This window comes from Nocardioides sp. LMS-CY (assembly GCF_018732145.1).
GTDB lineage: Bacteria > Actinomycetota > Actinomycetes > Propionibacteriales > Nocardioidaceae > Nocardioides > Nocardioides soli.
The window spans coordinates 1,307,966-1,421,436 of sequence record NZ_CP076104.1 but is presented as its reverse complement, the minus strand read 5'-3'; the positions used below and the strand labels follow the sequence as shown (position 1 = coordinate 1,421,436).

The following is a 113,471-nucleotide window of genomic DNA, read 5'->3' as shown; positions in this document are numbered from 1 at the left end:
CGCGCGAGCTGCGCCCGCATGTCGGTGAGCGCCGGCAGCATCGCCATCTCGGCCCGGCCGCTGAGCGACTTCTCCGTCCGGCGCCAGGCGTCGAGCACCCGGACCACGTCGGCCATGGTCACCCGCACCTGCGCCTCGTGGTCGCGGGCCGCCTCCGCCAGCAGCGCGTCGTACGCCGCCGGGTCGCGCACCGCGGGCCGCGCGTCCACGACCGCCTGCACGACGGCGGCCCGGATGTCCTCCAGCAGGTCCGCGACGCCCGGGTAGGGCGATCCGGCGAGGCCGAGCTTCTCGGCGTTGCCGAGCCCGTCGAGGATCGCCTTGGCCGGCGACGGCAGCGCGAGCAGCAGCAGGCGGCGTACGCCGAGCCGGTGCCGCGCCTCCTGCTCGTCGGCGGATCCGAAGACCTGGAGGCCGATGCTCGCCCCCTCGTCGACCAGCGCCGGGAAGACCTGCACCTCATGGCCCGCGCGCTTCTGGGTGAACGACGGCTCGATGGTGCCGAAGACCCACGACGTCTCGCCGGTGCGGGCCAGCCCGCTATCGCTGGCCACCTCGGCGATCGCCTCCGCGAACTGCCCGCGCAACGGTGCCTTGAGCGACTCGAGGTCCTTGCCCCGCGCCTGCTCCTGCCCGTCGTCACCGACGACCCGGTAGGTCGGGCGCAGGTGCTCGGGCACCTTCGACCAGTCCCACGCGTCGCGCGGCACGACGACCCCACTCGTCGACCGGCACCAACGTTCCAGGGCGTCGAGGAGCGGCTCCTCCCCCGGCGGGACCGCCGCCAGGAACTCGCGCGCCTTGTCGGGGGCCGGCACGAAGCTGACCCGCAGGCTCTTCGGCAGGCTGCGGATCAGGCTGGTGACCAGCTCCTTGCGCAGGCCCGGCACGTTCCAGGAGAAGTCGTCGGCCTCGACCCGATTGAGGGTCGCGACCGGCACGTCGATCGTCAGCCCGTCGGCCGCGGCGCCGGGCTCGAAGTGGTAGCTGATCGGGAAGGTCAGGCCTTCGCCCTCCCACCGCTCCGGATAGTCGGTGGCCCGGACCTCGTCGGCCGTGTCATGGGTGAGCATCGCCGGGTCGAAGGTCAGCAGCTCCGGCTGAGTCCGGCGCGCCTGCTTCCACCACTGGTCGAAGTGTGCGCCGCTGACCACGTCGGCGCCGACCCGGGCGTCGTAGAAGTCGAAGAGCGTGTGCTCGTCGACGACGATGTCGCGGCGCCGGGCCCGGTGCTCGAGCTCCTCGGCCTCCTCGAGCAGCCGACGGTTGGTGTCCATGAACCTGTGCCTGGTGTGCCACTCTCCGTAGACCAGGGCGTGCCGGATGAACAGCTCGCGGGCGAGCGCGACGTCGACCTTGCCGTAGGAGACGAGCCGGTCGGCCACGAGCGGTACGCCGTACAGCGTGGCGCGCTCGTAGGCCATGACGGCGGTGCGCTTCCTGCTCCAGTGCGGCTCGGAGTAGGTGCGCTTCACGAGGTCGCCGCCGAGCCGCTCGGCCCACTCGGGCTTGATCGCGGCGTTCTGCCGGGCCCACAGTCTGCTGGTCTCGACGAGCTCGCCGGCCATCAGGAACTGCGGGTTCTTGCGGTGCAGCACGCTGCCCGGGAAGATCGCGAAGCGGGAGCCGCGGGCGCCGAGGTACTCCCGGGGTCCCCGCTTCTCCTTCTCCCGCTCCTCGAGCAGGCCGATGTGCGAGAGCAGCCCCGACAGCAGCGCCTGGTGGATGCCGTCACTATCGAACTCGGTGGTTGAGGAAGGCGCACTAGCGCCTGTCTCGAAACCTCGTCCCTTGCCGACCTGGATCTTCATCTCCTTGCAGACCTGGCGGAGCTGCGATTCGAAGTCCTGCCACTCCCGGACCCGCAGGTAGTTGAGGAACTCGCGTCTGCACATCCGTCGGAACGCCGAGGAGGACAGCTCCTGCTGCTGCTCCTTGAGGTAGCGCCAGAGGTTGAGCCAGGTCAGGAAGTCGCTGCCGTCGGCCTTGTAGCGGGCGTGCAGCTGGTCGGCCTGCGCCTGCTCCTTCGGATGGTCGGCACCCGGTCGCTCGCGTGGGTCCTGGAGCGACAGCGCGGCCGCGATCACGATCACCTCGCGCACGCAGCCGAGGCGCTCGGCCTCGATGATCATCCGTGCCAGGCGGGGGTCGATCGGCAGCCGCGCGAGCCGACGCCCGGTCTTCGAGAGCGTGCCGTGGCGCAGCGCGCCGAGCTCCTCGAGCAATTGCACGCCGGACTGCACGTTGCGGCGGTCGGGCGGCTCGACGAAGGGGAACCGCGCGATGTCACCCAGGCCGAGCGACGTCATCTGGAGGATGACGCTGGCCAGGTTGGTGCGCAGGATCTCGGGGTCGGTGAACTCCGGCCGGCTCTCGAAGTCCTCCTCCGAGTAGAGCCGGATCGCGATGCCCGCCTCGACGCGGCCGCACCGGCCGGATCGCTGGTTGGCCGAGGCCTGGCTGATCGGCTCGATCGGCAGCCGCTGCACCTTGGTGCGCACCGAGTAGCGGCTGATCCGGGCGACGCCGGTGTCGACGACGTACCTGATCCCGGGCACGGTCAGCGAGGTCTCGGCGACGTTGGTGGCCAGCACCACCCGGCGTACGGCGTTGCCGTGCGAGCTGAAGACGCGATGCTGCTCGGCGGCGGTCAGGCGCGAGTAGAGCGGCAGGATCTCGGTGCGCGGCAGGTCTTTCAACGCGTCGGCGGTGTCGCGGATCTCGCGCTCGCCGGGCAGGAAGACCAGCACGTCACCCGGACCCTCGGCCGAGAGCTCCTTCACCGCCTCGACGATCGCCTCGGTCTGGTCCCGGACGACGACCTCGCCCTCGTCGTCGATTGAAGACTCGGTCCCTGAGGAGGCGAGGGACGAGCCGTCTCGAAGGGCCATCAGCGGCCGGTAGCGGATCTCGACCGGGTAGGTCCGGCCGGAGACCTCGACCACCGGCGCGTCGAAGTGCTGCGCGAACCGGTCCACGTCGATCGTCGCGGAAGTGATGATCAGCTTCAGGTCGGGGCGGCGCGGCAGCAGCCGCTTGAGGTAGCCGAGCAGGAAGTCGATGTTGAGGCTGCGCTCGTGGGCCTCGTCGATGATGATCGTGTCGTACTTGCGCAGCTGCCGGTCGCGCTGCAGCTCGGCGAGCAGGATGCCGTCGGTCATCAGCTTCACCCGGCTGGTCCGGGAGGTCCGGTCGGTGAAGCGGACCTGGTAGCCGACCAGGTCGCCGAGCTCGGTGCCCAGCTCGCTGGCGATCCGCTCGGCGACCGAGCGGGCGGCGATCCGGCGCGGCTGGGTGTGGCCGATCAGACCGGTGCTCCCGCGGCCGAGCTCGAGACAGATCTTCGGCAGCTGGGTGGTCTTGCCCGACCCGGTCTCTCCCGCGACGATCACGACCTGGTGGTCGCGGATGGCCGCGGCGATGTCGTCGCGGCGCTGGGTGACCGGAAGCTCCGGTGGGTACGTGATCTGGAGCTCGGTCATGACTGGACCCATTGTGCCAAGCATGTGGTCCCGAGGCTCGGGCCTGGGGGCCCCTCGCACCTCGACCACCGACTTAGAACTTGTTCTAGTATCGCCGCATGACGCAGGCGGAGGAGTACGACGTCGTCGTGGTGGGCTCGGGCGGCGGCGCGCTGACCGGCGCGTTCCTGGCCCAGCGGGCCGGGCTGCGCACGGTGGTGGTCGAGAAGACCACGCTGCTCGGCGGCACGTCGGCGTACTCCGGCGGCGCCTGCTGGCTGCCGGGCAGCCGGGTGCAGCAGCGCGCCGGCATCGCGGACTCCACCGACGGCGCGCGCGCCTACCTCGCCGCGGTGCTCGACGACCCCGACCAGGACCGGCTGGAGGCGTTCCTGGCGCACTCCCCCGAGCTCGTGGCCGAGCTCGAGGAGGCCGGCATCCCGTTCGAGTGGCTGCCGTTCTCGGAGTACTACGACGCCCCGGGGCGGGTCCCGATGGGCCGCTCGATCCAGCCGACGAACATCAAGCGGGGCGACCTCTCCCCCGCAGTCGCCGCCCTGGTCCGCCCGCCGGTCGAGCGCGACCGGGTCGGCGAGGGCGGCCGCAACACGCTCTCCGGCGGCCAGGCGCTGATCGCACGGCTGCTCGAGGGCTTCGTCGCCGCGGGCGGCGCCGTCCTCACCGAGCTGCCGATGACCGGGCTGCTCCTCGACGGCGAGGGACCCGACAGCAGGGTCGCCGGCATCGCAGCGATGACGCCGGAGGGCCCGGTCGAGATCCGGGCGCGCCGCGGCGTGCTCATCGCGGCCGGCGGCTTCGAGGGGAACGCCGAGGAGCGCGCGGCGCACGGCGTACCCGGCGACGTCGCGTGGACGATGGCGCCGCGGGGCACCAACACCGGCGAGCCGATCGCGGCCGGCGTCGCGATCGGCGCCGCGGCCGACTACCGCGGGGTCGGCTGGTTCTGCCCCGGGCTCGAGCAGCCCGACGGCGGCGGGTCGTTCACGCTCGGGTTCCGATCCGGGTTGATGGTCGACCAGCACGGGCAGCGCTACGGCAACGAGTCGCTGCCCTACGACCGGTTCGGGCGGATCATGGCCGAGGCCCCCGAGCGGATCCCGTCGTGGTTCGTGTTCGACTCCCGCGAGGATGGGCGCCTGCCGGCGATCGCGATGCCCGAGGGCGACCCGGCCGAGCACCTCGCCGCCGGCACGTGGGTGCGGGCCGAGACGATCGAGGGCCTCGCCGAGCGGATCGGCGTACCGGCCCACGCGCTGACCGCCACCGTCGAGCGCTTCAACGGCTTCTGCGAGGCCGGCGTGGACGAGGACTTCGGCCGCGGCGTCGACGAGTACGACACCTTCTTCACCGGAGGCGCCGGTCCGGCGCCCTGCGACCAGGCGCCCTTCTACGCCGCGCGCTTCGTGCTCTCCGACCTCGGCACCAAGGGCGGCCTCGTCACCGATGCCGCGGGCCGGGTGCTGCGCCCGGACGGCACGTCGATCGCGGGGCTCTACGCCGCCGGCAACAGCGCGGCCTCGGTGTTCGGGCCGCGCTACCCCGGGCCGGGCGCCCCGCTCGGGTCGGCGATGGTGTTCGCCTCGCTGGCCGTGCGCGACCTGCTGGGCCAATGACCACCACTAGCCGGACGAGCCGTCGTCCTGCTGCTGGTCCTGGCTCGGCGCCGGAAGCTGCGGCTGCGTGCCGTCGGGCCCCTGCCGGAAGGTCTGCCCCGGGCCGAAGCCCGGCCGGCCGCCGAGGTCGGGGCCGTCGGCGTGCACGGCGTACCCGATGATGCCGCCGGCCAGTCCGCCGATCAGCAGCGTGCCGGCCGCGACGGCGGCGAGCACCGGGAGGCCCACGGTGCGACGGCGTCCGGCCGGCGCCTCCGGAGGTGCCGGCGGAGTCAGCGGCGGCGGTGGTGGCGGGAGCGGGTGCGCGGCCTCGGGCGGGAGGGTCTCATCGGTCATGACGGCGAGCGTGCGGCGCCGACCTGTGCGGGGGCTGTGCCGGGCCGATGAGGATCTCGTGAGCCCGGCACAGTGGGCACACAGGAACCTCACAGGTACGGTCGACAGGGTGTCCGCCATGGACCTGACCCGGCCGGACGGAACCCCGCTGCGCGTGCTCGTCGTGGACGACGAGGTCAACATCGCCGAGCTGGTCTCGATGGCGCTGCGCTACGAGGGGTGGGAGGTGCGTACGGCGCACACCGGGTCGCAGGCGGTCGCGGCGGCCAAGGAGCTGCGCCCCGACGCGGTCGTACTGGACGTGATGCTGCCCGACTTCGACGGCCTCGAGGTGCTGCGCCGGATGCGCGCCGCTCAGCCCGACCTCCCGGTGGTGTTCCTGACGGCCCGCGACGCCGTCGAGGACCGGATCGCCGGCCTGACCGCGGGTGGCGACGACTACGTGACCAAGCCGTTCTCGCTGGAGGAGCTGGTGGCCCGGCTGCGCGCGCTGATGCGGAGGTCGGGAGCACACCAGGTCGCGACGTCCTCGGTGCTGGTCGTCGGTGACCTCGAACTCGACGAGGACAGCCACGAGGTGCGCCGCGACGGCCGGGACATCGCGCTGACCGCCACCGAGTTCGAGCTGCTGCGCTACCTGATGCGCAACCCGCGCCGGGTACTCAGCAAGGCGCAGATCCTGGACCGCGTCTGGAACTACGACTTCGGCGGGCAGGCCAACGTCGTCGAGCTCTACATCTCCTACCTGCGCAAGAAGATCGACGCCGGCCGGGAGCCGATGATCCACACCATGCGCGGTGCCGGCTACGTGCTGAAGCCGGCCTCGGCGTGAGCGTCCTCCGATCCCTCACCTCGCGACTGGTCCTCACGACGGTCGTGCTGGTCCTGGCCGTCTCGATGCTGCTCGGTGCGGCCACGACCCTCGCCATGCGCAGCTACCTCCGGGACCAGCTCGACCACCAGGTCGAGCAGGCGCTCCGGCTCCCCCCGGCCGGCGGGCCGGGTGCCCAGGTCGGCATGGTGCGCGCCATCGTTCCCGACAGCGGCTCACCGCGGGGCGACATCGTGCAGCCGGGGGCCCGGGCCGAGGTGAGCGGTGCGGCGATCGAGGAGCTCGTCGACGTCCCGGCCGACGGCACCGCGCACAGCGTCAGCGTCAGCGGCCTCGGCGACTACCGCGTCATCGCGGTCGACGCGGGGGGCGGGACCGTCGTCGTCGGCCTGCCCGAGGACGACGTGTCCGCGACCCTCAACCGCCTGATGTCCCTCGAGCTGCTCTTCGCCCTGCTCGCCACCGTGGCCGGCGGGGTCGTCGCGCTGGTCGTCGTACGTCGCCAGCTGCGGCCGCTGCGCGAGGTGGCCGCGACCGCGCACGCCGTCGCGGAGCGACCGCTCGCGACCGGTGCGGTCGACCTCACCGAGCGGGTGCCGGACCACCTCACCGACGAGCACACCGAGGTCGGCCAGGTGGGCGCGGCGCTCAACACCCTGCTCGCGCATGTCGAGACCTCGCTCGAGGCGCGGCACCGCAGCGAGCAGCAGGTGCGGCAGTTCGTCGCGGACGCCTCGCACGAGCTGCGTACCCCGCTGGCCACGATCGCCGGCTACACCGAGCTCGCGCGACGCCGGCCGGGCGACCCGGCGGTCGTCCGCACCGCGCTGGACAAGGTCGAGGAGGAGTCCGGCCGGATGACCTCGCTCGTCGAGGACCTCTTGCTGCTGGCCCGCCTCGACGCCGGGCGCCCGCTCGAGCGCGAACCGGTCGACCTGACCAGGCTGGCCGTGGAGGCGGTCTCCGACGCCCGGGTGGTCGACCCGGGACGCCACTGGCGCGTCGACATCCCCGACGAGCTCGTCGACGCTCCCGCGGTGGTCACCGGCGACGGGCTGCGGCTGCACCAGGTGATCGCCAACCTGCTGGCCAACGCCCGCAAGCACACCCCGCCGGGCACCACCGTGACCGTGGCGGTGCGCCGCGACGGGTTCGCGGTGCACGACGACGGCCCGGGCTTCCCGCCGGATCTCGTCGATCACGCCTTCGAGCGGTTCGCCCGCGGCGACGCGGCCCGCACCCGCGGCGCCGAGGTCGGCGTCGGGCTCGGACTCGCGCTGGTCGACGCGATCGTCACCGCCCACGGCGGCCGGGTCACGCTCAGCTCGGCGCCCGGCGACACGACGGTGACCGTGGCGGGTCTCACCCGTTTCGCGTGAGCACCGGCCGCCGGCCGGCTCCGACGATGGGCATCCGCCAACGACACCGGAGGAAGCCATGGCCGAGCGCAACGAGATCCTGGAGCGAGCGCGGACACAGATCTCGGCGCCGCCGGTGGTGCCGTCGCCGCTCGGCGACCTGGAGTTCTTCGGCGGGGTGCCCATGCCCGAGTCGGTCGAGACGACCTACGACCTGCTGGACCTGACCCGGGCGATCGAGGTCTACCTCAACACGATCCCCGGTGCCTCGCTCGTCGCGATGCGCAACGGCTTCCGCAGCATCGGCCTCGATGGCAACGTGCTGGGCTACACCGACCCGCGCGCGAACTCGGGCTCGTACTTCCTGACCCCCAACACCGAGACGACCTACGGGACCCTCTTCTTCGACCTGCGGGTCGGACCGATGGTCATCGAGGCGCCGCCGCAGTCGCTGTGCGTGGTCGACGACTTCTGGTTCCGCTACGTCGCCGACCTCGGCATCGCCGGGCCCGACCGGGGCGCGGGCGGCAGGTACTGCTTCCTCCCGCCGGGGTACGACGGCCTGGAGCCGGACGGCTACTACGTCTACCGCTGCCCGACGTACACGAACTGGCTGGTCGTGCGCACCCTCGGCGGCGTACCGGACCTGGTGAAGACGAAGGTCTACCCGCTGGCGCAGGCCGACGACCCGCCGGCGACGACCTACCTCAACATCGCCGACAAGACCCAGAACACCGTGCACGCCAACGACTTCTCGTTCTACGAGGAGATCAACACGCTGATCCAGGAGGAGCCCGCGGACTCACTCGACCCGGAGCGTGCCGGCCAGTGCGCGGCGATCGGGATCGTGCACGGGCAGCCCTTCGAGCCCGACGAGCGGATGCGCCGGATCCTCACCCAGGCGGCGCCACTGGCCGCCGCGATGGCCCGCGCCCTGACCTACCGGCCGCGCGACCCGGAGGCCTACCTGTACCCGGGCAGCACCTGGCTGGCCGCGTTCGTCGGCGGCAGCTACGAGTTCCTCCGCGACCACGCGCGGCTGCTGGACGCCCGGGCGCAGTTCCACTACGTCGCGACCGTGATCACCCCGGCGATGGCGCACGCCCAGGTCGGTGCCGGGTCGGCCTACGCCTACACGGCGATGGACTCCACCGGCGCCTGGCTCGACGGCGCCCGCTCCTACCGGCTCACGCTGCCGCCGAACGTGCCGGCCAAGAACTTCTGGGCCGTCGACCTCTACGACACCCAGACCCGGTCGCTGCTCGAGACCGACGATCCCCACCCCGCCGTCTCGAGCCTCGGCGAGGTGCAGGCGAACGCCGACGGGAGCGTGGATCTCTGGTTCGGCCCGACCGCGCCGGAGGGCCGGGAGTCCAACTGGGTGCAGACCCTCCCCGGCGCTGCGTGGTTCACGATCCTGCGGCTCTACGGACCGCTGGAGTCGTGGTTCGACAAGACCTGGCGGCCGGGCGAGATCGAGCCGGTCGACTGAGCCGTCACCGGCCCGTGCCCAGCACGCCCACGACCGCGGGCAGCGAGGCGACGACGAGGCCCAGCAGCTCCTCGCGGGTGACTCCGCGGGGGTCGTCGATCCAGGAGAGCACGAGCTCCTCGGTCATCGCCGACCAACCCTGCACGAGCAGGCGGGCGGCCGGCGTGTCCGGGACGATCTCACCCGCGTCGTCCCCGTGGAAGAGCCGGCCGTTGAGCGCCGATCGGGCGTCCTCGTAGATCGCGCGGAGGCTCTCGTTGCCGCCGGCGGCGGCCTTGACCAGCGAGACGTAGCCCTCGTGGTTGGCGACCACGTAGTCGACGTACGCCGTCACCGAGGTGCGCAGCCGCTCCAGCGGCTCGCCGTCGGTCGGCGGGGTGGTCTGCGCGATCAGCTCGTCGGCGGCGTGCCGCACGACGGCCTCGTGGAAGGCCTGCTTGCTGCCGAAGTAGTGGTAGAGAAGACCCCGGGAGATCCCCGCCTCCTCGGCGAGCAGGTCGATCGAGAGCTCGTCGAGGGAGCGGTGCGCGAGCAGGCGGACGCCGAGGTCGAGCAGCTGCTCGCGACGCTCGGCGGGCGAGAGCCGGGTGCGGGGCGCGGTGGTCACGTCGCCACTCTATTGACGCTCGTTCAATAGCGCCAGTAACCTCGCGACCCGTGCGGAGCTTTGATGGCAAGGTCGTGGTGATCACCGGCGCGGGCTCGGGCATCGGCCGGGCGCTGGCCACCAACCTGGCGGCGCGGGGCGCGCGGCTCGCGCTGAGCGACGTCGACGACGGCGGACTCGCCACCACCGTCGCGCTGGCCGAGTCGGCCGGCGCCCGCGAGGTGCGCGCCGACCACCTCGACGTGGCCGACCGGGCCGCGTTCGCGGCGTACGCCGAGAGCGTCGTCGGGCACTTCGGCGGCGTCAACGTGGCGATCAACAACGCCGGCGTCGCGCTGGCGGGCGACCTGATCGACCTCGACTACGGCGACATGGACTGGATCATGGGCATCAACTTCTGGGGTGTCGCGCACGGCACCAAGGAGCTCCTGCCGCACCTGATCGCCTCCGGCGACGGCCACCTCGTCAACATCTCCTCGCTCTTCGGGCTGGTCTCGATGCCGGGCCAGAGCATGTACAACGCGGCGAAGTACGCCGTGCGCGGGCTCTCGGAGGCGGTCCGCGAGGAGATGCTGGTCGCCGGCCATCCCGTCGGGGTGACCGTCGTGCACCCGGGCGGCATCAAGACCGCCATCGCCCGCAACGCGCGCTACGCCGCGACCGAGGACGGCGCCGAGAGCGCGAAGCGGTTCGACGAGAAGCTCGCGCGGATGACGCCCGAGCGGGCCGCCGAGGTCATCCTGAGCGGGGTCGAGAAGGGCAAGGCGCGCGTGCTCGTCGGCATCGACGCCCACGCGGTGCACCAGCTCGCGAAGCTGGCCGGATCGCGCTACCAGGACATCGTCGCCCGCGGCGCGCGCAAGGTCATTCCTCCGAAGACGACGTCCGCCTGAGCCGGCCCCGCCTGCGGGGCTTGACGCGCAGCGGTCCGACCAGGCGTGGCCCCGCGAGTCGGCTCTCGAGCTTGCGTGCCTCGCGCTTGAGCGGCTGCGCGACGTACTCCCCCAGGATCACCCCGGAGGCGAGCGCCAGCGCGACCGCCCCGGCAGTGAACAGCGCGAGGAGACCCTCGGAGGTGCTGGCACCCCCCTCGGAGAGCAGGCTCAGGCCGCGATAGATCGAGAGGCCCGGCAGCATCGGCACCACCGCCGGCACGACGACGACCAGCGGCGGGACCCGGAGCCGGGCCGCCACGCCGTAGCTGACCAGGCCGACGAAGAACGCAGCGAACGCGGTCGGCCAGGCCCTGCCGACGCCGCTGACGTCGACCGACTGGGAGATCAGCATCGCGATGGCCGCGACCAGGCCGATCGTCACGAGCACCCGGCGCGGTGCGTAGGAGGCGAAGGCGAACGACGCCGCACAGATCGCGGCGCCGATGGCCGTGGCGGAGGCCTGCTTGAGGTCGACCACCGCGCCCGGCTCCAGGCGACCGACGTCCACGCCGAGCATGTCGCCGAGCTCGAGGCCGCCGCCGACCCCGGCGATGATGCCGGCGGTCGCGAGCATGGCCTCGGTGAGCCGGGCGCCGGCCGTCACGTAGAAGCCGGACAGCGCGTCCTGGAGCGCACCCATGAAGCCGATGCCGGCCAGCAGCATGATGATGTTCGCGGTCACCACGACCGACGGGTCGAGGTCCATCGGGGTGGCCGCGACCAGGACCGCGATCAGCGTCGCGACCCCGCCGCCGGCGACCTGCAGGTAGAAGAACGGCAGCCGCCGCCGCGCCATCACCAGCTGGAGCCGGTCGATGCACACCGCGGCCACGAAGGCGATCGTGACGACCTCCCAGCCGCCGCCCAGCTGTAGACCGACGCCCGCGCACATGGCCCCCCAGCCCAACGTGGCGGCCCAGCGCGGCAGAACGTGGCCCGAGGAGACGATCCGGGCCAGCCGGCCGCGCGCGTCCTTGAGGTCGACGTCGCCGCGGAGCACGTCGCGGACCAGGTGGTCGACCAGCGTGAGGTCCTCGTAGTCGATCTCCCGCTGCTTCACCTGCCGGATCAGCACGAACGCCGGCAGCTCGGGGTCGGGCTGGTAGCTCATCGACAGCGACGTGAACGTCACGTCGACCTCGGGGTTGCGCACCCCGAGCTGCCACGACAGCGCCTGCATCGTCGCGGTGACGTCCGCCGCACCGGCGCCCGAGGAGAGCAGCAGCTCGCCGACGCGGAGGCAGAAGTCGAGAGTCAGGTTGAGCTCACGAGCCTCCAACATGGCCGCCATGCTTGCAGCCGGGCGTCTAGGTTGACCATGTGCCACACGCTCTGGGAGACGAAGTCCGCGTCGTGATGTCCAAGTGGGGCGGCCGACCGCATTGGGAGTTCGACGCGCTCTTCCTCGGCAGCGACCGGCACGGGGACTGGCTCGGCATCCCGGTCGGCACCCGGATGGCCCGCCCCGGGGCGACGTACGTCGCCCCGACCCACCAGGTCGGCCTGGTCCCGCCGCCCGGCCCCGAGGCGGAGCGCGGCTGGCTCGGCACCTTCCACGACGTGGACGGTCCGGTGCGGGTGTACGTCGACATCACCACCCCGCCCGTCTGGACCGGCGCGACGGTGCGCGCGGTCGACCTCGACCTCGACGTACTGCTGGGGCACACCGGCCGCTCCTGGGTCGACGACGAGGACGAGTTCGCCGATCACCGGATCCGGTACGGCTACCCGGAGGAGGTCACCCGCGCCGCGATGGCATCCTGCGACCGCGTGCAGGCCCTGGTCGCCCGGGGCGCGGCGCCGTACGACGGCAGTGCGACCTCCTGGCTCGCCCGACTGAGGGAGCTGCTGGCCCGGTGAGGTGTGGAACGCTGGTCGCGTGCGCATCGCCTTCCACGAATCGCCGGAGCCGACGCTGGGCGTCGAGTGGGAGCTCGCGCTCGTCGACCGGCGCAGCCGCGACCTGCGCAACGACGCCACCCACCTCTTCGCCCGGGCCCGGCCGCGGCTCGCGGACCCGAGCAGGCTGCACCAGGAGCTGCTGCGCAACACCGTCGAGGTCGTCAGCGGCGTCTGCCGCACGGTCGGCGAGGCGATGGCCGACCTGCGCGGCACGCTCGAGGTCGTCGTCCCGGCCGGGGACGCCCTCGGCCTCGACCTGTACGGCGCGGGCACCCATCCGTTCGCGTCGTGGACCGGCCAGCAGCTCACCGAGGGCCACCGCTACCAGGAGTTGATCAACCGCACCCAGTGGTGGGGCCGACAGATGCTGATCTGGGGCGTGCACGTGCACGTCGGGCTGCCGGCGCAGGAGCGGGTGATGGGCGTGCTCTCGGCGCTGCTCACCTACTACCCGCATCTCCAGGCGCTCTCGGCGTCGTCGCCGATCTGGGCCGGGCTCGACACCGGCTACGCGTCCAACCGGGCGCTGATGTTCCAGCAGCTGCCGACGGCCGGTCTGCCGTTCCAGTTCACGCAGTGGTCGGAGTTCGAGGCGTTCGTCCAGGACCAGCTCACCACCGGTGTGATCGACGAGCTGTCGGAGATCCGCTGGGACGTGCGGCCCGCGCCGCGGCTGGGCACCCTGGAGAACCGGATCTGCGACGGCGTCTCCACCCTCGCCGAGCTGGCCGCCCTGGCCGCGCTCGTGCACTGCCTGGTGGTCGACCTCGACACCCGGATGGCCGCCGGCGAGCAGCTGCCGACGCTGCCGCCGTGGCACGTCCAGGAGAACAAGTGGCGGGCCGCCCGCTACGGCCTGGACGCGATCGTCATCACCGACGCCGCCTCGAACGAGCGGCTGGTCACCGAGGATCTCGCCGACCTGCTCGACCGGCTGGCCCCGGTCGCCGACCGGCTCGGCTGCGCCGACGAGCTCGCCGCGGTCGCCGACATCCCGCGCCGGGGCGCGTCGTACCAGCGCCAGCGGGCGGTGGCCGCCGAGACCGACGGCGACCTGGTCGCGGTCGTCGACTCCGTGGTGCGCGAGCTGCGCGGCGGCCTCTAGGCCGTTGCACGACCTAATCCGAAAATCAGCCGGAGCCGGACACACGACAACCTTGCGCCGTTCCGATGGCTCGGTGCTGCGTGTCGGCTTCAGTTGTGGACGGGTGACCTCCGCGCTGTTGGAGCAGGGGTGTGACAGGTGACCGCCCGGGGGGACTGATGAGGTGGATCGAATCTAATCCTCGTGCTCTGACCCTGAAGGGTCGTGGCGACATCGAAGGGCACATGGCCGGTCCCCGCGCGCAGGCTAGTCCACGGCCTCGTAACGGACCATAGGGTGAGCGTCGTCGACCGGGCGGCCACCCACCGATTTTCAGCCCGGAACGGGCGCCCCCGCAAGGGGGCAGGATGGCTAGTCCGAGAATGGCGGTGACCAGGCAGGCGGCAGCTCCCGGCGGAGCCGGGAAGGGTTGTTGCGGTGGTTAGGCGGCGGGTTCGAGGGTGACGTGGTAGCCGAGGGCTTCGAGGCCTCGGATGTGGCTTCGCTTCTTGGCGGTGGTTGAGACGCGCTGGTCGTAGTGGTCGGGGCCGAGGTCTTGGTAGCGGGCGTTGGGGTCGGCGAGGAGGTGCCAGATGATGGTCAGGATCGATCGTCCGACCGCGACCATGGCCTTCTTCTTGCCGCGTCGGCGCGCGAGCCGGCGGTAGCGGGCGCCGAGGAAGGTCTCGGTGCGGCCGGCGCCGACGGCGGCTTCGCCGAGGACCCGGGCCAGGTAGCGGTTGCCGTGTCCGGTGGAGCCGTTGCCCTTGTTCTTCCCGGCCGATGACTTGATCCCGGGTGAGAACTTCGCCCACGACGCGAGGTGGCCGGGGGTGGGGAATCGGGTCATGTCGAGGCCGATCTCGGCGATGATGACCGCGGCCGCTCGCGGGCCGATCCCGGGGATCTCATCGAGCCGGGCGACCGCGTCAGCGAAAGGGGCGAGATGCTCCTCGAGCTCGTCCTCGAGGGCGGCGATGTCGTTGTTGGTCTGATCGATGCGCGCCAGCATCCGTGACAGGAGGAACCGATGGTGCTCACCGAAAGTGCCGACCTTGAGTCCGGCGAAGGCCTCCTCCAGCAGGCTGATCTTGGGACGCATCCGTGAGCGGGCCAGGTCCGCGAGTCGCTTGGGATCGCGTTCCCCAGCGATCATCGCGGCCAGCATGTCGCGTCCGGAGACCCCGAAGATGTCCGAGGCGACCACCGAGAGCTTGATGCAGGCGTCCTCCAGCAGATTCTCGACCCGGTTCTTCTCCGCGGTGCGGACCCCGACCAGGTCGGCTCGGTAGCGGGTGAGGTCCCGCAGCCGGCGGATCTCGTGTGGGGGCACGAAGCTGGGTCGGAGCATCTGACGTTCGGCGACCTTGCACAGCCACACCGCGTCCAGCACGTCGGTCTTCGGCCGTCCGGGCAGGTGCCGGACGTCCTTGGCATTGACCAGCCACGGCTGAAGTCCGTGAGCCTCAAACAGGTAGAACGGTGGCCGCCAGTAGTCGCTGGTGGCCTCCATCACGACCCGCTCGATGCGTAGATCGACCAGATGGTTGGCCAGGTCGCTCAACGACCCCACCATGGTCGAGTGCGTGGTCACCTCCTGGACCCGGCGCTTCTTGCCCGCCGCCGCGGGCAGCCGGACACAGCACACGACCTCGGCCTTGCCGATGTCCAACGCTGCGACGCGTTCGATGATCTGCTCATCGTCTTCAGAGTCTGCGAACACCCCACTCCTCCTTGGGATCGGTCGGTTCTGATGGCAACGACCGCCCGGGGGAACCACCAGGGCAAAGAAGCGAATCTAATCCGAAAATCAGCCGGAGCCGGACACACGACAACCTTGCGCCGTTCCGATGGCTCGGTGCTGCGTGTCGGCTTCAGTTGTGGACGGGTGACCTCCGCGCTGTTGGAGCAGGGGTGTGACAGGTGACCGCCCGGGGGGACTGATGAGGTGGATCGAATCTAATCCTCGTGCTCTGACCCTGAAGGGTCGTGGCGACATCGAAGGGCACATGGCCGGTCCCCGCGCGCAGGCTAGTCCACGGCCTCGTAACGGACCATAGGGTGAGCGTCGTCGACCGGGCGGCCACCCACCGATTTTCAGCCCGGAACGGGCGCCCCCGCAAGGGGGCAGGATGGCTAGTCCTCGCGCTCACACCGACTCACCTCCTGGTGACCCGGATCGGCAGCACTGAAGGGCCCACCACGCGGTTCCCGCGCCCGGCTAGACGACGGCCTCGCAGGACCATAGGAACAACGGCGTCACCGGGCGGCCGCAGCACCATTCTCAGCCCGGAACGGGCGCCCCGACAGGGGCACTTTGGCTAGATGAGTAATTCCAAGGGATCGTGCAAGCGAGCGGCGCTCAGCGCCGCGCTGGCCAGGCGCCGGCGCGACGACAGACTGGATGTCTCTCGAGCGCTGGCAACGCAGCCAGCGTGGATGCTGAGCGTCGCGTAGCGTGCGAGACCTTGGAATTAGTCATCTAAGTAGCCGCCATCGGGCGGCACCATCTCGAGGCGTACGCCGAGCAGCCGCACCGGCCGGTCGTGCTCCACCCGGTCGAGCAGCGAGACGGCCGCGTCCGCGAGCAGGTCCGGGTCGTTGGTGGGCTCGGGCAGGGTGAGGCTGCGGCTCAGCGTGCGGAACGGCTTGAGCCGGATCTTCAGCCCCACCCGCGCCGCCGGACGCCCTTCGGCGTCGATGTCCTCGACCGCCCGGCGGGTGATCCGGCGGACCGCCTCCGCGACCTCGTCCCAGTCGTCGAGGTCCTGCTGGAAGGTCTCCTCGCGCCCGTGCGCCCGGGGCACCCACGGGGTCGCGTCGACCGGACTGGTGTCGACGCCCCGGCCGAGCCGGTGGAACCACGGACCCATGGTGGGCCCGATCTCGGCCGCCAGCACGCGGGCGTCCGAGGCGGCCAGCTGGTCCACGGTGTCGATGCCGAGTGCGGCCAGCCGCTTGGCCGTCTTGGCGCCGACACCCCACAGCGCCGTCGTCGGCCGGTCGCCCATCACCTGCTGCCAGTTGTCCGCGGTCAGCTGCCACACCCCGCGGGGCTTGCCGAAGTCGGTCGCGATCTTCGCGCGCAGCTTGTTGTCGCCGATCCCCACCGAGCAGTGCAGGCCGGTGGCGTCGAGCACCGCGGCGCGGCACAGCTCGGCCCACTCCCGCGGGTCGCCGAGCTCGCCGTGGCCCGGACCCGGCGCCAGGAACGTCTCGTCCCAGCCGAGCACCTCCACCACGACCGGCACGCCGCCCCAGGTCAGCGAGCGCAGCGTCGCCATCACCTGCTCGGACGCCTCGTTGTAGACGTCCTTGTCGACCGGCAGGAACACCGCGTCGGGGCACTTGCGCGCCGCGATCCGCAACGGCATCCCGGAGCCCACCCCGAAGGCGCGCGCCTCGTACGACGCCGTCGACACGACCCCGCGCTCGGTCGGGTCGCCTCGCCCGCCCACGATCACCGGCCGGCCGGCCAGCTCGGGCCGGCGCAGCACCTCGACCGCGGCCAGGAACTGGTCGAGGTCCACGTGCAGCACCCACGGCTGCTCCGGCGGCCCGTTCATCGCCGGGGTGGGGGCAGCGCGTCCGTGGACTCCATCTGGCCGAGCCCCGAGACCATCAGCAGGTCGACGACGACCGAGCGGAGCTGGGCGAGCACGGCCTCCGCGGCCAGCACGCCGGTGCGCTCCAGCCGGCCGGTGGCCTCACCCACCGCCAGCAACGGGGTGCGCGCCGCGACCGCCATGTGGTCGGTGGCCAGCTCGGCCGCGGCCATCTCGGCGGCCGCGGCAAGATCGACCGTGAGCCGGGCGTAGGACGCCGGGATCGGACGGCGGTGGTAGGCCGCCACCGCCGTCTGCCGGACCAGCACCCGGGTGCTGCGCAGCGCCCGGTCGAGCGGGTCGACCAGCGAGGACATCTTGCGCAGGTCACCGCGGTGACGCACCCGGAACGGCGACGACGTGACGACGTCGAGCCCCTCGTCGGCGGCGGCCTGGAGCTCGCGGATCAGATAGTCGGTCGAGCGCGCGTCGGCGAGCAGGTCGAGCGCCGCCTCCGGATCGCCCTCGGTCATCACCTCCGCCGCCGCGCGCAGCAGCGCGGCGATCTTGCGCATCACCACGGCCGCCTGCTCCCGTGGCCGGCGCAGCGGCGCGGCCGGCACGACGGTCGCCGCCACCAGGGCGACCAGACCGCCGACGACCGCGTCGGTCCACCGGGTGAAGGCGGCGCCGGGGTCGGGCACCAGCGAGGCGACGACGATCGACTGGACGGCGGCCTGGGTGACCAGGAGCGGCCCGCCGTCGAGCAGGAAGGCCGCGGTCATCGAGAGCGCCACGATCAGGGCGATCTGCCAGGCCCCGGTGCCGACCCAGACCACCAGCAGGTCGGCGAGGAAGACCCCGACGGCGACGCCGACGGTGACCTCGGCGACCCGCCGCATCCGCTGGCCGTAGGAGGTGCCGAGCGCGACCACGGCGGCGACCGGGGCGAAGAACGGCGTCGGGTGGCCGAGCAGATCAGCCGCCACGAACCACGCGACCCCGGCCGCGATCGCGCACTGACCGATCTGCCACCACTTCGAGTGCCAGCGCAGCAGGCGGGTCCGGACGGACGTGCGACCGCGATCCCACATCCGGTCGAGCGGTCCGGCCTCCTCCACAGCGCCGATCCTGCCATGCCCCTCGGCCGTCTCCGAGGCTCCGGATGCCCGGGCAGCCGGGGGTCGCTCACCACGCGTGCACCCGCTCGATGCCCGGGCCTTCCGGGGGCGATGCGCCCTTCGCCGCCCCGGCGACTCCGAGCCCGCAGCCGATCGCGGCGACGACGACTGCGGCGACGAGGACGGTCAGGTTGCTCATGGCGACTCCCGGCGGGTCGGGCACCGGCGGGATCCGGTGCGCCGACGACGCTAGGGGCGATCGCGGACGTCCGACGGACACACCGTCGTCCCCTGGGGAGAACGGCGTCGGAAGGACGCCTGTGGACGACATGTGGTCGTGGGGCAGCGGCCCCCCACCGGTCTGATCGGGCCGCTCCGGGGCGAATCAGAGGCCACACCAGCATCTCCGCTCCCATCGCCAGAGCCCGTCAGGCGAACCGCTCACGACACGCCGACCCAACACGGCGTGTCGCCACCGCTTCGCCTGACCACCTCGTGACTGCCAGGGGCAACGGGCGTCTCGGGCCTGACGGCCCTCACCCCTCAACCACCGTGCGGGCGGGTGGTTTCGAGACAGGCGCCAGCGCGCCTTCCTCAACCACCGTGCGGGCGGATGGTTTCGAGACAGGCGCCAGCGCGCCTTCCTCAACCACCGTGCGGGCGGATGGTTTCGAGACAGGCGCCAGCGCGCCTCCTCAACCACCGTGCGGGCGGATGGTTTCGAGACAGGCGCCAGCGCGCCTCCTCAACCACCGTGCGGGCGGATGGTTTCGAGACAGGCGCCAGCGCGCCTTCCTCAACCACCGTGCGGGCGGATGGTTTCGAGACAGGCGCCAGCGCGCCTTCCTCAACCACCGTGCGGCCATGGTGGTGCGAGGCTCGGGCCTGGCGGCCCTCGCACCTCGACACCCGTGGGCCTGCCGCGGCCGACGCGGTTGTGACGACCGCCTCGACGCGCCATAGTCGGCACACCACCGAACGGCGGCGGAGGGAGGGCGGCATCGCGTGGCCTCACTCATCGACCCGACGGGGACGGCGTTCCTCCTGGCGGAGAGCCGCACGATGCCGATGCACGTGGGCGGCCTGCATCTGTTCGAGCGGCCCGAGGGCGCCGGGCGCGACTACGGCCGGCAGATGTACGAGTCGATGCGCGACGTCGACGAGGTCGCGCCGCTCTTCCTCAAACGGCCGCACCGGTCGCTGACGACCGCGGGACAGCTGGTCTGGGTCGAGGATGACCAGTTCGACATCGAGCACCACGTCCAGCACGGCGCGTTGCCCCAGCCGGGCCGGGTCCGCGAGCTCCTCGAGCTGGCGGGGCGGCTGCACAGCACCCGGATGGCCTGGGAGCGGCCGCTCTGGGAGGCGACGGTCATCGAGGGGCTGCGCGACGGCCGGATCGCGCTCTACACGAAGACCCACCACGCGCTGGTCGACGGGATCTCCGCGATGCGGCTGCTGCAGAGCGTGCTGTCGACCGACGGCGAGCGCACCGCGATGCCGGCGCCGTGGGACGCCCGCACCCGCCGTACCTCGAGCAGTACGTCGGGCAGCGCGGCGCCCCCGCAGGCCACGGATCTCACCGACCTCCCCCTGCGCACCCTGCGCTCGGCCCTCGCGATCGCCGGCGAGGCCGCCGGGCTGCCCGCCGCGCTGGCGCGCACGGTGACCAGGGGCGTGCGCAACGAGACCTCGGCGATCTCGCTCCACGCACCGCGCACGATCTTCAACCAGAAGATCACCGGGTCGCGGCGGTTCGCCGCCCAGGACTGGCCGGTCGCGCGACTACGGGGCATCGGCACGGCCACCGGCACCACGATCAACGACGTCGTCCTCGCGATGTGCGCGGGTGCGGTGCGCGCCTACCTGCTCGAGCTCGACGCGCTGCCGGACGCGCCCCTGGTGGCGATGGTGCCGGTCGGCCTGAACGCCCGGCAGGCGAACGCCGCGTCGACCGACGGCGGGAACGCGGTCGGCTCGGTGATGTGCCGGCTCGGCACCGACCTCCCCGATCCCGCCGACCGGCTGCGCACGATTCACGCCTCGATGACCGACGGCAAGCAGGCGCTGTCGACCATGACCCCGGCCCAGATCCTCGCGATGAGCGCGCTCGGCCAGGCGCCCGCGATCATCGCGCCGCTGCTGCGGCTGGAGGGCATGATGCGCCCGCCGTACAACCTGATCATCAGCAACGTGCCCGGCCCGCGTACCACGCACTACTGGAACGGCGCGCGGCTGGTCGGCACCTACCCGCTCTCCATCCCGATCAACGGCATGGCGCTGAACATCACCTGCACCTCCTACGACGGCAGGCTGGCCTTCGGGCTGATCGGCTGCCGTCGCACGGTGCCGCACCTGCAGCGCATGCTCGGCCATCTCGACACCGAGCTGACCGCCCTGGAGCGGGCGGCCGGCGCGACGTGACTAGTCCAGCTCCTCGTAGCCGCCGCCGACCGTGTCGGCGACGGCCTGGAGCCGGGCCCGGGTGACGTCGGCGACCGTGCCTAGTCCGGCCGCGTGCGCGTTGGAGCCGGGGCGGGTCGGTTCGGCGGAGTTGATGCTGACGCAGCGCCGGGTGCCGCCGTCCGCGGCGTTCTCGAGCGCGACCGCATGGCCGGTCGTGCCGCTGCCCGCGAAGAAGTCCACGACCAGGGCGTCGGCGGGCATCGTGCCGAGGATCCGGCGCAGCAGCCCGGTCGGCTTGGGCGACTCGAAGACGTGGCCGACCAGCTCCTTGAGCTCGGCGACCGCGGTGTCGGTGGAGCCGACCTCCTCGGCCAGCCAGATCGTGCGCAGCTTCTTGCGCCGCCCTCCGGGCGTGTCCCGGTGCAGCCAGTCGCGCTGGTAGACGTCCACCCGCTCCCCCGCGCGGCCCTTCACGACGCGACAGACCACGTCGTCGGGTCGGGCCTCGATCAGCGGCGGGCTCCACCGCCACACCGCCGGCGTGCCGTCGCCGAAGACCGGCCTGATCTCGACGGCACCGTCGAACGCCGTCGTGCTCACCCGTCCGCTGCGCGGATCGCCCCAGACCGCGAAGTGCAGGGTGCGGGCCGTGACCGGGTTGAACTTCTTGTTGGTGTTGCGCAGCGGCAGGTGCCGGTAGCGGCGGCCGTCCGGAGCGGTCAGCGGGAAGTCGCGCTCGTCGACGGTGTCCGGGCTGCTGGCGTCGAGCACGGTACGGCGCGCGTCGCGGGCGTAGACGAGCAGGTACTCGTGGTTCGTGGCGAAGCCCCGGCCGAGCTGACGCCCCTTGGGGTTGAGGTTGACCACGATCTGGGCGAGCAGGCTCTCCTCGCCGAACACCTCGTCCATGAGCAGCCGCAGGTGCGCCACCTCGTTGTCGTCGATGCTGACGTAGATCGCGCCGGTCTCGGCGAGCACCTCGCGGGCGGCGACCAGCCGGGGGCGCATCATCGTCACCCAGGCCCGGTGCCGGCTGCGGCGCGAGCCGTCGGCGCGGAAGTCGTCGTGATAGGCGAAGTCGTTGCCGGTGTTGTAGGGCGGGTCGATGTAGACCAGGTCGACGGGCCGGCCCAACAGCGCCGGCAGCCGCGGCAGCACGTCGAGGTTGTCGCCCTCGATGAAGACGTTCCACGGCTCGCCCACGGTCCGAGCCTAGAGACACACGAGCACCAGGTGACCGATCCACGCCCATGCGCAACCTACCCTTGGGCAGGTGCGCACTCGGGTTACCTTGACCGTCGGGCTCACTGCCTGTGCCCTCATCGCGGCCTCCCCTGCCCTCGGGGACCCCGGTCCGGACCGGCCGACCACGGCCGAACGGCACTACGCCGTGCAGCGGGACCACTCGCAGGGCCGGTCGCTGCACCCGCGGCACACCTCCGGCAACGAGCCCGGCTGGATCGCGCCCGACCTCTCGCCGGCGCAGCGTCGCGCGCCGGCGCGCAAGACCGAGGCCACGTCGTACACGGTCGTGCCGGGCGTGACGTACTCGACCTGGACGCAGGTCGACGCGCGCGGCCCGATCGTCGCGCACCTGCTGGCCGTCGACCCGAAGGCCGCCGGCGTCGGCATCGACTACCTCGCGCCGAAGCACGTCGCCGAGACCTCCCCGGTCGGGACCATGCTCGCGAAGGACACCCGGGCCGTGGCCGGCGTCAACGGCGACTTCTTCGACATCGGCCGCACCGGCGCGCCCCTCGGGGTCGGGAAGGCCAAGGCCAAGAAGCTGCTCCACGGGCGGGTCGAGGGATGGAACTCCGCGTTCTACTTCGACAAGGCGGGCGCGCCCCAGATCGGCGAGCTGCCGATGATCGCCCGCGTGCGCAACCGGCCGCGGATCGAGGTGACGGGCCTCAACCAGCCGTACGTCGCGCCGAACAGCGTCGGCGTCTACACCAAGGCGTGGGGCAAGACCGATGGCTACACGATGACCCAGGGGCAGCGGAAGCGCATCCGGGTCGTGTGGGTGCGCAAGAACCGCGTCGTCAAGGTCCGCAAGGTGCTCAAGAACGACCGCAGGATCCCCGGCACGATCCTGATCGGCCGAGGGGACGGCGCCCGGCAGCTGAAGAAGCTGAAGAAGGGCAGCAAGGTCGTCGTCAAGGCCCGGCTCAAGGGCCGCCCCAAGATGGCGATCAGCGGCGACCGACCGCTCATCGACGACGGCGTCATCAAGGTCGTCGACAACCGCGTGATGCACCCCCGCACCGCCGTGGGCATCGACCGCGACTCCGGCCAGATCCTGCTGCTGGTCATCGACGGCCGCTCCTCGGCGAGTCGCGGCTACACGATGGTCGAGCTCGCCAACCTGATGATCGACCTCGGGGCCGACGAGGCACTCAACCTCGACGGCGGCGGCTCGTCGACGATGATCGCCCGCGACGCGACCGGGGCGAACCAGGTGCTCAACAAGCCGTCCGACGGATTCCAGCGCTGGGTCGCCAACGGGCTCCAGGTCACCTACAAGGCGCCGGCCGCCCGCAAGCCCGGGCGACGCCGGTAGAACTCAGGCGGGCACCAGCACCAGCACCACGCTGGTGATCGGCGCCAGGCACTGCTTGGTCGGCGACGGCAGCACCGCCCGTACGACCGTCTCTCCCCCGGTGCTCGTGCCCACGACGCGAGTCGGCACCTCGCAGCCGATCGCCACCACGGCCGCCGCCAGCCGCCGGTCCTCGGGCACCCGCGCCCGCTCGGCGGCCCGCACGATCTGGCCCTGGAGGCGGTCGTTGCGGAACCGCTCGACGTAGCGCCGCACGGCCTGCTCGTCGGCCAGCACGGTCAGCTCGGTCGTCACCCGGCCGCCGGCGGAGGTGCCGGTGAGGATCGCAACCTCGATGATCTCGCCCGGTGCGAGCGAGGCCGGCGCCGCACCCGGGGCTTCGCCGCCGCGGTCGTCGCCGCAGCCGCCGGCCAGGAGCAGGACCAGCGCGACCGTCGCGAGGGTGCGTCGCATGATGGTTCGACGCGGGCGCGGTGGCCCGGGTTCCGGGCGGCCGACGGCACCTGGCAGGCTTGCGGCCGTGGCCCGCTTCACCCGCGCCGAGCTGGAGTCCTTCCGCGACGCGGAGGTCCCCGACCTGCTGCCCGGCCCCGACGACCCCGCCCTCCGGCTGCTCTTCGTGGGCATCAACCCCGGCCTCTGGACGGCGGCCACGCAGACCCACTTCGCGCACCCGGCCAACCGCTTCTACCCGGCGCTGCTGCTCGCCGGGATCATCACCGAGCCGGTCAGCCCGTCGGACGGGATGATCGACGCCGACCGCGACCGGCTGCGCGCCCGCGGGATCGGCATCACCAACATCGTGCGCCGCGCGACCGCCCGGGCGTCGGAGCTCTCCGACGACGAGCTGCGCGCGGGCGGGCTGGAGCTGGTGGAGACGGTACGCCGCACCTCGCCGCGGGTGGTCGCGATCGCGGGCGTCACGGCGTACCGGGTCGCCTTCGGGCAGCGGCGCGCCGCGCTCGGCCGCCAGCCGGAGCCGATCGAGGGCGCGGAGCTGTGGGTGGTGCCGAACCCCAGCGGGCTCAACGCGCACGAGACCGCCCCCACGCTGGCCGCGGCGTACGCCGACGCCGCCCGGGCGGCCGGCGTCCTCTAGACGGGCTCCCTATCCGCAAGCGCGGGAGTCGGACGGCGGCCGCCACTCGCGCCTGAGCAGCCCGTAGACCCACGAGCTCGACACCTCGCCGTTCACGACGCAGTCCTCCCGCAGCGTCCCCTCCCGCACGAAGCCGAGCTTCTCCAGGACGCGGGCGGACGCCGCATTGCGCGTGTCGACCTCGGCCTGGACCCGGTTCAGGTCCAGCGTGTCGAAGGCCCACCGCAGCAGCGCCCCGGCGGCCTCCGTCGCGTAGCCGTTGCCCCATGCCGCCTCGCCGAGGACGTAGCCCAGGGACGCGCTGCGGTGGTCCGGGTTCCACCGGACCAGCGCGCACCAGCCGAGGAACGCCCCGTCGGAGGCGCGCTCGATGACCGGCCGCGCCCCGCTGCCGTCCTCGGCCATCCGCCGGCAGGTCGCGACGAAGCGCCCGGCCCGCTCGGGATCGGTCCAGGGCGGCGAGTCCCAGTAGCGCAGCACCTGGGCGCTGCTGTGCAGCGCCCAGAGGGCGTCCGCGTCCGCATCGGCGACCAGGCGCAGCCGCAGCCGCCCGGTGTGCAGCGTGGGCGTGGGCAGCGTGGGCGTGGGCAGCGTGGGCGTGGGCAGCGTGGGCGTGGACATGGGCCTAGACCGGGAACGCCTGGTCCTTGCCGAGCACGGTCAGCCCGTCCTCGACCACGAACCCGCGGGCCCGGTCCTCCTCCGGGTCGACCCCCAACCGGGCGCCGGGCGGGATCGCCACGTGCTTGTCCACGATCGCGTGCCGCACGACCGCACCGGCGCCCACGTGCACGCCGTGCATCAGCACCGCGCCGCGCACCTCCGCGCCCGCGTCGACCCGCACGGACGGCGAGAGCACGGAGCGACTCACGGAGCCGCCGGTGACGACGATCCCCGGCGAGAGCACCGCCTCGTCGACCAGGGCGGGCTCGCCCGCGCTGCCCTGTACCAGCTTGGCCGGGGGCTGCGGGCCGTAGGAGGTGTAGATCGGCCAGTCGAAGTTGTAGAGGTTGAAGACCGGCAGCGGCGAGACGACGTCGAGGTGCGCGGCGTAGTAGGAGCCGAGGGTCCCGACGTCGCGCCAGTAGCCGCGGTCGCGCGCGGTCGACCCGGGGACGTCGTTGTCCCGGAAGTCGTAGACGCCCGCCTGCTGGCGGCGCACGAACGCCGGCACGATGTCGCCGCCCATGTCGTGCTTGGAGCCGATCTCGGTCGCGTCGCGGGTCACCGCCTCGACGAGCACGTCGGCGTCGAAGACGTAGTTGCCCATCGACGCCAGCACCTCGCCCGGGCTGTCGGGGAGGCCCGCGACCTCGGTCGGCTTCTCGAGGAACTCGCGGATCCGGGTCGGGTCGTCGGGGTGCACGTCGATGACGCCGAACTGGTCGGCGAGGCCGACCGGCTGGCGGATCGCCGCGACCGTGCAGGTCGCGCCGCTCTCGACGTGCGCCTGGACCATCTGGGAGAAGTCCATCCGGTAGACGTGGTCGGCGCCCACCACGACGACGATGTCGGGCTGCTCGTCGCGGATCAGGTTCAGCGACTGGTAGATCGCGTCGGCGCTGCCGAGGTACCAGTGCTTGCCGACCCGCTGCTGCGCCGGCACGGGGGTCACGTAGTCGCCGAGCATCGTCGACATCCGCCAGGTCTGGGTGACGTGCTTGTCGAGGCTGTGCGACTTGTACTGGGTCAGCACCACGACCTGCAGGTAGCCGCTGTTGACGACGTTCGAGAGCGCGAAGTCGATGAGACGGTAGATGCCCGCGAACGGCACCGCCGGCTTCGCCCGGTCCGCGGTGAGCGGCATCAGGCGCTTGCCCTCCCCGCCCGCGAGGACGATCGCGAGGACCTTCTTCCGGGAGCCGGGCGCCATGGGTCCAACGTAGTGGGGTCGCGACCCGCTCGACCACGGGTAAGTTCGCATCGTGCGAGTCGACGTGCTGTCCCGCGAGTACCCACCCGAGATCTACGGCGGCGCCGGGGTGCACGTCGCCGAGCTGGTCCGGGCGCTGCGGATGCGCGCGGACGTCGAGGCCCACGTCCACGCGTTCGGGGCGCCGCGCGACGAGCCGCTGACCGCGTCGTACGCCGACCTCGCCGAGCTGTCGGGCGCGAACCCCGCGCTGCGCACCCTCGGGGTGGACCTCGCCATCGCCGACGGCTGCGCGGGCACCGAGCTGGTGCACTCCCACACCTGGTACGCCAACCTCGCCGGCCACCTCGCCGCGCTGCTGTACGACGTGCCGCACGTCGTCTCCGCCCACTCGCTCGAGCCGCTGCGGCCGTGGAAGGCCGAGCAGCTCGGCGGCGGCTACGCGATCTCGTCGTGGGCCGAGCGCACGGCGTACGAGGCGGCCGCGGCGGTGATCGCGGTGTCGGCGGCGATGCGCGACGACGTGCTGTCGTCCTATCCCGCCGTCGACCCGGCTCGCGTGCACGTGGTGCACAACGGCATCGACACCACGCAGTGGGCGCCGCGGGTCGACCCCGACCGCGTCCGCGAGCTCGGGGTCGACCCGGACCGGCCGTCGGTGGTGTTCGTCGGGCGGGTCACCCGGCAGAAGGGGCTACCGCTCTTCCTGCGCGCCTGCGCGGCGCTGCCCGCCGAGGTGCAGATCGTGCTCTGCGCAGGAGCACCGGACACGCCGGAGATCCTGGCCGAGGTGGAGGGCCTGGTGCACGGGCTCCGGACCTCGCGCTCGGGTGTCGTGTGGATCTCGGAGATGCTGCCGCGGCACGACGTCGTCGCGCTGGTGACCGCCGCGACGGCGTTCGCCTGCCCGTCGATCTACGAGCCGCTCGGCATCGTGAACCTCGAGGCGATGGCCTGCGAGACCGCCGTCGTGGCGACCGCCACCGGCGGCATCCCCGAGGTCGTCATCGACGGCGTCACCGGGGTACTGGTGCCGATCGCGCAGGCCACGGACGGCACCGGCACGCCGCTCGACCCGGACCGGTACGTCGCCGACTTCGCGGCCGCCCTCACCGCGGTGGTGTCCGACCCGGCGCGGGCCGCCGCCATGGGCCGCGCCGGCCGCGAGCGCGCCGTCGCCGACTTCTCGTGGACCGCGATCGCCGAGCGCACCGTCGAGGTCTATCGCTCGGTGCGATGACGGGGCCTGTGGATGAGCGCCGACGCCGTCGGCCGATCGGTGCGAGGCTCACGGGATGGACGAGCCGTACCGACCCACCGTTCGCACCCAGGCCGCCCTCGAGGAGGTCTGGCGCCACCTGATGGGCCCCTGGGGCTTCGACCGCCGCAGCATCTGGCTGCTGCGCGTCGACGCCGACCACCGCCCGATCCCGGTGGTCACCGAGATCACCGAGTGCGAGGACCGACCCGGGCCGGAGCTGGTCCGCCAGCTCGGCGACCTGCTCCGGGGCCTCGACGACGACGATCCGGGCGGCAGCTTCGCCTTCCTGCTCTCCCGGCCGGGCGCGGGCATCGAGGAGGACGACCGGGTGTGGGCGCGCTGCCTGCTGGAGGCCGGCGCCGCGAGCGGCGTCCGCCTCGAGATGCTGCACCTCGCGACCGACGCCGGCACGGTCCCGCTGCCGCCGGACGAGCTCGTCCCGCGGCGTACCGCCTGAGCATCCCCTACGGTGGGGGCTCGTGAGCGAACCCGGCTTCAGCAAGTTCGTCTTCGCCGTCTGGGGTGTCGACGTGGCGACCGACCTGCGCGACGCCCGTCTGCACGAGCGGCTCGCCGCCGCCGGCGTGGGCCGGCTGCAGGTCAACGTCGCCGACGAGCAGGTCGCCGATGCCCTCCGCATCGACCACCTCCCCGACCCCGTCGACGGCTTCGTCAGCGTCTGGGACGGCGATCCCGCGCAGGTGGCGCGCGAGCTCGGCGAGGTCGGCACGGCGCACGGGTACGCCGTCGACGAGCGCCGCCGGCTCGACCCGCCCGAGGCGTGGGACGGCAGCCGCGCCGACGCCCTGGCGAACGTCGCCGTGCTGCGCCGGCCCGCCGAGCTCGACCGGGCCGAGTGGCTGCGGCGCTGGATGGTCGAGCACACCGCGGTCGGGATCCGCACCCAGGCGACGATCGGCTACGTGCAGAACGTCGTGCACGAGCCGCTCACCCCCGGCGCCCCGCGCATCGACGGCATCGTGGAGGAGCTCTTCCCCGCGGCCGCCGTCACCGACATGCACGCCTTCTACGGCAGCGGCAGCGACGACGCCGAGCTCGGCCGGCGGATCACCGAGCTGATGGCCAGCGTCGCCCGGATCGGCGCCGACCGCGACCTCGACCTGGTGCCGACGGGCCGCTACCTCTACGACCTGGGTCGAGGCTGAGCAACGGATCACCGAGCTGCGGCGCGACGCGTCGTCCGCGGCCGGTGCGCGCGCTCAGCGGGTTTCTAGATGAAGATGCCGAGGATCAGCACGACGACCAGGCCGGTCACCGACAGCACGGTCTCCATCAACGACCAGGTCTTGACGGTCTGACCGACGGTCATCCCGAAGTACTCCTTGACCAGCCAGAAGCCGGCGTCGTTCACGTGGGAGAAGAACAGCGAGCCGGCGCCGACGGCGAGCACCACCAGCGAGACCTCACCGGTCGACATGCCCGCCACCAGCGCGGTCATCAGGGAGGACGCGGTGATCGTGGCGACCGTGGCCGACCCGGTCGCCAGGCGGATCAGCACGGCGAGCACCCAGGCGAGGAGCAGCACGGAGATGTTTGCGTCCTTGGCCCAGTCGGCCAGCACGGTGCCGATGCCGCTGTCGACGAGCACCTGCTTGAACCCGCCGCCCGCCGACACGATGAGCAGGATGCCGGCGATCGGCGGGAGCGACGCGGCCACCGTCTCCGACAGCCGGTTCTTGTCCATGCCGACGCCGACGCCGAAGGTGAACATCGCGACCAGCACGGCGATCAGGAGCGCGATCAGCGGGTTGCCGATCACGTCGCCGACGCGCTGGACCATGTTGGTGTCGTCGTCGATGACGATGTCGAGGATCGCCTTGCCGAGCATCAGCACGACGGGCAGCAGGATCGTGGCGATGGTGACGCCGAACGACGGACGGTTGGCGACATCGCGTTCCGCGGTGTCGTAGGTGTGCGGTGGCTCGACGACGACCCAACGACCGGCGATGCCGCCGAACAGCGGGCCGGCCACGATGATCGTGGGGATCGCCACCAGGAGGCCCAGGCCGAGGGTGACCCCGAGGTTCGCGCCCAGCAGGTCGATCGCGGTCACCGGTCCGGGGTGCGGCGGCACGAATCCGTGCATCGCCGACAGGCCCGCGAGCGCGGGGATGCCCACGGTGATCAGCGAGACCTGCGCCCGCCGGGCGACCAGGTAGATCACCGGCATCAGCAGGACCAGGCCGATCTCGAAGAACATCGGCAGCCCGATGATGGCGCCGACGAGCGCCATCGCCCAGGGCAGCAAGGCCTTCGACGACCGGCCGACGATCGTGTCGACCACCTGGTCGGCGCCTCCGGAGTCGGCGAGCAGCTTGGCGAACATCGCACCGAGGGCGATCAGGGCGCCGACGCCGGCGGCCGTCGTACCGAACCCAGTCGTGAACGACGTGAGCACGGTGTTGACGTCCTGGCCGTCCACGATGCCGACGGTGAGCCCGCCGAGGATCAGCGCGATGAACGGGTGGACCTTGAGGACGGTGATCAGGACGACCAGCAGCGCGATGCCGATCAGCGCTGCCAGGACCAGATGCCAGCCCGCGGCCACCGGTTCGACGAGATCGTCGGCCATCATCGGCCGGACGAGTTCCATGGGTCAGTCCTTCCCGAGATGCTCCTCGACACGTACGGAGTCCACATACCCCTGGACGATGGCGTCGACACTCTGGTCGACGTCGATGACGATGCCGTCCTCGTCGGGCTGCAGCGGCTCGAGTGTCGCGAACTGCGAGGCGAGCAGCGACGCGGGCATGAAGTGACCGGGCCGAGCGGCCTGGCGGGCCGCGATCACCTCGGGGGTCCCGTGCAGCAGCAGGAACCGGACGTTCGGCGCGAGCCCGCGGATCTGGTCGCGGTACTTCCGCTTCAGGGCCGAGCAGCTCATCACGCCGCCGCTCTCGTGGACCGCCAGCCACTCGCCCACGAGCGCGAGCCACGGGAAGCGGTCGCTGTCGTCGAGCGGCTCACCGCGGCTCATCTTCGCGATGTTCGCGGACGGATGCAGGTCGTCGGCGTCCTCGAACGGGACACGGAACCGCTGCGCGAGCGCGGCACCGACCGTCGACTTGCCCGAGCCCGAGACACCCATCACCACCAGGGGATGCATGGGGTCACGCTAACCGGCGGGGCTCGCCTCGACCTCGGCTGTGCCACCGGATGCGGACGGCTCCGACGCGGGCGTCGGGCTCGGCTTCGTCGACTCGGCGGCCGGGTCCGGCGTCGGGGTCGCGGCGGTGGGCGGCGCCGGGCTCGGGGTGGGGTCCGCGGCCGGTGGCGAGCTCTCCGGCGGCTCGGGAGCCGCCGGCTCCTGCGCGGGCTGCTGTACCTGGGTGGGCTGCTGGGTCGGCTGTTGGCTGGGCTGTTGGCTGGGCTGCTGGGCAGGCGCGGAGGACCCGGACGGCTGCTGGGAAGGCGCCTGCTTGGGCTGCTGGGACGGCGGGTCCGTCGGCTCGTCGGTCGGCTCCTCGACCTCGACGACCAGCGGCGCCGACGCGCTGCCCTCGGCCATCGGCGTCGCGAACACCTTCCAGCGGTACGTCGTCGTCTCGCGGGCCCGCAGGGTCACCGCGACGCTGGAGCCCACGACGACCCGGACCGTCTCCCAGTCGTTCTCGTCCCCGGCGTCCCCGTGCGGCTTGAGTGCCTGCAGCACCACCCGCGCACTGCTCACCGGCGCACCGAGGTCGTCGACGACCCGGCCGGTGAGCGTCACCCGCTGGTCGGGCGCCACCGGCGCGGTCGGTCCGGCGATCGACGTACGGGTGGCGTAGCCCTCGAGGTCGTACGTCGCGGTCGCCCCGGGGCTGCCGATCCGCCAGGCGTCGATGTTGAAGGGGTTGCCGTCGCACCCGAAGCCGACCGCGTAGAAGCCGTAGCCGTCGCCGCCCATCGCCTGCACGAAGGCGGGCACGCCGGAGGATCCGACCTGGCCGCCGACCGGCTGCTGGGTGGCCAGGTCGTACTGGGTCCAGGCGTAGCCGAGACCCGGGACGTCGACCGTGGTCCAGCCCGCCGAGGCGGGGGCGGTCAGGCTCGCGCGGCCGATCCACATCGTGCTGGTGCCGACGTCGGCCGGCGCCTGGTAGCCGACGTACGCGACGCCGGTGGTGCCGCCCTCCGCGTGCACGGAGACCCCGGCGACGCTGGTGTCGGCGATCGACTCGACGTAGCTGACGATGCCGGTCGCGCTGCCGCCCGCGGTGTCGAAGCCGAGGCTGCGCTCGCCGGTGGCGCCGGCTCCGGTGGCCAACCCGATCTGCGGCCGCACCGGCTCGGCGGAGCGCTGGAAGACGTCGTCGCAGCCGACGACGGTGAGCTGGGCGCGGTTGCCGGCCGGGAACGCCGTGCCGCGGACCACGGTGGTCGAGTCGCTGCTCGCGGATGCTCCGGGAAGCGTGCCGGCAGCCATGACTACGAGAGTCGTGGCCGCCACCATGACTCCCCGTCGCACTGTGCTCCCCAGTTCCACGTGTCTGCTCCCGAGCCTTCCTTCGAGAAAGGCTACGTCGGATCCGGCCGGTTGTTCAGGGAGTGGTGGAAGAGGTTTCCCCAAGTTCGGTAGGCGCCGCCGGCGTCGGGGTCTCCGCCGGGGCCTCGGTCGGCGTCTCCGTCGGCGTGTCGGAGGGCGTCGGAGCCAGGGTCGGCGTCTCGGTGCCGCTGGGACTGGAAGTCTCAGTGGGCGACCCCTCCGAGGGCGTCGGCGAGGGGCTCTGCGACCCACCGTCGTCCTCGCGGCGGTCCTGGTCGTCCTGCTGGCCACCGCCGCGGCCGCCGACGTTCCCGATGGTCGTGCCGCCGTCACCCGAGCCGCCGGTGATGGAGGAGACGCTGCGGCCGGCCGCGAGCTCGAGCGCCGTGATCAGCACGATCGCCACCACGAACAGCACCCCGGCGGCGAGCAGCACGTGGCGCCACGGCAGCGACCGCAGCCGCTCCCGCCACGAGGTCTGGGCCACCCGGGCGACGGCGTCCAGCTCCTCCTGGGCGGCGCCGAGGCGCTCGTCGGCATGGTCGAGGTGGCTGTCGTGGGCCGCGGTGTCGGTCGCCCGCTCGGCCCGACGTACCTCCGCCTGGGCGATCCCGACCTTGCGGGCCGCACTGCCCTGTGCCTTCGCGAGGGTGCGCCCGCTCGTCGCCAGGCCCTGGGTGAAAACGGCGCTCGAGATCGTGACCACGAGGCTGCCGATGGCCGCGCCGATGATCGTGCCGGCCGCGCCCAGGAAGGAGAGCAGGAACGCCGAGGCGACCGCCGCCAGTGCTCCGGCGACCGCCCTGAGCCAGTCGATCTCCAACCCGCGCCGGCGCTCGGCGCTCTCCTCGGTCATCACCGCCCAGTATGCCCAGTGCGAGACGGGATGCGCGCGGAGATCTGAGTCCGGAACGCGCCGGATGACGGCTCGAACCTACTGAGCGGTCGCTTTTCTTCTGCGGCATGATGGGGTCGGCTCGCGCGGAGCCCGCCGCGCAGGTCCCTGCAGGATCCAGGGCAGAACCCAGGAGGTGCACCGATGCAGCTGGCGCTGTCGGCGGAGGACGCCGAGTTCCGCGATCAGATGCGGGAGTTCTTCACCACGAGGATCCCGCAGGAGATCCGCGACGCCGTCGCCGAGCGGCGCGAGCTCACCCGCGAGCAGTTCGTGTCGAGCATGCAGATCCTCAACGCGGCCGGCCTCGCCGTACCCAACTGGCCCGTGGAGTGGGGCGGGCGGGACTGGACCCCGCTGCGCCGCCACATCTGGCACGAGGAGATGCAGCGGGCGTTCGTGCCGCCGCCGCTGGGCTTCAACGCGTCGATGATCGGCCCGGTGATCGCGCAGTTCGGCTCCCAGGAGCTCAAGGAGCGCTTCCTCGCCAAGACCGCGAACCTCGACATCTGGTGGTCCCAGGGCTTCTCCGAGCCCGACGCCGGCTCCGACCTCGCGTCGCTGAAGACGCGCGCGGTGCGCGACGGCGACGAGTACGTCGTGAACGGCCAGAAGACGTGGACCACGCTGGGGCAGTACGGCGACTGGATCTTCACGCTGGTGCGCACCAACCCGGAGGTCAAGAAGCAGGCCGGCATCTCGATGCTGCTCATCGACATGACCTCCCCCGGCGTGGAGGTGCGGCCGATCGAGCTGATCGACGGCGGCCATGAGGTGAACGAGGTCTGGTTCACCGACGTCCGGGTGCCGGCCGAGAACCTGGTCGGCGAGGAGAACCGCGCCTGGGACTACGCCAAGTTCCTGCTCGGCAACGAGCGGGTCGGCGTGGCTCCGGTGGGCGCGACCAAGCGCAACCTCGCGCAGGCGAAGGAGTGGGCGGCCACGGTGTCCACGGGCGAGGGCACCACGCTGCTGGACGACCCACTGGTCTCGACCCGCATCGTCGAGCTCGAGAACGAGCTGCTCGCCCTCGAGCTGACCGCGCTGCGCGTCGTCGCCCACTCGACCGACGGCAAGCCGCACCCCGCGTCGTCGGTGCTCAAGCTGCGGGGCACCGAGCTCCAGCAGGCGGTCACCGAGCTGGTCGTCGACCTGGCCGGGCCGGCCTCGCTGGCCAGCGGGGCCGGCGACGACTCCGACCTGCCGTGGTGGGCCCGGCGCGCGACGCCGACGTACCTCAACTTCCGCAAGGCCTCGATCTACGGCGGCTCCAACGAGGTGCAGCGCCAGATCATCGCCCGCACGATCCTGGGACTCTGAGGGGACGACGTCATGGACTTCAACTACGACGAGGAGCAGCAGGCGCTGCGCGAGGCCGTGCGCGGGCTGGCCGGCAAGGCGTACGCCGACTTCGAGAACCGCCGCCGGGTGGTCGCCGAGGAGCCCGGCTTCAGCGAGAAGGTGTGGACCCAGCTGGCCGAGATGGGCGTCCTCGGACTGCCCTTCGACGAGGCGTACGGCGGGATGGGCGCCGGCGCCGTCGAGGTCGGGATCGTCGCCCAGGAGCTCGGCCGGGTGCTCGCACCCGAGCCGTTCCTGACCTCCGTGGTGCTGGCCGGTGGCGCCGTCGCCGCGGCGGGGTCGGAGGAGCAGAGGATCGGGCTCCTCGACGACGTGTCCTCGGGCGGCTCGGTGCTGGCCTTCGCGCACGCCGAGCCGGGCTCGCGCTGGCAGCCGACCGCGTCCGCGGTGACCGCGTCGTCGTCCGACGACGGCTGGACGCTGACCGGCGTGAAGGAGCCGGTGCCGGACGGCGCGCGCGCCGACATCCTGGTCGTGTCGGCGGCGCTCCCCGCGGGTGGGACGGGCCTCTTCGTGGTCACCGACGAGGCCCCCGGCCTGACCCGCGAGGGCTACCGGACCCACGACGGCGGCCGGGCCGCCAAGGTGACCTTCGCCCGCACCCCGGCGGACCTGCTCGGCGACGACCGGGGCGACCGCACCGGCGTGATCGCGGGGGTGCTCGACGTCGCCCGGATCGCCGCCTGCCACGAGGCCGTCGGTGCGATGGAGTTCTCGCTGGAGACCACGGCGGCGTACCTCAAGAGCCGCAAGCAGTTCGGCGTCACGCTCAACACCTTCCAGGCGCTCACCTTCCGCGCGGCGGACATGTACGTCTCGCTCGAGCAGGCGCGCAGCCTGGCACTCTGGGCGTCGATGGTGCTCGACGGCGGCTCCGACGCCGACGTGGCCACCGCCGCGAGCCGGGCGTCGCTCGGTGTCAGCCGGGCCGGCCGCCACATCGGCCAGGAGGCGATCCAGCTGCACGGCGGCATCGGGATGACCGCGGAGTACAGCATCGGCAGCTACACCAGTCGCCTCACCGCGCTCGACCATCTGCTGGGCGACGGCAACCACCACCTCGGGCTGCTCGCCGCGGACGTCGGTGGCTACCGCGAGGTGGACCCGCTCCCGTAGCTGGGGCTCGTGCGCGGGGCTCGTGCGCCGGGCTCGTCGCCGGGGCTCCCGGCGGCGGCGGTCGTACGGCGGAGGCGGTCAGGCAGACCGAGCCCGACACGCCGTCGTTCCCCGGCGCGTCGCACTCGCTTTCCCTGACCACCCCGGCGGGGCGTCGGCGTGTCTCCTCGTTTCCCCGGGCAGCCGGGGAAACGAGCAGCAGCCGGCTTCGGCGTCAGACCTGACACCCGGGATCCACGGGGCGCCGTGCGGCGACAACGGGGGCTGATCCGCCCGCACGACGGCTGAGGGGTCCGGGACGTCGTACCAACGGGCCGGGCCGACCCGTTCGTACGACGTCCCGGACCCGACGAGCGACGGGTCACCGGACGTGCGCCTGCAGCCGGAGCATCTCGAACTCCACCTGTCGTTGCTGTCGTTGACGCAGGGCCTGCAGGCGCTGGTGCTTGTCCTGGATGGACATCGTGCGCCACGCCTGGCGGCGATTGAGCTGGAGGGTGGACATGAGCGGTCCTCTCGGTCGGATGCCCGCCACCCGGCGGGCACGCCCATCGTGGGGGCCCGCACTTGAAGGCGGCTGGGAGCCGGCTGGGAGACCCCTCAGGGAGAGGACGGCGGGGACTCGCCCGACGCCAGCCGCTCGTGCAGCCGGTCGCGCACCTGCTCCGGCGTGAGCTGCGCGCGTTGCCGCTGGTCGCGCGCGATGATGACCCCGGAGGCGGCCACCCCGGCCAGCCCCGCCAGACCGAGTACCTTCCACAGCTTCATGAGGACCTCCCGATGACCCCTGCGACGGACGATCGATGAACGGCGCGACGGACGGTGCGTCGAGCGAGCTCACCCTCGACCAGGCGGTCGAGCTGACCCGCACCGGCGACCTGTGGCTCTTCCGCGGCCGCTCCGCTGCCGATCACGCTATCCGGCTGGTCACCAACGCGCCGGTCAACCACGTGGGCATGGCGGTCGTGCTCGACGACCTGCCGCCGCTGCTGTGGCACGCCGAGCTCGGCAAGGGACTGCGCGACGTCTGGACCGACAGCCATCATCGTGGGGTCCAGCTCCACGACCTGCGCGAGGCGGTGGTCCAGTGGACCGGCCGGTACGAGCAGCAGGCCTGGCTGCGCCAGCTCGACGCGACCGTCACCGCCGAGATGGAGGACGCGGTGCTGCGCACGATCGCCCGGCTCGACGGCACGCCGTTCCCGTCCACGGCCAAACTCGTGGGCCGCTGGGCGCGGGGGCGCGTACGCCGCGCCGCGAGTGCCGAGCTCACCTATTGCGCCGAGGTGGTCGCCGCGACGTACGCCGCGATGGGGCTGCTGGACGGCGACCGGCCGACCAACTACTACGACCCCGGTCGCTTCTGGTCCGGTGACGACCTGGAGCTCCGCGCCGGCGCTCGGCTCGGCGCGGAGCTCGCGGTCCGGACCTGACCGGGCCTCAGCCCTGGGCGCCCTGGGAGCGCCAGTAGTCGTTGAGCGCCGCGTTGGTCTTGACGAACCACACGATCGCGCCGACCAGGAAGAACCAGCCGAGCAGCAGGTACCAGAGGCCGGTGGTCGCGGTGACCGGCTTGGCCCGGCCCTTGCGCTCGTACATGTTGCCGACCTCGTTGGAGGTCAGGAACGGCATCACGATGCCGACCAGGATCGTCAGCAGCAACGCGATCGGGCCGCCGATGCCGGTGCCGGTGTGCTGCTTCATCTCGTCGTGGGTCTTGTACCACCAGTACCAGGTGTAGAACCCGAGCGTGACGATGGTGAGCAGCACGCAGGTACCGGTGTTGCGGACCTGGCCGATCGGGCCGTCGGCCGGGCCGGCCATCGGCGCGAGCGGGGCGGCCGACGGGTACGCCGGAGCGGCCTCACCGGACGGCGCCGGTGCGGAGTACGGCGGCGGCGCGGCCGCGGGATCGGGGGTGGACCCGGTGGGGTCGTTGGTCTCGGTCATGACGGTGTCCTCATGGTCATCTGGGCGACAAATCACCCGAGGTTAGGACCCCCGGGGCGGCGGTGTGCGACTTCCGGTCAAACCCTAGTGGAGTCGGCGCCCCCCGCGCGCCAACGACCCATCGGGGCACGGGGGTGACCGGGGTTCCCACAATGGAGACATGACTGCGCTCGACACCGTCCGCGCCACGTACGCCGAGGCCGCCGCCGCGTTCCTCGATCTGGCCGCGCAGGTGCCACCGGACCGGTACGCCGGCCCGGGCCTCGGCAACTGGGACCTGCGCTCGCTGATCGGGCACGCCGGCCGCTCGCTCCTGACCGTCACGACCTACCTGGACACCCGGGCCGAACACGTCGACGCCGAGGACGCGGCGGACTACTTCGCCGTCGTCAGCCGGCTCGCCGACGGCACCACCCGCGACGCCATCCACCAGCGCGGCGTCGAGGCCGGGGTGCTGCTCGGCGACGACCCGATGGCCGCCCTGCGCGCCGCGCGCGATGACGCCGAGGCCGCGCTCGACCTGCTCGAGGGCGAGGACGTCGTCATCCGGACCGCGGGCGGTGGCATGCGGGTGAGCGACTACCTGCCGACCCGCACCTTCGAGCTCACCGTCCACTGCCTCGACATCGCCCGCGCCACCGGCCTCGACTTCACGCCGCCCACCGAGGCGCTCGCCGACACGCTGGCGCTGGCCAGCGCAAGCGCGCTGCGCCAGGGGCTCGGCGTCGACGTCGTGCTCGCTCTCACCGGCCGCCAGCCGCTCCCCTCCGGTGCGTCCGTGGTGCCCTGAGCGTCGGGGATAGTCCGTCACGTTCTGGCCGACGATCCGCCGGTGGGGCAACCAGAACGTGACGGACTATCCCGAGAACGCCTCGTCGTACGCCGCCTCGAGGCCGGCCGGGTCGAGGGAGTCGACGACGGCGACCCGGCCCGGGCCGGTGCGGCTGAGCCGGCCGGAGTCGTCGACCTCCCAGGCACCGCGTTCGACGGTGGCGAGGCCGGGCTCGACGAAGGCGGCGGTGGTGGCGAGGTCCCACCGCTTCGGGACCTCGGTCGCGGCCACGATCGGGCCGACGACGGGGAAGGCGGCGAGCAGGTCGGGCGTGCCGGCGGGGATCGGGTCGTCGGGTACCACCGTGACCGGGACCGGTCCGGCCAGCACCGCGGCGAACGCCGCCGGGTCGGCCGCGGCGTTCCACTCCGCGACCCCGTCGATCGACGGGACGCTCACGGCCCCGGCCATGGTGTGGATCCCGGCGAGCCGCCGGTAGCTCTCCGGCCACCGCTCGGCGAGGTCGGCGAGATTGGTCAGGGGGCCGAGTGCGACCACGTGCAGGTCGTCGGTCGAGCCGGCGAGCTTCGCGATCGACAGCGGCGCCGGGTCCGAGGCCGGCACGAACGTGGTGTCCACCCGCGGCAGTCCGGGCGCCACCGCGGCCGTGGCCCGCCACTCGCGCGGCCACTGCCGGGCCGGGTCCTCACGGCCGCACGCCACCGGCACCCAGCCCTCCCCCAGCGCATGCACGAGGTCGGCGACCAGGTCGGCGCCGGGATCGCAGCCGACCAGCCCGGTCCCGGCGATCGTCACCGCGACGACGCGCACGTCGGGCCGGCGCAACAGATAGGCCAGCGCCACCAGGTCGTCGCCGGCCAGGTCGGTGTCGACCACGATCGGCGTCGCGTCCTCGTCGGGAGCGGCCCCGCCGGCGAGCGCGCCCACCGGGGCGAGCTCGCCGTCGTCGTCGTACGGCGCCGCGCAGCCGGCCAGCGCCAGGACCGCCACGGCGGCCGCGACCAGCGCCCTCACGGTGTCACCGCCTGCTGCAGCAGCACCCCGGCCACGGCGATCGCCGCACCCGCCGCCAGCAACGGCCGGCGAGCCCGCCCGGGCACCGCGACGGCGACGGCCAGCAGGACCAGGCCGACCAGGTAGGCGTTGTGCCACCACGCCAGCGCCGGCGACACCACGACCCGGGCCCAGTGGTCCTGGAACTCACCGGGAGCCGACAGCAGCCAGTCCGCCGGGAAGGTCAGCGGGTCGGTCTCGGGCGGGCCGACGTCGACGTACACCGGCTGCACCTGCACCGGGGCGAGCGCGCGGAGCACCGGCCCGTTGAAGATCCAGTACGTCGCGCCGGCCAGGAACCAGCCGATCGACAGCACGATCGACGCCGCGAGCCGCTGTCGGAGCACGTGCACGGCCGCCGCGCCCACGGCCACCGCGAGGCAGGCCAGGAGGCCCAGCTGGACCAGCTCGGGCAGCGTGTGGTGGGCCTGCGCGGTGCGGCCGGGCTCGTCGCCGAGCGACAGCCCGCCGGTCGAGCGCAGCCAGAGCGCCGCCGCCACCACCAGCAGGACGGCGACGCCGACCAACGGCAGGGCGCCCAGGAGTCGCGCGGCGGACCGCCGGGCGCGACCCAGCGGGGCGTCGTCGGCGACCGGCACCAGCTCTCGGCCGAACGCCGCCACGCTGGCCAGCGAGATGCCGAGCAGCAGCGGGGTCAGCGAGGCGACCAGCCCGGTGTAGCGCTGCCCGGACCACGTCTCCTCCCAGGTGTTCCAGGCCATCAGCCCCGACAGCGCCAGGCCGAGCCAGGGCGCCGGGTGCCGCAGCGAGCGGCGGGCCTCGATCCGGGCCAGCTCCTGGGTCGCGGTCGTGGTCATCGGTTGCGTCCCATCCATAGTGCGGCACCGGCCGCGACGGTCACGAGCTCCGGTCGGGGGTCCCAGTCGATGTCGACGGCACGAGCCGTGATCACCCACAGCACGGGTGCGGCGACACCGAGCGGCACGCCGGCCCAGACCGCGACGGCGAGACCGGAGGTGGTCAGCGCCAGCAGCCCGAGGAGCGGGCCCCCGACGGCGGCGAGCCATAGGCCGAGCCCCGCCGGCAGCAGCAGGGCGAGTCGACGGGCTCGGCGTACGGCGTGCGACGTCGGCACCGCCGCCAGCAGCGCAGCGGCGGGGTCGCGCAGCCCGGCGACGACCGCCGCGGCGACCGCGGCCGTGGCGACGCCCGTCAGGCTGTCCGGCCAGGCGCCGGCATGGGCCGCCAGCGCGCTGGCCACCGCGAGGCACACCGCCACGCCGGCCAGCGGCGTCCAGCTCGTCGCCCGGACCGTGGGCAGCACCCAGGCGGTCATGGCGCGTGCTCCATGCGGGCGAGCAGCAGGTAGCCGTCGTCGAGCGTCGGGTCGACGACGGCGGCGCCGCTCGGCGGGTCGCCGAGGTGGCGGTAGCTGCCGGTCGGAGTGAGCCAGCTGCGGACGGCGTCCGGGTCCTGCCGGTCGTCCTCCCAGACCCGGCCGTGGGCCAGGCCGGCGAGCTCGGCGGGCGTGCCGGCGAACCGGATCCGACCGGTGAACATGACGTACACCTGCTGGCAGAGCGCGGACACCTCGGAGATGTTGTGGGTGGCCATCAGCACGGTCGGCGCGGCCGACAGCAGGGAGCGCAGCCCGAGTCGCTGGTCGGGGTCGAGGCCGTTGGCGGGCTCGTCGAGCACGAGCAGGTCGGGCTGGCCGACCAGCGCACAGGCGAGCGCCACCCGCTGCTTCATGCCACCGGACAGCGCCCGGATCTTCCTGTGCATCACGTCCTGGAGCGTGACCGCCTCGAGCACGCGGCGCACCTCGTGCCGGCGGCGCTCGCGGTCGGTGTGCTCCTTGAGGACGGCGACATAGTCGACCATGTCGTACGGCGTGAAGCCCGGGTAGAGGCCCGGGTTCTGCGGGAGGTAGCCGAGCCGGCGCCGGATCTGCACGCGCTCGTCGGCCCGGCCGGGGTCGAGGCCGAGCAGCCGCAGCGATCCCTCGTCGGGCGCGAGCACGGTGGCGGCCATCCGGAGCAGGCTGGTCTTGCCGGCGCCGTTGGGGCCGAGCAGCCCAATCACGCCGCGGTCGGCGGACAGCGTCACGTCGTCGACGGCGCGGGTGCCGCCGTAGGACTTGGTGAGGGCGATGGCCTCGATCATGCGATCCTCCGGTAGGCGACGGCGTCGCGACGTACGACGGTGAGCGCGACGGCCGCGAGCGCGACGGTCAGGGCGACGGCCTGCACGCCCGGGCCGGCGATCGCGTCGGCGAAGACCTCCGGTCGCAGCGTGCGGTGGGCGACCACGACGGCGCCGACGAGCAGCGCCCAGCCCACGCTGGCGGTGAGCGCCACGTGCAGCGGATCGATCCGGGTGGTGCCCGCCAGCAGCACCAGGGCCGAGAGCGCGAGGCCGGGCAGGCACCACGCGAACGCGAGCCGCAGGGGCACGTCGTCGATCCAGAGGTCGACCGCCAGCAGCACGCCGAAGGCGAGCGGCAGCGCGACGGCCGCGACCAGCAGCGCGCGCAGCGCCACGAGCCGCAGGCCCGCGGTCGGCGCGGCCAGGGCGATCTCGCCGCTCGGGTCGGACCCGTCGCGGTAGGCGAGGGCGACCGCCGCCACCGGTGCCAGCGGCGCCAGCACCAGCAGCGTGAGGAGCCCGGCATCGCCGAAGGCCGACGCGGCCACCAGCGGCACCAGCCCGACCAGTAACACCGCCACCAGCGCGGCCTGCATCATCAGCGGGGTCGCGATCGCGGAGCGCACGATCCAGGGGCTGCGCGAGGGCCGGTCGACGCGGTCGGCGAGCCGGCTCCAGGCGAGCTCCTGCTCGTCCGGGCCGGTGAGGGCGGCCAGCCGCCCCCGACAGGACGCGCAGCCCAGCAGGTGGCTCTCGAGCGACGCGGCGAGCACGAGTGGCGCACTGCCCGCGAGGTACGTCGCGAGGTCCTGGTCGTCCGCGTGCCACGCGGGGTGATGGGTGCTCACAGCAGCGCCTCCCTCAGCTCGGAACGGGCCCGGCTCATCCGGCTCTTCACGGTGCCGCTCGGGATGCCCAGCAGGGCGGCGGCCTCACGGGTGGACAGGCCGTCGAGCACGGTGGCCCGGACGACCGCGAGCAGCTCGGGCGACAGGCGCTGCAGCGCCTGGCCCACGTCGCTGTGCTCCACCGCCAGCAGTACGGCCTCCTCGGCGGACGGCGCGTGCTCGTGGCGCAGCTGGCCGAGCCGCTCGAGCACCGACTTGCGGGGACGCAGCCGGTGCAGCAGCGTGCGGATCGCGATGCCCCACAGCCAGGCGGCGACCTCGCCGTCGCCCTGGTACTTCCCGGGCTTGTCCCACACCACGAGGAAGGTGTCGTTGACGACCTCGGCCACGATCGCCGGATCGGAGCAGCGCTGTCGCACGCGCGCGGCCAGCCACGGCTGGTGGCGGGTGAAGAGCTCGTGCAGCGCCCCGCGGTCGCGCTCGCCGATGGCGGCGAGCAGCGCGCGGTCGCTGGGCTCCTGATCGACGGTCACGCTTCACTGTGCCATCGAGGAGCCCGATCGGTTCGCGACCGCCCCAGAATGTGACTAGGACACGGGCGTTGCCAACCTGCGGAACAGCGCCGCGAGTGGACCAAGTGCTGAAACGGTGATGTCACGTTCGTCGGTGGAATCGGATCTTGCCGGTGGGGAGGTAGGTCGTCTGGTAGGTGGGGTCGTGGATGAGGGTGTGGTGCCAGGCGCACAGTGATGCGCTGTCGGTGAGGTTGGTGTGGCCGCCGTCGACCCAGCGCTGCTCGTGGTGGGCGTGGAGGCCGACCGTGCGGTCGCAGCCTTCGGCGCGGCAGCCGTGGTCGCGCAGGAACATGGCGATGCGCTGGTGCTCGGTGTGGTAGCGGCTTCTGCGGCCGAGATCGAGAGGGATCGAGGCGCTGCCGAGGACGGCGGGGATGATCCCCGCCTCGCACGCCAACCGCCGCGCCATGCCGGGGCTGATCCGGTCACCGGTGTCCAGGACCCCGGCCTTCTCCAAACGTCTGGTGAGGGTGTCCTCGTCGATGACCACCACGACGGTGGCGTTGACGCCGCCGGTGGCCGGCAGCCGGTCGACCGGGTAGCGCTCGATCAGCTCGCACAGCGCCCGCCCGAGTGCCTCGGGTCCGGGGCGGCGCTCGATGCCGGGGCCCTGGGTGGCCGCGAGGTGCTTGGGTGCGGCCAGGGCCATCAGGATCTTCTTGAGGGCGGCGGCGTGGTAGGTCGGCAGGGTGAACCGGCCTCGGGTGGTGCCGTCGCCGTCGTCGGCCATCGTGAGCGAGCAGGCCCGCAGCGCGGCCGCCTCCTGGCGTTGCAGGATCTCGGCCTCTCGGGCGTCGGCCTCCTCAGGCGCGATGACCTCCCACAGCCGACGCCCCAGCCGCCCCAACGCCTTCGCGTCGTGATGACGCGCCTCCGCGACCAGATGCGCCTCGGCCTTCGCGAGGGTCTCGGGGCCGAGGTCGGTGGGGAGTCGGTCGACCCACCGGACCACCACCCGCGCCCGCTCGACACAGATGTCCCCGGCCGCGAGCGCCTCCCGCGTCATGGAGTGCTGTTCGAGGTCGTGGCCGAGTCGCACCGCGCCGTACGCGGCCGCCCGGGTGGTCTTGGTGGTGTGGGCCAGCCAGTTCGCCGCACTGGAGGCACCCACCTCTTCGCCGACGTGGATGGTGTCGGCGTGCGCGGCGACCCGGGCCTGCAGCTCGCTGACCTGCGCCGCCAACCGGGTCAGCTCGACCAGCGTCGCGCCGGCCTCGGCAGGGTTCATGGACCATACCGACGCATCGGCCACGGCGTCGGCCAGGTCGCGCATCTGCGCGGTCGTCGTCGACACCCGGTGTCGCGGCGTGGCCTGTGCTGTCATGCCACCTACTCAAGCATCCGCCACCGACACTGGAAGGTCCTGAATCCCCTTGTTCCACAGGGTTCTGGGTCACGAACAGGTCACGATCCGGGGCGCCTTTCCACACCCGGATCGGATGTCTGTGGAGGGTGGTTTCGAGACAGGCGCTGGCGCGCCTTCCTCAACCACCGTGACCCCCGGCGACGGTGGTTGAGGAGGTTGCGCCAGCAACCGTCTCGAAACCCCGCTGCGTCGACGGATGCGGTGGGTCGGGTGCTGGGTGGTGGTTTCGAGACAGGCGCCAGCGCGCCTTCCTCAACCACCGGGCCCGACGACGACGGTGGTTGAGGAGGTTGCGCTAGCAACCGTCTCGAAACCCTGCTGCGTCGGCGGATGCGGCGGATCGGATGTCTGTGGAGGGGTGGTTTCGAGACAGGCGCTAGCGCGCCTTCCTCAACCACCGTGGTCCCGGCGACGGTGGTTGAGGAGGTTGCGCTAGCAACCGTCTCGAAACCCCGCTGCGTCGACCGATGCGGTGGGTCGGGTGCTGGGTGGTGGTTTCGAGACAGGCGCCAGCGCGCCTTCCTCAACCACCGGGCCCGACGACGACGGTGGTTGAGGAGGTTGCGCTAGCAACCGTCTCGAAACCCCGCTGCGTCGGCGGATGCGGTGGGTCGGGTGCTGGGTGGTGGTTTCGAGACAGGCGCCAGCGCGCCTTCCTCAACCACCGTGACCCCCGACGACGGCGGTTGAGGAGGTTGCGCCAACAACCGTCTCGAAACCACCACGACCAACGCGACCCAGTCCCGACCGCAGCCCGGCGTCCGGACGGGTGGTTTCGCGACAGGCGCTAGGCCAGCGCCCAGATCCCGGGGCGGCCCTTGGTCATCTGCCCCTCGGCGATCAGCGCCTGGCGGGCCCGGCGGGCGGCGTACCGCCACCGAAGCTCGCCCTCGGGCGTCAGCTCCTGGTCGGCGGGCTTGAGCCGCTCCCCCATCGCCGCCTCGAGCGCGTCGAAGAGGTCGTCCTGGTCCAGCTCGCCGCCGTGCTCGCCGAGCACCTCGAGGATCGCCGACCGGAAGGCGTCCGGCGGGGTCCAGCGGTGGTTGACCACCCGCGGCGGCGCGGCGGCCGGGGCCGGCCGGGACGTACGCCGGGTCACCGGCGTCGCCCGGGGCGTGGCCGCACGCCTGGTCGCCGGCGGGGGTGGGGGCGGCGGGTTGCCGTGGATGCAGGTGCTCTTCGGAAGGTCACACAGCTCGCAGTAGTCCACGTCGCTCATCACCCTCAGCCTAACCCCCGGCCGGCCGCCCCCGTCAGCGGGCGTGCACCACGAACGGTGCCGTGACGACGCTGCCGTCGGCGAGGCGGAACTGCGCCCACAGTCGGTAGCCGCCCGGCACCTCGAACCGCGCGTGCAGATCGAGCTCGGGCCCGAACTCCGTGCCCGGCAGCGCCGGCACCGGCCGCCCGCGGCCGTCGAAGGTCTCTGCGTGCCGGTGCTGGAAGCGGCTGCCGTCCGCGCGCAACACCACGACGTGGCCGGCGGCGCCGAGGTACGGCGCGAGGTCGTCGACCGGGGCACCGGTCGCGGCATCGGCGAAGCTCAGCGTGAAGTCGCTGGTCTCCGCGACGTGGGCCTCGCCGTCGAGCGTGATGCGCAGGCCACCGACCGTGGCCTCGCGTACGTCGTCGGCCGGCAGCGACTCGGCCGGCGGCGGATCGCCCGCCACGGTGACCCGGTGTGCGTCCAGCACGTCGGCCATCTCGCCCTGCTGGCGGAACTCCGTGTGCAGCGTGTACTCCCCCGCCGTCGGGAAGGTCACCACCACCCCGAGCACGCCGTCCTCGCCCGTGGGCTCCGCGTGCAGGTGCGCGAAGGTGCCGAGGTCGGCGCGGGTCACGATCAGGTGCATCCAGACCTGGTGGGTGCGCACGAGGTCGTCGACCGGCTCGCCGGTGTCGGCGTCGCGCACGGTCACCGTGACCGGGGTCGGCGCGCCCGGCGCGACGTCGGACGGTACGTCGTACGACACCGTGAGGCCGGCGTCGTGAGCGCTCACCGGGGGTACGTCGGTGCGCTCCATCGTGCTCATCTGCGGTCGCATCGGCATGCCCATGCCCTCCGACCAGGTGAGCACGCCGTTCATGCCCCGCTCGGCCTGGTCGGTGCGGCTCAGCCAGGTGAAGCCGACGCCGACCGCGATGGCGAGCACGGCGATGCCGGCCAGGTAGCTCCAGTCGGCGAGCCGCGCGCGGCCGGCCGAGCCCTTGGGGGGCTTCCGCAGCCGCAGCGCGTTGGTGACGACGCTGACCGAGCTCATCGCCATCGCGGCGCTCGCCAGCACCGGGTCGAGCAGCAGGCCGTCCCACCAGTACAGGGCACCGGCGGCGACCGGGATCAGCAGCACGTTGTAGGCGAACGCCCAGGTGAGTCCCTGCTTGATCGTCGTCACGGTCCGGCGCGACAGCTCGATCGCCGACACGATGCCGTGCAGGTCGCCGCCGACCAGGGTGATGTCGGAGGCCGCGATCGCCACGTCGGTGCCGGTGCCGATCGCGATGCCGAGGTCGGCCCGCGCGAGCGCCGGTGCGTCGTTGACGCCGTCGCCGACCATCGCGACGACCTGGCCGGCGGCCTGCAGCTCGGCGATGCGCGCGGCCTTGTCTGCGGGGCGTACGTCGGCCATCACGTGGTCGATGCCGACCTCCGCGGCGACGGTCCGGGCGGTCTCCTCGTGGTCGCCGGTGACCATCCAGACGTCGAGGCCCATCGCCTTCAGGTCGGCGACGGCCCGGGCCGACGACGGCTTCACGGCGTCGGCGACGGTGACCCGTCCGGCGTACCGGCCGTCGACCGCGACCCGGATGCCGGCGCCATCGGATCCGGCGAGGGCGATCCCGTGCGCAGCGAGGTGGGCCGCGTTGCCGGCCAGCACGGTGCGGCCGGCGATCTCGGCCACCACGCCGTGGCCGGGCACCGAGTCGAAGCTCGTGGTCGGGGGCACCGTGAGCCCGCGCTCGCGGGCGCCGCGGACGATCGCCTCGCCCACCGGGTGCTCGCTGCCGACCTCGGCCGCCGCGACCAGCGCGAGCAGCTCGTCGGCGTCCCAGCCGTCAGCCGGAGCCACCTCGGCCAGCTCGGGCCGGCCGACCGTGATCGTGCCGGTCTTGTCGAGCACCACGGCCGTGAGCCGGCGCGCGGTCTCCAGGGCGGCGCCGTCGCCGACCAGGATGCCCAGCTCGGCGGCCTTGCCGGTGCCGACCATGACGGCGACCGGCGTCGCCAGCCCGAGCGCGCACGGGCAGGCGATGATCAGCACCGCGACCGTCGTACCGATCGCCAGCGTCAGCCGGTCAGCCTCCGGCCCGAACAGCAGCCAGGCCAGGAACGTCAGCAGCGCGACGACCAGCACCGCGGGCACGAACCACGCCGACACCCGGTCGGCCAGCCGCTGCATCGGCGGAGCCGAGCCCTGCGCCTCCTCGACCAGCCGGACGATCTGCGCGAGCGTGCTGTCGGCGCCGACGGCCGTGGTGCGGACGACGAGGCTGCCGGTGGTGTTGACGGTGGCGCCGATGACCGGGTCGCCGACGCCCTTGTCGACCGGGACGCTCTCACCGGTCAGCATCGACTCGTCCACGGCCGAGCGCCCCTCGGTCACGACCCCGTCGACCGGCAGCTTCTCGCCGGGACGGACCCGCACCAGGTCACCGACCACCACGTCGGCGACGGGGACGTCGACCTCCACGCCGTCGCGCAGCACGCGAGCGGTCGTCGGCGCCAGCCCGACCAGCGCCCGGATCGACGACGCCGTGCGCTTCTTGGCCTTCAGCTCCAGCCAGCGGCCCATCAGCACCAGCGCGACGACGATCAGCGCGGTCTCGAAGTACAGGTGCAGCGGCAGGCCCCACCGCTCCGCGAGGCCGGGCCAGAGCGTGACGAAGGCGCTGTAGCCGAACGCCACGCCGGTGCCGAGCGCGACCAGCGTGTCCATGCTGGTGGCCCGGTGTCTGGCGTTGCGCCAAGCGCGGCGGTAGATGTCCTGTCCCGCCCAGAACTGGACCACGGTGGCGACCACGAGCAGGAGCGGCATCAGCCAGTCCATCGTGTCGAGATGGAGCGGGACGTACATGATCCCCATCAGCGCCAGGCCGACGGCGAGCGCGACCTGCCACCTGCGCCGCAGCCGGCCGATCTCCACGTCGCGACGGGCGTCGAGCTCGTCGATCGGGTCGGCCGCGGGGGCCGAGCTGTCGGCGGCGGGGTGGTCCGCCGCCGGAGGCTCGGCCTGGCGCAGCGTGCCGGCGTACCCCGCCTTCTCGACGGCGGCGGCGAGCGCCGTGGCGTCGACCACGGCGGGGTCGTAGGCGACGGAGGCGGTCTCGTTGGCCAGGTTCACGGATGCCGACTCGACCCCGTCGACCCGGGAGAGCGCCTTCTGCACGCGGTTGACGCAGGACGCGCAGGTCATCCCCTCGATGTCGAGGGTGGACTCGACGAGCGGCTGGGTCTCGGTGGTCATGCGGTCTGCGCTCCTCCGGCGGGTTCGGGCGCTCTCAGGAGGCCAGCTCGTAGCCGGCCTCGTCGATCGCCGCGGCGACCTCGACGTCGTCGAGCGGGCGGCCCGACCGTACGGTGACGTCACCGGTGGCCAGGTCGACCTGGACGTCGCTGACACCGTCCAGCGAGCCGAGCTCGCGGGTCACCGCGCCGACGCAGTGGCCGCAGGTCATCCCGTGCACCCGGTAGGTGCGGGTGGTCGTCTCCATCATCTCCTCCATTCTACCCCCAGGGGGTATCAGGAAGTCGACGATACATACCCCCTAGAGGTACATGCAAGGGGTGATGTCGGCCGCAACGGGGCGATAGCCACAGACGATCTGGTCGTTCCGGGCGGTCCGGAACGACCACACCGCCACTGGGTATCCCCCGGGCGACCCCTCGCGAGAGGGCTGGCAGGTGTGGCTGGTGGTGTGGCTGGAGGTGTGGCTGGAGGTGTGGCAGGTCAGTCGGCGCTGACGGCGCGCAGCACCCGGGCGTCGTGGACGAGCTGGCGGTGCTGGGCGCGGCGCAGTCGGTCGAGCCGCCGCTGCTTCTCATCCGCGGTGAGCGAGCGCCACTCGCGGCGCGATTCCCTGCGCGTCATGCCCTCCAGGAGCGACGCAGCGTCCGCCAGATACCTCGGGGTCGGGCGAGCGGGCTCAGCGGCGGGTCGAGGCGCAGGCGACGCAGCGGGCCGCGGCCGGGCGCGCCTCGAGGCGTCCGGCGGGGATGGTCGCGCCACAGTCGACGCAGACGCCGTACCGGCCGGCGTCGAGCCGGGCGAGGGCGGCGTCGACCTCCTCCAGCTGCGCCTCGGCCTGGCGCACCAGGGCACCCACCTGCGAGCGCTCGAAGGCGATCGTCGTGCCCTCGGGGTCGTGCTCGTCGTCGGCGTTGGAGTCCTTCGAGGCCTCGACGAAGCCGCGGTAGTCGCCGCGCAGATCGGCCAGCCGCCTGACCGTCCGCAGGCGCTCCTCCTCCAACCGGGCACGGTCGCCGGTCACGACCGCTCCAGCAGCGTCAGCACCTCGTAGTGGGCGGTGTTGGGGAACATGTCGAGCAGCTGCCCGCGCGCCGGCCGCAGCGAGGGCATCCGCGCGAGGTCCTGCGCGAGCGTGCGGGCGTTGCAGCTCGAGTAGAGGACGTGCCGCACGCCCGACGCCTCCAGCCAGCCGGCCAACTCGGACCCGATGCCGCGGCGCGGCGGGTTCACCACGACCAGGTCGGGCGGGGCGGACGCGGCGAGGGCGTACGCCGTGGCGTCGCCCGCCTCGAAGCGGACCCGCGGGAGCCCGGCCTCGGCGGCGCTCAGCGTGGCGCTCGCGACCGCCTCGCGGCTCACCTCGATCCCGGTCACCTCGACGCCGGTGCCCGCCACCGCGAGCGCGAAGCCGCCGACGCCGCAGTAGAGGTCCCACACGGTCGCCGGCCCGACCTCCGCGACCCAGGCCCGGCCGCGCTCGTAGAGCTCGGCGGCCAGCGCGGTGTTGGTCTGGAAGAAGCTCTGCGGCCGTAGGTGGAGGTCGAGCCCGGCCACCCGCATCGTCAGCGTCTCCTGCTCGGTCAGCAGGAGCTCGCGGTCGCCCTCGAGGATCGCCTTGTGCTCGGGCTGCAGGTTGACGGAGGCGACCGCCAGCGCCGGCAGCGCCTCGCGCAGCGCCGACAGGTGCTTGCGGATCCGGGCGACCGGCTCCTGGGAGCGCAGCACGAACCGCACCATCAGCTCACCGTCCGGCGACTCGGTCACCAGCAGGTGCTTGAGCTCGCCGCGGCGGGCCGGCACGTCGTACGGCGTGAGCCTCGCCCGGCGTACGAACCCGGCCAGCACCGGCAGCGCCGCCCCGATGCCCGGGGTGTGCAGCGGGCAGTCCCGGAGGTCGACCCCGCCGCCCGCCGGGTCGAGGATGCCGAGCGTGGGCTCGTCGACCGTGCCGCTGACGACCATCTTGGCCTTGTTGCGGAAGCCCAGCTGCGCGCTCGCGACCGGCTCGCGCCAGTCCAGGCCCCGGTGGCCGCCCAGCAGCCCCTCGATGGTCCGCTGCTTGTCGACGAGCTGCGCGTCGTAGGGCAGCCCCAGCCAGCTGCACGAGCGGCAGCGACCGGCGTCGAAGTGGTGACAGAGCATGGCCCGCCCAGGCTACGGGCCACCGCTCGGACGACGGAGGGTCGTGTGCCCGAGCCCGCGCCTCGGCGCGCCCTCGGGCACACGACCCCGATCGTCCCGATCCGTGGTCGGGACGCCTCAGTCGACCCTCAGTTGACCCGGACCGTCATGGTCCCCTTCTTGTCCTTGCTGGACAGGATCCGGATCTTGGTGCCCGTGCCGGCGACGATGACGCTGCCCAGCGGGTTGTCCTCGTCGTAGTAGGCGTACGGGTCGGTGTCGTCGAACACCTTCACCCCCGGCCGCGACTTCTCCGTGATCGTCGTGCGCTGGGTGCCGCCGGCGGTCGCCGCCTCCCGGTGCAGGCTGATCTTGTCCGTCTTGTCGAGGCTGAACGCCGCGTCGAAGGACTGGATCCGGTTGCGGGCGACGGTCCCGTCGCTCCAGGTCAGCGCGTCGGGGTGGGCGTCGACCGGCAGGGCCTCGCCACCACCCGGGTGCTGCGTGGTGTTGTTGTCGGAGTAGAGCGTGTTGGCGTACCAGACCAGCAGGCCGTTCTGGTACGGGAAGCGCTCCACCTTGTCGGGCTTGGTGACCGTCCAGCCGAAGTTGTACGGGCCCTCCTTCAGCGTGGTGTCGTAGCCGGCGTACTGCCGGTTCTCAGCCAGGTAGTAGTGCTCGTACGGCACCGTGTAGCTGCCGTCGGTGACGACGACGAACCCGTCCCTGGTCCAGCCGGGCGCGCCGTCCTCGACCCCGGTCGTCAGGGCGCTGCCGACCGCGACGTCGTCGACCTTGAAGCCGATCTCGTGGTACGCCGCGTCGTTGACCATCCGGAACCGCAGCTGAGCGTCCTGCCCGGCGTACGCCGCGAGGTCGGCCGTCAGGTCCACCCAGGCGTCACCGCTGCTGCCGGTGATGCCCTCGCCGTCGTTCTGGTTGTTCGGGTCGGCGTTCGTCGACAGGTTGGTCGGCACCGGCGTGAACGTCGAGCCGCCGTCGGTCGAGATCTCGGCGTAGGCGTAGTCCCAGTCGGTCTCGATCGAGTAGTTGACCTTGGCCGTGAGCTGGCCGCCCGCGGGGACCGTGAAGCCCGGGCTCGTCACGGTGGCCGTGCGCTCGTCACCCTGACCGGAGTAGAGGTACTTCGCTCCCGAGGCCGCGTCGCCGACGTCGATCTTCTCCTCGCCGGGCGGCAGGTTCACCAGCACGGCCTGGGCGTTCTTGGTCGCGTGGTACGACGGGCCGAGCTTCAGCTCGGCGCGGCGGCCGGCCGCGACCTGGGCGTAGTCGAGCCAGCCGAGGAAGAGCTTCTCGGTGGCACCCATGTGGTTGGGCGTGGTGCCGATGGCGTTGGCGTCCTGGTGGCTCATCCACGAGCCCGAGCTCATCAGGTTCCAGAAGCCGGTGCCGTTCTCGCCGCCGTTGGTGTCGTAGTAGTCCGGCAGGCCGAGGTCGTGGGCGAACTCGTGCGCGAAGACGCCGAGACCACCGTTCTCCGGCTCGGTCGTGTAGTCGCGGATCCACAGGCCAGTGTTGCCGATCTGGATGCCGCCGAACTTGGCGTTCGCGGGGCCGTCGGTGCGGTTGGGGTTGACGTACCAGCGGTGCGACCAGATCGCCCACTCGGGCGCACCGGCCTCCTCGCCCTCGCCGGCGTGGATCGCCTGGAAGTGGTCGATGTAGCCGTCCGGCTCGTTGAAGTCGCCGTCGCCGTCGTAGTCGAACCGGTCCCAGATGTCGTACTGCTGGAGGTAGGCCTTGATGTCGGCGTCGCTCTTGCCGGCCGCCTTCTGCGCGTCGTACCAGGCCGTGGCGCTGTCGCCGATGAAGCGGGTCATGTCCACGTTGGACTCGGTCTGGCCGTAGCTGGCCTCGTTGTTCGGCACCCGCACCCAGTCGGACACGTCGCCCTCGAGGTCGAAGCGGCCGCTGGACATCTCCTTGTAGGCGTCCTTGAACGACTCGCCGTCCTGCTCCGGCATGCCGTTGAAGAACATGTCGAGGAAGTGTTGGCGGTCGAAGTCGGGCTTCCAGTACGTGCTGTTGTCGTCGGGCCCCGGCTCCGGGATCTCCCCGGCGGCCGGGCCGGCCGGCGCGTCCGGGAAGCGCTGGTCGACGGTGTCGCCGAAGTCGACCAGGAAGGTGAGCAGCTGGCCGGTCTCCTGGGTGCCGTACTCGACCCACTGGCCCTTGCCGACCTTGACCGCCCGCGAGCCGCTGCGGTTCTTGACCTCACGCTTGCCGGTGGCGACCAGCTCGACCGCCTTCTCCTTCAGCGCGCGCCGCTTCGCCTCGAGGGGGTCGCGGCGGTCGTCCTTCTTGTGGGGTGCTAGTTGCTGGGCGGCCGGCACGGAGTCGGCCGGCGGGCTCGCCGTGGCCTGTCCGGGCATGACGACGGCCGCGAGCGAAAGACTCGCGGCCGCACCGATGACGCCCGAGATGCGTCGCTTCAAGATATTTCCTCCGAGAGTTGTCCGGCGCCCCCCGAGTGGACGCCGTGCGGGCCCCGATGCCCACGATCCGCACCCCATCACGCACCTTCGGCCCGTGTAAAGACCCTCCCGCGTAAAGACCAGATCTCGCCAAGATCTTCGGCACGGGGCTCCGGCCACGCAAGGACCGGCTACCTATCGCCCCGGATCATCGCCCCGGACGGGCCGGGAGCTCCGGCGACCGGACGGCCACCCGCTTCCACCGGCTCGACAGGGCCAGGCCGGTCGTCACGTCCCACAGGCCCCAGAGCGCCGCGACGAAGGCGACCCCGCCCAGGTCGCCGAAGAAGCCGAGCGCCAGCACGAGCGCCAGGCCGGTGTTGCGCACCCCCAGCTCGAACGTCATCGCCCGCACCCCGGGCGCCGGCAGCCGCAGGCCGCGCCCGGTGCCGTAGCCGACCGCCAGCGAGAGGGCGTTCTGCACGACGATCGCGAGCGCGACGACGCCGACATAGTCGACGAAGATCGCGAACTGCCCGGCGAGCCCGCCCACGATGATCAGCAGGAGCAGCACCAGTGCCGCCGGCTCCACGAACCGGCGCGCCCGCGCGGCGAAGGCCGGGACCCGCCAGGCCACCAGCAGGCCGGCCGCGAACGGCAGCCCGATCAGCACGGCCACCTCGGCGACCATGTCCCAGGTGTCGATCGAGACGTCGCGGAGCAGATCGTCGGCGGCCGGGTTGAGCCCGCACCAGAACGCCACCGCGATCGGGGTGACCACCACGGCCAGCACGTTGGACGCGGCCGTCATCGAGATCGACAGCGCGACGTCGCCCCGGGCCCGGTGGGTGAGGATGTTGGAGAGGTTCCCGGCCGGGCAGCAGACGACCAGGATCATGCCGATCGCCACCGAGCCGCGCACGTCCAGGGCCAGCGTGAGCAGCACGGTGAGGGCCGGCATCACGAGGTACTGCGCGACCAGCCCGGCGCCGACGACGACCGGACGGCGTACGACGTCGCGGAAGTCATCGAGCCGGGTGTCCAGGGCGACGCCGAAGAGGAAGACGGCGATGATCGCCTTGGTCGCCAGCTGGAAGCCGTCGGACAGGTCGATCCGGAGCTCGTCGATGTCGGCGGCGAGCACGGACAGGTACGCCGTCATGACCGGACCCTAGCGATTCCGCGCCCGCCGGGACCTGGTCTTGACCCAGTCTCGACCGGGTCGGGTCAGGTCGCGGGCAGCTCGGTGTAGGGCAGCGCGCAGATCGTCAGCACCCGCGCCACGATGCCGCCCTCGCGGGCCCGCACCTCGATCTCGGCACCCGCCTCGCGGCACTGCCGCATCGCGACCGCCAGCACGCCGACGGCCAGGCTCGGGAAGAACTCGACGTCGGACAGGTCCACGACCAACGACGCGGTGTGCTGGCCGGTGTGCTTGGCCAGGTCCTCGCGGAAGACGGGGCCGGCGAGCTCGTCGACCGACCCCGCCACGAAGAGGACCTGCTGGTCGGCGTCGTACGCCGCGGCATAGGGCTTCTCGTCCACGTCGACACCCTAAGCCGTGTTGATCAACTCCGCTCCTGCTACGCGACGGCGCCCACCTGACCGACACGGCCTGGTCCGCACGCCCGTCACCGTCCGGGGTGAGTTCTGAGAGTCGGCGCGATCCCCCCGGGACGACCCCTAGACTCCCCGCGTGATCAACAGCCCAGCCGGCGCCCCCGCGATCCGCGGCGTCCAGGACCGCCAGACGGTCTCCGCCGACGGCACCTCCCTCGCCACCGACCTCGACGGCGTCATCGTCAACCGGCCGCCCGTGCACGTGGACCACCGCGGCGCGCTCCTCGAGATGTTCACCGGCGAGCGGTTCTGGGAGGCGCCGTTCGCGTACGCCTACCAGACCTCGATCCGCCCCGGCATGCTCAAGGGCTGGTTCCTGCACGAGGAGAAGCTCGACCGCTACCACCTGGTGTGTGGCGAGCTGCTCGTGCTGCTGTACGACGACCGCCCGGAGTCGCCCACCCGCGGCCAGCACCAGAAGCTGGTGCTCGGCGAGGCGAGCGGCGCCCGTCAGGTGCTGATCCCCCCGCGCGTCTGGCACCTCTCCCTCAACGTCGGTGCCGAGGACGCGATCTTGGTCAACCTGCCCAGCACGCACTACGACCACGAGAATCCGGACCGCTTCCACGTCGACATCGACTCCGGGACGATCCCGGTCGACGTGCGGTCCTTCTTCCCCGTGACCTATGCGGGTCCGCGACAGATCGCGGCCACCTTCCACTGAGGTGACCCCACTCGTCAGCGTCGTAGTCGCGACGTACGAGCGCGGGCTCGCGATCGCCCCGACCCTGCGCTCCATCGGAGCGCAGACCCGCACCGACCTCGAGGTGCTCGTCGTCAGCGACGGCCCGCCGGCCGACGGCCTGGCCGAGACCGTCGCGGGCTTCGATGAGCGCTTCCGCCTGCTCGCACTGCCCGAGCGCACGCGATCGCAGTCCGGTCCGAACAACCTCGGCCGCGAACAGGCCCGCGGGCGGTACGTCGCCTACCTGGGCCACGACGACCTGTGGCTGCCCGAACACCTGGACCGGCTGCTCGGGGCCCTCGACGAGGGCTTCGACTTCGCGGTGGCGGGCTGCATCTACCTCGGCCCGCCCGGTGCCGAGGACGAGCTGACCTGGGTGACCGGGCTGTTCGAGTCCGGCGACGCCGAGGTCCCGCGCGAGCACTTCTTCCCGCCGTCGTCGTTCGCCCACGTGCGCCACCTCCCGGCCGCGGTCGGGAGGTGGCCGGATCCCGCGGCCCTGCGCCTCCCGGTCGACACGGCGTTCCTCCTGGCCGCCGCCGACGCCGGCTGCCGGTTCGCGTCCACGGGCGAGGTCAGCGTCGTGAAGTTCGCGTCGGCGCTGCGCTACCTCTCCTACCTCGCGCCCAGCGACGCCGAGCAGCTGCGGGTCGAGCGGCTGCTGGCCGATCCCGCGGCCCGCACGGCCTACGTCGACGAACGGCTCGCGGAGGCGCGCGCCCGCGGCACGGTGATGAGCACCCGGCACGCCGCTCCCCAGCAGTTCGAGGTCGGCGAGCGGCTCGCCGCCAACGAGCAGCTGCGCGGCATCGCGATCCCGGCGCCCGCCGCGCTGGTCGACAGCGCCTGGATCGGGCCCGGCGAGGAGTGGCGCGGGTTCGACTGGCACGGGCCCGAGTGGGACGACCTCGACCGCTGGCGCTGGTCGGGGCCGAGCCCGCGACCCCGGCTCGCGCTCCCCTGGACACATCCCGAGCCGGTGCACGTGCGGGTGCATCTGCGCACCGACCCCGCCGTCCCCGTGACGGTCGTCGAGGCCCGCGTCGACGGCGAGCCGGTCGACCATCGCGTCGGCGCCGGCCCCTGGGGACGCGTGGTCGAGCTGCGGGCGCCGCTTCGCGCCGGGCGCGCATCGGTCCTGGAGCTGGAGACGTCGCCGCCCGTCCGGCGTCCCGGCGGCGCTCCGGACGCCCCCGAGCGCCTGGTCGGCGTGGCCCTGATCGGCATCGAGGTCGAGACGGACGCGGCCGCCGCGGCGCACCCGGACGACCCGACGATGGGGCGCGCCGCCCTCGCGGTGCGCGGCGCCCAGCTCGAGCGGCTCGAGCTCGAGCGACGCAGCCAGGCCGTCCACCTCGCCCGGCTGACCGAGGAGCTCGCGCTCACCCACCAGCATGCCGCGAACCTCGAGGGCGTGGTCGCCGCTCAGGCGAGGTCGATCACGACCCTGCAGCGCCAGGTGGCGCAGGCCGAGCGCAAGGAGGCCGACCGTGCCGAGCGTCGGCGACGACGCGCGGAGGCGAAGGACGCGGCGCCCGGTCCCGCCTGAGACGTGGCCGCGTGGGGCTCAGTCGTGCTTCACGTGGGCGTCCGGGCCCGGGTAGCACAGCCCCTCGTGGCCGTCGTCCCACTGCACGACGTACGGCGGCTGGCCGTCCTCGCCACGCACCTCCACCACGACGCCCCTCCGGCCCGACGAGTGGTCGGTCGGCGCCTCCACGATCAGCCGATCTCCTACCTCTGCGCGCATGCCTCCACGATGCGCCGCCGGGGTCGGCACCGCAAGGGTGCGGCGGCCGGCTCAGGCGATCGCGACGCCCGGGATCGCGTAGCCGTTGATCGAGCCCGCCCAGCCGGCGTACTCGAGATCCCACTCCCGGTCGAAGTAGCGGATCGGCACGGTGGCGACCGTGCCGGACCCGCCCGCGTCGGACGAGCGCACCAGGCCGTTCCCGAGCGAGATCGCGACGTGCCCGTGCCCGGAGCTGCCGCCCGTCCAGTACACGGCCGCGCCGCGTGGCGGGGTGGCGTTGCCCGTGTGCCGGCCGCTCGCGTGTCGCCACGCCGTGGTGGCAGCGGCGTACTTCGACGGGATGCCGGCCTGCTCGCGCGCCCAGCCCAGGCACTGCCCCGGCTCGTTGGTGGTGGACTCCATCGCGGAGGCGGCGGTCTGGGCGGCGTTGCTCGGCGCCAGCGGCAGCGCCGGGCGCACCGGCCTGCGCTCGACGCGCGTCGCGTCCACGACGCGCCTCGCCTTCGGCGCGCGCTCGGCGCGCGTGCCCGCCGTCCGGTCGCCGGCGCGGGAGACCGCAGGCGAGCGGTCCACGTGGATCGTGGCCGCACCGAGATCCGTGGTCACGACGGCGTCGGACCGTCCCTCGGCCAGCTCGGCCGCGAGCGAGGTCGCGGCGATCCCGACGGTCATCATGGCGACCATCACGACGAGGAGCAGCCGCAGCGGCGAGGCGAGCGTCGAGCGCCATGGCGTGGTCAACGGGGGCGTGGTGAACGGGGAAGACAAGCGGGTTCCTCTCGCAGGGGCAGTGGCCCACCGCGCGGCGATCCGCTCGGGTTCGACTCGACGGGGATGGGGCCGGGTGCAGGGCGCGCCGATCCGGCGCTACAGGTCACCTGCTGTAGTTGAAAACGAAAGAAACGCCCGCGTCATCCCCGTTCGGGCTGTGATCTGGGTCAACCGGTCAGCGACGCGTTCGCGTGCTGCTCGAGCAGCACGCCTGGACCGAGCGGCTTCGCGCCGTCGTCAACGCGGCGGTACGGCGCGGATGCCCGCGTCGGCGAGCCAGGCGCGGGCCCGGCCCGACTGCCGATCGTCCGAGAACGGATACCACTGCGCGGCCAGGTCCTCCTGGTGGATCGCGTCCGCGAACCGTCGGAAGGCGCCCTTCCCCTCGGTCGCCGACACGAGGCGTCGACGCAGGTCGGAGTTGGGCTGTCGCGCGGCGAAATCGGCCATGTCCTGCCACCGCTCCCGCGATCCCGATGCGTCGAGCTCGAGCCACCGGTCCGGATCGTCCGCCACGTCGATCGCCTCCGCCTCGTCGCCATCCATCGCGTCCACGAGCGCGCCCGGGATCACCTCGCCCGTGTGCAGGTCCAGGTAGCCGGCCGGCTCCGCGGGGCCGCCCGACAAGGCCGAGCCGAGCTCCTGGAGGTCGACCGGCACCTGTCGCGTGGCCGGCGGGGTCCCGCGCAGCTCGGCGAGCAGGTCCTCGGCCAGGATGTCGTCCCCGGGCCAGCCGCGCAGGTCGAGCCGGTTGAGCACGGAGGCGGCGACCGCGTCGCCGCGCGTGCGGTCGGAGGCCAGCACGATCTGCAGGCCGACCCCCACGTGTTGCAGCAGGTCGTCGACGTCTCGGCCTTCGATCGCCGCCAGGATGGCGGGGATGTCGCGCCGAGCGATGGCACCTCGCAGGTCGCTCACGTCGACCGGAACACCGGGCCCGCCCGCCGGCCATTCGTTCCAGAGCATCGGGTGCGGCCGGGCCGGACGACGCGGCATGGGCGTCTCCCCGTCGTCGTCGTCCCAGCGCCGGCCGTACTGGTCCGGGATCGTGCCCCACCCCCACGCCACGGTCGGCACCCTCGGCACCACGCCCAGGACGTCGGCCGGATCCACCTTCGGCTCCTCGACCGTGCAGGCGTAGGTCCAGTCGTCGCCGAAGTCGAAGACGTACCGGAACTCCTCACCCGGCACGACCTGCCGGGCCACCTTGGTCTGCTCCAGGACGAGCGGCCGCTTCGGAAGCGGACCGAACGGCGTGTCCAGCGCGTCGTCCGCGGTCTCCTCGTCGGTGACGACGGTGCCGTCCGCCAGCGTGAACTGGCACAGGTGAGCCCGATCCCACCGCGCGAACGCGTCATCGATCGCCTTCGCGAGCTGGGCGAAGGTGTGCGACGGCCCGGTCACGAGCACCCGTCCCGGGTACGGCCACAGGTCCTCGCCCCTACCGCCCAGCAGCTCGACCTTGATCGACAACCAGGTGCGCGCCATGGGTGCGACCCTACTCAGCGCTCATCCTCGAGACGCGACGACGCGGGTCTATCGGCCGCCGGACCCCAGCTTCCGCGGATCGATGCCGTCGACGCCGTCGGCGACCTTGGGCAGCCTGGCACCGGTGAGCTCGGCCACGGCTCGCGCCGCCATGCCGATGGCGGCGTCGACGTAGGCACGCGGAGCGGAGTCGGTGTTGGCGATGGCGACCCGGCCCCAGCGCTGCCGTGCGACGTGGCTCGGCAGCGGCCCGGCGGGCCAGAACTTGTCCCAGGGGCGGGCGTACTCGTAGGCGTAGCCGTGTGCCCACCGGTTGACGGTGATCGAGAGGATGTCGTCGGCCGGATCGAAGCCGAACCGTCCGAGCGTGCGCGCCAGCTGGTCCCGGAGCCGGAACTCCATCTCGTCGAAGGTCGTGCCGGCGAGCTGACGTCGTCCGTACGCCGCCTGGTCCTGCGGATGCTCGCCACTTCCCGGCTTGCAGAACGAGCTCGTCACGTGGAGGAGCGCACGGTCCTTCGGCTTGTCCGGGAACTGGTAGCGGCCCATGCTGACCGGGAAGTCCAGCCCGATGCTCTGCCAGTACGCCGTGGGGTAGCGGACGTGCGCGAGCTCGGCCTTCTTGAAGGCCTTCCAGTTGCGGACCTCCACCGTCGTGTAGCACAGCGCCAGCCGACGGGAGTCGAACAGCGCCTCCCGCTGGGCGTCGCCGAGATCGTCGGTGAGATAGGGGATCAACGAGTTCTGGCACGCCATGACGACGTTCGCCGCCCGAACCACCCGCAGCTTGCCCTTCTCCAGGTAGGTCACGTCGACCTTCGTCGCGGTCCCGGGGTCGCCGACGTGCTTGATCCGCACGGCCGGCGCGTTGAGCCGGATCCGCACCCGGTTGCCCGACTCGTCGAGCCGGCCGTAGCGGATCCGGTTGGTGGTGATCGTCTGCATGCCCTTGCCGGGCAGGGCCTCGGGCAGGAGCTTGCGCACCAGCGAGTACACGACGCCGGCGTTGCCCTCGGGGAAGTGGTAGATGTACTCGTCCTCGGCGTACCAGAGCTTGTGGGCGGTGGGGGCCATCCGCGGGTCGGGCTTGTCGTCCCAGTAGGGCTGGAACGTCCCACGGAATCCGGGGAACGGCTCGACCCAGGCGTCCAGGCCGCCGATCGCGTCGATGCCGTAGCCCCAGTTGCCGTTGGACACCGTCTGCAGGTACTTCAGCGTGTCGGCGTCGGCGCCGGCGTGGTCGCGGAGGAACTCGAGGTAGGTGATCCGGTCGAGCTTGTTCTTCTTCTGTGCCCGCGTGAGGCCGGCCAGGTAGTCGACCTTGCCGTTGTAGATCTCCTCGATCTTGGCGCGGGTGGCGGCCTTCACCGGCGAGCCCGCGAGGACCTTCCGGTAGTCGGGGGTGCCATGCCACCGCCCGAGGAAGTCGGCGCCCCAGCTCTCCTTGTCCAGGAACACGCCGCTGCCGAGGTGGTGCCGGTCCTCGAAGTCCTTGTCGAAGTACTTCTCGAACCTCTCCGGCTCGATGCCGACGTCGTCGAGCAGCTTCTTCGCCACGGGCGCGAACGAGGAGGGCGCGTCGAGCGACTGCGAGCCGCCGTACCCGATCAGCTGCCGGTGGGTGGTGGAGAAGTCGTTGCGGCGAGCGTGGCCGCCGACGTCGTCGAGCGCCTCGAGGACCAGGATCCGGGCCTTGCGTCCGGCCTGCTGCTGGAAGATCCGGGCCGCCGCGAGACCGCTGATGCCGCCGACGACCACCAGGTCGTAGGTCTCGCCGGTCGCCTGCGGCTCGCCGGCGTTGTCCCAGAAGGTCCCCGCACGGAGCTGGTGGCCGAAGTTGTCCAGCTGGTTCTGGCCCCGCATCCCGTCCCGGCCGGGTGGGTACACCCCGCCGCGCCGAGAGACGGCGCCGGGCTGCGCGGGCGCTGCCTGCGCCGGGGCGCTGCCGGCTGCGCCGAGCAGCGACCCGGCGGCGACGGCTCCGACGCCGAGCGCGACGCCGTCCATGAAGTCGCGCCGCGTGATCTTGCGGTCCATCCCGAGCTCGTTGCGGGTCGAGTCGCTCATCTCAGGGCTCCTGTCTGGCCGACGGCGGATCGGCCTGGGGTGGGAGCGACTGTCGATGATTAACATGTTCACCACAAGCAACATGGCGCCGCCGGTGCGCCGTCGTCGACCCCACGAGGTGGAGGCATGGACAGGCGTCGCGTTCGCCCCACGGTCGAGCAGGTCGCCGAGCGCGCCGGCGTCTCGAAGGCCACGGTCTCCAACGCCCTCAACGGGACGGGCCGGCTCTCGCCGGAGACCCGCCGGCGGGTGATCGCGGCGGCGCACGAGCTGAGCTACGTGCCCTACACCTCGGCGTTCGCCCAGGCGCGCGGCGGCACGGGCATGCTCGGCCTGACCATGGCCATCTTCGGCGACCTCGCGGTGCCGTACACCCAGAACCCGTACTACTCCGAGCTCATCCTCGGCGCGATCGGCGCCGCACACGCCCGCGGCTACCTCCTCACGGTGCTGCCGGCGACGATGTCGGCCTGGTCATGGCTGACCACCCCGGTCGACGGCGTGGTCCACTGCGAGCCGCGGCTCAGCGACCCGGTCCGCCCGATCCTGGAACGGCGCGGCATCCCCCTGGTGTACGCCGGGCGGCCGCCCGAGCCCCGGGCCGACGACTTCTGGGTCGACACCGACGACGGTCAGGGTCTCGTCGGGCTGCTGGACCACCTGCGCCACGGCGGTGCCCGGACCGCGGTCGCGGCGGTCCTTCCCGACCATGACGACGCCTATCCGGCGATCCTGCGGGAGACCTATCTCGCCTGGTGCCGTGCCGTCGGGCAGGAGCCGATCTACACGACCTTCGCCCCCGACAACCACCGGGGCGCCGAGCGAGCCGCGATCTCGACGCTGCTGGGTCGACCGACCCCGCCGGACGCCGTCGTCGGCGTCTACACCTACTCCGGGCTCTTCCTCCTCGAAGCCGCCCGGGCGCACGGCCTGGCCGTGCCTGCCGACCTCGCCATCGGCTGCTTCAGCGATGACCCGAAGAACGCCCACCTCGATCCCCCGGTCACCACGGTGAGCATGCGCCCCGCGGACGTCGGCGCCGAGTCCACCGACCTGCTCATCGATCTCATCCACCAACGCAAGCGGATCCGGAGGCAGCGACTGCTCCCCACCGTGCTCCACGTCCGCGCCTCGTCGGCGGGCTGACCCCGGGCGCCGGCCGCGGTCAGGCGTCCTTCGTCTCCGCGACCTCGCCCCGGCCGAGCTTGCTGTGCCGGTAGCCGTACGCCGCGTAGATCACCACGCCGATCAGGAACCACACCGCGAACCGCACCCACGTCGCCGGCTGCAGCTTGGTGATCAGCCACAGCGAGAACGCGATGCCGAGGAGCGGGGTGAACGGCATCGCCGGCGTCCGGAAGGTGCGCACGATGTCGGGCGAGCGGTAGCGCAGCACGATCACCGCGGTCGACACGACGACGAACGCGAGCAGGATGCCGATGTTGGTCAGCTCCGCCGCCTCGCCGATCGACACGAAGCCCGCGATGCCCGCCGACACGATGCCGACGATCCACACCGGCCGGCTCGGCGAACGGTTCCGGTTGGTCTTCGCGAACCAGGCCGGCAGCAGCCCGTCCCGGCTGATGGCGTACCAGACCCGGCTCGCGCCGAGGGTGAAGGAGAAGAGCACGGTGATGATCCCGACGATCGCCCCGACCGCGACCACCTTCGAGAAGCCCGCCAGTCCGACCGACTCGAAAGCCGCGCTGAACGCCGCCGTGTCCGCCAGGTCGGTGTAGTCGACCATGCCCGTCAGCACCGTCGCGGCCAGCAGGTAGAGCACCATCGCGATCGCCAGCGACAAGATGATGGCCTTCGGCAGGTTGCGCTCGGCCTCCTTGGACTCCTCGGCGGCGGTGCTCATCGCGTCGTACCCGAACACGGCGAAGAAGACCGTGGCGGCGCCGGTCGCGGCGCCGCTGAGCCCGTGCGGGAAGTACGGCGTGAGGTTGTCGGTGTCGATGTAGAAGACGCCGACCACGATCACCGCCAGCACGATCAGGATCTTCACCCCGACCAGCCAGGTCTCCACCCGCGCGCTGGTCTTGATGCCGCGGTTGAGCAGCCACGCCACGCCCAGGCACAGCAGCACCGCGAAGAGGTCGATCCGGTGCCCCGCGCCGGTGCCGGGCGCGCCGAGCATCCACGTCGGCAGGTCCAGCCCGATCGCGTCGGCGAGGAAGTTGATGTACTGCGACACCCCGATCGCGACCACCGCCACGATCGCGGTGTACTCGAGCAGCAGGTCCCAGCCGATGAACCAGCCCACGGACTCGCCGAGCACGGCGTAGCCATAGGTGTACGCCGACCCCGCCTCCGGGATCATCCCGCCGAACTCGGCGTACGACAGCGCGGCACACGCGCTCGCCACGCCGGCGATCAGGAACGACACCGTCACCGCCGGCCCGGCGTCCTCCTTCGCCACCGGCCCCGCGAGCGCGAAGATCCCGGCCCCGATGATCGCCCCGAGCCCGATCGCGGTGAGCTGCCAGAGCCCGATGCTGCGCTCGAGCTCGCTGTCGCCGTGCTCCGCCTGCACCGGCTTGCGCCGGAAGATCCCGGTCTGGGCGGCCACCCGGCGTACGCCCGAATGCTCGTGCTGGGCCATGACTCCGGCCTACCACAGCGCCGGCCGTCGCTGAAGGCCACCGCCGCCCCGGCTTTCAACGGCTCGGCCGGGACGTCATACGTTGCGAGGAACCGCTTCCACGCAGCGCATGACGTCCCGAGAAGCCGAGCGTCGCTCAGCTGCAGCCGCTCGTGCTGCCGCAGCCCTCGCAGACGTAGCAGGAGCCGGCGGGGCGCATCTTGGTGCCGCAGGTGAAGCAGAGCGGGCTGTCGACCGCGGTACCGGTGATCTGCTCGAGCAGCTCGGCGCTGGTGTGGGCGGTGGACGGGGCGGGCTTGGCCGCCACCGACTCGGAGATTTCGAGGCTCGCTTCGCCTCGCACCTCAACCGCCGAGGAGTCCTCGGCCTCCGGGTCGTCGGCGCGGAGCTCGATGGCCGGAGCGACCAGCTCGGCCGCGGTGTTGCCGTGGTCCTCGAGCGGCTCGTAGGAGCCGGTCTCGAGGTAGCGCTGGCGCTCCTCGGCCGAGTAGATGCCCAGGCCCTGACGGGTCTCGAACGGCAGGTAGTCCAGCGCCAGCCGACGGAAGACGTAGTCCATCACCGACTGGGCCATCCGGATGTCGGCGTCGTCGGTGAGGCCGGCCGGCTCGAAGCGCTGGTTGGTGTACTTCGAGACGAAGGTCTCCAGCGGCACGCCGTACTGCAGGCCGATCGAGATCGCGATCGAGAACGCGTCCATGACGCCGGCCAGGGTCGAGCCCTGCTTGCCGAGCTTGAGGAAGATCTCGCCGAGCGAGCCGTCCTCGTGGGCACCCGAGGTCATGTAGCCCTCCGCGCCACCCACCGTGAAGGAGGTGGTGCGCGAGACCCGGGACTTCGGGAGCCGCTTGCGGACCGGGGCGTAGACGACCTTCTCGACGACCTTCGGCTCCACCTCGGACTCGACCTTGGCCGCGGCGTCGGCGGCGTCCTTCTTGGCCTTGCCTCCGCCGTCGGCGAGCGGCTGGCCCACCTTGCAGTTGTCGCGGTAGATCGCGGTGGCCTTGAGGCCCAGCTTCCACGACTGGAGGTAGACCTCCTCGATCTCCTCGACGGTCGCCGTCTCCGGCAGGTTGACCGTCTTCGAGATCGCGCCGGAGAGGAACGGCTGCGCCGCCGCCATCATCCGCACGTGGCCCATCGGCTTGAGCGCGCGGGCCCCCATGGCGGTGTCGAAGACCTCGTAGTGCTCGGTCCGCAGGCCCGGCGCGTCGATGACGTGGCCGTGCTCGGCGATGTAGGCGACGATCGCCTCGACCTGCTCGTCGACGTACCCGAGCTTCTTCAGCGCACGCGGGATGGTCTGGTTGACGATCTGCATCGAGCCGCCGCCGACGAGCTTCTTGAACTTCACCAGGGAGAAGTCGGGCTCGATGCCGGTGGTGTCGCAGTCCATCATGAAGCCGATGGTCCCGGTGGGCGCGAGCACCGAGGCCTGCGCGTTGCGGAAGCCGTTGGTCTCGCCGAGCGCGATCACGTCGGCCCACGCCTGGGTGGCGAGCTTGTGCACCTGGCTGTCCGCGATGTGCAGCGTGCGGACGGTGTCGTTGGCCGCCTGGTGCTTGCGCATCACCCGCTTGTGCGCCTCCGCGTTGCGGGCGTAGCCGACGTACGGACCGACGATGCCGGCCAGCTCCGCCGAGCGCTTGTACGACGCGCCGGTCATCAGCGAGGTGATCGTCGCCGCCATCGAGCGGCCACCCTCGGAGTCGTAGCCGAGGCCCATCGCCATCAGCAGCGCACCGAGGTTGGCGTAGCCGATGCCGAGCTGGCGGTAGTCGCGGGTCGTCTGGCCGATCGCCTCGGTCGGGAAGTCGGCGAAGCAGATCGAGATGTCCATCGCGGTGATGATCAGCTCGACTGCCTGCGCGAACAGCGCGGCGTCGAAGGTGTCGTCGTCCTTGAGGAACTTCAGCAGGTTCAGCGAGGCCAGGTTGCACGAGGAGTTGTCGAGCGACATGTACTCCGAGCACGGGTTGGACGCGGTGATCCGGCCGGTCTCGGGGTTGGTGTGCCAGTCGTTGATCGTGTCGTCGTACTGCAGGCCCGGGTCGGCGCACTCCCACGCCGCCTCGCTGATCTTGCGGAACAGATCGCGGGCGTCGACCCGCTCGATGACCTCGCCGGTCTTGCGGGCCCGGAGGCCGAAGTCGGTGCCGTCCTCGACCGCGCGCATGAACTCGTCGGAGACGCGGACGGAGTTGTTCGCGTTCTGGTACTGCACCGAGGTGATGTCGACGCCGCCGAGGTCCATGTCGAACCCGGCGTCGCGCAGCGCGCGGATCTTGTCCTCCTCGCGCGCCTTGGTCGCCACGAACTCCTCGATGTCGGGGTGGTCGACGTCGAGCACGACCATCTTCGCCGCACGGCGGGTGGCGCCGCCGGACTTGATGGTGCCGGCCGAGGCGTCGGCGCCGCGCATGAAGGAGACCGGGCCGCTCGCCGTGCCACCGGACGAGAGGAGCTCCTTGGAGGAGCGGATGCGGGAGAGGTTCAGGCCGGCGCCGGAGCCGCCCTTGAAGATGAAGCCCTCCTCCTTGTACCAGTTCAGGATCGAGTCCATCGAGTCGTCGACGGAGAGGATGAAGCAGGCCGAGACCTGCTGCGGCGACGGGGTGCCGACGTTGAACCAGACCGGGGAGTTGAACGAGAAGTACTGGTGCACGAGCAGCCAGGTGAGCTCGCGCTCGAAGACCTCGGCGTCGGCAGCGGTGGCGAAGTAGCCGTGGTCGACGCCGGCCTTGGCGTAGGTCTTCACCACGCGGTCGACGATGTGCTTGAGGCTCCACTCGCGGGCGTCGGTGCCGACCGCGCCGCGGAAGTACTTCGTGGTGACGATGGTCGAGGCGTTGACCGACCAGAAGTCGGGGAACTCGACGCCGCGCTGCTCGAAGACCGTCTCACCGGTCTTCCAGTTGGTCTGGACGACGTCGCGGCGCTCCCAGGTGATCTCGTCGTACGGGTGCACGCCCTCGGTGCTGAAGACCCGCTGGATCTTCAGGCCCGCGCCCTTCCTGGCCTTGCCCTTGCCCGGCGCCTGTCCCTGGGCTCCGCCGCTCACCGTCTCGGTCATCCCTCTGCGTCCCGTCTCTCGAGGTTGATGTGCTGGTTCGATACTTGCTGGTGCCACCGACAGTGCGGCGGCTGCGTCCGTTGACGTCTGTTGAGGTCTGTTGAGGTCGCTCGACAAGCGAGGTGGTGGGCCCGGCGTACGCAGCTTCCCCACTACGCACGCCGGGCCGTCTGTGGTCAGCCCGTCGGGACGGGCTGAGGCGCGGGCTCCGCGAGCACGCGCTCGAGGCGCTCCGCGCGCAGGACCGCGATCTCCTTCTCGAAGTCGTCGGCCGACTCGAAGGCGCGGTAGACGCTCGCGAAGCGCAGGTAGGCGACCTCGTCGAGCGCGCGCAGCGGCCCGAGGATGGCCATGCCGACCTCGTGGGCCTCGATCTCGGCGGCGCCGGAGAGCCGCAGCGCGTCCTCGACCACCTGACCGAGGCAGGCCAGCTGGTCCTCGGACACCGGGCGGCCCTTGCAGGCCTTGCGCACGCCGGCGACCGCCTTCTCGCGGTTGAACGGCTCGCTGGCCCCCGAGCGCTTGAGCACGGTCAGCTGCATCAGCTCGACGGTCGTGAACCGGCGCTCACAGGCCGAGCAGGCCCGCCGGCGGCGGATCGAGCCGCCGTCGTCGGCGACCCGGGAGTCGAGGACCCGGGTGTCGGTGTTGCGGCAGTACGGACAGTGCATCGGGCCCCTCCTCCCTTCGGTCTCGCCCAGCCTCCGCACGCTGCCGCCCCCTCCGCGCGGTGTCCCGGCGGGGTGGGTGTGGCTGTGGAGAGCTGGGGCTTTCCCTGTGTACAACAAGCAGTTCGCTGTGAGTCATCCACCGTCCCCTGTGGAACTAGATGTGGATAACTACATCGTTGTAAGTACTAGATGTAGTGGTAACCGTACGCCCCGGCGAAGGGCGATGCAAGGGCAGGTCGAGGTGGTTCTGACCGGTCCGTCCCGCCACCCGCAAAGCCGCAGGTCAGGGCCGCAGCGGCCGGGCGACACGGGCTCCGGAACCGGCGCGTCGCCCCCCGATGGGGGCCGGCGACCGGGCGGATGCCCGGGAAGCCTCCCCCGACCGCTGGGTCGATCGGCCACAATGGCCGGGTGCGGGGTGCGACGGGTGGGAAGCGAGCCGGGTCGCGCCGTGGACCCCGGCGCAGGCGGACCTTCCAGCCGGCCCTGCTGCTGCTTGCGCTCGGCATCACGGCCTGCGTCGTGGCCTGGGGGTACCTCGTGTACGCCGCGATCGACTTCGGCGCCACCGCCCGGGGTGGCGACGACCGGGCCTGGTGGTTCCTGGCCGTCGCCTCGGTCGGCGCCGTCGCCTGCCTGTTCTTCGGGATGATGCTGCTCGCCCGACTGACCCGGCGGCTCGGGATCACCGAGCCACCCGCGCCCCGCGGCACGGCGGACGCCGAGGAGGCGCCGCGACCGATCGGCGGGCGACGGGCCGCGCGCTAGGACGGGGCACGCTAGGACGGGGCACGCTGGCCGGGTCCGGCAGCTCCGCCACCGGGCCCGAAATACCTCGAGGGGCGGAGCCGAACGGCCCCGCCCCTCGTCTTCCCCGGTCTCGCCGGCCGGGGTCGAGGCGGCCGGCGAAGTCTTGGGTGGCCCCGGTGGCGAACGTCAGCGCACCGGGGTCGGATGTCAGCCGACCGGGACCAGCAGCCGCTGACCGGCGACGAGCATCCCGGAGTCGAGCGCGTTGAGCTTCTCGATCCGGTCGATCATCGAGCGGACGTCACCGTCACCGGCGGCCACGGATGCGATCTCCCAGAGGGTGTCGCCCGGGCCGACCTGCACGACCGCGGTGGGCTCCGGCGCGCCGGAGTTGCGGGTGGCGACCGACCCGCCCGCGACGACCACCCCGAGGGCGAGCACGGCGAACAGCGCGAGCACCACGACCACCACCCGGCCGCGCCGGGTCAGCCGGACCCCGCCGTCCGTGTGGCCGGAGCGACCGCGGAGCGCCCGCTCCACGGTGGGGTCGAACGTCCGGTCGATCGTCCGGTCGATCGTCCGGTCAATCGTCGGGTCGATCGTCATGGTGCTCATCTGGTGACCTCCTGGGGAAGTGGCCCCGCTCCGGGGCCGTCGGTCCGTGTTCGTCGAGAGCAGTTCTAGTGGCGGCCACCGACAGTCCCGGAGGAGCCGATCCGGACACCCACTCGATCAGTCGTTCGATCGAACACGTGTACGACGTTAGAGCATCTGTTCGAACGACACAAGGGTCCAGGCGAACATTTGTTCGACGCTCGTACGGGGTCGCGGGCTCGACACGCCGTTCGAACAACTGTTTGAAGACGGCGGCCGAACGGGCTAACGTCGACCCATGGCCAAGAAGATGACGGTGCGAGAGCTGCCCGACGGCCCCGCGGACGCGACCGGGCTCACCCCGCGACAGCAGCGCGTGCTCGCGACGATCAAGGACTCGATCGAGAAGCGGGGCTACCCGCCCAGCATGCGCGAGATCGGCGAGGCGGTCGGGCTGACCAGCTCCTCCAGCGTGGCCCACCAGCTGAAGACGCTCGAGGAGAAGGGCTTCCTCAAGCGCGACCCCAACCGGCCCCGCGCCCTGGAGGTCTTCCTGCCCGAGGTGATGGCGGCCCGCCGCTCCCTCGGCGCCGCCGAGGAGTCGTCCTACGACGAGACCGGCCTCGGCGACAGCGTGCCCGCCGCGTCCTACGTGCCGCTGGTCGGTCGGATCGCCGCCGGCGGACCGATCCTGGCCGAGGAGCGCTACGAGGAGGTCTTCCCGCTGCCCAAGCAGCTGGTCGGCGACGGCGAGCTCTTCCTGCTCGAGGTCTCCGGCGACTCGATGGTCGAGGCCGCCATCTGCCACGGCGACTACGTCGTCATCCGCAAGGAGCAGACGGCCGAGAACGGCGAGATCGTGGCCGCGCTCATCGACGGGGAGGCCACGGTCAAGACGCTGCAGCGCAAGGACGGAAAGGTGTGGCTGCTGCCGCACAATCCCAACTACGATCCCATCGACGGCACGAACGCCACCATCCTCGGCAAGGTGACCGCCGTGCTGCGACGGGTCTGATCGACGCGATGTACTCCCCCTCGGGGAATTGCCCGACCAGACCTCGGGGTTGACTCGGGGAGGATCCCCGATGGCACGGGAGGGCTGATGGACGACGGTGGTGCTGTGACGACAGCACCTGCGATCGCGCCCAGGCGGCCCCTCCCCCGCTGGGCCCGAGGCCTCCTCGAGCTGCTGTTGATCCTCGGGCTCTGGGTGCTCTACAGCCTGGCCCGACTGCTCGCCGACACGTCCATGCAGCCGGCGCTCGACCGGGCCAACGACCTGCTGCACATCGAGAAGCTGATCGGCATCCACTGGGAGACGCCGCTCAACCAGCTCTTCACCGACCACCGGGTGCTCGGCCTGGCCGGCAGCTACTGGTACGCCACGCTCCACTACGTCGTGACCGCCGCGGTCCTGGTCTGGCTCTGGCGCCTCGGCGCCGACCGCTACGGCCCGGCCCGCCGCGCCCTGGTCATCGCCACCCTGCTCGGCCTGCTCGCCTACCTGTTCATGCCGACCGCCCCGCCCCGCTTCATCAGCGGGTACGTCGACGTGCTCAGCCTGCACGCGGCCGACGGCTGGTGGGGCGCCGACGCCTCCGCGCCCCGCGGGGTCGGCGGGCTGACCAACGAGCTGGCGGCGTTCCCCTCCCTGCATGCGGGGTGGTCGCTCTGGGTGGCGCTCGCCCTGCAGGTGTACGCGACCCGCAAGTGGGTCCGCGTGCTCGGCTGGATCTACGCGATCGGCACCGCGGTCGTCATCGTCGGCACCGGCAACCACTGGGTGATCGACGCGATGGTGGGCTGGCTGGTCGTCCTGGTCGGCTGGGTGGCCGCGCAGGCGATCGGCAAGGTCCCGCTGCGCTGGCCCCGGCGCCGACGGGCCGCGGTCGCCCCCGACCGTCCACCCTCCGAGCCGGATCCGCTCGAACGACTGGCGGACGAGCGGCCGTCGCGCGAGGACACCTCGGTCCTGGACTGACGCCGCCCACCTCGTCCGGGGTGGCGGTTGGGCGATTCTTGGTGCCGTCGGGGACAGTAGGGCAATGCGCTCCCCCCTCGGACGACGTCTGCTGCCCGCGACCGTCCTGCTGACGCTCGCGCTCGAGGCCCTCGTCGTCGGGAGCCTCGCCGCACCGGCCGGGGCAGAGCCCGAGAGCCCCGCGTCCACCTCGACCTCCGACTCCCCCGACGCCGCCGCGGCGGCGCTGGAGGAGGTGCAGGAGCTGCTCGCGCCCCAGGCGACACCCGCCCCGGCACAGCGGCAGGCGACCGGCGACGACACCGAGGAGCAGACCGGACGCGACCTGACCCTGGCGCTGCGCGAGCTGCGGCTGCGCATGGACGACCTGTCGGCGGCCGACCGCGCCGCGGCCCGCCGGGTGACGAAGCGTCCCAGCGCCGACGTCTACCGCGACTTCGGGTCCGCGCGGGTGCACTGGCGCTCCACCGACACCGCGATCACGCCGCGCTGGATCAAGAAGGTCGGCTCGGTCGTCGACCGGGTGCTGTCGACGTACGCCAAGGCGGGCTACCGCACCCCGAAGTCCGACGGGGCCCGCGGTGGCGGCGACGGCCTGCTCGACATCTACCTGGTGGACTTCGCGGCCGAGCAGCAGTACGGGCTGTACGGGTACTGCGACACCGACGTCGCCCCGCCGGCGGAGGGCCCCTACGACACCTGGGCCTACTGCGCGCTTGACCACACCTTCCAGGGATTCCCGCGCAAGCCGATCCAGAGCCTGAAGGTGACCGCGGCGCACGAGCTCTTCCACGCCGTGCAGTTCGCCTACGACTACAACGAGGACGCCTGGTTCATGGAGGCGACCGCGGTGTGGGCGGAGGACGAGGTCTACGACCGGATCAACGACAACCTCCAGTACCTGCCGATGAGCCCGATGCGCCAGCCGCGCCAGTCGCTCGACCAGTTCGGGGACTCGCTGCGCCACTACGGCGCGTGGATCTTCTTCCGCTACCTCAGCGAGCGGTTCCCCCGGTCGCAGGGCCGGATGCCCGTCATCGTCCGCAAGATCTGGGAGCGCGCCGACGGCTCCCGCAACGGGCCCGACGACTACTCGATCCAGGCTGTCAGCAAGGAGCTCGCGAGCCGCGGCACCGACCTGCGCCGGGTCTACGCCCAGTTCGCCGACGCGAACCGCCGTCCCCGCCGCACCTACGAGGAGGGCCGCAGCTACCGGGCCGCGCCCACCCGGGCGCACACGTTCACCCCCGCCAGCCACGACACCGGCTGGCAGCAGGTCCGCGTCAACCACCTCGCCAGCACCACGCTGAGCGTGCGCCCCGGGCCCGAGCTGAAGCAGCGGCGACTCCGGGTCGCCGTCGACCTGCCCGCCAAGCGACGCGGGTCGGCCGCCGTCCTCACCTGGTACGACGAGCAGGGCCGGGCGCACCGGACGATGGTGCGCCTCTCCCGGAAGGGCGTCGGCACGGCCGAGGTGCGCTTCGGGAGCGGCCGGGTGCGCCGGGTCGACCTGACGCTCGCCAATGCCAGCATCCGCTCGCGGTGCTGGCAGGGTCAGGTCGACGGCGTGGAGTACTCCTGCCGCGGCCTCCCGCGCGACGACCACTCCCGGATGCGCTACCGGATCCGCGCCGTCCGCTGAGGCGCGGCCCGACCCGCGGGCGGCCTACGCCTGCGCCAGCCGGCGCAGCGCCTGCCGCACCAGCGCGGGATCGGTGGTGGTCCACATCGGCGGCAGGCTGGCCTTGAGGAATCCGCCGTACCGCGCGGTCGCCAGCCGCGGGTCGAGCACCGCGACCACGCCGCGGTCGGTGTGGGTGCGCACCAGGCGGCCGGCGCCCTGGGCGAGGAGCAGCGCGGCGTGGGTCGCCGCGACCTGCATGAAGCCGTTGCCGCCGGCCTGGTCCGCGGCCTTCTGCCGGGCGCTGAGCAGCGGGTCGTCGGGGCGCGGGAACGGGATCCGGTCGATGAGCACCAGCTGGCAGGTGTCGCCGGGGACGTCGAGGCCCTGCCACAGGCTGAGCGTGCCGAAGAGGCACGTGTGCGGGTCGCCCACGAACTGCGCCGCGAGCTCGGGCAGCTGCGCCTCGCCCTGGGCCAGCGTGGTGAGGTGGGGCAGCCGCTCGCGCACCACCTCGGCGGCGGCGTCGGCCGCGCGACGGCTCGAGAAGAGACCCAGCGTGCGGCCCTCGGCCGCGTCGACCAGCTCGACGATCTCGTCGAGCGTCGCCGCGCCCATGCCGTCGCGGCCCGGCGGCGGCAGGTGGCGGGCGACGTACAGGATCGCCTGCTTGCCGTAGTCGAAGGGGCTGCCGACGTCGAGTCCGCGCCACGGCATCGCGTCGCCGGTCGTCGGCGGGGCCGGCTCGCCCTCCGCGACCCGCTCGCTCGGCTTGAGCCCGACGCTGGTCGCGACCGAGGAGAAGTCGCCGCCGAGCATCAGCGTGGCGGAGGTGAAGACGACGGTCTTGTCCGACAGCAGCTTGTCGCGCATCGGACCCCAGACCTGGAGCGGCGCGACGCACAGCCTCGGTGGCATCCGCTCGGTGCCCTCGGTCAGCCAGAGGACGTCGGAGTCGAGGTCGGCGGCCATCCGCTCGGCGGTCGCGAACACCTCCTGCACGGCGCCCTTCGCCTGCTGGCGACCGGCGTCGCCGCCGTCCTCCTCCTTGTCGTTGCCCCTGGGGTACGCCGAGGCGCAGGCCCGCGCGGCGTCGCGCACCAGCACGAGCGCGTCGGCGAGATCCTGCGGGATCGCGTCGAACCGGCCCGGCCGGGCCTCGGACATCGCCGCCCGGAGCGCGTCGGCCGCGTCGGCCAGGTCATCGGCCTCGGAGCCGTCGACGTGCCGCTGGCTGCGCCGAGCCGCCCGCTCGACCTCCGCCGCCCAGAGTTCGTCGGTGGCCGCCTGGGTCACCCGCGTGGTGAGCTCGTGGGCCTCGTCGATCACGACCACGTCGTACTCGGGGATCATCGGCACGCCCTCGATCGCGTCGATCGCGAGCAGCGAGTGGTTGGTGACGATGAGATGGGAGCGCTGCGCCTTCTCCTTGGCACGCTCGGCGAAGCACTCGATTCCGAACGGGCACTTGGCGGCACCCAGGCACTCGCGGTGGTTGACGCTGACCTGGCGCCACTCGCGGTCGGTGTGCCGCGGGGCGCCGTCGCGCTCGCCGGTGCCGCCCTCCTCGACCTGCGCCTCGGCCCAGGTGCGCAGCTCGAGGACCTTCTTGCCGAGCGAGCCCTCCGGCAGCACGACGTCGAGGGCACCCTGGTCGTCGGGCACCCCCTCGCGGATGCGGTGCAGGCAGGCGTAGTTGGAGCGGCCCTTGAGCACGGCGTACGACGTGTCGACCCCGCTGCCCTGCACCGCCTCGACCAGCCGTGGCAGGTCGCGCTCGACCAGCTGGTGCTGGAGCGCGAGGGTCGCGGTCGCCACCACCACCCGGTCGCGGTGGAGCAGGCTCGGCACCAGGTAGGCCAGGGACTTGCCGGTGCCGGTGCCGGCCTGGACGAGCAGGTGCTGCTCGCTCTCCATGGCCTCCGTCACGGCCTCGGCCATCCGCACCTGGCCCGTGCGCTCCTGCCCGCCGAGCGCCGTCACCGCGGTGTGCAGCAGCTCCGTCACGGCGGGGGTCACGGTGGGAGCGTCGGGCACCCGAGAACCCTAGCCCCGGCCACCCCCGGCGGCGCCGGCCGTCCCCAGGCCCGGGCCGGTCAGACCAGGCCGAGCGCCGCGAGCCGGTCGGCGACGTAGTCGCCGAAGGCGTCGTGACCGTCCTGGGTGAGATGCAGCCGGTCCGGCAGGTAGGTCAGGTCGAGCCCCGCGGTCGGCAGGTACGGCACGTCGTACCGACCGGCCAGCCGGCCGAGCAGCGCGTCGACGCGCGGGACGGCGCGGGCGCGGGAGGGGGCGGCGGCGGGACCGACCACGACCACGTCGTACCCGCGCAGCTGCCGCATCAGCTGCCGGAAACCGGAGCGCACGGCCGCGTCGGCCTGGTCGTAGTCGTTGAGGCCGCCCTCGACCACCACGAGGTCGGCGCCCCCGCGCAGGGCGGCGGGCGCGCGGTCGGCGAAGGACGCACCGGCGCAGGTGCTGGCGTGGGCGCTGAAGCCGGAGCCGGAGAAGCCCGCGACGTGCACGGCGCCCGGAAGCCGCGACGGCCACGACCGCGCGGACTCGTCGAGGCCGAGGCCCACCGACCAGGAGTCGCCGACGACCACGACCCGAGGTCCACTGCCGGTGACGGCCGCGGCGCGGGCCCGCGAGTCGGCGGCGAACCGGTCACAGCGGGAGGGGTCGCTGCCGATCGCCCGCACGCCGACGAGCACGGCCAGCGCGGCCGTGAGCAGCACGGCCAGGACCGCGCCGACCAGCACCGGTCGACGTGCCCACACGTCCACGCTCTCCCCCCGAGGCCTCACCACACCAGCGTCAGCGACCAGACGGCGCCGATGTTCCGGAATGACGCAGAAACCGCGTCAGTGCTACCGAATCGTGATCTTCTGGGCCCGTGGCAGACGTCGTCGAGATCCCCGGGCCCGAGGGCCGCCGCATCGAGGTGCTCGACGGTGGCGACCCGGACGGCTTCCCGCTGCTGTTCCACAACGGCTCGCCGTCCGCCGTGGCCCTCAGCCCGGCGCTCGAGCGGCAGTTCGCGTCCGCGGGCCTGCGGCACGTGACGTTCTCACGGCCCGGCTACGGCACCTCGACGCCGCGGCCCGCTCCCGGCCGGTACGTCGACGACGTGGTCGAGTCCGTCGCCGTGCTCGACCACCTGGGGATCGGCGAGTTCCTCACGCTCGGCTGGTCGGGCGGCGGTCCGCGGGCCCTGGCCTGCGCGGCGCTGCTCCCCGAGCGGTGCCGGGCGGCCGCCTCGCTCGCCGGGGTCGCGCCGTACCACGCCGACGGGCTGGACTGGTTCGCCGGGATGGCGGAGGAGAACCACGAGGAGTACGCCGCCGCCGAGGCCGGCCCCGAGACCTACGAGCGCTTCGTGGTCGAGAACATGATGCCGATGCTCCGTGCCTCGCCCGACCAGATCGCCGAGGCGCTGGGCGGGCTGGTGACCCCCGTCGACAAGGCGATCGTGACCGCCGACTTCGCCGACTGGATGAGCAGGTGCTTCAACCACGCCGCGGCCCAGGGCGCCGTCGGCATCCGCGACGACGGCATCGCGGCGGTCACGCCGTGGGGCTTCGACCTGGCCGACATCCGGGTGCCCGTCGCGATCTGGCAGGGCCGGCAGGATGCGATGGTGCCCTTCGCGCACGGCGTGTGGCTGGCCGCGCACGTCCCCGGCGCCGAGGCGCACCTCGACGACGACGAGGGGCACCTGTCCCTCGTGAACCGGCTCGAGGACGTGCTGGCCGACCTCAGGCGGCTGGGCGGGGTGTAGCGGGCGCCCGTCCCCGGGACCGCCCGACCCGGCTCAGACGGCGTACGCCGCGAGCTCGCCCGCCAGGTCGGGGTTGGCGCGGCCGACGACGATCGTGCCGTCGCCGGTGTGCTCGAGCGACTCGATCTCGCCGTGCTGGTGGAGCCGGTTGATCAGGTCGCCGCGCTCGTAGGGCAGCAGTGCCTTGAACTCCACGCCCGGCCGCGGCAGCTCGCCCTCGATCACCCGCAACGCCTCGGCGACGCCCTCGCCGGTGCGGGCGGAGACGACGACGGAGTGCGGCTCGCGCTGGCGCAGCCGCGCGATCACCATCGGGTCGGCCAGGTCGGCCTTGTTGATCACGACCAGCTCCGGGACGTCGAGCGCGCCGATCTCGGCGAACACCTCGCGCACCGCGGTCAGCTGGCCCTCCGGGTCGGGATGCGAGCCGTCGACGACGTGCAGGATCAGGTCGGCGTCCGCGACCTCCTCCAGCGTCGAGCGGAAGGCCTCCACCAGCTGGTGCGGCAGGTGCCGGACGAAGCCGACGGTGTCGCTCATCGTGTAGACCCGGCCGTCGGAGGTCGTCGTACGACGCGTCGTGGGGTCGAGCGTCGCGAACAGCGCGTCCTCGACGAGCACGCCGGCGTCGGTGAGCCGGTTGAGCAGCGAGGACTTGCCGGCGTTGGTGTAGCCCGCGATCGAGACGCTGGGGATGTGGTGGCGACGGCGCTCTTGGCGCTTGGTGTCGCGGGTCCCCTTCATCTCCTTCAGCTCGCGGCGCAGCTTCGCGATCTTGGTGTTGATGCGGCGCCGGTCGGTCTCGATCTTGGTCTCACCGGGACCACGACCGCCGATGCCGGCGCCGCCGGCGACCCGGCCGCCGACCTGACGGGAGAGATTGCCGCCCCAGCCGCGCAGCCGCTGCTTCATGTAGTTGAGCTGGGCCAGCTCGACCTGCGCCTGGCCCTCCTTGGACTTCGCGTGCTGGGCGAAGATGTCGAGGATCAGCGCGGTGCGGTCGACGACCTTGACCTTGAGCCGGTCCTCGAGGTTGCGCAGCTGGCTGGGCGCGAGCTCGCCGTCGCAGATCACCGTGTCGGCGCCGGTCGCGCGCACGATCTCGGCGAGGCCCTCGACCTTGCCGCGGCCGATGTACGTCGCGGGGTCGGGCGACTGGCGGCGCTGGTAGATCGCCTCCAGCACCTCCGAGCCGGCGGTCTCGGCGAGCAGGGCGAGCTCGGCCATGGAGTTCTCGGCGTCCTCGACCGACCCCTCGGTCCACACTCCGACGAGCACCACTCGCTCGAGGCGGAGCTGGCGGTACTCGACCTCGGTGATGTCCTCGAGCTCGGTGCGCAAGCTGGCGACCCGGCGGAGCTGGTGGCGCTCGGCCAGGTCCAGCTCACCGGTGGTGAGGTCCTCGGGGTCGGGCTCATCGACGTAGCCGGACTCGAACTCCGAGTCGGGGTCGTCGGACTCCCACTCGTCGGTGGCCGCGAGCTCGTCGTCGAGATCGAACTCGGCGTTGATGTCATGTGCGTTCGTCATACGCCACCCAGCGTACGTTCATCGCCCACCCGCGGCGAGCCGATTAGGCTCCGGCCATGCGTCTCGGACTCGTCAGTCGCCTCTCGTCGCTCGCCCTGGTCGCCGCCGCGCTGGCGCTCGTGCCCGGTCTGGGCTCCCCGGCCGCGGCCGGCACCACGGCCTTCCCGGTGCCCACCAGCAGTGCCGGGCTCGGCCGGATCGTCACCGCTCCCGACGGGAACATGTGGTTCGTCGAGGCGGACGCCAACAAGGTCGGCCGGATCACCCCGAGCGGACAGATCACCGAGTACCCCTTCCCGGCCGAGTTCCCCGGCACCACGACGCTCAAGGACCTCGATGTCGCGCCCGACGGCACGATCTGGGTCGTCTACGAGTCCGGGGAGCGAGCCCGCCACATGAACCCCGACGGGTCGACGATCACCGATGGGGTGATCGGCAGCTACCCGTACGGCGAGCAGGTGCGGGTCGGCCCCGACGGCACCGCCTGGATCACCATGTCGTTCGACGAGGACTACGTCATCCGCATCGTCGGCTCGACCATCTACGAGCACCCGAACGCCCCGGAGTGCGAGGACTCGCTCGGCGAGGCGGCCGACGGCTCGATGTGGTGCCGCCAGGGCGCGGGTCTGATCCACCTCAACGCCGACGCGTCCGGGGGCGTGACCTACCCCGCCGGCAGGTTCGCCGCCTATCCCTACGCGATCGCCGCCGGGCCGGTCGGCTCGATCTGGTTCGGCCGCTACTCCAGCGGCACGATGTTCACCTCGCCCAGCGACGGCGAGGTCGGCTACCTCGACGCCGGCACCGCGCAGATCACGGCGTTCGACACCGGCTCCCGGACCGCGCCGGCCGACCTGGTGCAGGGCCCCGACGGCTCCATGTGGTTCACCAGCATCGGCGCCGCCGCGGGCATCGGCCACGTCTCCCCGCAGGGCACGGGCGCCCTCACCGCGATCGGCGGCTACGAGCCGGAGTCCCTGACGTTCGCCCACGACGGCTCGATCTTCGCGACCGACCCGACCAACAACGTGATCATCCGGGTGACCACCGACGGGCTCCAGCAGACGAACGTCGACCCCGGCGACGGTTCGGTGTTCACGCAGGGTCCCACGACACCGACCCAGCCGGGGACTCCCGGCGCGACCGTGGCCGGCACCGTCAAGGCGCCGAAGAAGCCGGTCCGGATCAAGCGCAACCGGGTACCGGTCACGATCGCCTGCCCGGCCGACGCCGCCGGCTGCCGGGGCAAGGCCACGCTCCGGTCGGCCAAGAAGCCGCACAAGATCTTCGCGCGCGCCGCGACGTACCAGGTCAAGCCCGGCAAGAAGAAGACCGTCAGGCTCAAGCTGACCAAGGCGGGCCGGAAGGCGGTGCGCACGAAGAAGGTCACCAGGCTGCGCGTCGAGCTGTCCGCGAAGGGCACCCAGCCGGTGCGGAAGATCGTGAGGGTACGACGCTGACCGCGCCGCCCCAGGTGCCGCCGGGCATCCGCCTGCTCGGCATCACGGGCGCACCGGGCGTCGGCAAGTCCACGTTCGCCTCGGCGCTGGGGCTGCCCGTGGTGCCGATGGACGGCTACCACTACGCCGACGTCGAGCTCGACCGCCGTGGCCTGCGCGACCGCAAGGGCGCGCCGGAGACGTTCGACGCACCCGGGTACGCCGCGCTGCTGCGGCGGATCCGGGCCGGCGAGGCCGATGTGGTCGCCCCGATGTTCGAGCGCGATCTCGAGCAGCCGCTCGCCGGCGCGATCCCGGTGCCGGCGACGGGCACCGTCGTCACCGAGGGCAACTACCTGCTGCTCGACGAGCCGCGCTGGCGCGCGGTGCGGGCCGAGATCGACGTGGTGTGGCACCTGACGCTCGACGACGACGTACGTCGGGAGCGGCTGGTCGCCCGGCACGTGGCGTTCGGCAAGTCGCCCGCCGAGGCGGCGGCGTGGGTGGCGCGGGTCGACGAGGCGAACGCGGCCCGGATCGAGGCGGCCCGGGGGCGCGCCGACCTGGTGGTCGACCTCAGCGACTGGGACGGGGCTCGGCGGCGAACTCCCCCGGCGTGAGGCCGGTGACCGCGCGGAAGTCGCGGCCGAAGTGCGCCTGGTCGGCGTACCCGAGGTCGGCGGCGACCCGGGCGAGGTCGGGGCGCGCCACCTCGCGCAGCCGCTCGGCGGCCTCGTGCAGGCGGCGGCGCTGGATCAGCCACTTCGGGGCCAGCCCGATGCGCCGGGCCGTGAGTCGCTGCAGGGTGCGCTCGGTGATCGCGAACTTCTCGCACACCTGGCCGACCCGCTGCACCTGCGGATCGCCCTCGACGTACTCTACGATCAGGTTGACCAGCAGGCCCTCCTCGTCCACCGGGAGCAGCGCGGAGAGGGCCGCCTCGACCACGGCGACCGCCGTCTGCTGCCGGTCGGGGTCGTCCGGGTGATCGCCCACCGCCTGCCGGATGCGATCGGTGAGCGCCGGCCCGTCGAGGCCGTACGCGTCACCGAGCGGGACGGCGGTGTCGGTGAGCCGGTCGACCGGGCCGCCGGCGAGGGCGAGACCGGCCGCGGGCTGGAGCATCGTGCCGAGCGCCCAGCCGGCGCCGGTGAGCTCCTGGGTCGAGAGGCCGCTGCTCGGGCCGACCAGCAGCGCGTACTCGTGCGACACCACGATCAGGCAGACGGGGTACTGCAACACCCGCTGCACCGACACGTGGCCGTCGGGCAGCGACCAGACCGGCATCCAGTAGCGGCGTACGAGATCGGCGAGCCCGGGGCCGGGCGCGAACCGGTGGATGGGCGGCGTGTAGCCGCTCGCGTCGAGCAGGTGCGCGCGCTCGGTCGGATCGATGCGGCGATGCCCCGTCATGTGTCGGATTCTTTCAAGAGCCGCCGACATCGCACTGGCAATGCTGGGGCCATGAACTTCTTCCTCGATGCCGCCGACCGATTCACCGCCACCGTCCACGCGACCACCGACTGGTCCGCGCCCAGCCCGTGCGAGGGCTGGACCGCGGCGGAGGTCGTCGACCACATCGTCGACACCGAGCGCGACTACCTGTCCCGGATGGACGTCGCCCTGGGCGACCGCCCCACCGGGTCACCCGAGGCCGTGTGGTCCGAGCACCTCGCCGCCGTACGGCCGCTGCTGACCGACGAGCTGCGGGCGCGGGAGTACGACGGCTTCTTCGGACGGACCACGATGGGGGCGACCCTGGACGCGTTCTACGGCTTCGACCTCGTCGTGCACGGGTGGGACCTGGGGTTCTCGAACGGCCGGCCGACGACCTTCACCGAGGCGGACATGGACGCGCTGGAAGCGGCGTTCGTGGGTTTCGGCGACCACGCCTACGACGAGGGCGTCTTCAAGCGGCCGGTCGACACCCCGGAGGGCGCCGACCGGCAGACGCTGCTGCTGGCCCGGATGGGACGGCGGGCCTGAGTGCGGTGGGTTTCGAGGCTCAGCCACCGTCACGGTGGTTGAGGTGCGAGGCGCGCTTCGCTCGCCCCTCGGCACCGTCACGGTGGTTGAGGTGCGAGGCGCGCCAGCGCCGAGCCTCGAAACCACCGGGTGAAGACGACTACTTGGGGGGCATCCGGATGCCGCCGTCGACGCGGACGACCTCGCCGTTCATGTAGCTGTTGGTGATGCACTCGACGACCATGCTGGCCAGCTCGTCGGGGACGCCGAGCCGCTTCGGGAACAGCACGCTCTCGCCGAGCTTGGCCTTGAACGCCTCGGCCTGCTCGCCCTCGCCGTAGATCGGGGTGTCGATCAGGCCGGGGGCGATGGTGTTGAGGCGGATGCCGGCGGCGGACAGGTCGCGGGCGACCGGGAGCGTCATGCCGACGACGCCGCCCTTGGAGGCGGAGTACGACGCCTGGCCGATCTGACCGTCGAACGCGGCGACGGACGCGAGGTTGACGATCGCGCCGCGGCAGCCGTCGGCGTCGGGCTCGTTGCGGCTCATCGCGGTCGCGGCGAGGCGGGTCATGTCGAAGGTGCCGATCAGGTTGATCGCGATCACCTTGCGGAACGCGTCGAGGTCGTGCGCGGAGTCGAACTCGCCATCGCGGCCGATGGTGCGCTGCGCCCACCCGATGCCGGCGGAGTTCACGCAGGCGCGCAGCGGGGCGATCGCCGCGGCAGCCTCGACCGCGGCCCTGATCTGGTCGGTGTTCGTCACGTCGACCTGGGCGAACACGCCGCCGATCTCCTGGGCGAGCGCCTCGCCCTTGTCGGCCTGCAGGTCGGCGACCACGACGACCGCGCCCTTGGCGGCGAGCCGGCGCGCGGCCGCGGCACCGATGCCCGACGCGGCGCCCGTGACGATGGCACTTGCTCCGTTGATGTCCATGGTCCGGAGCATAACCATGCTCACAGTGAGACTGTCACGGTGCCGCGGGTTTCGGCTGTCAGCAGCCAGAACCCGCAGGACACCCCGGTCGACCACGGCGTGTCCTGCGGGTTTCGGCTGTCAGCAGCCGAAACCCCGCGCTCAGAGGCCCGTGGTGCCCCGGGCCACGATCACGGCGGGGCCGGTGAGCAGCACCCGGTCGTCGGTGGTCCAGGTGACGGTGAGGGTGCCGCCGGGGACGTCGACGCGGTAGGCGACGTCCGCGTCGGTCGGGCGGGCACCGTCGGCCACGGCGGCGGCCACCATCACCGCGCAGGCGCCGGTGCCGCAGGAGCGGGTCTCCCCCGAGCCGCGCTCGTGCACCCGCATCGCGACGTGCCGGTCCCCGCGGCGTACGACGAACTCCACGTTCACGCCGTGCGGGTACGTCGTCTCGTCGTGGTCGGGCGCGGCGAGGAGGGTGCCGGCGTCGTCCAGCGACTCGACGAAGGCCACCGCGTGCGGGTTGCCCATGTCGACGTGGCGCGCCACCCAGGCGTGGCCGGGCACCGCGACCTTCGACTCGCCGAGCACCCGCGGGGCGCCCATGTCGGCGGTGATCAGGTCGCCGTCGACGGTCAGCACCTTGACGCCGTCGCGGGTGCCCACCGGGATCGGCGCCGAGGGGTCGGCGAGACCCTCGTCGACCAGGTAGCGGGCGAAGACCCGGATGCCGTTGCCGCACATCTCCGAGACCGAGCCGTCGGAGTTGCGGTAGTCCATGAACCAGCCGCCGTCGCGGCGGACCACCCGCAGCACCCCGTCGCCGCCGATGCCGGCCCGGCGGTCGCACAGCGCGCGCACCCGCTCCGCCATCCGCTGGGGCGACAGCTCGCCGTGCACGGAGCCGTCGGGGTCAGGCAGCAGCACGAAGTCGTTCTCCGTGCCGTGGCCCTTGAGGAAGGGATAGCGCTCAGGCATACATCCCCCGCGAGTAGTTGTCGGGCTCGTAGTACTCGTCGAGCTGCTGCAGGGTCATGCCGGTCGGCTCGGCGTCGTGCGCGATCACCGCGCGGCGCGGCACGATCCCGGTCGGGTCCCAGGTCTCGGGCCGCCACAGCGCCGAGCGCAGGAACGCCTTCGCGCAGTGGAAGAAGACCTCCTCGATGTGCACGACCACGGCGAGCACCGGACGGTGCCCCTTGACGACCATCTCGTCGAAGAACGGCGCGTCGCTGACCAGCCGGGCCCGGCCGTTGACGCGCAGCGTGTCGCCGCGGCCGGGGATCAGGAAGTTCAGCCCGACCTGCGGGTTCTCGAGGATGTTCCGGTAGCCGTCGGCCCGCCGGTTGCCGGGCCGCTCCGCCACCGCGATCGTCGTGTCGTCGATGACGTGGACCAACTGCCCCGCCGGGTCGCCCTTCGGCGACGCGTCGCACGCGCCGGATGCGGACGCCGTCGCGAGCACGCAGAACGGCGTCGCCGCGAGCCAGGCCCGGTCCACGTCGAGCAGCGCCGGGCGGACCTTGTCGCGGACCCGGGGGATCGGCTCGCCGAGCAGGTCGACGAGGTCGTCGACCGTGGTGATCTCGGTCCAGTCGGTCTCCGGGGCGGCGGTCTGGGTCGTCGGCACGCGACCACGGTACGCCGCGCGTCGGACCGACCGGCTCAGTGCATCCGCTTGCGGACGACCGCTGCCGACCCGCCGCCGCGCCGGGTGGGCTCGGCGGCCGCGGTGAGCAGACCGTCGTGGCCGATCTCGATCCCGGTCGCGGCGCCGATCTCGTGGGTCCCGGTGAAGATGTCCTCGTAGGTCTCGACGTCGTGGCCGAGAGCCGTGAGACGGGCGGCGTACTGCTGCACGAACGCCGGCTCCGCCAGGTCGGTGGGCGTGTTGCGCTGTGTGGCCCGCGGGGCGGCGATGGCGGCCGGCAGCGTCATGCCGAGGTCGAGCCGGTTGAGCAGGATCTGCAGCACCGTGGTGATGATCGTCGAGCCGCCCGGCGAGCCGACCGCGAGCATGGGCTGGCCGTCCTTCAGCACGATGGTCGGCGCCATCGACGACCGCGGCCGCTTGCGCGGCTCGATCCGGTTCGGGTCGGCCGGGTCGTACTCGGCCGAGAAGTCGGTGAGCTCGTTGTTGAGCAGGAAACCGCGCCGGGGCACCACGATGCCGGAGCCGCCGGTCTGCTCGATGGTCAGCGTGTACTCGACCACGTTGCCCCACCGGTCGACCACGGTGAGGTTCGTGGTCTCGGTGTTCTCGGTGTCCGGGGGCGAGGTTGCGGTCCCGGTCGGCCCCGCGCAGCGGCCGTCGTACGTCGTGACATCGCCGGCGTCGACGGGCCTGGCCAGCGTCGCAGCGGGATCGACCAGGCACGCGCGCTCCGCGGCGAAAGTGTCGGAGAGCAGGTCGGCGAGGGGCACGTCGACCTGTGCGGGGTCGCCGACGTACGCACCGCGGTCGGCGAACGCCAGGGCGCTCGCCTCGAGGTAGAGGTGTAGCGCCTGGACCCGCGGCAGGGCCGAGAGGTCGTAGCGCTCGAGGATGTTGAGCGCCTCGCCGACCGTCGAGCCGCCAGACGACGAGGGCGCCATGCCGTAGACGTCGAGGCCGCGGTAGCCGACGCGGGTCGGCCGGCGGTCGACCACGCGGTAGCGCTCGAGGTCGCGGGTCCGCAGGTGACCCGGGGGCACCGGCAGCTTCGGGTTCGCCACCGTCGGCGGCGTGCGCACCGCCTGCACGATCTCGGGCGCGAGCTCGCCGCGGTAGAAGGCCCGCGGTCCGCGCTCGGCGATCAGCCGGTAGGTGTCGGCCAGGTCGGGGTTGCGGAACCTGCTGCCCACCCGCGGAGCGTGGCCGCCGCGCAGATAGAGCCGCTTGGTCGACACGAAGGCGCCGAAGCGCTGGCGGTTCTGCAGCACCTGGCTGCGGAAGGTCCGGTCGACCACGAAGCCCGCACGGGCCAGGCGGGTGGCCGGCCGCAGCGACGACGCCAGCGATCGGGTGCCCCACCGCCGCAGCGCCCGCTGCCAGGTCGCGAGGGTCCCCGGAACGCCGACCGAGACACCGCTGGTGACCAGTTCGGGCGAGAAGTTCCACGGCTTGTCGGTCTTCGGGTCGATGAAGGCGTCGTGCGGCATCGCCGACGGCGCGGTCTCGCGACCGTCGACGGTGCGCACCTTGCCGGTCTTCGCCGCGTAGTACACGAAGTAGCCACCGCCGCCGATGCCGGCGCTGAAGGGCTCGGTCACCCCGAGGGCGGCGGCGGTCGCGACCGCCGCGTCGGTGGCGTTGCCGCCGCGGCGCAGCACCCGGAGGCCGACCCGGGTCGCGTCGGGGTCGACCGAGGCGACGGCACCGCCGGTGCCGACGGCGGTCGCCCGTTTCGGCGGAGTCGGCGCCTGCGCGCCGGACTGTCCGGACGAGACGGGGCCGGACGAGGCCGGTGCGGCACCGGCCGGTGCGGAACCGGCCGGTGCCGGTCCGACGGCGACGGTCAGCGCCGCGGTGAGCGACAGGGCGGCGAGTGCGGCGACGGAGCGCATGCGGGGACCTCCCGAGAGTGGCTGCCCCTCCCCGTGCCCATTCAGGCCGGTGGCAAACGCGGCCCGACCACCCGGTAGCGGGCGCACAGGAACGCCTGATTGCGGTCGTGCTCGATCAGCTCGAGGTCGAAGCGACGCGGGAAGAGCGGCCGCCCCGCGCCGAGCGTGACCGGCGCGATCGAGACCACCACCTCGTCGAGCAGCCCCGCCTCCGCGAACTGCGCCGCCAGGTCGCCGCCGCCGACCATCCAGATGTCCCGGCCGCCGGCGGCCGCCGCCATCGCGGCGTGTGCCTCGGCGACCGGCGCGGACGTCAGCGTGATGTTGTCGGCCACCCGGCGCAGGTCACGGTGGGTGAACACCCACGACGGCTGCTCGTAGAACCACTTCTCGCCCTGGTCGACGTGGTGCGCCAGGACCCACTCGTACGTCGTGGCGCCCATCGCGATCGCGCCGACGTCGGTCATGAAGGCCTGGTAGTTGAACGGCCCGTCGTCGTCGATGGGCTGGCTGAGCAGCCAGTCGAGCGAGTCGTGCTCGTCGGCGAGGAAGCCGTCGAGGGTGGTCGCGGTGTAGAACGTGGTCTTCATGCGTCGGGGTCCGATCGTCGTCGTAGCCAGTTGATGGGGTCGCCCTCGTCGGTCTCGACGCCGTGGTCGCGCAGCATGGCGCGGACGCCGAGCCGGCGGTGCGCGGAGTAGGTGAGCACGTGGGCGACGATGCTGCCGAGCACGAAGCTCTCGGGCGGGTCGCAGAGCGCGTCGACGATCCGGTCGTCCCAGGCCCGACGCCGCTCGATGTCGCGGAGCATGTCGAGCCAGCGCGCCGCGACGTCGTCGTGGCGACGCAGCAGGGCCACGACATCGTCGGGCCGGTCGGCCGGGAAGTCCTCGCCCAGGATCGCCGCGAGCCACACCTCCTTCGTGTGCACCTGACTGGTCAGCACCGCGGCGACCGACGCCTCCTCGCCCTCCCAGCTGTGCACGCGACTGCCCGGCTGCAGCTCGGCGCGGTACGCCGCGTCGTCGAGCTGCTTGGCCAGCACGATCAGCTCGCGGGTGTCGTCGAGGTCGTGGTGGACCAGCAGGTCGAGCGGCTGGGTCATGGTGTGCTCCCCGGTGTGCACCCACAGCGAGGTGGGCGGATGGAAGTGGATGCCGTTCGGCGCCGGCAGCCAGTGGTGTCCGTCGACCCGCTCGCTCGGCGGGTGTCCGTAGGCCCGCACGTACGCCCGGGCGAAGCCCTCGACGGACTCGTAGCCGGCCGCGAACGCCGCGTCGGTCACGGTCGCACCACGCCGCAGCTGCCAGGCCGCCCGCTCGAGCATCACCCGGCGGCGCATCGCCACCGGTGGCTCACCGGCGCCCGCGGACAGCTGGCGAGCGAAGTGGTAGGGCGACGAGAACGCCCCGCTCGCCATCTCCCCCAGGCTGCGGTGCTCCTCGTCGAGCACCGCGTCGAGGAGCTCGCGAAGGCGGTCGCGCCCGGTCTCGGTCATGGGTCCAGTCTGGCCGCGATCGCCGCCGGTGCGCCCGACCGTTCTTGCTCTGCCGCGGAGTGATCGTCGAGCGTCCGAGGTGACCGCCGGGATAGTCCGTCACGAATTGGTTGCGATCCGGCGTGTGGGACCGCCAGAACGTGACGGACTATCCCGGCAAGCCTCCCGACCACGACACCACGGCCACCGCCCGGTCGACCAGCTCCGGGTCGTCGTACCGGAGCCAGGTGACCCGCGGGTCCTTGCGGAACCACGAGTCCTGGCGGCGGGCGAAGCGCCGGGTGGCGACGACGGTGCGCTCGCGCGCCTCGTCGAGGGTGAGCTCACCGCGCAGGTGGGCGACCACCTCGCGGTAGCCGATCGCCGTCACCGCCGTGCGGCCCTCCGCCAGCCCCTCGTCGAGCAGCCGCTCGACCTCGGCCACGAAGCCCTGCTCGAACATCGACTCCACCCGCCGCGCGATCCGCTCGTCCAGCGCCGGACGGTCGATGTCCACGCCGATCTGCACGGACGCGGGGTCGACGTACTCCAGCGTCGGCAGCGACGCGCTGAACGGCCGGCCGGTGATCTCGACGACCTCGAGGGCGCGCACGATGCGGCGGCCGTTCTCGACCAGGATCCGGTCGGCCGCCTCGGGGTCGACCTCCCGGAGTCGACGGTGCAGCTCCGCGCTGCCGACCTCCTCGAGCTCGGCCTCCAGCCGACGGCGTACGGCGTCGTCGGTGCCGGGGAACTCGAACCGGTCCAGGATCGCCCGCGTGTAGAGCGCCGAGCCGCCGACCAGCACCGGCACCCGGCCCGCGGCGCGGAGCCGCACGATCGCGCCGCGGGCCCAGCCCTGGAACTCCGCGACCGTCAGCGGCTCGCGCACGCTCAGCACGTCGAGGAGGTGGTGCGGGACGCCGTCGCGGTCGGCCTCGGCCAGCTTCGCCGTACCGATGTCCATGCCGCGGTAGACCTGCATCGCGTCGGTGTTCACGACCTCGCCGCCGAGCCGGGCGGCGAGCCCGAGCGACAGGCCGGTCTTGCCCGACGCGGTGGCGCCGACGACCGCGACGATCGGCGGGTTCGGATGGCTCGGCATGTGGCTAGTCTGGCAAGCATGAGCGAGTTCGACCTGACCGAGGACCTGGAGCCGGAGGAGGAGCCCGACCAGGAGGAGTTCGAGGGCACCGAGCCGGGAGCCACGTCACCGGAGACCGGCACGATCTACGGCGAGGCGGGCGAGGCGGAGACGACGCCGCACGACCTCGAGGACGAGACCGAGGACGAGGAGTGACCGGGGTCGAGCCCTACACCGAGGAGTACGCCGCCGCGCACGGGCGCTTCGTCGTGGTGCCCGCGGCGTACGTGTTCCTGCTGCGCGACGGCGCCGCCGGACCGGAGGTGCTGCTGCAGCTGCGGCGCAACACCGGCTACATGGACGACCACTGGGCGGCCGCCGCGGCCGGCCACGTGGAGCGCGGCGAGACGGCGTACGACGCGGCCCGCCGGGAGGCGCTCGAGGAGCTCGGGATCGGCGACGTCGACCTGAGGTTCGTGACGTCGATGCAGCGCACCCTCCACGACCAGCCGATCGACGAGCGGATCGACTTCTTCTTCACCGCCCGGTCGTGGTCGGGCGTGCCCCGGATCATGGAGGCCGACAAGGCCGCCGAGCTGCGCTGGTGCCCGCTCGCCGAGCTGCCCGAGCCGGTGGTGCCGCACGAGCGGGCCGTGTTGGAGGCGGTGCGAACGGGTACCGCGGAGGCGTACTCGACCTTCGGCTTCTAGAGATTCTAGAGAGGCGCGCGTGACCTCCGACCAGTCCGACCTCGGCCCGATGCCCGAACCCGTCATCGAGCCCGGCGAGCCCAACCCCGGCGGCCCCGACGCCAAACCCGACGACGCCAACGGGACGATCCCCGATCCCCCGGTGTCCGACAACCCGTCGATCGCCCAGCAGGTGCCCGAACCGCTGAAGCAGGAGGTCGAGAGCGGCGAGGACACCTCGACCAAGGCCACCCGCAGCGCCGACGGCGAGGACGACGAGCCCGAGAAGGAGTCCCCGGCATGAGCGGCGACCGCGACGAGGAGCTCCAGTCCTCCACGCCCGGCTCCTCGGGACCCCAGCGCGCGACCGGCGGCATGGGCGTGAGCAGCGAGCGGGTCGGCCACGCGGGGCCGGGCCAGGAGGCCACCGACGGGCTGCGCGACGTCTCCGAGCACGAGCGCGCCCCCGACGAGGAGACGCTGCCCGAGCAGTCCGTCGGCAACCCCGAGGACAACCCCGAGGGCATCCCGCCGAAGGCGGGCTATCCCCGGCTCGATCCTCGGGCGGACGACGAGCTGTAGGGCGACCGGCGGTGGTTTCGAGGCTCAGGCGCCAGGGCGCCTTCGCACCTCAACCACCGTGAGGAGATCAGCCGCAGGCGGGCGCGTCCGGGAGCGGGGCGGGAACGCCGAGGGTCGGCATGCCGAGCGCGACTCCGGCGGTCGTGGACGGGGCGGAGTTCCGGGCCTCCCACGCGTCGCCCGAGCGGGTGCGGCGCACGTCGATCACGCCGCCGTCGGCGACGAGGTGGTGCGGCGCGGCGTACGTGATCTCGACGGTGACCAGGTCGCCGGGACGGGGTTTCGAGACAGGCGCTAGCGCGCCTTCCTCAACCACCGTGCCCACCGGCGCTGGCGCGCCTTCCGCGGCCACCGGGTCCCACGCGAAGTGCACGAGGCGGTTGTCGGGGCCGCGGCCGGAGAGCCGGTGCGTCTCGGCGTCCTTGCGGCCCTCCCCCTCGGCGACCATCAGCTCGACCCGGGTGCCGACGAGGCGCTTGTTCTCCTCCCAGGCGATGTCGTTGACCAGCGCGACCAGCCGCTCGTAGCGGTCCTTGACCACCTCCGGCGGGACCTGGTCGTCGAGCTCGGCGGCGGACGTGCCGGGCCGCTTGGAGTACTGGAAGGTGAAGGCACCCGAGAAGCGTGCCTCGCGCACGACGTGCAGCGTCTCCTGGAAGTCCTCCTCGGTCTCGCCGGGGAAGCCCACGATGATGTCGGTGGTGATCGCCGCGTCGGGCATCGCCGCGCGGACCCGCTCGATGATGCCGAGGAACCTCTTCTGGCGGTACGAGCGCCGCATGTCACGCAGCACCTTGTCGGAGCCGGACTGCAGCGGCATGTGCAGCTGCGGCATCACGTTCGGGGTCTCGGCCATCGCCTCGATGACGTCGTCGGTGAACTCCGCCGGGTGCGGCGACGTGAAGCGCACCCGCTCCAGGCCGGGGATCGAGCCGCAGGAGCGCAGCAGCTTCGAGAACGCCTGGCGGTCGCCGAACTCCACGCCGTACGAGTTGACGTTCTGGCCCAGCAGCGTGACCTCGGAGACGCCCTCGGCGACCAGCGCCTCGATCTCGGCCAGGATCTCACCGGGCCGGCGGTCCTTCTCCTTGCCCCGGAGCGCAGGGACGATGCAGAACGTGCAGGTGTTGTTGCAGCCCACCGACACCGACACCCAGGCGGCGTACGCCGACTCGCGGCGGGTCGGCAGGGTCGAGGGGAAGACCTCGAGCGACTCGAGGATCTCGACCTGCGCCTCCTGCTGCACCCGGGCCCGCTCCAGCAGCACCGGCAGCGAGCCGATGTTGTGGGTGCCGAAGACGACGTCGACCCACGGTGCCTTCCGGGTGATCGTGGCGCGGTCCTTCTGCGCCAGGCAGCCGCCGACGGCGATCTGCATGCCGGGCCTCGCCGCCTTGACCGGCGCGAGGTGGCCGAGGTTGCCGTAGAGCTTGTTGTCGGCGTTCTCGCGCACCGCGCAGGTGTTGAACACGACGACGTCGGCCTGCTCCCCGTCAGGAACGCCGACATAGCCCGCGTCCTCCAGCAGCCCGGACAGCCGCTCGGAGTCGTGGACGTTCATCTGGCACCCGTAGGTGCGGACCTCGTAGGTACGTGCGCTCATGACAGTCGCCAGGGTACGGCGCGCCCGCGGACCGCCCGAAACCACGACGACCCCAGTGCACAACCCCAGTGCATAGGTAGCCCGAACGGGCCATCGGTGACTAGTGTCCCCTCATGACGGCAGCCACGACTCCGGAGACCGGCACCGAGACCGTGGTGGCGCTCGCGGGTGTCGACAAGTGGTTCGGCTCGCTGCACGTCCTCCAGGGCATCGACCTGACCGTCCGCCGCGGCGAGGTGGTCGTCGTCATCGGACCGTCCGGGTCGGGAAAGTCCACACTGTGCCGCGCCATCAACCGGCTCGAGACGATCGACAACGGCTCGATCACCCTGGAGGGCCGGCCGTTGCCCCAGGAGGGCAAGGAGCTCGCCCGACTGCGCTCCGACGTCGGCATGGTCTTCCAGAGCTTCAACCTCTTCGCCCACAAGACCGTGCTGGAGAACGTCACGCTCGGCCCGATCAAGGTGCGCGGCACCAAGCGCGCGGACGCCGAGAGGCGCGCCCGCGAGCTGCTCGACCGGGTCGGGGTCGGCCAGCAGGCGGCCAAGTACCCGGCCCAGCTCTCGGGTGGCCAGCAGCAGCGCGTCGCGATCGCCCGCGCGCTCGCCATGGACCCCACGCTGATGCTCTTCGACGAGCCGACCTCGGCGCTCGACCCGGAGATGATCAAGGAGGTCCTCGACGTGATGGTCGACCTCGCCCGCGGCGGCATGACGATGATCGTGGTGACGCACGAGATGGGGTTCGCCCGCACCGCGGCCGACCGCGTGGTCTTCATGTCCGACGGGGCGATCGTCGAGGAGAGCACGCCCGACGACTTCTTCACCAACCCGCGCTCGGAGCGGGCCCAGGACTTCCTCGGCAAGATCCTGAAGCACTGACCCTCCCCGGCACCGCCCCTCGCACTTCACCGCTCACTCGGAAAGAGGAGAAGAAAATGGGACACATCCAGAAGGTCCGGGCGGCGGCCGTCGCCCTCGCCCTGGCGGGCGCTCTCGCGGCCTGCGGTGACGCCGGCGACGACGGCGACGAGGGCTCGGACGTCGAGGTGCAGGAGAACGCCGCCGACGAGTTCGACGACGGCACCCGCATGAAGGAGCTCGCCGACGCGGGCTCGGTCACGATCGGCGTGAAGTTCGACCAGCCCGGCATCGGTTTCAAGGGGGCCACCGACGACGCGCCGGTCGGCTTCGACCCCGAGATCGGGAAGATCCTGGCCGCCGACCTCGGCATCGCGCCCGAGGACATCACCTGGAAGGAGACGATCTCCGACAACCGCGAGCCGTTCCTCCAGAACGGCACCGTCGATCTGGTCATCGCGTCGTACTCCATCACCGACGAGCGCCGGCAGGTCGTCGGCCAGGCCGGCCCCTACTACGTCACCGGCCAGCAGCTGCTGGTCGGCACCGACAGCGACATCGACAGCCTCGACGACGTCAAGGGCACCGAGGTCTGCTCCGTCACCGGCTCGACCTCTCTGGAGAACATCGAGGCCGAGGGCGCCAAGCCGCGCGGCTTCGACACCTACTCCGAGTGCGTCGACCAGGTGCTCAACGGCACGGTCGACGCGATGACCACCGACGGCGCGATCCTGCTCGGGTACGCCGCGGAGAACCCCGACCAGCTCAAGGTCGTCGTGGAGCCGTTCTCGGAGGAGCGGTACGGCGTGGGCTACTCCATCGACGCGCCCGAGATGTGCGAGTGGATCACGGAGACGATCGAGGACGCGCAGGACGACGGCGCGTGGGCGACGGCGTTCGAGGCGACGCTCGGCCAGTCGGGCGTCGAGACCCCCGATCCCCCGGCCATGGACGAGTGCCCGGCCGCGTGACGACGGGCTGACGACTCGCTGACGACTCGCTGACGGAGAGAGGGCCGAGGGTTGGACGACCTGCTCGACCAGTACGACCTGGTGCTCCAGGCGTTCTGGCTGACTATCCAGCTCTCGGTGCTCTCCGGCCTGTGCTCGCTCGTGTTCGGCACCCTGCTGGCCGCGCTGCGGGTCGGGCCGATCTCCGTCCTGCGGGCCGCGGGGACGACCTACGTGGCGCTGGTGCGCAACACCCCGTTGCTGCTGGTGTTCGTGTTCGTGTTCATCGCCGCGCCGAACCTCGGCTGGTTCGTCGGCACCCCGTTCCTCGTCAAGGGCGTCATCGCGATGAGCGTCTACACCTCGGCGTTCGTGTGCGAGGCGGTGCGGTCCGGGGTGAACGCGGTCTCGGTGGGGCAGGCGGAGGCCGCGCGCGCGATCGGTCTCACCTTCACCCAGACGATGGGGAGCGTGGTGCTGCCCCAGGCGTTCCGCGCCGTCGTACCGCCCCTGGCCAGCGTGCTGATCGCGATGACCAAGAACACCTCGATCGCCGCCGTCTTCGGGCTCATGGAGCTGACCGGCCGGATGCGCTACTTCACCAACAACAGCGCCGACGACACCGTCATCTTCCTGGTCTTCGCCGCGTTCTACATCGTGCTCGTCGAGCTGATCTCGGCCGGGGCGATCGGGCTCGAACGGCGCTGGAGGGCGGCGCGATGAACACCCCACGAAACTGCGGGCTTCCCCCGTTTCGCTCCTCCAGCCCACACTTCCGCGGGGACCCCCGATGAGCACCGTCCTCTTCGACACCCCCGGGCCGCGAACGCGCGCCCGGCACCGGCTGTACGCCCTCCTCTCCGGCGTGGGCCTGCTCGCCCTGCTGGGCTGGTTCGTGTGGTACCTCGACGAGCAGGGCGAGCTCGAGTACGAGCTCTGGGAGCCCTTCGTCACCCCGGCGTACGTCCAGGTGCTGTGGGAGGGCCTCCTCGACACGCTCGCCATGGCGGTGCTCGCCATCCTGCTCGCCGTCGTGTTCGGCGCCGTGTTCGGCGTCGGCAAGCTGTCGGAGCACGCCGCCGTGCGGTGGCCGTCGTGGCTGATCGTGGAGTTCTTCCGCGCGGTCCCCCTCCTGCTGCTGATCATCTTCCTGTTCCTCGGACCGGCCGGGCTGAGCTCCTACTGGTCGGTGGTGGCCGGGCTGACGCTCTACAACGGCTCGGTCCTGGCGGAGATCGTCCGCGCCGGCATCCTCGCGGTGCCGAAGGGACAGGTGGAGGCGGCGTACGCGCTCGGCATGCGCAAGACGCAGGTGATGGTGACCATCCAGCTGCCCCAGGCCGTGAAGATCATGATCCCGGCGATCATCAGCCAGTGCGTGGTCGCCCTGAAGGACACCAGCCTCGGCTACTACGTGCTCGCTCCCGGGCTGACGACGGTCGGTCGCCAGATCTGGACCGAGTTCGGCAACCAGTTCCAGACCGCGGTGGTCCTCTCCGCGACGTACATCGTCGTCAACCTGCTGCTGACCCTGCTCGCGACCTGGGCGCAGCGCCGCCTCGTCGGCGAGCGGAGACCGATCGTGCATCCGGTCGACCCCGGGATGGGACACGGCGGCCCCGGGTTGTCGTGACCTCGGCCCCGTCATGGGCCATGCTGTCGGCACCATGACCGACGCACACCTCGACCGCCGATCGCTCTTCCTGGCCGGCGCTGGAGTCGCCACCTCCGCCGCCCTGGTGACCTTCGAGCCGGCGATGGCCGGCGAGCGCACCCGCACCCAGACGTTCAAGGGCCGGTTCGCCGGCGACGACGTCCCCGACTGGGTCTACCTGCCGTTCCGGGTGCCGAAGGGCGTCCGGGCGATCTCGGTGAAGTACGACTACGCGCCGGTGAGCCTGGGCCCGACCTCGCTGAACGTGGTCGACATCGGCATCTTCGACCCGTCGGGTCGCGGGCTCGGGAACACCCGCGGCTTCCGCGGCTGGTCCGGCGGCAAGCGACGGTCCTTCCGGATCAGCCGCGCGTCCGCCACTCCGGGGTACCTGGCCGGCCCGATCACGCCGGGCCGGTGGAACCTGATCCTCGGCCCGTACCAGATCACCCCCGCGGGCACGCCGTACCGCGTCGACGTCACCCTGCACTTCGGCAGGCCCGGGAAGCGCTTCCGGCCCCGCCCCGCGCCCACGTCGGTGCCCGGCACGGGGCCGGGCTGGTACCGCGGCGACCTCCACGTGCACACCGTGCACTCCGACGGCTCGCAGACGCCGCGAGACGTGATCGGGTACGCCCGCAAGGCCGGCCTCGACTTCATCGGCACCTCCGAGCACAACACCAGCTCCGCCCAGCGGATCTGGGGGCGCGTCGTGCCGAAGGGCTTCCTGGTCATCCCCGGCGAGGAGGTGACCACCCGCGCCGGGCACTGGCTCGCCGCGGGGCTGCCCACGGGCACCTGGATCGACTGGCGCTACCGCCCGGAGGACGGGAGGCTCGCGGGGTTCACCGAGCGGGTGCGCAGGCTGAGGGGCCTCTCGATCGCGGCCCACCCCTACCAGATCGGCGGCGGTAACGGCTGGCAGTTCGGCGACGACTTCGCCGAGATGGACGCGGTCGAGGTGTGGAACGGTCCCTGGAGCGGCCTGAACGCCGCCGCCAACACCAAGGCGGTCGCGCGGTGGCACGACCTGCTGACCGCCGGCGTCTTCAAGCCCGCGGTCGGCAACTCCGACACCCACCAGGCCGCGCAGCGGATCGGCCTGGCCCAGACCGTGGTCCGGGCCGACCGGCTGTCGGTGACCGCGCTCATGGCGGGCTACCGGGCCGGGCACTCGTGGATCACCGGCTCCTCGGCGGTCGACCTGGAGTTCACCGCCACGCTGGGTGGGTCCCGGGCGGAGTGCGGCGACCGGCTCGCGAGCGGCCCCGCCGACCAGGTGACCGTGCGCCTGCACGCCTCCGGCGTACCGGCCGGCTCGGTGGCCACGCTGATCGGCCCCGGCGCCACGACGTACGGCGCCCCCGTGGTCGCCGGCGCCGACGGAGCACTGCTGGTCGAGCAGTCGGTGCCGGGCGGTACGCCGTTCGTGCGGGCCGAGATCCGCCAGGGCCCCGCGACGACCGACGCGATGGTGGCGCTGACCAACCCGATCTTCCTGGCCTGAGTGCCTGCTCGGGCCTGATATCGGGGATAGTCCGTCACGTTTCGGTTGCCAACCGCCAGGATCGGCAACCGGAACGTGACGGACTATCCCCACGGTCTATCCCGCGATCCCGGCACGCTGGACCTCAGGACTGCCGGATAGCGTGTGCGGGTGAGCAAGGGGCGCGTCAACTGGTCGATGCTGCTGGTGGCGTTCGCGCTCCTCGTCCCGGTGCTGGGCGGGGTCGCCCTCGTGCTCGGCGGCGGCAGCGCACCGCTCGGCTGGGCGCTGATCGGCTTCTTCGGCGCCGGCGCGGTCGTGCTCGGCAAGAAGGCCGTCACCGGCGGCTGAGCACCTCCACGCGGTTGCCGTGCGCGTCGCGGGTGTGGAAGCGCTCGTAGCCGTCGAAGGTGTGCCGCTCGCGCCAGTCGACGTCGAACCCGAGCGACGCGAGCCGCAGCGCCAGCGCCTCCAGCGCGGCGACGTCGTCGAGCAGCAGCGCGGGGTGGGCCTTGCGGGCCGGGGCGAACGGGTCCTCGACGCCGACGTGGATCTCGACGCCGTCGCGGCGGAACCAGGCGCCGCCGCGCGCGGCGAGGTCGGCCGGCTTGGCGACCTCGGCCAGGCCGAGGCCGTCGGCGTAGAAGCGGCGGGCGGCGTCCTCGCCGCCGGGCGGGCAGGCGACCTGCACGTGGTGCAGCCTCATGCGGGCACCTGCGCGACCACGAAGATCCGGCGGAAGGGCAGCACCACGCCGTACTCGTGCCGGGGGTACGCCGCGGCGAGCCGCCGCTTGAACTCCGCCTCGAACGCCGGGCGCAGGTCGTCGGGGAGCGCCTGCAGCGTGGGGCGGGCGCCGGTGCCGGACACCCAGGTGAAGACCGGGTCGGGGCCCGTGAGCAGGTGCAGGTACGTCGTCTCCCAGGCGTCGACCGTGCAGCCGAGGCGCGCGAGCGCGTCGAGGTAGACCGCCGGGTCGTGGCTGCTCGGCACCGCGACGCCGGAGGTGTGCTCGGCGTACGGCGCCTCGGCGGCGAGCTCGTCGCGGAGCGTGTGGCTGGGCTCGTCGAAGTTGCCGGGCACCTGGAAGGCGAGCCAGCCGCCGGGGGCGAGCCGGCCCACGAGCGCGGGCAGCAGGTCGAGGTGGCCGGGGATCCACTGCAGGGTCGCGTTCGAGACCAGCACGTCGACCTCGCCCCGGTCGGTCGGACCCGACCTCGCCCAGTCGCGCAGGTCGGAGACGTGGAAGCGGACGTCGCCGCCGAGCTCGCGCGCCTTCGCGATCATCTCGGGGCTGGCGTCGAGCCCGACCACGTGGGCGCCCGCCCAGCGGTCGGCCAGCAACGTCGTCAGGTTGCCCGGGCCGCAGCCCAGGTCGACGACCGTGGCCGGCCGGTCGGCGCCGACGCGGGCGAGCAGCTCGACGAACGGGCGGCCGCGCTCGTCGGCGTAGGTCAGGTAGCGGTCGGGGTCCCAGGTGTGTGACATCGCGGTCCTTCCGAAGTCTCTTGACATCAAGATATCTTCCGTGGTCTTTGTCTTGATGTCAAGATTCTCGACCGGATCGGTTACGCTGACGGCATGCGGGACGAGGTCGACGAGCTGGTCGAGGCCTGGGAACGAGAGCGCCCCGACCTCGATCTCGCCCCGGTCGAGGTGTTCAGCCGGATCAGCCGGCTGGGCCGCCATCTCGACCTCGCCCGGCGGGACGCGTTCACCACCGCGCAGGTCGAGTCGTGGGAGTTCGACGTGCTGGCGGCGCTGCGCCGAGCCGGCGCGCCGTACGAGCTCTCCCCCGGCCGCCTGCTTCGCGAGACGCTGGTGACCAGCGGCACCATGACCAACCGGGTCGACCGGCTCGCCGGCCGCGGCCTGGTCGAGCGGCTGCCCGACCCACGTGACCGGCGCGGCGTGCTCGTGCGGCTCACCCCCGAGGGCAAGGAGGCGGTGGACGCCGCCTTCGAGAGTCTGCTCGAGGCCGAGCAGACCTTCCTGGCCGGGCTGCCCGAGAAGGACCGCGGGCGGCTGGCGGCGCTGCTGCGCACGCTCCTGGCGCCGTTCGCCGACTGATCCCGGCTACTCCAGCACCTCGGCGGCCTCGAGCCACTCCAGCTCGAGCTCGCCCTTCTCGTCGGCGAGCGTCCCGAGCCGTGCGCTCAGCCCGGCCAGCTCCTCGTACCGCTCCGCGGCCTGCGGTGCCAGCGCCTCGATCTGCGCGTTGAGCTCCGCCTCCTGCTCGGCGATCCGCTCCAGCTGTCGGTCGATGCGGGCGATCACCTTGCGAGCCGCCCGCTCCTCCGCGCTGCCGGCCTTGGCCTTCGCGGTCGAATCGGGAGTTGTGACGGTTGACTCGGGGGTGGTGACCGTTGAGTCCGGAGAAGATTCCGGACTCAACTGGCCGGAAGACCCGATTCGACGTTCCAGGTACTCGTCGACCCCGCGCGGCAGCATCGAGATCTGGCCGTCGCCGAGCAGCGCCCAGACGGAGTCGGTGACCCGCTCGAGGAAGTAGCGGTCGTGGGAGACCACGACGAGGGTGCCCGGCCAGCCGTCGAGGAAGTCCTCGACGACGTTCAGGGTCTCGATGTCGAGGTCGTTGGTGGGCTCGTCGAGCAGCAGCACGTTGGGCTCGGTGAGCAGCAGGCGGAGCAGCTGGAAGCGACGCCGCTCGCCGCCGGACAGGTCGCCGATGCGCGCGGTGAGACGGTCGCCGGTGAAGCCGAACCGCTCCAGCAGCGCCGTCGCCGTGATCTCGCCGTCGGTGGTGCGGGTGACCCGGCGGATCGACTCCACGGTGGGCAGCACGCGGCCCTCGGGGTCGAGGTCGTCGAGCTGCTGGGTGAGGTGCTGGAGCGCGACGGTGCGGCCGTGCTTGACCCGTCCGACAGCCGGGGCCAGCTCACCGGCGAGCAACGAGAGCACCGAGGTCTTGCCGGCGCCGTTGACGCCGACGATGCCCACCCGGTCGCCCGGCCCGAGCCGCCAGGTGGCGTGCGAGAGCAGCTGGCGGTCCCCGCGGAAGAGGTCGACGTCCTCGACGTCGATCACGTCCTTGCCGAGTCGCTGGGCCGCGAACCGCTGCAGCTCGAGGCGGTCCCGCGGCGGCGGTACGTCCTCGATGAGCTGGTTGGCCGCGTCGATCCGGAACTTCGGCTTCGAGGTCCGGGCCGGCGGGCCGCGGCGCAGCCAGGCGAGCTCCTTGCGCACCAGGTTCTGCCGGCGCACCTCCGAGGCCGCGGCCTGCCGCTGCCGCTCGGCCTTGGCGAGCACGAACGCGGCGTACCCGCCCTCGTAGGCGTCGACGACGCCGTCGTGCACCTCCCACGTCCACTGGCAGACCTCGTCGAGGAACCATCGGTCGTGGGTGACCACCACCAGGGCCGACGGCCGGGCGGCGAGGTGCCGGGCCAGCCAGGCGACCGCCTCGACGTCGAGGTGGTTGGTGGGCTCGTCGAGTACGACGAGGTCGTGGTCGTCGAGCAGCAGCGCGGCCAGCGAGCAGCGTCGGCGCTCGCCGCCGGAGAGGCCGACGACGGCGCGGTCGAGCTCGACACCCGCGAGCAGCACGTCGACGATCTCGCGGGTGCGCGGGTCGGCGGCCCACTCGTGGTCGGACCGGCCGCCGAGCACCGCCTCACGGACGGTGTGGGTGTCCTCGAGCTGGTCGCCCTGGTGGAGGTAGCCCACGAGCAGGCCGCGCTGCCGCGAGACCCGTCCGGAGTCGGGCTCCTCGATCCCGGTCATCACCTCGAGCAGGGTGGTCTTGCCGTCGCCGTTGCGCCCGACGATGCCGATCCGCTGACCGACGGCCACGCCGAGCGAGACGTCGGTGAGCAGCGGGCGGATGCCGTAGGACTTCGAGACGCGCTCGAGGTTGAGCAGGTTAGCCATAGGCCACCGGATGTGCCCCGGCGACCGCGCCGGTCGTGACGAGGACGACGTCGTGGCTCGCGCGCAGCTCGGCGGCGGTCGCCCGCGCCGCGTCGGCGGACTCGCAGAGGAAGACGCAGGTCGGCCCAGAGCCGGTGACGACGCCGCGCAGCGCACCGGCCGCCTCGCCGGCGTCGATGAGCCGGGCCAGGTCGGGCCGCAGGTCGAGCGCGGCGGGCTGGAGGTCGTTGTGCAGGGCGGCCGCGAGGGCGCGGGGATCGCCCGCATCGAGGGCCGCGAGCAGCGCCTCCGGCATCGGGGGTACGGCGGGGGCGTCCGGGAAGAGCCGGTCGTAGTGGCGGTAGACCTCGGGGGTCGACATCCCGTTCGTCGAGGGGACCAGCACCCACCACCACGTGCCGTGGTCGGGGACCGGCTCGACGATCTCGCCGCGGCCGGTGCCGAGCGCGGTGCCGCCGACCAGGGCGAACGGCACGTCGCTGCCGAGCTGCGCGGCGAGCGCGAGGAGGTCGTCGTCGGAGGTGTTCGCTCCCCACAGCCGGTCGAGGCCGACCAGCGCCGCTGCCGCGTCGGCCGAGCCGCCGGCCATGCCGCCGGCGACCGGGATCTCCTTGGCGATGTGCACCTCGCCGGTGACCGCGAGTCCGTGGCGGGCGGCCAGCAGCGCCGCCGCCCGGTCGACGATGTTGTCGCCGGCGAGCGGCACGTGGTCGCGGTCCATCCAGCCGGCGACCGTGAGGTCGACCGACCAACCGTCGGCGTCGGCCAGCGTCAGGTCGTCGTACACGCCGACCGCCTGGTAGACGCTCGTCAGCGGGTGGAACCCGTCCTCGCGCGGGGCGCCGACGCCGAGGTGGAGGTTGATCTTCGCGGGGGCGCGGACCGTGATGCTCATGCGGTCCCCCGCCCACTGGCGGTGCGCCAGCAACCGAACGGCGCGCCCAAAGCGTTGCTGACGCACCGCTCGCCGCCGTCGCGCGCGTCGAGCGGTGTGTCAGCAACCGATCCGCCGGTCGGAACGGTTGCTGACTCACCGCCGCCCGGCGCCCGGCGCAGCCTCATGACGCCAACCCCTCTGCGATCCGCACGAAGTCGTGGACGGTCAGGGTCTCGCCACGGGCCAACGGCGCCACGCCGGCCTGCTCCAGCGCGGCGTCGACGACGTCGGCCGGGGCGAGCACCCGCAGCGCGCCGCGGAGCGCCTTGCGGCGCTGGGCGAAGGCCGCGTCGATCACGTCGAAGACCCGCTCGCGCGGCACCGTGGTGCTCGGCGGCTCGCGGCGGGTCCAGGCGACCAGGCCGGAGTCGACGTTGGGCGCGGGCCAGAAGACGTTGCGGCCGATCGCGCCCGCTCGGCGTACGTCGGCGAACCAGGCGGCCTTGACCGACGGGACGCCGTACACCTTGGAGCCGGGCGGGGCGGCCAGCCGGTCGGCCACCTCCGCCTGCACCATCACCAGGCCGCGCTCGAGCGACGGCAGCAGGGCGAGCAGGTGCAGCAGCACCGGGACCGAGACGTTGTAGGGCAGGTTCGCGACCAGGGCGGTCGGCGGCGGGCCCGGCACCTCGTCGACCCGCATCGCATCGGCGCGCACCACCTCGAGCCGGTCGGCCTGGGCCGGCGCGTACGCCGCGATCGTCTCGGGCAGCAGCCCCGCGAGCTTGTCGTCGACCTCGATCGCCACCACCCGGCCGACGACCTCGAGCAGCGCGAGGGTCAGCGACCCCAGCCCCGGCCCGACCTCGACCACCACGTCGTCGGCGGTGACGCCGGCCTCGCGGACGATCCGCCGCACGGTGTTGGCGTCGATCACGAAGTTCTGGCCGCGCTGCTTGGTCGGGCGCAGGTCGAGGCGCGCCGCCAGCGCACGCACGTCTGCCGGCCCGAGCAGGCGAGGTTCGGCGGACGTGTCGGACATGGTCGTCAGCGTAGTCAGCGCGAGGCGGTGCTCCGATTCGGCGGCGGTCGTCGGCGGACGTCGCTAGGGTCCGAGGCACATCGCTGCGGGCCCGGGTCCGCGACCGACTCGGAGGAACCCATTGATGAGACGTGCCATCTCGACCCTCAGCGCGATCGCGGTCGTCGCCGTGCTGCCGATGGTCGCCACGCCGGCCCAGGCGGCACCGGAGACGTTGCCTGCCGCGCCCCAGGCGGACCCGGGTGCCAAGAAGCTCGACAACAGGAGCCATCCGCTCTCCGCGCGCCGCACCGCGCTGCGACAGCAGGCGGTGGAGGAGCTGCTCGACGGCGACGCCGAGCTCAAGGGCAGGGGCCGCAACCGCACCATCGAGATGGCGAACGGCGTCGAGGTGGAGTACGGCGTGACCCAGCACGCGAACCTGTTGACCTTCCTGGTCGAGTTCGGCGAGGACGACCCGGCCGACCTGGCCAACGAGGACTTCCCCGCCGAGGGTCCGCTCCACAACGAGATCCCCGCACCGGGCCCGTCGGACAACTCGACGTACTGGAAGGCCGACTTCAACCGCCAGCACTTCGAGGACATGTTCTTCAACGGCATGCCGGAGCAGGGCGGCGAGTCGTTCAAGGATCTCTACTCAGAAATGTCGAGCGGCCGCTTCGACCTGGAGGGCGACGTCTCCGACTGGGTGCAGGTGCCCCACTCGGAGGCCTTCTACTCCGACGAGGACGGCTATGAGAACCAGCCGGAGATGACGGCGTTCATCGGGGACAGCGCGACCGCCTGGTACGACGCCCAGGTCGTCGCCGGGAAGACCGACGACGAGATCCGGGACTACCTCGCGCAGTACGACCAGTGGGACCGCTACGACATCGACGGTGACGGCGACTACGACGAACCGGACGGCTACATCGACCACTTCCAAGCCGTGCACGCCGGCGAGGGCGAGGAGGCCGGCGCGGACATCTGGACCATCTGGTCGCACCGCTGGGCCGCGAACACCGACGGCTTCGGGGAGGACGGCCCGGAGTGCCCGGCGGGCATGGACGTCGAGGCCCCGGAGTCGGACTGCCTCGTCGGCGGCGTCCAGATCGGCGACACCGGCTACTGGATCTTCGACTACACCACCGAGCCCGAGAACGGCGGCCTGGGGGTGTTCGCGCACGAGTTCGGTCACGACCTCGGCCTCCGCGACTACTACGACACCGGCAGTGGCGACAACAGCAACGGCTTCTGGACCCTGATGGACTCCGGCTCCTGGCTCGGCCACGGCGACGGTGCCACCGGCAACTCGGCCGGCCACATGGGCGCGACGGAGAAGCTCTTCCTCGGCTGGTACGGCCGCGAGACGGCGGACGGCTTCGCTGACCTCGCCGTCGTCGACGGCGCCGGCGCCTCGGAGGAGGTCGTCCTCGGCCCGTCGTACCACGCCACGTCGACCGGCAAGCAGGCCGTCCTGGTCACTCTTCCTGAGGGCCACGACATCGCCACGGGCCCGGTGTCGACTGGCAACTACCTCTATTCAGGCACGAAGGACGACACGTCGGTCACCGCGACCAGCCCGCCCATCTCACTCCCCGGGGGCTCGCCGCTCCTGACCGCGAACGTCGCCTACAGCATCGAGAACGGCGCCGACTTCGCCTACCTCCAAGTGCGGCCCGACGGGGGCGACTGGTCGAACGTCATGACCAGCAGTTCGGTCGCCGGCGGCGGTATCACCGGCAACCAGCTCTCCTTCGCCGACATCACCGCCGATCTGAGCGCCTACGCCGGACAAGAGGTCCAGTTGCGCTGGGCCTACGTCACCGACGCCAACACCCACGGTGCGGGGTTCTTGGTGCGCAACGTCTCCGTCGGCACCTACTCGACGGCGTTCGGCGCGACCAACGATTGGGTCCTCGACGGGTTCCACTCCGTGGTCGACGGCCAGTACGAGTACGACTTCGCGCACTCGTATGTGGCTGAGAACCGCACCTTCGACGGGTACGACGTGGCCCTGAGCCAGGGTCCGTACAGCCATGACTATGCGGTCTCCGCACCCGGGAAGAAGGTGGACCACTACTCCTACGAGGACGGCCTGCTCGTCTACTACTCCAACGGCGCCTACGGCGACAACAACACCAGTGAGCACCCGGGCTACGGCGCGAACCTGCCCGTCGATGCGAACCCGGCCTCGATCACGTGGAGCGGGACCGGGGCCGATGCCGCGGCGAACGGCCGCCTCCAGGCGTTCGACGCGACGTTCGACGTCGACGAGACGAATGCCCTCTCGCTGACCCGCGAGGTGGTGGGGGGCGGCTCTCAGTCGGTTGACGTTCCCGCGCGCCCCAGCGTGCCGGTCTTCGACGACTCGAACGTCGACGGCTACTGGACTGAGGACGCCAACGGCTGGTTCTCCACCAAGGTCGCCGGCGCCGGCACCATGATCCAGGTTGTCTCCTCTGACAAGTCCGCCGACAAGATGGTGCTCAAGGTCGGCAAGCGGTTCGTCGCCGCGCTCGGCGGGGCGTCCCTGAGCGGCACCGCGCAGCCGGGGAGCACCCTGACCGCGACGGCTCCCGCCTGGTTCCAGCAGGGCGTGACCACCACGGCGACCTGGCTGCGCGACGGGACACCGATCCCGGGCGCAGGTGGCAGCACCTACCAGGTGCAGGGCGCCGATGTCGGCCACACCCTCTCGGCCCGGGTCACCGGCACCAAGGAGGGCTACGCCAGCACGACCGTCACCACCTCCGGCGTACCGGCGACCCAGGCCGGCGCACCGACCGCCGCCGCCGCGCCGCGGATCACCGGCACGGCGCGGGTCGGCCGCACCCTGAAGGTCACCGGCGCGCAGTGGAGCGTCCCGGGCACCTCGACGTACACGTGGACGGTCGGCGGCAAGACCGTCGGCAGCGGCGCGTCGTACCAGCCGAAGCCGGCCGACGCCGGCAAGCAGGTGACCGCGACGGAGACGTTCACCGCGGCCGGCTATGCGATCGCCACGGCGAGCGCCACGTCGGGCAAGGTGGCCAAGGCGAAGGTGAGCCTGAACGTCGGCCACAGCAAGGCCAAGAGGGGCAAGAAGGTGTCCGTCACGGTCCGGGCCACCTCACCCGACCTGAAGGTGCCCGGCAAGGTGAAGCTCACCTACGCCGGCGAGAAGCTCAAGGCCGCGAAGCTCAAGAAGGGCAAGGTCACCGTCAAGCTCCCGGCGCACAAGGCCGGCAAGTACAAGCTCAAGGTCACCTACCCGGGCGCGACCGGGTTCGGCCAGGTCAGGAAGACCGTCAAGATCAAGGTGAAGTGAGCCTGGAGTGACATGACGAGGGTCCCGGTGCGCCGCACCGGGACCCTCGTCATGTGTTCTGATGGTGGCGTGTGGGTGAGACGCGTCGTCGCGACGCTGTGTGTGCTGGCGGTCGCCGCGGTCCCGATGCTGGTGAGCCCGGGCGCGCAGGCGGTCGTGCCGACCCAGGGACCGACGATCGTCGGCACCGCGCAGGTCGGTAAGACGCTGACCGCACAGGGTGCGACCTGGCCGGTCGCCGGCACCTCGACGTTCGCCTGGTACGTCGGGCCGAGCAAGATCGCGAGCGGACCGACGTACGTCGTCCGGCCCGCCCGGCTCGGGCAGCAGATCACGCTCACCGAGACCTTCACCGCCACCGTCGGCGGCGAGACCGGCACGGCCAGCGTCACCACGCCGCAGGTCATCGAGGGCGACCCGCCGGCTCCGAACCGGGCGCTGACCGTCACCGGCCCGGCCGAGGTCGGGGCGTCCCTGGTGGCCAAGCGGGCGACGTTCCCGGTCAAGGGCGTGACGACGCTGACCTGGACGATCGACGGCGCCCGGGTCGGCACCGGCCGGTCCTACACGATCCGGCCCGGCGACCTGGGCAAGGTGGTGCGCCTGACGCAGTACTTCTCGAGCAACGGGTACGCCGCCACCACCCTCACCCTCGACCGCGGACCGGTCGGGCTCGGGCCGGCGCCGGTCGCCTTCGGTCGGCCGTCGATCTCCGGCAAGGTGCAGGCCGGGTCTCGGCTCAAGGTCACCGGCGGCACCTGGTCGGCACCGGGCAGGTCGACCTACGCCTGGTCGGTGGACGGCACCGAGGTTCGCCGCGGCCGGTCGTACGTCGTGTCGCTGGCCGACGTGGGCTCGCGGGTGACCGTGACCGAGACCTTCACCAGCCCGGGCTACGAGCCCGGGACGGTGAGCGCCCAGACGCCGGTCGTCGCACCTGCACCGGTCCGGCTGCGGATCAAGGTGGGCAAGGCGCGGACCGGCCGACGGGTGGCGGTCATCATCCGCGCGACCTCACCGGGTCCGGAGGTGCCCGGCAAGGTGCGGATCGGCTACTCCGGCAGGTCCCTCGGGGCGAAGAAGCTCACCAAGGGCAAGACGTCGCTCCGGCTGCCTCGCAAGAAGCAGGACGGCGAGCACCGGCTCCGGGTGATCTACCGAGGCAAGCACGGCTTCGGCTCGGCCAGCCGGATCGTCATGATCCGGCTGCGCTGAACCTGGAGCCGGCCGAGCTCAGCGCGGGAGGCCCAGGCTGGCCGCGCAGGCCGGCCAGGCGCCGTATCCCCCGGAGGCGTCGCGGAGCTTGGTCGCGATGGCGATCTGTGTCTCGCGGCTCGCGTTGCTCGGGAGGCCGGTGCCGCCGTGCGCCTGCCAGGTGCCGAGGCTGAACTGGAGTCCGCCGTAGTAGCCGTTGCCGGTGTTGATCGCCCAGTTGCCGCCGGACTCGCACTGCGCGAGCCGGTCCCACACGGTGTTGCCGCCGGCGAAGCTGACCACCTGCTTCTTGGTGCCGACCTTGACGATCCGGTCGACCGGCGCCCGCTTCACGGCCTGGCGGAGCACGGTGCGGTCGGCGACCTCGCCGTTGCGGTAGACGATGCGGTAGGTGACGTCGCGCAGGCCGCTGCGGCCCTCGCGGACCACGGACTCCTCGCCTTCGTACATCGAGCCGTCCGTGCGCTCGACGGTGCCGAACGGCACGGCCTCGGCGCCCACCCGCTTGCGGACGATCCGCCGGTCGGTGAAGACGACCCGGTCGCCGTCCTCGAGCACGTGGTCGACGGCCGGCTCGGTGCGATCGTGCTTGCCGACCTTGACGCCGAGCTCGCCCAGGGCGTCCTCGACGGTGAGCGCGGTGAGCGTACGGCGTACCGGCTTGCGGCCGCCGACCTCGACGGTGAGCTTCTTGGGGGTGACGACGTCGAGGGACATCCCGCCGCGGTCGATCGCGCCACCGCGGCTCGCCGAGAGATCGGCGCCGGCGTAGCGCTTGCCGACCTCGTCGAGCGCCCCCGAGACGGTCGTCGCGGTGACCCAGTGGGTCGTGCTCGTGCCGTCGACGTTGAGCTCGAACGGGCGGGCGAAGTGGACCGAGATGCGGGTGCCGTCGCTGACCTGCTCGTCGAGCGCCGGCGCGACCTCGTCGCGGTCGGTCACCTCGACGCCCTCGGCCTCAAGCACGTCGCCGACCGTGCCGCCGAAGGCGGAGACCTCCTGCGACCTGCCGTCGAGGGTGAGGGTCACGGACTTGCTCAGCGCGCTGTAGCCCCACGCGGTGCCGGCGACCGCGGCGACGGCGACCGCCGCGGTGGCGATCATCAGGGGTCGGCTGGTGGCGAAGCGGCGGAACCGGCTGGTGTGCTCGTTGTCGGGCACGTCTCTCCGAACGTCGTACTCTCCGGGCCTCGGGTGCCAGCGCGCCCGACACGTGTCTCCACCCTGGTGGTGAGCCTGGTGGTGAGCCTGGTGGTGAGCTGTCTCGGGGGACTTCCGGCGGCCTGATGCGGCCACCTGCACTGGTCAGATCGGGTCCCGATCCCGGCCATCGGTAGTCCAGACCACCAGCCTTCCCGGCTCGTTGCAAACTGAACCAGGCGAAATTGCGGAAATCGTGAGCCGCCTCTCAACGCCCCGCAGACCCCATCCGTCACATCAGACCCACCGGCCCCGCGCTCGTTTCACCGGCTGCCCGGGGAAACGAGCGCGACACGCCGCGGCGCACCGGCGTGTCGCGCGCGCTTCGCCTGACAGGCCCGCCCTACCAGGACCCGCCGAAGGCGGCGAAGGTGTTCGCCTCGATCGCCGCGCACAGCTCGCCGAGGTCGTCACCGCGCACCTCGGCCATCGCCCGCACCGTGAGCGGCACCAGGTAGGAGCCGTTGGTGCGGCCGCGGTGCGGCATCGGCGTCAGGTACGGCGCGTCGGTCTCGACCAGCACCCGGTCGCGGGGGGTGACGGCGAGGGCGTCGCGCAGCGGCGCGGCGTTCTTGAACGTCACGGTGCCGGCGAAGGAGAGGTGCGCACCACGCGAGAGGCAGGCCCGCGCGAAGTCGGCGTCGCCCGAGAAGCAGTGCATCACCCACCGGTCGGGGGCGCCCTCGCTGTCGAGCACCCGCAGGACGTCGTCGTGGGCGTCCCGGTCGTGGATCACCAGCGTCTTGTCGAGCCGCTTGGCCAGGTCGATGTGCCGACGGAAGGACTCCTCCTGCACGGCCCGGCCCTCCTCGCCGGTGCGGAAGAAGTCCAGGCCGGTCTCCCCCACCGCGCGCACCCGGTCGTGCGCGGCCGCAAGCGCCTCGATCTCGGCCATCGCGTCGTCGAGCGACGGCAGCCGGGGCGCCTCGTTGGGGTGCAGCGCGACCCCGGCGACCAGCGCGTCGTACGTCGCGGCCGCCTCGACCGCCCAGCGCGCGCCGGGCAGGTCGCAGCCGATCTGGACGATCCGCGGCACACCCGCGGCGGCGGCCGCCGCGAGCGCCTCGGCCACTGGCAGCGCCGGCTCGTCGCCCCGGGCGATGTCGAGATGGCAGTGGTTGTCGACGACCGGGTGCGGCAGGGGCTCCGGCGCCGGCAGGAGGGTGCTCATGCGGGGTCCCCGGGGAATCGTGGGGTTCTCACGCACCCACCTCGGAGGCGACCACGCGCTCGATGATCGCCGCCGCGCAGTCGTCGGGCGCCTGCGTCGGGATCCAGTGGCTGACGCCGGTCAGCTCGACGAGCTGGTACGGCGCGTCGACCCACGCGGCGGTGCCGTCGACGCCGGTCCGGGTGATCGCCACGTCGCGGTCGCTCCAGACCAGCGTCGTGGACACGGTCACGCGGTGGTCGGCCGATCCGGGCCGGGCGAGCGGGAGGGCGCGGTACCAGCCGAGCGCGTGCGGCAGCGCGCCGTACTCCACGATCTCGCGGCGGAACCGCTCCACCTCGGCGTCGCTCATGCCCGCCCGGCGCATGCTCTGGTCGAAGCGACCACCCGGGCGCCGGGCGCTGAGCTCGGGCAGCAGCGGCAGGTTGAAGAACGCCATGTAGCGCGAGCGCCGGCGCTGGGCCGGCGTCCTCATCGCCCGGGCGAAGGCCGCGGGGTGGGGCACCGAGATCGCGGTCCAGCTGCGCAGCAGGTCGGGCCGGCGCATCGCGACCGCCCAGCCGACCGCCGAGCCCCAGTCGTGACCGGCCAGGTGGACCGGCCCGCCGATCCGCTCGATCAGCGCGACGGCGTCGCCCGCGAGCCGGGACATCCGGTAGTCCCGACGCCGACGCGGCCGGGCGCCCGGCGAGTAGCCGCGCTGGTCGAGCGCGTAGGTGCGCAAGCCCGCCTCGTGCAGCAGCGGCGTGACCAGCCGCCAGGTCGTGCTGCGCTCGGGGAACCCGTGCAGCAGCACGATCGGGTGCCCGTCGCTCGGGCCCTCGTCGAGGACGTCGAAGCTGAGGCCGTCGTGGTGGAGGACCCGGATCCGCTCGCTCATGCGCCTCCTCCCCCGTGGACGAGGTTGTAGACCTCTCGCTTCGGTACGCCGGCGCGCCGGGCCACGTCCACGATGGCGTCCTTGCGGGGCAGGCCCGCGGCCTCGAGGTCCCCGACCGCGGCGAGCAGGCTGGCCGGGTCCGATCCGACCTCGGCGACCGGCGCCGCGCCGGCGACCACGATCGTGACCTCGCCGCGCACGCCCTCGGCCGCCCAGGCGACCAGGTCGGCGAGCGGCCCGCGGCGTACCTCCTCGTGGGTCTTGGTGAGCTCGCGGCACACCGCCGCGGCCCGGTCGCCGCCGAAGGCCTCCGCCATCGCCGCGAGCGCCGCCTCGGTGCGGTGCGGCGCCTCGAAGAAGACCATCGTGCGCTGCTCGCCCGCCAGGTCGGCCAGGCGACGGGACCGCTCGCCGGCCTTGCGCGGCAGGAAGCCCTCGAAGCAGAAGCGGTCGACCGGCAGCCCGCTGAGCGCGAGCGCTGTCAGCACGGCCGAGGGGCCGGGGACGGCGGTGACCCGGACGTCGTGCTCGACGGCGGCCGCGACCAGGCGGTAGCCGGGGTCGGAGACGCTCGGCATCCCGGCGTCGGTGACCAGCAGCACCCGGTCGCCCGCCAGCAGGGCCTCCAGCAGCACGGGGGTGCGCGCGGACTCGTTGCCCTCGAAGTACGACACGATCCGCCCGGCGATCGTGACGCCCAGGTCGGTGGTCAGCCGCTTGAGCCGACGGGTGTCCTCGGCGGCGACCACGTCGGCGCCGGCCAGCTCCTCGGCCAGTCGCGGCGGCGCGTCCCCGACCTGTCCGATCGGCGTCGCCGCCAGCACCAGCACACCGGAGGGGACGCCGGACGGAGCGGGGTGAGTGGGTGCCACGTCCTAGAGTCTTCCATCGTGACCACCGCCGCGCCCCCCGAGCCTGCGGAGGAGCGTGTCGGACTCTCCCGTGACGCCGCCGGCCGGCCGGTCCCGTCGGCGTGGCGGCGCGCCCGGTCGCGGATCCGGGGCGAGGACCCGGTCGTCGGGTGGGCCGCCAGCATCGCGGTGGCGCTGCTGGCGCTGTTCCTGCGGCTGTGGCATCTCGGCCGGCCGCACGCGTTCGAGTTCGACGAGACCTACTACGCCAAGGACGCCTGGTCGCTGCTGCACTTCGGCTACGCCCGCGACTACGTCGACAAGGCCAACGATCGCATCCTCGAAGGACAGACGACCGACCTGTGGAAGTCGACGCCGGAGATGGTCGTGCACCCCGACGTCGGCAAGTGGCTGATCGCGCTCGGCGAGAAGGCCTTCGGGATGGACCCCTTCGGCTGGCGGGTCTCCGCGGCCGTCGTGGGCGCCCTCATGGTGCTGGTGATGTGCCGGCTGGCCCGCCGGCTCACCGGATCCACGCTCCTGGGCTGCGTCGCCGGCCTGCTGCTGTGCTTCGACGGCCTGCACTTCGTGCTGTCCCGGCTGGCGCTGCTCGACATCTTCGTCGCGTTCTTCATCCTCTGTGGTGTCCACTGCCTGGTGGCCGACCGCGACTGGCACCGCGCCCGGATGGCCCGCCTGGTGCCGGACCAGGTCTCCGACGGCCGGTCCTGGGGGCCGGTGCGCGGGCTGCTGCTGCGGCCGTGGCTGCTGCTCGGCGGCGTCTGCTGGGGACTCGCGGTGGGCTCGAAGTGGGAGGCGCTCTACCCCCTCGCGGCGTTCGGCCTCCTCGTCTGGCTGTGGTCGGCCGGCGCGCGCCGCTCCTTCGGCGTCCGGTGGGCCGTGCTGCGCTCCGCGGTGGTCGACGGGATCCCGGCGTTCGTGCAGCTCGTCCTGGTGGCCCTGGTCGTCTACGTCGCGAGCTGGACCGGCTGGCTGGTCAACGCCCAGGCCTACGAGCAGCACCTCTCCGCCACCCAGTACACCCACTACGACGGCGGCCAGGACTGGCCGACCCGCACCGAGCCCGACGCCTCCGGCCTGGGCGAGGTGACCCAGTCGCTGCGGTCGCTCTGGTACTACCACCAGGACGTCTACGCCTTTCACACCCACTTCCTCAACGACAGCACGCACACCTACGCCTCCAACCCGGCCGGCTGGCTGCTGCTCAACCGGCCGGTCGGCGTCGCCGCCGACACCGACATCCAGCCGGGCACCCAGGGCTGTGCCGCGCCGGCCGGGAGCGACTGCCTGCGCCAGGTGCTGCTGCTCGGCACGCCCGCGATCTGGTGGGCCGGCTGCCTGGCGATCCTCTACGCGCTGGCGATGTGGGTCGGCGCCCGCGACTGGCGCTTCGGGCTGGCGGTGGTCGGCGTGGCCTCCACCTGGCTGCCCTGGCTGCAGTACGACGACCGGCCGATCTTCTCCTTCTACGCCGTCATCACGCTGCCGTTCCTGGTGCTGGCGCTGACGCTCGCCATCGGACGACTGCTCGGCACCTCGGCCGCGCCGAGCGGGCGGCGGACGGCCGGCGTCGTGGTGTCCGGCGCCTTCCTCGTGCTCGTGCTGCTGAACTTCGCCTGGTTCTGGCCGATCTGGACCAACCAGCTCCTCACCCACGGCGAGTGGCTCGACCGGATCTGGTTCACCCGCTGGATCTGACCCCACCGAGCGTTCGACCTGCCAGCATGTGCGCGTGACCTCGTGGCAACCCGGGTGGGAAGACTTCCCGCCGTCGCTCCTGGAGTTCTGGACCGAGCGACACCTGTGCACCCTGACCACCCTGCGCGCCGACGGGCGACCGCACGTCGTACCGGTCGGGGTCGCGCTCGACCTCGATGAGTGCTGCGCCTGGGTGATCACCTCCGGCACCTCGCGCAAGGCGCTCCAGACGGCGGCCGACCCCCGCGTCGCGGCCTGCCAGGTCGACGGCGCCCGCTGGTCGACACTCGAGGGCCGGGCGCAGGTCCGCACCGACGAGGCGGCGGTGCGGCGGGCCGAGGAGCGGTACGCCGCGCGCTACCGCGTACCGCGGCCGAACCCGGCTCGGGTCGCGCTCCGGATCGAGGTGGAGCGCTTCCTGATCTCACCGGCATTCGCCGAGCCCGCGTGACGGGGTCGGTTTCGGACGACGCGCCACGGGATGTCAGGCTTGGCGCCATGTCCGCCCAGACCCCCGCGCCCGCGCCCCACGGCGGCGACGAGCTCAGCGATCTCGACCGCGAGATCCTCGCGTTCGAGAGCGACTGGGTCTCGCACGCCGGCGCGAAGGACGAGGCGGTCCGCGAGCGCTTCGCCCTGACGCCGACCGGCTACCACCAGCTGCTCAACCGGCTGATCGACCTGCCCGCCGCCGAGGCCCACGCGCCGCGGCTGGTGCGCCGGCTCCGACGCCGCCGCGCCGCGCGCCAGGAGCAGCGCAGCGCCCGGCGGCTCGCCTCCGGCTGACCGGGGCGAGCGCCGTACGCCGGCGGGTCAGGACCTGTTCGCCTCGATCACGCCGCGGACCTTCTCCGCCCCCTGGATCGGGACCATGTTGACCGGATCGACGATCTCGAGGGTGTAGTACTCCTCGTCCTCGGTCTGGCCGTCGCGGTTGATCTTCACGTAGATCGTGCGGGAGCCGGGGAGGAACGACGTGGGGTCGATGTAGAAGTCCGCGCC

General features: G+C 72.4%; 109 protein-coding genes (2 of these 109 running past the window's edge). 44 read left to right on the top strand and 65 right to left on the bottom strand.

Translation table 11 applies throughout. The features are described from left to right. Positions 1-3,482: the 5' portion of an ATP-dependent RNA helicase HrpA gene (gene hrpA, locus KM427_RS06775; protein WP_252275111.1), read on the bottom strand. It extends 322 nt beyond the left edge of the window; 3,482 of the gene's 3,804 nt are visible here — the first part of the coding sequence; its start codon is at positions 3,480-3,482; its stop codon lies off the left edge, out of view. Between the two features lie 98 nt (positions 3,483-3,580). Between hrpA and KM427_RS06770 the strand changes: the two genes are divergently transcribed. Continuing rightward, entirely contained in the window at positions 3,581-5,095 is a 1,515-nt protein-coding gene (locus tag KM427_RS06770; RefSeq protein WP_215526718.1) for an FAD-dependent oxidoreductase, read from the top strand. 6 nt (positions 5,096-5,101) lie between these two features. On the opposite strand, the gene KM427_RS06765 is transcribed toward KM427_RS06770, so the two are convergent. Further along, complete coding sequence (locus tag KM427_RS06765; RefSeq protein WP_215526717.1) at positions 5,102-5,431, bottom strand: hypothetical protein; 330 nt, start codon at positions 5,429-5,431, stop codon at positions 5,102-5,104. A gap of 118 nt (positions 5,432-5,549) precedes the next feature. Between KM427_RS06765 and KM427_RS06760 the strand changes: the two genes are divergently transcribed. From KM427_RS06760 to KM427_RS06750, 3 genes are read left to right on the top strand one after another with little or no spacing between them, the layout of a single operon-like run. Further along, the gene (locus tag KM427_RS06760) at positions 5,550-6,263 is read left to right on the top strand and encodes a response regulator transcription factor (RefSeq protein ID WP_286674391.1); all 714 of its coding nucleotides are present in this window, start codon (positions 5,550-5,552) and stop codon (positions 6,261-6,263) included. After that, entirely contained in the window at positions 6,260-7,642 is a 1,383-nt protein-coding gene (locus tag KM427_RS06755) for a sensor histidine kinase (RefSeq protein WP_252275109.1), read from the top strand. Before KM427_RS06760 ends, KM427_RS06755 begins: the two co-directional genes overlap by 4 nt. 58 nt (positions 7,643-7,700) lie before the next feature. Beyond that, on the top strand, positions 7,701-9,113 hold the full coding sequence (locus tag KM427_RS06750; RefSeq protein ID WP_215526716.1) for a DUF1254 domain-containing protein: 1,413 nt from the start codon (positions 7,701-7,703) through the stop codon (positions 9,111-9,113). Positions 9,114-9,117: 4 nt separating this feature from the next. On the opposite strand, the gene KM427_RS06745 is transcribed toward KM427_RS06750, so the two are convergent. Next, on the bottom strand, positions 9,118-9,720 hold the full coding sequence (locus KM427_RS06745) for a TetR/AcrR family transcriptional regulator (RefSeq protein WP_215526715.1): 603 nt from the start codon (positions 9,718-9,720) through the stop codon (positions 9,118-9,120). 50 nt (positions 9,721-9,770) lie between these two features. Here KM427_RS06745 and KM427_RS06740 point away from each other — a divergent pair, with 50 nt between their 5' ends. Continuing rightward, a complete protein-coding gene (locus KM427_RS06740) occupies positions 9,771-10,613 on the top strand; it encodes an SDR family NAD(P)-dependent oxidoreductase (protein WP_215526714.1) in 843 nt (280 codons plus the stop codon). Here the strand turns inward: KM427_RS06740 and KM427_RS06735 are convergent. Beyond that, positions 10,585-11,937 carry a threonine/serine exporter family protein gene (locus KM427_RS06735; protein ID WP_215526713.1) on the bottom strand — a complete coding sequence of 451 codons (1,353 nt, stop codon included), beginning with the start codon at positions 11,935-11,937 and terminating at the stop codon, positions 10,585-10,587. The two genes, KM427_RS06740 and KM427_RS06735, sit on opposite strands and share 29 nt — an antisense overlap. Positions 11,938-11,975: 38 nt before the next feature. Between KM427_RS06735 and KM427_RS06730 the strand changes: the two genes are divergently transcribed. Continuing rightward, a complete protein-coding gene (locus tag KM427_RS06730; protein ID WP_183591310.1) occupies positions 11,976-12,515 on the top strand; it encodes a DUF402 domain-containing protein in 540 nt (179 codons plus the stop codon). Positions 12,516-12,534: 19 nt separating this feature from the next. Next, a complete protein-coding gene (locus tag KM427_RS06725) occupies positions 12,535-13,662 on the top strand; it encodes a glutamate--cysteine ligase (RefSeq protein WP_183591311.1) in 1,128 nt (375 codons plus the stop codon). Positions 13,663-14,083: 421 nt separating this feature from the next. Here the strand turns inward: KM427_RS06725 and KM427_RS06720 are convergent, their stop codons facing one another. From KM427_RS06720 to KM427_RS25695, 4 genes are all read right to left on the bottom strand, one after another. Further along, on the bottom strand, positions 14,084-15,364 hold the full coding sequence (locus tag KM427_RS06720; RefSeq protein WP_215526712.1) for an IS110 family RNA-guided transposase: 1,281 nt from the start codon (positions 15,362-15,364) through the stop codon (positions 14,084-14,086). A 751-nt stretch (positions 15,365-16,115) separates the two neighbouring features. Next, positions 16,116-17,207 carry a DNA polymerase IV gene (locus KM427_RS06715; RefSeq protein ID WP_215526711.1) on the bottom strand — a complete coding sequence of 364 codons (1,092 nt, stop codon included), beginning with the start codon at positions 17,205-17,207 and terminating at the stop codon, positions 16,116-16,118. Continuing rightward, the gene (locus KM427_RS06710; RefSeq protein WP_252275106.1) at positions 17,204-18,307 is read right to left on the bottom strand and encodes an FUSC family protein; all 1,104 of its coding nucleotides are present in this window, start codon (positions 18,305-18,307) and stop codon (positions 17,204-17,206) included. Before KM427_RS06710 ends, KM427_RS06715 begins: the two co-directional genes overlap by 4 nt. Positions 18,308-18,374: 67 nt before the next feature. After that, the gene (locus tag KM427_RS25695; RefSeq protein WP_281374564.1) at positions 18,375-18,506 is read right to left on the bottom strand and encodes a hypothetical protein; all 132 of its coding nucleotides are present in this window, start codon (positions 18,504-18,506) and stop codon (positions 18,375-18,377) included. An 806-nt stretch (positions 18,507-19,312) separates the two neighbouring features. On the opposite strand from KM427_RS25695, the gene KM427_RS06705 reads away from it, so the two are divergent. After that, positions 19,313-20,731, top strand: coding sequence for a WS/DGAT/MGAT family O-acyltransferase (locus tag KM427_RS06705; protein ID WP_215526710.1), 1,419 nt, complete (start codon positions 19,313-19,315; stop codon positions 20,729-20,731). On the opposite strand, the gene KM427_RS06700 is transcribed toward KM427_RS06705, so the two are convergent. Beyond that, complete coding sequence (locus KM427_RS06700) at positions 20,732-21,916, bottom strand: site-specific DNA-methyltransferase (RefSeq protein WP_215526709.1); 1,185 nt, start codon at positions 21,914-21,916, stop codon at positions 20,732-20,734. Positions 21,917-21,986: 70 nt separating this feature from the next. Here KM427_RS06700 and KM427_RS06695 point away from each other — a divergent pair, with 70 nt between their 5' ends. Then, positions 21,987-23,276 (top strand): phosphodiester glycosidase family protein, encoded by a 1,290-nt coding sequence (locus tag KM427_RS06695; RefSeq protein WP_215526708.1) that lies wholly within the window; start codon positions 21,987-21,989, stop codon positions 23,274-23,276. A gap of 3 nt (positions 23,277-23,279) precedes the next feature. Here KM427_RS06695 and KM427_RS06690 read toward each other — a convergent pair whose 3' ends face one another. Next, a complete protein-coding gene (locus tag KM427_RS06690) occupies positions 23,280-23,729 on the bottom strand; it encodes a hypothetical protein (RefSeq protein WP_215526707.1) in 450 nt (149 codons plus the stop codon). A 67-nt stretch (positions 23,730-23,796) separates the two neighbouring features. Between KM427_RS06690 and KM427_RS06685 the strand changes: the two genes are divergently transcribed. After that, positions 23,797-24,375: a mismatch-specific DNA-glycosylase gene (locus tag KM427_RS06685; RefSeq protein WP_215526706.1), complete on the top strand. Its 579-nt coding sequence runs from the start codon at positions 23,797-23,799 to the stop codon at positions 24,373-24,375. A gap of 9 nt (positions 24,376-24,384) precedes the next feature. Here KM427_RS06685 and KM427_RS06680 read toward each other — a convergent pair whose 3' ends face one another. After that, positions 24,385-24,996: a GNAT family N-acetyltransferase gene (locus KM427_RS06680; RefSeq protein ID WP_252275104.1), complete on the bottom strand. Its 612-nt coding sequence runs from the start codon at positions 24,994-24,996 to the stop codon at positions 24,385-24,387. 4 nt (positions 24,997-25,000) lie between these two features. Next, positions 25,001-26,248, bottom strand: a complete 1,248-nt coding sequence (glgC, locus tag KM427_RS06675) for a glucose-1-phosphate adenylyltransferase (RefSeq protein ID WP_215526705.1) — start codon at positions 26,246-26,248, stop codon at positions 25,001-25,003. Between the two features lie 52 nt (positions 26,249-26,300). Here glgC and glgA point away from each other — a divergent pair, with 52 nt between their 5' ends. The 3 genes from glgA to KM427_RS06660 are packed head-to-tail and all read left to right on the top strand — an operon-like array spanning position 26,301 to position 28,675. Then, positions 26,301-27,488, top strand: a complete 1,188-nt coding sequence (gene glgA, locus KM427_RS06670; RefSeq protein WP_215526704.1) for a glycogen synthase — start codon at positions 26,301-26,303, stop codon at positions 27,486-27,488. Positions 27,489-27,543: 55 nt separating this feature from the next. Next, positions 27,544-27,966: a hypothetical protein gene (locus tag KM427_RS06665; RefSeq protein ID WP_215526703.1), complete on the top strand. Its 423-nt coding sequence runs from the start codon at positions 27,544-27,546 to the stop codon at positions 27,964-27,966. A 22-nt stretch (positions 27,967-27,988) separates the two neighbouring features. Beyond that, positions 27,989-28,675, top strand: a complete 687-nt coding sequence (locus KM427_RS06660) for an EthD domain-containing protein (protein ID WP_215526702.1) — start codon at positions 27,989-27,991, stop codon at positions 28,673-28,675. Positions 28,676-28,740: 65 nt separating this feature from the next. Here the strand turns inward: KM427_RS06660 and KM427_RS06655 are convergent, their stop codons facing one another. The 4 genes from KM427_RS06655 to KM427_RS06640 all read right to left on the bottom strand — a co-directional run bounded on the left by KM427_RS06655 (position 28,741) and on the right by KM427_RS06640 (position 32,854). Beyond that, complete coding sequence (locus KM427_RS06655) at positions 28,741-30,123, bottom strand: GntP family permease (protein WP_215526701.1); 1,383 nt, start codon at positions 30,121-30,123, stop codon at positions 28,741-28,743. Positions 30,124-30,126: 3 nt separating this feature from the next. After that, a complete protein-coding gene (locus KM427_RS06650; protein ID WP_183591323.1) occupies positions 30,127-30,636 on the bottom strand; it encodes a gluconokinase in 510 nt (169 codons plus the stop codon). A gap of 9 nt (positions 30,637-30,645) precedes the next feature. Beyond that, complete coding sequence (locus tag KM427_RS06645) at positions 30,646-31,938, bottom strand: hypothetical protein (RefSeq protein WP_215526700.1); 1,293 nt, start codon at positions 31,936-31,938, stop codon at positions 30,646-30,648. Positions 31,939-32,053: 115 nt separating this feature from the next. Beyond that, on the bottom strand, positions 32,054-32,854 hold the full coding sequence (locus tag KM427_RS06640; RefSeq protein ID WP_215526699.1) for a hypothetical protein: 801 nt from the start codon (positions 32,852-32,854) through the stop codon (positions 32,054-32,056). 183 nt (positions 32,855-33,037) lie between these two features. On the opposite strand from KM427_RS06640, the gene KM427_RS06635 reads away from it, so the two are divergent. Both KM427_RS06635 and KM427_RS06630 read left to right on the top strand, forming a co-directional pair. After that, positions 33,038-34,213, top strand: a complete 1,176-nt coding sequence (locus KM427_RS06635) for an acyl-CoA dehydrogenase family protein (RefSeq protein ID WP_215526698.1) — start codon at positions 33,038-33,040, stop codon at positions 34,211-34,213. Positions 34,214-34,225: 12 nt separating this feature from the next. After that, positions 34,226-35,371, top strand: coding sequence for an acyl-CoA dehydrogenase family protein (locus KM427_RS06630; RefSeq protein WP_215526697.1), 1,146 nt, complete (start codon positions 34,226-34,228; stop codon positions 35,369-35,371). Between the two features lie 361 nt (positions 35,372-35,732). On the opposite strand, the gene KM427_RS06625 is transcribed toward KM427_RS06630, so the two are convergent. Beyond that, positions 35,733-35,876, bottom strand: a complete 144-nt coding sequence (locus tag KM427_RS06625; protein ID WP_215526696.1) for a hypothetical protein — start codon at positions 35,874-35,876, stop codon at positions 35,733-35,735. Positions 35,877-35,971: 95 nt separating this feature from the next. Further along, positions 35,972-36,139: a hypothetical protein gene (locus KM427_RS06620; protein WP_183591329.1), complete on the bottom strand. Its 168-nt coding sequence runs from the start codon at positions 36,137-36,139 to the stop codon at positions 35,972-35,974. Between the two features lie 35 nt (positions 36,140-36,174). Between KM427_RS06620 and KM427_RS06610 the strand changes: the two genes are divergently transcribed. Next, positions 36,175-36,804, top strand: a complete 630-nt coding sequence (locus KM427_RS06610) for a hypothetical protein (RefSeq protein WP_252275102.1) — start codon at positions 36,175-36,177, stop codon at positions 36,802-36,804. Between the two features lie 7 nt (positions 36,805-36,811). Here the strand turns inward: KM427_RS06610 and KM427_RS06605 are convergent, their stop codons facing one another. Then, positions 36,812-37,321: a DUF4234 domain-containing protein gene (locus KM427_RS06605; protein ID WP_215526695.1), complete on the bottom strand. Its 510-nt coding sequence runs from the start codon at positions 37,319-37,321 to the stop codon at positions 36,812-36,814. A 160-nt stretch (positions 37,322-37,481) separates the two neighbouring features. Here KM427_RS06605 and KM427_RS06600 point away from each other — a divergent pair, with 160 nt between their 5' ends. Beyond that, positions 37,482-38,111 (top strand): maleylpyruvate isomerase N-terminal domain-containing protein, encoded by a 630-nt coding sequence (locus tag KM427_RS06600; RefSeq protein WP_215526694.1) that lies wholly within the window; start codon positions 37,482-37,484, stop codon positions 38,109-38,111. A gap of 66 nt (positions 38,112-38,177) precedes the next feature. Here KM427_RS06600 and KM427_RS06595 read toward each other — a convergent pair whose 3' ends face one another. The 16 genes from KM427_RS06595 to KM427_RS06520 all read right to left on the bottom strand — a co-directional run bounded on the left by KM427_RS06595 (position 38,178) and on the right by KM427_RS06520 (position 54,632). Further along, positions 38,178-39,128: a nucleoside hydrolase gene (locus KM427_RS06595; protein WP_215526693.1), complete on the bottom strand. Its 951-nt coding sequence runs from the start codon at positions 39,126-39,128 to the stop codon at positions 38,178-38,180. Further along, positions 39,125-39,985, bottom strand: coding sequence for a hypothetical protein (locus KM427_RS06590; protein WP_183591334.1), 861 nt, complete (start codon positions 39,983-39,985; stop codon positions 39,125-39,127). Before KM427_RS06590 ends, KM427_RS06595 begins: the two co-directional genes overlap by 4 nt. Continuing rightward, positions 39,982-40,464 carry a hypothetical protein gene (locus KM427_RS06585; protein WP_215526692.1) on the bottom strand — a complete coding sequence of 161 codons (483 nt, stop codon included), beginning with the start codon at positions 40,462-40,464 and terminating at the stop codon, positions 39,982-39,984. The genes KM427_RS06590 and KM427_RS06585 overlap by 4 nt, the downstream gene beginning before the upstream one ends. Beyond that, entirely contained in the window at positions 40,461-41,294 is an 834-nt protein-coding gene (locus KM427_RS06580) for an ABC transporter ATP-binding protein (RefSeq protein WP_215526691.1), read from the bottom strand. Before KM427_RS06580 ends, KM427_RS06585 begins: the two co-directional genes overlap by 4 nt. Next, positions 41,291-42,124: a cupin domain-containing protein gene (locus KM427_RS06575; protein ID WP_215526690.1), complete on the bottom strand. Its 834-nt coding sequence runs from the start codon at positions 42,122-42,124 to the stop codon at positions 41,291-41,293. The genes KM427_RS06580 and KM427_RS06575 overlap by 4 nt, the downstream gene beginning before the upstream one ends. After that, complete coding sequence (locus tag KM427_RS06570) at positions 42,121-42,657, bottom strand: RNA polymerase sigma factor (protein WP_183591338.1); 537 nt, start codon at positions 42,655-42,657, stop codon at positions 42,121-42,123. Before KM427_RS06570 ends, KM427_RS06575 begins: the two co-directional genes overlap by 4 nt. Positions 42,658-42,778: 121 nt before the next feature. Next, positions 42,779-44,023, bottom strand: coding sequence for an HNH endonuclease signature motif containing protein (locus KM427_RS06565; protein WP_215526689.1), 1,245 nt, complete (start codon positions 44,021-44,023; stop codon positions 42,779-42,781). 829 nt (positions 44,024-44,852) lie between these two features. Further along, positions 44,853-45,284: a hypothetical protein gene (locus KM427_RS06560; RefSeq protein WP_215526688.1), complete on the bottom strand. Its 432-nt coding sequence runs from the start codon at positions 45,282-45,284 to the stop codon at positions 44,853-44,855. Between the two features lie 34 nt (positions 45,285-45,318). Further along, positions 45,319-48,528: a heavy metal translocating P-type ATPase gene (locus KM427_RS06555; RefSeq protein WP_215526687.1), complete on the bottom strand. Its 3,210-nt coding sequence runs from the start codon at positions 48,526-48,528 to the stop codon at positions 45,319-45,321. 34 nt (positions 48,529-48,562) lie between these two features. Then, positions 48,563-48,778, bottom strand: coding sequence for a heavy-metal-associated domain-containing protein (locus tag KM427_RS06550; RefSeq protein ID WP_252275100.1), 216 nt, complete (start codon positions 48,776-48,778; stop codon positions 48,563-48,565). Positions 48,779-49,011: 233 nt separating this feature from the next. Next, on the bottom strand, positions 49,012-49,152 hold the full coding sequence (locus tag KM427_RS06545; protein WP_215526686.1) for a hypothetical protein: 141 nt from the start codon (positions 49,150-49,152) through the stop codon (positions 49,012-49,014). 55 nt (positions 49,153-49,207) lie between these two features. Further along, complete coding sequence (locus KM427_RS06540; RefSeq protein ID WP_215526685.1) at positions 49,208-49,552, bottom strand: TraR/DksA family transcriptional regulator; 345 nt, start codon at positions 49,550-49,552, stop codon at positions 49,208-49,210. Further along, a complete protein-coding gene (gene rlmC / locus KM427_RS06535) occupies positions 49,549-50,673 on the bottom strand; it encodes a 23S rRNA (uracil(747)-C(5))-methyltransferase RlmC (RefSeq protein ID WP_215526684.1) in 1,125 nt (374 codons plus the stop codon). Before rlmC ends, KM427_RS06540 begins: the two co-directional genes overlap by 4 nt. A gap of 128 nt (positions 50,674-50,801) precedes the next feature. Beyond that, positions 50,802-53,108 (bottom strand): immune inhibitor A domain-containing protein, encoded by a 2,307-nt coding sequence (locus tag KM427_RS06530; protein WP_215526683.1) that lies wholly within the window; start codon positions 53,106-53,108, stop codon positions 50,802-50,804. Positions 53,109-53,295: 187 nt separating this feature from the next. Continuing rightward, a complete protein-coding gene (locus KM427_RS06525) occupies positions 53,296-54,249 on the bottom strand; it encodes a bile acid:sodium symporter family protein (RefSeq protein WP_215526682.1) in 954 nt (317 codons plus the stop codon). A 65-nt stretch (positions 54,250-54,314) separates the two neighbouring features. Then, entirely contained in the window at positions 54,315-54,632 is a 318-nt protein-coding gene (locus tag KM427_RS06520) for an STAS domain-containing protein (RefSeq protein WP_183591346.1), read from the bottom strand. Between the two features lie 151 nt (positions 54,633-54,783). Here KM427_RS06520 and KM427_RS06515 point away from each other — a divergent pair, with 151 nt between their 5' ends. Next, positions 54,784-55,371, top strand: coding sequence for a dTDP-4-dehydrorhamnose 3,5-epimerase family protein (locus tag KM427_RS06515; protein ID WP_183591347.1), 588 nt, complete (start codon positions 54,784-54,786; stop codon positions 55,369-55,371). Position 55,372: 1 nt separating this feature from the next. Then, on the top strand, positions 55,373-56,941 hold the full coding sequence (locus tag KM427_RS06510) for a glycosyltransferase family 2 protein (RefSeq protein WP_215526681.1): 1,569 nt from the start codon (positions 55,373-55,375) through the stop codon (positions 56,939-56,941). 18 nt (positions 56,942-56,959) lie between these two features. On the opposite strand, the gene KM427_RS06505 is transcribed toward KM427_RS06510, so the two are convergent. From KM427_RS06505 to KM427_RS06490, 4 genes are all read right to left on the bottom strand, one after another. Next, a complete protein-coding gene (locus KM427_RS06505) occupies positions 56,960-57,142 on the bottom strand; it encodes a DUF1918 domain-containing protein (protein WP_183591349.1) in 183 nt (60 codons plus the stop codon). Between the two features lie 51 nt (positions 57,143-57,193). Further along, positions 57,194-57,913 (bottom strand): CHAP domain-containing protein, encoded by a 720-nt coding sequence (locus tag KM427_RS06500; RefSeq protein ID WP_215526680.1) that lies wholly within the window; start codon positions 57,911-57,913, stop codon positions 57,194-57,196. Positions 57,914-58,153: 240 nt separating this feature from the next. Continuing rightward, positions 58,154-59,404 carry a UPF0158 family protein gene (locus KM427_RS06495; RefSeq protein WP_215526679.1) on the bottom strand — a complete coding sequence of 417 codons (1,251 nt, stop codon included), beginning with the start codon at positions 59,402-59,404 and terminating at the stop codon, positions 58,154-58,156. A gap of 48 nt (positions 59,405-59,452) precedes the next feature. After that, positions 59,453-61,471 (bottom strand): NAD(P)-binding protein, encoded by a 2,019-nt coding sequence (locus tag KM427_RS06490; RefSeq protein WP_215526678.1) that lies wholly within the window; start codon positions 61,469-61,471, stop codon positions 59,453-59,455. A 126-nt stretch (positions 61,472-61,597) separates the two neighbouring features. Here KM427_RS06490 and KM427_RS06485 point away from each other — a divergent pair, with 126 nt between their 5' ends. Then, positions 61,598-62,617, top strand: coding sequence for a LacI family DNA-binding transcriptional regulator (locus KM427_RS06485; RefSeq protein WP_183591353.1), 1,020 nt, complete (start codon positions 61,598-61,600; stop codon positions 62,615-62,617). A 19-nt stretch (positions 62,618-62,636) separates the two neighbouring features. On the opposite strand, the gene KM427_RS06480 is transcribed toward KM427_RS06485, so the two are convergent. From KM427_RS06480 to nrdR, 3 genes are all read right to left on the bottom strand, one after another. Continuing rightward, the gene (locus tag KM427_RS06480) at positions 62,637-64,079 is read right to left on the bottom strand and encodes an amino acid permease (protein ID WP_183591354.1); all 1,443 of its coding nucleotides are present in this window, start codon (positions 64,077-64,079) and stop codon (positions 62,637-62,639) included. Between the two features lie 136 nt (positions 64,080-64,215). Then, positions 64,216-67,152 (bottom strand): vitamin B12-dependent ribonucleotide reductase, encoded by a 2,937-nt coding sequence (locus KM427_RS06475; protein ID WP_215526677.1) that lies wholly within the window; start codon positions 67,150-67,152, stop codon positions 64,216-64,218. Positions 67,153-67,328: 176 nt separating this feature from the next. Beyond that, complete coding sequence (gene nrdR, locus KM427_RS06470) at positions 67,329-67,823, bottom strand: transcriptional regulator NrdR (protein ID WP_215526676.1); 495 nt, start codon at positions 67,821-67,823, stop codon at positions 67,329-67,331. A 411-nt stretch (positions 67,824-68,234) separates the two neighbouring features. Between nrdR and KM427_RS06465 the strand changes: the two genes are divergently transcribed. After that, entirely contained in the window at positions 68,235-68,591 is a 357-nt protein-coding gene (locus KM427_RS06465) for a hypothetical protein (protein WP_183591357.1), read from the top strand. Positions 68,592-68,780: 189 nt separating this feature from the next. Here the strand turns inward: KM427_RS06465 and KM427_RS06460 are convergent, their stop codons facing one another. Beyond that, positions 68,781-69,188, bottom strand: a complete 408-nt coding sequence (locus tag KM427_RS06460) for a LysM peptidoglycan-binding domain-containing protein (RefSeq protein WP_215526675.1) — start codon at positions 69,186-69,188, stop codon at positions 68,781-68,783. A gap of 277 nt (positions 69,189-69,465) precedes the next feature. Here KM427_RS06460 and lexA point away from each other — a divergent pair, with 277 nt between their 5' ends. The 3 genes from lexA (at position 69,466) to KM427_RS06445 (ending at position 72,790) form a co-directional block, all read left to right on the top strand. Next, on the top strand, positions 69,466-70,182 hold the full coding sequence (gene lexA / locus KM427_RS06455; RefSeq protein ID WP_183591359.1) for a transcriptional repressor LexA: 717 nt from the start codon (positions 69,466-69,468) through the stop codon (positions 70,180-70,182). A 105-nt stretch (positions 70,183-70,287) separates the two neighbouring features. Continuing rightward, complete coding sequence (locus KM427_RS06450) at positions 70,288-71,148, top strand: phosphatase PAP2 family protein (RefSeq protein ID WP_215526674.1); 861 nt, start codon at positions 70,288-70,290, stop codon at positions 71,146-71,148. Positions 71,149-71,212: 64 nt separating this feature from the next. Continuing rightward, positions 71,213-72,790, top strand: coding sequence for an MXAN_6640 family putative metalloprotease (locus KM427_RS06445; RefSeq protein ID WP_215526673.1), 1,578 nt, complete (start codon positions 71,213-71,215; stop codon positions 72,788-72,790). Between the two features lie 24 nt (positions 72,791-72,814). On the opposite strand, the gene KM427_RS06440 is transcribed toward KM427_RS06445, so the two are convergent. After that, complete coding sequence (locus tag KM427_RS06440) at positions 72,815-74,806, bottom strand: ATP-dependent DNA helicase (protein WP_215526672.1); 1,992 nt, start codon at positions 74,804-74,806, stop codon at positions 72,815-72,817. A gap of 59 nt (positions 74,807-74,865) precedes the next feature. Then, positions 74,866-75,555, bottom strand: a complete 690-nt coding sequence (locus KM427_RS06435) for an SGNH/GDSL hydrolase family protein (protein ID WP_215526671.1) — start codon at positions 75,553-75,555, stop codon at positions 74,866-74,868. 110 nt (positions 75,556-75,665) lie between these two features. Between KM427_RS06435 and KM427_RS06430 the strand changes: the two genes are divergently transcribed. Beyond that, positions 75,666-76,550, top strand: a complete 885-nt coding sequence (locus KM427_RS06430; RefSeq protein ID WP_215526670.1) for an alpha/beta fold hydrolase — start codon at positions 75,666-75,668, stop codon at positions 76,548-76,550. 33 nt (positions 76,551-76,583) lie between these two features. Here the strand turns inward: KM427_RS06430 and hflX are convergent, their stop codons facing one another. Further along, on the bottom strand, positions 76,584-78,080 hold the full coding sequence (hflX, locus tag KM427_RS06425; RefSeq protein ID WP_183591365.1) for a GTPase HflX: 1,497 nt from the start codon (positions 78,078-78,080) through the stop codon (positions 76,584-76,586). 56 nt (positions 78,081-78,136) lie between these two features. On the opposite strand from hflX, the gene KM427_RS06420 reads away from it, so the two are divergent. Continuing rightward, on the top strand, positions 78,137-79,540 hold the full coding sequence (locus KM427_RS06420) for a Vgb family protein (protein ID WP_215526669.1): 1,404 nt from the start codon (positions 78,137-78,139) through the stop codon (positions 79,538-79,540). 14 nt (positions 79,541-79,554) lie between these two features. Beyond that, positions 79,555-80,139: a nucleoside/nucleotide kinase family protein gene (locus KM427_RS06415; protein WP_252275098.1), complete on the top strand. Its 585-nt coding sequence runs from the start codon at positions 79,555-79,557 to the stop codon at positions 80,137-80,139. Here KM427_RS06415 and KM427_RS06410 read toward each other — a convergent pair. Then, on the bottom strand, positions 80,096-80,932 hold the full coding sequence (locus tag KM427_RS06410) for an AraC family transcriptional regulator (RefSeq protein ID WP_215526668.1): 837 nt from the start codon (positions 80,930-80,932) through the stop codon (positions 80,096-80,098). The genes KM427_RS06415 and KM427_RS06410 overlap by 44 nt on opposite strands. Positions 80,933-80,983: 51 nt before the next feature. On the opposite strand from KM427_RS06410, the gene KM427_RS06405 reads away from it, so the two are divergent. Further along, on the top strand, positions 80,984-81,505 hold the full coding sequence (locus KM427_RS06405; RefSeq protein WP_215526667.1) for a maleylpyruvate isomerase family mycothiol-dependent enzyme: 522 nt from the start codon (positions 80,984-80,986) through the stop codon (positions 81,503-81,505). 139 nt (positions 81,506-81,644) lie between these two features. Here the strand turns inward: KM427_RS06405 and KM427_RS06400 are convergent, their stop codons facing one another. From KM427_RS06400 to miaA, 7 genes are all read right to left on the bottom strand, one after another. Next, a complete protein-coding gene (locus KM427_RS06400; protein WP_183591369.1) occupies positions 81,645-82,421 on the bottom strand; it encodes an SDR family NAD(P)-dependent oxidoreductase in 777 nt (258 codons plus the stop codon). Positions 82,422-82,562: 141 nt separating this feature from the next. Next, positions 82,563-83,381, bottom strand: coding sequence for a diaminopimelate epimerase (dapF, locus tag KM427_RS06395; protein WP_215526666.1), 819 nt, complete (start codon positions 83,379-83,381; stop codon positions 82,563-82,565). After that, on the bottom strand, positions 83,374-84,033 hold the full coding sequence (locus tag KM427_RS06390; RefSeq protein ID WP_215526665.1) for an MSMEG_1061 family FMN-dependent PPOX-type flavoprotein: 660 nt from the start codon (positions 84,031-84,033) through the stop codon (positions 83,374-83,376). Before KM427_RS06390 ends, dapF begins: the two co-directional genes overlap by 8 nt. Positions 84,034-84,068: 35 nt before the next feature. Beyond that, complete coding sequence (ggt, locus tag KM427_RS06385) at positions 84,069-85,949, bottom strand: gamma-glutamyltransferase (RefSeq protein WP_215526664.1); 1,881 nt, start codon at positions 85,947-85,949, stop codon at positions 84,069-84,071. A gap of 41 nt (positions 85,950-85,990) precedes the next feature. Further along, positions 85,991-86,539, bottom strand: coding sequence for a dihydrofolate reductase family protein (locus KM427_RS06380; protein WP_215526663.1), 549 nt, complete (start codon positions 86,537-86,539; stop codon positions 85,991-85,993). Beyond that, positions 86,536-87,447, bottom strand: a complete 912-nt coding sequence (locus KM427_RS06375; protein WP_215526662.1) for a helix-turn-helix domain-containing protein — start codon at positions 87,445-87,447, stop codon at positions 86,536-86,538. Before KM427_RS06375 ends, KM427_RS06380 begins: the two co-directional genes overlap by 4 nt. Before the next feature lie 148 nt (positions 87,448-87,595). Continuing rightward, a complete protein-coding gene (miaA, locus tag KM427_RS06370; protein WP_215526661.1) occupies positions 87,596-88,531 on the bottom strand; it encodes a tRNA (adenosine(37)-N6)-dimethylallyltransferase MiaA in 936 nt (311 codons plus the stop codon). Positions 88,532-88,549: 18 nt separating this feature from the next. Between miaA and KM427_RS06365 the strand changes: the two genes are divergently transcribed. From KM427_RS06365 to KM427_RS06350, 4 genes are read left to right on the top strand one after another with little or no spacing between them, the layout of a single operon-like run. Continuing rightward, the gene (locus KM427_RS06365; protein ID WP_183591376.1) at positions 88,550-88,726 is read left to right on the top strand and encodes a hypothetical protein; all 177 of its coding nucleotides are present in this window, start codon (positions 88,550-88,552) and stop codon (positions 88,724-88,726) included. After that, a complete protein-coding gene (locus KM427_RS06360; protein ID WP_215526660.1) occupies positions 88,723-89,220 on the top strand; it encodes an NUDIX hydrolase in 498 nt (165 codons plus the stop codon). Before KM427_RS06365 ends, KM427_RS06360 begins: the two co-directional genes overlap by 4 nt. Before the next feature lie 19 nt (positions 89,221-89,239). Next, positions 89,240-89,503 (top strand): hypothetical protein, encoded by a 264-nt coding sequence (locus tag KM427_RS06355; protein ID WP_183591378.1) that lies wholly within the window; start codon positions 89,240-89,242, stop codon positions 89,501-89,503. After that, positions 89,500-89,781, top strand: a complete 282-nt coding sequence (locus KM427_RS06350) for a hypothetical protein (RefSeq protein ID WP_183591379.1) — start codon at positions 89,500-89,502, stop codon at positions 89,779-89,781. Before KM427_RS06355 ends, KM427_RS06350 begins: the two co-directional genes overlap by 4 nt. 67 nt (positions 89,782-89,848) lie before the next feature. Here KM427_RS06350 and miaB read toward each other — a convergent pair whose 3' ends face one another. Beyond that, positions 89,849-91,384 carry a tRNA (N6-isopentenyl adenosine(37)-C2)-methylthiotransferase MiaB gene (gene miaB, locus KM427_RS06345; protein WP_215526659.1) on the bottom strand — a complete coding sequence of 512 codons (1,536 nt, stop codon included), beginning with the start codon at positions 91,382-91,384 and terminating at the stop codon, positions 89,849-89,851. A gap of 113 nt (positions 91,385-91,497) precedes the next feature. Here miaB and KM427_RS06340 point away from each other — a divergent pair, with 113 nt between their 5' ends. From KM427_RS06340 to KM427_RS06315, 6 genes are all read left to right on the top strand, one after another. After that, positions 91,498-92,265, top strand: a complete 768-nt coding sequence (locus KM427_RS06340; RefSeq protein ID WP_215526658.1) for an amino acid ABC transporter ATP-binding protein — start codon at positions 91,498-91,500, stop codon at positions 92,263-92,265. 56 nt (positions 92,266-92,321) lie between these two features. Next, a complete protein-coding gene (locus KM427_RS06335; RefSeq protein ID WP_183591382.1) occupies positions 92,322-93,215 on the top strand; it encodes a glutamate ABC transporter substrate-binding protein in 894 nt (297 codons plus the stop codon). 51 nt (positions 93,216-93,266) lie between these two features. Further along, positions 93,267-93,917, top strand: a complete 651-nt coding sequence (locus KM427_RS06330) for an amino acid ABC transporter permease (RefSeq protein WP_183591383.1) — start codon at positions 93,267-93,269, stop codon at positions 93,915-93,917. A 67-nt stretch (positions 93,918-93,984) separates the two neighbouring features. Beyond that, a complete protein-coding gene (locus tag KM427_RS06325) occupies positions 93,985-94,827 on the top strand; it encodes an amino acid ABC transporter permease (protein ID WP_183591384.1) in 843 nt (280 codons plus the stop codon). Between the two features lie 34 nt (positions 94,828-94,861). After that, complete coding sequence (locus KM427_RS06320) at positions 94,862-96,355, top strand: CehA/McbA family metallohydrolase (protein WP_215526657.1); 1,494 nt, start codon at positions 94,862-94,864, stop codon at positions 96,353-96,355. A 150-nt stretch (positions 96,356-96,505) separates the two neighbouring features. Further along, positions 96,506-96,685 (top strand): hypothetical protein, encoded by a 180-nt coding sequence (locus KM427_RS06315; RefSeq protein WP_215526656.1) that lies wholly within the window; start codon positions 96,506-96,508, stop codon positions 96,683-96,685. On the opposite strand, the gene KM427_RS06310 is transcribed toward KM427_RS06315, so the two are convergent. Next, a complete protein-coding gene (locus KM427_RS06310) occupies positions 96,672-97,040 on the bottom strand; it encodes a VOC family protein (RefSeq protein ID WP_215526655.1) in 369 nt (122 codons plus the stop codon). The two genes, KM427_RS06315 and KM427_RS06310, sit on opposite strands and share 14 nt — an antisense overlap. After that, entirely contained in the window at positions 97,037-97,822 is a 786-nt protein-coding gene (locus KM427_RS06305; protein WP_215526654.1) for a methyltransferase domain-containing protein, read from the bottom strand. The genes KM427_RS06310 and KM427_RS06305 overlap by 4 nt, the downstream gene beginning before the upstream one ends. A gap of 93 nt (positions 97,823-97,915) precedes the next feature. Between KM427_RS06305 and KM427_RS06300 the strand changes: the two genes are divergently transcribed. Next, complete coding sequence (locus KM427_RS06300; RefSeq protein WP_183591389.1) at positions 97,916-98,404, top strand: MarR family winged helix-turn-helix transcriptional regulator; 489 nt, start codon at positions 97,916-97,918, stop codon at positions 98,402-98,404. A gap of 6 nt (positions 98,405-98,410) precedes the next feature. Here KM427_RS06300 and KM427_RS06295 read toward each other — a convergent pair whose 3' ends face one another. The 3 genes from KM427_RS06295 to rsmA all read right to left on the bottom strand — a co-directional run bounded on the left by KM427_RS06295 (position 98,411) and on the right by rsmA (position 102,144). After that, complete coding sequence (locus KM427_RS06295; protein ID WP_215526653.1) at positions 98,411-100,225, bottom strand: ABC-F family ATP-binding cassette domain-containing protein; 1,815 nt, start codon at positions 100,223-100,225, stop codon at positions 98,411-98,413. Beyond that, positions 100,218-101,120 (bottom strand): 4-(cytidine 5'-diphospho)-2-C-methyl-D-erythritol kinase, encoded by a 903-nt coding sequence (locus KM427_RS06290; RefSeq protein ID WP_215526652.1) that lies wholly within the window; start codon positions 101,118-101,120, stop codon positions 100,218-100,220. Before KM427_RS06290 ends, KM427_RS06295 begins: the two co-directional genes overlap by 8 nt. Positions 101,121-101,283: 163 nt before the next feature. After that, complete coding sequence (rsmA, locus tag KM427_RS06285) at positions 101,284-102,144, bottom strand: 16S rRNA (adenine(1518)-N(6)/adenine(1519)-N(6))-dimethyltransferase RsmA (RefSeq protein ID WP_215526651.1); 861 nt, start codon at positions 102,142-102,144, stop codon at positions 101,284-101,286. Between the two features lie 124 nt (positions 102,145-102,268). Between rsmA and KM427_RS06280 the strand changes: the two genes are divergently transcribed. Further along, complete coding sequence (locus tag KM427_RS06280; protein ID WP_252275096.1) at positions 102,269-105,433, top strand: immune inhibitor A domain-containing protein; 3,165 nt, start codon at positions 102,269-102,271, stop codon at positions 105,431-105,433. 69 nt (positions 105,434-105,502) lie between these two features. Then, the gene (locus KM427_RS06275) at positions 105,503-106,648 is read left to right on the top strand and encodes a hypothetical protein (RefSeq protein ID WP_215526649.1); all 1,146 of its coding nucleotides are present in this window, start codon (positions 105,503-105,505) and stop codon (positions 106,646-106,648) included. 18 nt (positions 106,649-106,666) lie between these two features. Here the strand turns inward: KM427_RS06275 and KM427_RS06270 are convergent, their stop codons facing one another. The 4 genes from KM427_RS06270 to rsmI all read right to left on the bottom strand — a co-directional run bounded on the left by KM427_RS06270 (position 106,667) and on the right by rsmI (position 110,771). Continuing rightward, entirely contained in the window at positions 106,667-107,809 is a 1,143-nt protein-coding gene (locus KM427_RS06270) for a resuscitation-promoting factor (RefSeq protein ID WP_286674335.1), read from the bottom strand. A gap of 382 nt (positions 107,810-108,191) precedes the next feature. Beyond that, positions 108,192-109,019, bottom strand: coding sequence for a TatD family hydrolase (locus KM427_RS06265; RefSeq protein WP_215526648.1), 828 nt, complete (start codon positions 109,017-109,019; stop codon positions 108,192-108,194). A 28-nt stretch (positions 109,020-109,047) separates the two neighbouring features. Next, positions 109,048-109,899 (bottom strand): alpha/beta fold hydrolase, encoded by an 852-nt coding sequence (locus KM427_RS06260; protein WP_215526647.1) that lies wholly within the window; start codon positions 109,897-109,899, stop codon positions 109,048-109,050. Then, positions 109,896-110,771, bottom strand: a complete 876-nt coding sequence (gene rsmI / locus KM427_RS06255) for a 16S rRNA (cytidine(1402)-2'-O)-methyltransferase (RefSeq protein WP_252275093.1) — start codon at positions 110,769-110,771, stop codon at positions 109,896-109,898. Before rsmI ends, KM427_RS06260 begins: the two co-directional genes overlap by 4 nt. An 18-nt stretch (positions 110,772-110,789) precedes the next feature. On the opposite strand from rsmI, the gene KM427_RS06250 reads away from it, so the two are divergent. Genes KM427_RS06250 through KM427_RS06240 form a run of 3 tightly spaced genes read left to right on the top strand, consistent with a single transcriptional unit; the run spans position 110,790 to position 113,255 of the window. Continuing rightward, positions 110,790-112,469: a dolichyl-phosphate-mannose--protein mannosyltransferase gene (locus tag KM427_RS06250; protein ID WP_252275091.1), complete on the top strand. Its 1,680-nt coding sequence runs from the start codon at positions 110,790-110,792 to the stop codon at positions 112,467-112,469. A 34-nt stretch (positions 112,470-112,503) separates the two neighbouring features. Further along, positions 112,504-112,920 (top strand): pyridoxamine 5'-phosphate oxidase family protein, encoded by a 417-nt coding sequence (locus KM427_RS06245; protein WP_215526646.1) that lies wholly within the window; start codon positions 112,504-112,506, stop codon positions 112,918-112,920. 47 nt (positions 112,921-112,967) lie between these two features. Continuing rightward, positions 112,968-113,255, top strand: coding sequence for a DUF3263 domain-containing protein (locus tag KM427_RS06240; protein WP_183591398.1), 288 nt, complete (start codon positions 112,968-112,970; stop codon positions 113,253-113,255). A 27-nt stretch (positions 113,256-113,282) separates the two neighbouring features. Here KM427_RS06240 and KM427_RS06235 read toward each other — a convergent pair whose 3' ends face one another. After that, positions 113,283-113,471, bottom strand: the 3' end of a protein-coding gene (locus KM427_RS06235; protein WP_215526645.1) for an endonuclease/exonuclease/phosphatase family protein. Its footprint extends 1,056 nt past the window's final position; 189 of the gene's 1,245 nt are visible here — the last part of the coding sequence; its start codon lies off the right edge, out of view; it ends in the stop codon at positions 113,283-113,285.

Excerpts from the sequence above, each read along its gene's own strand:
- KM427_RS06770 (WP_215526718.1), top strand. The coding sequence starts at position 3,581 with ATGACGCAGGCGGAGGAGTACGACGTCGTCGTGGTGGGCTCGGGCGGC.
- KM427_RS06765 (WP_215526717.1), bottom strand. The coding sequence starts at position 5,431 with ATGACCGATGAGACCCTCCCGCCCGAGGCCGCGCACCCGCTCCCGCCA.
- KM427_RS06760 (WP_286674391.1), top strand. The coding sequence starts at position 5,550 with ATGGACCTGACCCGGCCGGACGGAACCCCGCTGCGCGTGCTCGTCGTG.
- KM427_RS06750 (WP_215526716.1), top strand. The coding sequence starts at position 7,701 with ATGGCCGAGCGCAACGAGATCCTGGAGCGAGCGCGGACACAGATCTCG.
- KM427_RS06735 (WP_215526713.1), bottom strand. The coding sequence starts at position 11,937 with ATGTTGGAGGCTCGTGAGCTCAACCTGACTCTCGACTTCTGCCTCCGC.
- KM427_RS06715 (WP_215526711.1), bottom strand. The coding sequence starts at position 17,207 with ATGAACGGGCCGCCGGAGCAGCCGTGGGTGCTGCACGTGGACCTCGAC.
- KM427_RS25695 (WP_281374564.1), bottom strand. The coding sequence starts at position 18,506 with ATGAGCAACCTGACCGTCCTCGTCGCCGCAGTCGTCGTCGCCGCGATC.
- KM427_RS06690 (WP_215526707.1), bottom strand. The coding sequence starts at position 23,729 with ATGCGACGCACCCTCGCGACGGTCGCGCTGGTCCTGCTCCTGGCCGGC.
- KM427_RS06680 (WP_252275104.1), bottom strand. The coding sequence starts at position 24,996 with ATGTCCACGCCCACGCTGCCCACGCCCACGCTGCCCACGCCCACGCTG.
- glgC (WP_215526705.1), bottom strand. The coding sequence starts at position 26,248 with ATGGCGCCCGGCTCCCGGAAGAAGGTCCTCGCGATCGTCCTCGCGGGC.
- KM427_RS06665 (WP_215526703.1), top strand. The coding sequence starts at position 27,544 with ATGGACGAGCCGTACCGACCCACCGTTCGCACCCAGGCCGCCCTCGAG.
- KM427_RS06655 (WP_215526701.1), bottom strand. The coding sequence starts at position 30,123 with ATGGAACTCGTCCGGCCGATGATGGCCGACGATCTCGTCGAACCGGTG.
- KM427_RS06650 (WP_183591323.1), bottom strand. The coding sequence starts at position 30,636 with ATGCATCCCCTGGTGGTGATGGGTGTCTCGGGCTCGGGCAAGTCGACG.
- KM427_RS06645 (WP_215526700.1), bottom strand. The coding sequence starts at position 31,938 with ATGGCTGCCGGCACGCTTCCCGGAGCATCCGCGAGCAGCGACTCGACC.
- KM427_RS06640 (WP_215526699.1), bottom strand. The coding sequence starts at position 32,854 with ATGACCGAGGAGAGCGCCGAGCGCCGGCGCGGGTTGGAGATCGACTGG.
- KM427_RS06635 (WP_215526698.1), top strand. The coding sequence starts at position 33,038 with ATGCAGCTGGCGCTGTCGGCGGAGGACGCCGAGTTCCGCGATCAGATG.
- KM427_RS06630 (WP_215526697.1), top strand. The coding sequence starts at position 34,226 with ATGGACTTCAACTACGACGAGGAGCAGCAGGCGCTGCGCGAGGCCGTG.
- KM427_RS06625 (WP_215526696.1), bottom strand. The coding sequence starts at position 35,876 with ATGTCCACCCTCCAGCTCAATCGCCGCCAGGCGTGGCGCACGATGTCC.
- KM427_RS06620 (WP_183591329.1), bottom strand. The coding sequence starts at position 36,139 with ATGAAGCTGTGGAAGGTACTCGGTCTGGCGGGGCTGGCCGGGGTGGCC.
- KM427_RS06610 (WP_252275102.1), top strand. The coding sequence starts at position 36,175 with ATGAACGGCGCGACGGACGGTGCGTCGAGCGAGCTCACCCTCGACCAG.
- KM427_RS06605 (WP_215526695.1), bottom strand. The coding sequence starts at position 37,321 with ATGACCGAGACCAACGACCCCACCGGGTCCACCCCCGATCCCGCGGCC.
- KM427_RS06600 (WP_215526694.1), top strand. The coding sequence starts at position 37,482 with ATGACTGCGCTCGACACCGTCCGCGCCACGTACGCCGAGGCCGCCGCC.
- KM427_RS06590 (WP_183591334.1), bottom strand. The coding sequence starts at position 39,985 with ATGACCACGACCGCGACCCAGGAGCTGGCCCGGATCGAGGCCCGCCGC.
- KM427_RS06585 (WP_215526692.1), bottom strand. The coding sequence starts at position 40,464 with ATGACCGCCTGGGTGCTGCCCACGGTCCGGGCGACGAGCTGGACGCCG.
- KM427_RS06580 (WP_215526691.1), bottom strand. The coding sequence starts at position 41,294 with ATGATCGAGGCCATCGCCCTCACCAAGTCCTACGGCGGCACCCGCGCC.
- KM427_RS06565 (WP_215526689.1), bottom strand. The coding sequence starts at position 44,023 with ATGACAGCACAGGCCACGCCGCGACACCGGGTGTCGACGACGACCGCG.
- KM427_RS06560 (WP_215526688.1), bottom strand. The coding sequence starts at position 45,284 with ATGAGCGACGTGGACTACTGCGAGCTGTGTGACCTTCCGAAGAGCACC.
- KM427_RS06555 (WP_215526687.1), bottom strand. The coding sequence starts at position 48,528 with ATGACCACCGAGACCCAGCCGCTCGTCGAGTCCACCCTCGACATCGAG.
- KM427_RS06550 (WP_252275100.1), bottom strand. The coding sequence starts at position 48,778 with ATGATGGAGACGACCACCCGCACCTACCGGGTGCACGGGATGACCTGC.
- KM427_RS06545 (WP_215526686.1), bottom strand. The coding sequence starts at position 49,152 with ATGACGCGCAGGGAATCGCGCCGCGAGTGGCGCTCGCTCACCGCGGAT.
- rlmC (WP_215526684.1), bottom strand. The coding sequence starts at position 50,673 with ATGCTCTGTCACCACTTCGACGCCGGTCGCTGCCGCTCGTGCAGCTGG.
- KM427_RS06525 (WP_215526682.1), bottom strand. The coding sequence starts at position 54,249 with ATGACGGCGTACCTGTCCGTGCTCGCCGCCGACATCGACGAGCTCCGG.
- KM427_RS06505 (WP_183591349.1), bottom strand. The coding sequence starts at position 57,142 with ATGCGCGCAGAGGTAGGAGATCGGCTGATCGTGGAGGCGCCGACCGAC.
- KM427_RS06495 (WP_215526679.1), bottom strand. The coding sequence starts at position 59,404 with ATGGCGCGCACCTGGTTGTCGATCAAGGTCGAGCTGCTGGGCGGTAGG.
- KM427_RS06490 (WP_215526678.1), bottom strand. The coding sequence starts at position 61,471 with ATGAGCGACTCGACCCGCAACGAGCTCGGGATGGACCGCAAGATCACG.
- KM427_RS06485 (WP_183591353.1), top strand. The coding sequence starts at position 61,598 with ATGGACAGGCGTCGCGTTCGCCCCACGGTCGAGCAGGTCGCCGAGCGC.
- KM427_RS06480 (WP_183591354.1), bottom strand. The coding sequence starts at position 64,079 with ATGGCCCAGCACGAGCATTCGGGCGTACGCCGGGTGGCCGCCCAGACC.
- KM427_RS06475 (WP_215526677.1), bottom strand. The coding sequence starts at position 67,152 with ATGACCGAGACGGTGAGCGGCGGAGCCCAGGGACAGGCGCCGGGCAAG.
- nrdR (WP_215526676.1), bottom strand. The coding sequence starts at position 67,823 with ATGCACTGTCCGTACTGCCGCAACACCGACACCCGGGTCCTCGACTCC.
- KM427_RS06460 (WP_215526675.1), bottom strand. The coding sequence starts at position 69,188 with ATGAGCACCATGACGATCGACCCGACGATTGACCGGACGATCGACCGG.
- lexA (WP_183591359.1), top strand. The coding sequence starts at position 69,466 with ATGGCCAAGAAGATGACGGTGCGAGAGCTGCCCGACGGCCCCGCGGAC.
- KM427_RS06445 (WP_215526673.1), top strand. The coding sequence starts at position 71,213 with ATGCGCTCCCCCCTCGGACGACGTCTGCTGCCCGCGACCGTCCTGCTG.
- hflX (WP_183591365.1), bottom strand. The coding sequence starts at position 78,080 with ATGACGAACGCACATGACATCAACGCCGAGTTCGATCTCGACGACGAG.
- KM427_RS06420 (WP_215526669.1), top strand. The coding sequence starts at position 78,137 with ATGCGTCTCGGACTCGTCAGTCGCCTCTCGTCGCTCGCCCTGGTCGCC.
- KM427_RS06410 (WP_215526668.1), bottom strand. The coding sequence starts at position 80,932 with ATGACGGGGCATCGCCGCATCGATCCGACCGAGCGCGCGCACCTGCTC.
- KM427_RS06405 (WP_215526667.1), top strand. The coding sequence starts at position 80,984 with ATGAACTTCTTCCTCGATGCCGCCGACCGATTCACCGCCACCGTCCAC.
- KM427_RS06400 (WP_183591369.1), bottom strand. The coding sequence starts at position 82,421 with ATGGACATCAACGGAGCAAGTGCCATCGTCACGGGCGCCGCGTCGGGC.
- dapF (WP_215526666.1), bottom strand. The coding sequence starts at position 83,381 with ATGCCTGAGCGCTATCCCTTCCTCAAGGGCCACGGCACGGAGAACGAC.
- ggt (WP_215526664.1), bottom strand. The coding sequence starts at position 85,949 with ATGCGCTCCGTCGCCGCACTCGCCGCCCTGTCGCTCACCGCGGCGCTG.
- KM427_RS06380 (WP_215526663.1), bottom strand. The coding sequence starts at position 86,539 with ATGAAGACCACGTTCTACACCGCGACCACCCTCGACGGCTTCCTCGCC.
- KM427_RS06375 (WP_215526662.1), bottom strand. The coding sequence starts at position 87,447 with ATGACCGAGACCGGGCGCGACCGCCTTCGCGAGCTCCTCGACGCGGTG.
- miaA (WP_215526661.1), bottom strand. The coding sequence starts at position 88,531 with ATGCCGAGCCATCCGAACCCGCCGATCGTCGCGGTCGTCGGCGCCACC.
- KM427_RS06365 (WP_183591376.1), top strand. The coding sequence starts at position 88,550 with ATGAGCGAGTTCGACCTGACCGAGGACCTGGAGCCGGAGGAGGAGCCC.
- KM427_RS06350 (WP_183591379.1), top strand. The coding sequence starts at position 89,500 with ATGAGCGGCGACCGCGACGAGGAGCTCCAGTCCTCCACGCCCGGCTCC.
- miaB (WP_215526659.1), bottom strand. The coding sequence starts at position 91,384 with ATGAGCGCACGTACCTACGAGGTCCGCACCTACGGGTGCCAGATGAAC.
- KM427_RS06340 (WP_215526658.1), top strand. The coding sequence starts at position 91,498 with ATGACGGCAGCCACGACTCCGGAGACCGGCACCGAGACCGTGGTGGCG.
- KM427_RS06335 (WP_183591382.1), top strand. The coding sequence starts at position 92,322 with ATGGGACACATCCAGAAGGTCCGGGCGGCGGCCGTCGCCCTCGCCCTG.
- KM427_RS06325 (WP_183591384.1), top strand. The coding sequence starts at position 93,985 with ATGAGCACCGTCCTCTTCGACACCCCCGGGCCGCGAACGCGCGCCCGG.
- KM427_RS06320 (WP_215526657.1), top strand. The coding sequence starts at position 94,862 with ATGACCGACGCACACCTCGACCGCCGATCGCTCTTCCTGGCCGGCGCT.
- KM427_RS06310 (WP_215526655.1), bottom strand. The coding sequence starts at position 97,040 with ATGAGGCTGCACCACGTGCAGGTCGCCTGCCCGCCCGGCGGCGAGGAC.
- KM427_RS06305 (WP_215526654.1), bottom strand. The coding sequence starts at position 97,822 with ATGTCACACACCTGGGACCCCGACCGCTACCTGACCTACGCCGACGAG.
- KM427_RS06300 (WP_183591389.1), top strand. The coding sequence starts at position 97,916 with ATGCGGGACGAGGTCGACGAGCTGGTCGAGGCCTGGGAACGAGAGCGC.
- KM427_RS06295 (WP_215526653.1), bottom strand. The coding sequence starts at position 100,225 with ATGGCTAACCTGCTCAACCTCGAGCGCGTCTCGAAGTCCTACGGCATC.
- KM427_RS06290 (WP_215526652.1), bottom strand. The coding sequence starts at position 101,120 with ATGAGCATCACGGTCCGCGCCCCCGCGAAGATCAACCTCCACCTCGGC.
- rsmA (WP_215526651.1), bottom strand. The coding sequence starts at position 102,144 with ATGTCCGACACGTCCGCCGAACCTCGCCTGCTCGGGCCGGCAGACGTG.
- KM427_RS06280 (WP_252275096.1), top strand. The coding sequence starts at position 102,269 with ATGAGACGTGCCATCTCGACCCTCAGCGCGATCGCGGTCGTCGCCGTG.
- KM427_RS06265 (WP_215526648.1), bottom strand. The coding sequence starts at position 109,019 with ATGAGCACCCTCCTGCCGGCGCCGGAGCCCCTGCCGCACCCGGTCGTC.
- KM427_RS06260 (WP_215526647.1), bottom strand. The coding sequence starts at position 109,899 with ATGAGCGAGCGGATCCGGGTCCTCCACCACGACGGCCTCAGCTTCGAC.
- KM427_RS06240 (WP_183591398.1), top strand. The coding sequence starts at position 112,968 with ATGTCCGCCCAGACCCCCGCGCCCGCGCCCCACGGCGGCGACGAGCTC.